The organism is Ruminiclostridium cellobioparum DSM 1351 = ATCC 15832 (assembly GCF_000621505.1).
Classification (GTDB): Bacteria; Bacillota; Clostridia; order Acetivibrionales; family DSM-1351; genus Ruminiclostridium; species Ruminiclostridium cellobioparum.
On record NZ_KK211290.1, the window covers coordinates 111,172 to 226,514 of the forward strand.

A 115,343-nucleotide genomic window follows, 5' to 3' on the forward strand; every position below is an offset into this window, starting at 1 on the left:
AGGAATATTATACTGGTTCAGGCTGGAGAGGCACCTGGGAACAGGAAGGCGGAGGTGTTCTCATAAACCAATCCATCCACACCCTGGATCTTCTCCAGTGGTTTATGGGTGATATACATAGGATTAAGGGTTCTGTAGATACAAGAGCGCTGAAGGAAGTCATAGAGGTGGAAGATACCGCCGAAGCGGCAATCCAATTCAAAAGCGGCGCTACAGCGTTGTTCTATGCCACCAACTGCTATTGTGCCAATGCTCCCGTCATGATAGAAATCGTAACCGAAAACGCTGTTATAAAAATTGAAGACGGCCTGACCATAAAATACAACAATGGTGACTGCGAATCCTATTCCGAAGTTGACAGATCCACCGGAGCTAAAGCTTATTGGGGCAGCAGCCACAAGACCCTAATCGAAGACTTCTACAGCAGGCTCGCGGAAGGTACCAAGTTTCCTTTGGACGGTTCCGAGGGTATCAAAGCCCTGCAGATGCTCCACGCAATATACAGCTCCAACAAAAGCGGAGAGTACATAGAGCTATAGGTAAAGCTAGTTAATGTTACTTCTTGGTTACCTGCAATCTGTAAAGGCGGCTGTATACTCCTTCGTCTTCCATCAGCTCGGTATGCCTGCCCATCTCCTTGAGCCTGCCCTTATGTATTACAATTATCTTGTCGGCGTTTCTTATGGTGGAAAGCCTGTGTGCTATTATTATGGAGGTTCTGCCCCTTGTTATTTTAGCCAGTGCATTCTGTATGACCAGTTCCGTTTCGGTATCAATATTTGCCGTCGCCTCGTCCAGGACCAGTATGGAGGGCTTGAAGGCAACTGCCCTGGCAAAGGAAATAAGCTGCCTCTGCCCCGCTGAAAAGGTACAGCCTCTTTCCTTTACCTTTTCGTGATATTTATCAGGCAGCTGTTCAATAAAGCCGTCGGCATTGACGTACTTTGAAGCGGTTTCTATTTCTGCGTCGGTTATTTCACTGTTATTCAATCTGATATTTGACAATATATCCCCTGAAAAGAGAAATACATCCTGTAGAACCACCGAAACCTGCCTTCTCAAATCCAGGAGGTTGAATTCCTTTATATTGACTCCATCCAGTAATATTTCCCCTTTCTGTATATCATAAAACCTTGTAAGGAGACTTATTATGGTTGACTTTCCGGAACCGGTGGCACCCACGAAGGCTGCCGTTTCACCTGCTTCAATTTTAAAGCTCAGATCCTTGAGTATCCACTCCTCTTCATTGTAGGCAAACCAGACATTTTTAAATTCAATTTCTCCCTTGACCGGTCCCAGCGGCCGGCCGCCGTGAATGTCCTCCTGAACATCAACCGTATCAAGTATTTCAAAAATCCTTCCCGAGGAAACCACTGCCGACTGGATTGTGGTATACTGCTCCGAAATGGTACTTATAGGATCAAAAAACTGCTTTATATTTGTTATAAAGGCATACAGCAGGCCTATCTCCAGCGTATTCCCTATAACCCTTTCAGTGCAGAAACAGATAAGTACGGCAATGGTAAGATTATTTATTATATCGACCAGAGGCCTGCTGAAACTGTTTAATATTATTTCCCTGAAGCTGAATTTAAAATATTCCCTGTCCAGCTCTTCAAGTTCCCTGAATTTCTCCTTTTCCCTGTGGAATATCTGAACCAGCTTCATCCCCGAAATGTTTTCTGCAAGAAAGCCGTTTATCCTGGCAATCATGCTCTTCATCCTTATAAAATTCTTTCTGGCTGCAATACGGTATATGACCGTAGCCAGTACAATAAGGGGTATGCAGCTCACACTCACCAGCATTAATCTGAAATCCATAAATGCCATTGTGGCGACTATTCCGATCACCATTACAAAATCTCTGAAAAGATTTACAAGAACCCCCGAAAACAGATCATTGAGCGCCTCCACATCATTTGTTACCCTTGTGAGTATCCTTCCGGTGGAATTCCTGTCGAAGAAGGACATGGACATGTTTTGAATATGTGTGAACAAGCTGTTTCTTATATTAAACATTATTTTCTGTCCGACATAGGTAAGGATATAACTTTGTGCATAGGTAAAAACGGCGCCTATCACTACAAGCATAAAATATATAATTCCCATGGTCCATAAAGCAGAACGGTCATTTATCCCCTTTGTGATATAACTGTCTATTACATGTTTTATAATATAAGGTTTAATGAGAACAGCAGCGTTTATCACCAGCACCAGTACCATGCTCAGAAGCAGCAGCGGCAGATACGGCCTGTAATAGCCCATAAGTCTTGCAAACTGAAATTTATCGCTTCCCGCTTGTTTTTCCCTGTCCAGGCTGTTCATTTAACCACCTCCTCAAGGGTCTCCGCCTGATTTGTCTGCGTTTTATACAGTTTAAAGTAATTTCCCTCAAGCTCCATCAATTGTGCATGTGTTCCCCTTTCAACTATCCTTCCGTTTTCCAGGTAAATGATTTCATCGGCATGCATTACGGTGGATATCCTGTGGGAGATAATTATTCCCGTACGGCTTTCGAGCACATCTCTTATATTGCCAAGTATGGTTTCCTCCGTTTTGGAATCCACGGCCGACAGGCTGTCGTCCAGTATCAGAATGGAGGGGTCTTTTATTAAGGCCCTCGCTATGGACACTCTTTGTTTTTGTCCGCCCGACAGTGTGGTACCTCTTTCACCGACCACCGTATCAAAACCCTCCTGCAGCTCCATGATATTGTCATATATGGCTGAAATTTTTGATACCTCTTCTATTTCGTCATCGGAATGGACCGGTTTGAAGAACTCGATATTGTTTTTTATGGTGGTGGAAAACAGGAAATTATCCTGTGGCACGTAGCCTATGCACTCCCGGAGCACATCCACAGGAATTTTGTTTATATCGATACCGTCTACAAAGATATGCCCGTCTTTGACATCAAACAACCTGAGAAGCAGGTTTATGAGAGTGGTTTTACCGCTTCCCGTCTTTCCCAGTATCCCAAGAGTCTTACCCTGCTCCAATTGAATATTTATATCTTTTAATGCTCTTCTATTGGCCTCGGGATAGGTAAAGCTTAAATTTCTGATTTCAATTTTGCCCTTGATCTCGCATACATCACATATGCTTACTGTCCCTTCCAGGGCCGGCGGCACGCAGAAAATTTCATTGAGCCTCCTGTAGGAAGCAATTCCTCTCTGCCAGGTTTCAATGATCTTGCTGATATTCATCACAGGGCCCATTACCGTTATCATGTATGTATTGAATGCAATATAGTCTCCCAGTGAAATTGTGCCGTCCATAACAAGACGGCTGCCGTACACTATAAAAAACAGAAAACTGAACCCGAAGCATATCTGTGCACTTGGTCCCATGATTGCTGATGCCTGAGTCAGTTTCATCTGCGTATCAACCCTCGCCTGGCTGAATTTTGTGAAATTAAGCACTTCTTCTCGCTCCTGGGCAAAGGCCTTTATTACTCTTATACCCGACAAATTTTCCTGTACCTTGTCGGAAATATCGGCGAAAGCCTCCTGTACCCTTTTAAACCTTTCGCGGATCAGTTTGCCTATCCTGACCATTATTACGGCAGCTACCGGCACAGGTGCCAGAGCCATGACGGTCAATATGGGATTAATGGTATTGGCCATAAATATTATTGAAACAACGCTTATGGTTATACCGTCCAGAGCCTGGACAAAACCTCCTCCGAACATGAATCTCACTGCCTGGATATCATTAATTGCATATGCTACCAGGTCCCCTGTTTTGTGATGACTGTAAAAATCCACCGAAAGAGTCTGGAGATGCTTGAACAGATTATCCCTGAGGTAGCATTCAACTGTCCTGCAGTTGCCTATCAACAGATAACGCCATATGTATTTGAGTATAAACACCAGAATTATGGCACCCAGCATTAACAACACATACTGATATATCTGCTCCCTGGCCATATTCCGTTTATCAAGTCCATCAGTTATTATTCCGAGTATTTTGGGAATAAGCATGGCACAAAAAGATGAGAAAAGCAGTATCAATATACCTGCTACATAGCTCCATATATGATCCCTGATAAATGTCAGCAATAATTGTTTTCCCTTGACCGTTTCCTTTTCTTTCATAAGTACCATCAGCCTTTCCGGCTCACAATATCTAATGAAATCATTTCACACCTGCATGAGCCTGATAAGTTGTAAAAAATCATCCTTGAATTATACCTTTTATTGTTTTTTATTGAAATGGACATTTTTAATTAATTTTAAACATTGTTGTAATTTTTGAAAAAAGGCATATCAAAACTAAAGCAATTGAAATACATGTAGAAAATTATAATAGAGCTTCCCCTTTATCGAAGTTGTACTTGCGCACTATTATCAGCATTCCATTATTTACAATTCTCTCACTTTGCGACATCCCCTTTTACTGTATTTAAGGATAAAAAAGGAACTGCCGCCCAGATGAATAAAGTTTATTCATTGCGCAACAGTTCCTATCAGTAATAATTCATGTATTACAAAACCCTGACATTGGGATTTGTATACCTGCCTTTTTTAAGTGTTCCCTTTCCGTATTGTATTGCTTTAGCCGGGCAGTAATTGATACAGGCAAGGCACTGGGTGCACATGCTTCCCCAGACAGGCTTTTTATCCACCTTGATGGTCCGGGTATTACAGACCTTTTCACACAAACCGCAGCTTGTACAATTATCGTCTGCATAAAACTTTCCGGTACCCAGCGCATTTTTATTAAACAGCGGATTTACAACACCTGTCATGAGACCCGGCAGAAAACCTTTTTCCAGACGGAAAGCTCCTATCTCTCTTTTTTCGATGCTCCTGTTTATATCCAGCAGTGTTTTTTCTGCTGCGGCCAGCTTATCTTTTTCAACTTCTCTGGAATCAACATCTCCAATAATGATATAATTGTTGGGCATCTTTATGGAGAAACCTCCCGACAGTTTCATGCCTTTTTTAGCCAGCCGGTTGTCGAGGATTTTCATGGTATTTCCTATATTTCCGCCGCAGGTTGCGACCGAAAAAACATATTGGTTGTTAAAATTATTGAATTTCAGCCTGTCTATGAATTCCAGAACCATCCCCGGCGGTCCCCATGCATAGACCGGGAACACAAAACCTATTGCCTCGTTGTCACTTAAGCTGTACTCAAACAATTGCTCTCCGCTGTTGATTTTCTCTGAAACAGAGACCAGGTCCTCTCCATTATAGTCCGCTATATTTTTAGCAGCCTGCAGAGAATTCCCCGTACCGGAAAAGTAAAATACCATAACCTTCCCTCCTTAATAATACCTCAATAATCCTGCAAGAGCAGTGTATACAGTAGTTACTGCCCATTTACTAATATACATTTTATTCCGTAATTATACAAGTAGTCTGCAACATCTAAATTAATACATCTCGTTCGGTTAATTTTCCAGCCGGACAATATACGTTTTGGATGTTACAGACCAATAGCATTATTTTGGGTTCTGCTGCAAAAGCTTTTCAATATCCTGCTCCATATCAACAGGGGAGGTAGTGGGTTCATATCTGCCTGAAACATTCCCCTCTCCGTCAATAAGAAACTTGGTAAAATTCCACTTTATTGAGTCACCGTGAAGCGTTTCCGGGAATTTTTCTTCGAGAAGGCTTTTCAGGATTTTCCCAAGGGCATGATTCATATCAAACCCGTTGAAGGGAGCCTGTTCTGTCAGGTAATTGAACAAAGGATGGGCTCCGGCACCTCTGACATCTGTTTTCGAAAACATCTGAAACCCGACTCCATAGTTTAATGTGCAGAAGCTTTTGATTTCCTCATTGCTGCCGGGTTCCTGCTCTGCAAACTGATTTGACGGGAACCCCAGTATTTCCAGGCCCTGTCCCTTATACTTTTCATAAAGCTTCTGCAAATCTTCATATTGAGGTGTAAAGCCGCACTTGCTGGCCGTGTTTGTTATTATAACTACCTTTCCCTTATATTTTTCCAGTGAAATTTCATTCCCGTCTATTGTCCGGGCTTTAAAATCGTAAATATTCATATATATCTCTCCTTTTCCTCTTTATACTATTGTTCAAATTTAATTTTATAAAATATAATTGTATGCAATTATTATAGCTCTTCCAGGGCGGCTAGTCAACAAATATATCTTCCCGGATTGCTTTTCAGGTAAAAAAGTCCACCGTCGGGGCATAACACACCGGCAGTGGACTTTTTTGTTGATTGTAAAAATTGTCGCAAATATTATTATAAAGAATTTGTTAAATATTTTATTATGTTTTTTATTATATTATTTATATGCTCATACCGATTTTAATCAGTAAAAACATCCTGTCGGCTCCGTTTTTCAACAGCTCTCTCGAATTGGCAATAGCCTCGTCCAGCGTCATAATTCCGTTGACGGTTGTCATGATGCTTCCCAGGTTGTTCTGCCAGAAGAGTTCGGCACCCTTTCCCATGCCTCCGGAAATTACCGCCACAGGTACCTGCTTTGGAGTACAGCGCTTCATTATTCCCGAGGGTACCTTTCCAAACCTGACAGACTGCTCATCTATATTGCCTTCCCCGGTCACAACAAAAGCTGCTCCGTCAATTAGCTCGTCGAAGTTTACTGCATCCAGCACAACATCTATTCCCGGTTTCAGCCCGGCGTTCAGAAATGCCATGAGAGCCGCTCCCATTCCTCCGGCAGCACCTGCCCCGGGGACATTGGCAATTGTCCTTCCAAGTGTATTTTCCACCACTTTGATATAATTGGACATGCCTTTTTCCAGCCTGTCCAGCAGATCTGGGGTCACTCCCTTTTGAGGCCCGTATATATAAGTTGCACCGTCTTTCCCCAGCAGGGGGTTTGAGACATCGCATATTACCGTGATATCACATTCTGAAACTGCGGGATTCAAGCCTGAAATATCAATTCTTCTGACCAGCTCCAGGTCGGCCCCGCTTCCCTTCAGCTCTTTTCCCGAAACATCCAGGAACCTTGCACCGAGGGCCCTCATGGCACCCATTCCGCCGTCATTGGTGGCACTGCCTCCAATGCCAATGATAATACTGCGGATTCCTTTATCCAGGGCCTTACGGATCAGCTCACCCGTACCGTAGGAGGTTGCCGCAAGAGGCTCCTTCCTTCCCCCCGGGATCAGGGACAGGCCCGATGCCTGTGCCATCTCGATGACAGCAGTCCTGCCTTCATGTATGTATCCGATGGCCGCCTCTACAGGATTGTTCATGGGTCCGGTGACCGTAAACGTTTCTTTGGTACCGCCTGCCGGCACCGTCAGGGCATCTATGGTGCCTTCCCCTCCGTCGGCCATTGGAACCGGTACTGTTTCAACCTTGCCAAAGATACGCTTTGCAGAATCATCAAGTATGTCAATTATTTCCAGTGAGCTTAAACTCCCTTTAAAGGAGTCTGGTGCAAATACTATTTTCATATTACCTCCATGAGCCGTGTTATGGCTTTGAGCCACAATAGCAGCTACAAAACAGTTATGAAATTTGTTCACTCCTCCATTCCCCATAAGGCAAATAAAAGAGGTTAAACAGCCATTAAGATTAAAACTCTATTGTACATTTTTGATCATCATAAACCGCTTTGGCAGTGATAATACCTTTTGAATGCCGTCCCAGCACCATGACTTTTTTTGGCTCATCGGGAAGCAGGTCGAAGTAATTGTCTGAAAAGAGCCACCCAAATTCGTCTCCGTCCTCATTTCCCAGCAATTCAACACACCTTGCGAATTTTTTTGAGGTTATGACAAGACAGTTGCCGCCTTCTTTGACAATTTCCAGGCCGGTATCAACAGGATACATCAGATGCCTTTCCAGTTCAAACACATCAATGCATTCCGCAATTAATCCTCCTCCGGGTGCAAATGCTTTTGCACAGACCAGGAAACGCTTGCGGAACTGGCCGAATTCATCCAGGTCAGCCAATACCTTTGACTCATCGGCCATAACCGAAAAAGGTACGCTGAATTCTTTTACATAGCTATTATTATCCATGTCCAACAGCTTTATGTCAAGTGTCCCCTCAACCCGGTTCATGGTATCGTTTGTCATCCATACGTAGCCATGCCGTGAGAATTCACAGGACAGCAGAATGGGTTCATAGGCCCGTTTCAAGGCATAATAGGGATAATATGGTTCCTGGAAATAATCGATTACTCCATAGGATATGATATTGCTGTTATTGTTGAATTTCCAGAGCATATGTCCCTTTGTTTTACGGACTCCTTTTTGATCTCCGGCTGAGCGCCCCCTGCGGAACCTTTCCACATCTCTTCTGATATATTCGGCATGAGCGGCACCAATGCGGTAAATCAACTCCCCGGGGGAATCCGCATCATAATAATGTTCAACAGGCCCCAATTTGATATGCCCTATATTTGTATTGTGATTGCACCATGATTCGGGCCAGGGCAGTGGATTTTTTCTGCTGACCTTTGCAGTATATCCCTCGGGCCACAATTCTTCAGGTGTCATCATTTTTTTCATTGTACGCAGCGGCGGAGTCGATACTCTGCAGTTTTCACTGAGGAAAACAGGATAATCCCTTTCAGGCACAAACCACAAATGGGTATATCCATGGGTATCTCCTGCCGACGGGTCGTTTGCCCATTTGCCTCCGTATGGAGAGGACGGATGGTACAAACGGCCGGGATCAAGTCTCTTGCATACCTCGGGAAAAACCTCCATAAAGATTTTTTCCCCGAAACAGTATTCACCCGGAAAATCATAATCGCGGGATAAAAGCATTTCATTGCCGCCGCACCACAATAAAATACACGCATGATGGCGAAGTTTTTTTACAAGCTGCTCGGCTTCCATGCGGCAGGCTTCAATGAACCTGGGTTCTTCGCTGTACATGGAATAGCAGAGATAAAAATCCTGCCATACCATGATACCCCGACTGTCGCACTGGTCATAAAATGCTTCGTCATAAATTTCACTTTCCCCCCAAACCCTCACTATATTGCAATTTCCCAGCTCTGCCAGATCCAGAATTCTGTTCATCAGCTCTTCATTATAGCAATTGGTAAGCGTATCGGGGTGGGTAAGATTCACTCCCCACAGCTTGAGCGGGTGCCCGTTTATCCTGTAATCAAAGTCTCCGGCAAGTTCAAGTTTCCTGAAGCCGACTTTTTTTATGAGCTGGTCACCTTTCTTACTCCCGCAGCAGATACAAATAGTGTATAAATATGGCTTCCCATGTGTGCGGGGCCACCACAGCTGCGGTTTTTCTACAGTTATACGCAATTCTGCCGAATCTTCTGAAATTACCGACTTTTCAAGGCCCTTCAGATTATTGTCCCCGTCATACACCGATATGGTACATTCGGTTTCCCCGCTGTAGTTCTCCAGTTGAAGGCTGCAGGCAATCGTTCCCTCGGTATAATCCTCATTCAGGTACGAATCCAGCTTAAATTCCCTTATCCGGAGTTTCTCTGCCTGTTCCAGTACCACCTCGGAATAAATACCGCATCTGATAAGGCTCGGAAAGGGCCCATTGTAATCATGAAACCCGGAACGGAACACTCTCTCGCAGGAATTTGCAGGCACTCTGCCCGTATACTTCTCCGGTATCTCAATTGAATCGATCACTTTTTTTGAAGAATGAAAATATACCATAAGGGTATTGTTCTTCTTCAAATTTTCCAGCCGTTCTGTCCTGTGCTGGAGGTAAACATTATCGAACCGGGCTATGCATTGTCCATTCAGATATATATCTGCATAAGTATCCAATCCCTTAAAATACAAATAAGAAGGAAGAGCCGGATCATCGGCTTTGAAGTCACAGAAATATACCCAATCGAAGTCATCGATCCATGTATCCTTATTATGACCCATAATGTTGGGATTTTCTATTATACCGTGGGAATATAAGACATCATGCACCTGAGAAGGCATTTTATTAATAGTATAATTTAAATCCGGGCCATCTCCATTTTCACAAAGCATATCCACAAGCCGTTCCGGCGTCAATTGCCCGTCAGGTTTTATCCGTCTTAGCTTCCAACCCTTTTCCAAAATCATACGTTTCATTTTTCAACCCATCCTTAAATCAGGTCTGTTTAAAAAACAAACCCTTTGGTAGCCGACAGTTTTTTCATAATACTCTCGCTCAAGCGCTTTCCGCTGGCTGCTGTATTTTTCAAAACCTGATCGGCATTTTTGGCGCCGGGGATAACACTGCATATTCCAGGATAGCTCAAGTTGTATGCCAGTGCCAGTTCATTCATCTTCATACCGGTTTCCTTCACACATTCCTCGATTATTTTCATATCCTCCTGCACTGCTTCAAAACGTTCCTTGCTCCAGAAACCTTTTCTGTTGTCGCCGTCGCCAAACTTTGTATCAACACCGTACTTGCCGGTCAGAATCCCGCTTGCCAGAGGCTGGCTTGTAAAAACAGCCATGTTTCTCTCTTTTGCAATCCTTACAACCTCAATATTGGATTTGTTCAGAATATTAAACGGGCATTCGATTGCCTCTATGGCACCATTTTTATCTTTTTCCAGTGCATGCAGGGTATCTGCCGCTCCCCACATTGCCAGACCGCAGTATCTTGCCTTGCCCGACTTTTTGATCTCTTCCATTGTGCGGAAAACTTCAGCCTCATCCTGCCATTTTGAATCGGGAACATGCAAAAGATAGACATCCACATAGTCTGTTTGGAGGCGCTGTAAGCTTTCATCCAGGCTCATCATGAGATAATTCCTTGTAAAATTCTTGCTTCGCTCGGGTACACGGAAATTGGTTCCCCCTTTGGTTACTATAACTGCCTCCTTGCGCATTCCTTTAAAAAATTCACCTATGAGCTCTTCACTGTGCCCGTCTCCATATGAATCACAGGTATCATAAAAATTAATACCCGCATCCAGGGAAGCCTTTAACGCCGCCTTGGCATCGTCGTCCCGCCTGCCGCCGCCCCAGGCTGTTCCGCCTATTGCCCATGCTCCGAATCCTACATCCGAAACTTTAAAATCCGCATTTCCAAAATCATTATATATCATTAAAATTCCCAATTCCTTTCATTCTTTATCATTCAGTTAACTTTTATCAGTCAGCCTTTATCATTCGGTTAACCTTTGCTTTAAAATTTCCAGGTAGTCCTTGTTGATTATGCAATTCTTGAAGTTAAATGCCTGCATTATATTATCAATTTCTGTTTCGGTCATATTTGCAAATCTTCTTGCATAGGCAGGCTGCAGCATTGCAGCAGCATAACCGGTGAGAGCCGCATAGTTGAAGGTATATGCATTAGCGGCATTCTGGCATTGATAATTGCCCGACTCGGCCAGTATCAAGTCAGCCAGTTCACGTGACTTGACTCTTCCGGGAGAATCCCAGTACTGTGCTACAAAATTTTCGGCGCCCAGATTCCGTTTCATCTGCTGTACAGGTTCTACAATCTTCATGTAGTCTGATTCCGGATCAAGGGTCACCCATCCCATTATTCCGGCATCCTTATATGTCCAGGTTGTCCAGTTTATATCACATTCGTTGTACACCGCAAGCTGGTCATCCATTGCTTTAAGTCTGTAATGCAGCTGCTCTTTCTCTCCATGATATTGAGAGCCGAATTCACCCACCCATAGAGGAACATTATGCTGCCTGCTGAAAATATATCCCTGACAGTTCAAAATGTCCATTTTCTGGCGGTTTTTATCCCAGTAAACAAGTCCTGCCTCAGACTGGTAATAGCCCGGATAAGGGCCTGATCCGAAGCCCGGTGAAGTATAATTGTGGCTGCTGTAAACCAGGTTGGCAGCAAAAGGTGCATCAAGGCCTTCAAAATAACGGGAATAGTTGTCACCTTCCAGGAAAATGATGTGTTTAGGATCGATGTCCCGGATAGCCTTTACCGTACGGCTGTACAAGCTGTTCATAGCATCCCAGTCGGGCTTGTAATGTTCATAAAAATCGAAGGCATGCTCTCCGTTGGGGTTACCGGTGGAAGGTTCATTGATCAGATTATATCCGGCAACAACATTTCTCCCCTCATATCTGCGTGCAAACTCCTGCCACAACGCGACAAAGCGGTCCTGGAAGAGCTTGTGCGTCCATAACAGCGCCACTCCCCTCTCATTGTCGGAATGCCAGTGACAATTCTGCCAGCCCGGTGCCGCATGCATATCCAGAATGACGTAAATGGAGTATTTCTCGCAAAGCTTCAAAATACCATCCAGGCGTTTAAAGCCCTCTTCATTATATGAAAACGGTTTATCATCCGTTTCAAAGCACCTGTAATTCAAGGAAATACGGATGCAGTTGGCACCGCTGGCCGTAATAAAGGCAATGTCGTCCTCGGCAAAGAAATTATCCGCCATACGGTCAAAAAACATTTTTCCTTTTACGCTTCCCAGAGTATCCAGCATGTGTTTTCTCAAAGTACTCTCGGTTCCCGGGTATGCATTTATAAAATCCTCAAGATTGAGAAAACCTCCAATGCAGGTTCCACGTAAATTTACAACTTTTCCGCTTGTATTAATAATTTTTCCATTCTCTATTTGTAGTAAATCCATAATTTTTGTCCTTTACCATGAGTATTATAAATCCATTAGTTGCATACTGCTATTCTTTCACAGCCCCCGCCGAAAGTCCTTTAATTACCTGCTCCTGGCATAGGAAATAGAAAATCATTACGGGCAGTGAAGCCACCAATACCGCTGTAAGAATAGCAGGGATATTTACCGATTCCGCTCCGTAGAATTCACGGATTCCTATGGGCAGTGTTTTCTGGCTGGGAGAGTTGATCAATGTCAAACCAAATATAAATTCGTTCCAGCACGCCAGAAAATTGAAAATAGCCACAGTTGATACCGCAGGCAGCGAAAGGGGCAGCATGATCTGTCCGTATATCCTGAAAACCGATGCTCCGTCAATGTAAGCGGATTCCTGTATACTTTTTGGTACTTCCTTGAAGAAACCCGTCATAATAAATACCGAAATAGGAATTGCAAAGCTTGTATAAGGTCCTATCAAGCCATAGGTTTTATCCAATAATCCCAGCTGCCTGTTTAACGCAAAAATCGGAATCAGGGTTGTGTGTGCAGGTATCATCATACCTACCAGAAATAACATGAAAACTGCCTTGTTAAGTTTGAATTTCATTGTTGCCAATGCAAAGCTTGCCATTGATGCTATAAAAATAGCCAGTGAAACAGAAATACCGGCTACAAACAGCGAATTGAACAGGTATCTTAAAAAATTAGCCTTGAAGACCGCAACAAAATTTCCCATATAAAAAGTTGACGGAATACTCCAGAAGCTCTGCATATATCCATTCTGATCCTTAATGGAGGTAATAAGGACAAAAACAAATGGAAATCCGAATATTATTAAAAATAATATTGCTACAAAATATAAAAGAGCCTTGAGAGTGATTTGCTTTGTCATTAATTATTCTCCTCCTTTCTGCGTGTTCCAAATTGGAACAGAGCGACCATGGTCAGGGATACTATAAACATAAATGCCGCAACCGAGCTGGCATAACCCATATTCGAGGACTCAAAGCCATTCTTGTACATATAGGTGGCCATTACTTCGGTTGCACCGTTAGGTCCTCCTCCGGTCATAACATACACCAGATCGAAGTATTTCAAGGAACCTACCAGGGATAATATTGCCGATGTCTTCAAGGTCGGTGCCAGCAAGGGCAGGGTAATGCTCTTGAACAGCTGAAGCTTGTTTGCTCCGTCTATGGTGGCCGCCTCGTTGATTTCATCCGCGATATTTGTAAGCCCTGCCCGCAGCAGGATCATATACTGGGGAATATACTGCCAGCATACAACAAATAAAACCGCTGGCATTGCACTCTTAGGATCTCCTATCCAGGCCATGTTCTCAAGAGATTTAAAGCCCATGGCTGTGAACATATGATTGATCAGTCCGTAATAAGGGTCAAACATCAGAAGCCAGATAATACCTGTTGCGACAGTTGACAGCAGCATAGGCATAAAATATACGGTTCTGAAGAATTTTGCTCCGCGGATCTTACTGTTGACAATGAGTGCCAGAATAAGTCCGAATGAGAGCTGGAATACAATTGAAACAACCACCAGAATCAGATTATTTTTTAATGCCAGCCAGATATTTATATCCGTAACCAGATTAATATAATTCTTTAATCCTATAAATGTCATTCTGGGACTCAGTCCCGACCATTTCATAAAGCTATAGTAAAAAGTCCGGAAAATACCATAAACATTATAAGTACCGTATACCAATAATGCCGGCAAAAGGAATAATAAAATCGTTAACCGTTGTTTCATCGCTTGTTTTATTTTACTTTTTTTAACATAATCGTTACCGGGCATAGTTCCCTCAAGCGTTTTCATTAATGTAGCACCTCACATTGCTTATTAAGATTCAGGTCTGTAACCATAAGGGGCTAAGTCAAGCCCAAATTTGACCTAGCCCCTGTGGCTTTGTTCAGTGAGTGAGTTATTTATCTTTTAATACTTTTTGTGCTGTGTCCTCACACTTTTTGTATACATCTTCAGGGCTCATTGCTCCGCCGATCAATGCCTGTGTAGATTCATTGAAAGCATTTGCAACTTCTGTAGGAAGTCCCTGGTCAAAGAAATTCTGAACCGAAGTGGATTGTGACAGAATTCCCATAATTCCGCTTACAATAGGATCTTTGATGTTAACATCCTTTGTAGCAACCAGGATACCTCCGTCATTTGCATTTCTTTCATTAAGTTCCTTATCGGTTGTGTAGTACTTTAAGAATGCTACAGCATCATCAGGATTTTTACAGTCCTTTGATACAGAAAATGCATTATTTCCAAGCAAGGTTTCCTGTGTAGTTCCTTTTCCGCCGTTAACTGTAGGGAATGGAGCGACTGCGAGATTGTTTTTGTAGAAATCAGGGCTTTCGTCCTTGGCAGCAGAACTCATGCTTCCTGTTTGCAGCATCATAGCTGCCTTTTCAGAGTAAAACAGCATACGGTCTCCGCCTGTATCATAATTGATACCGTTAGTACCTGCCGGGAACCAACCTTCGTCAACCATTTGCTTAATATTCTTACCGGCATTTATAAATGCATCCTTATCAAATACGCCATTTCCTTTATCTTCAAGACCGGTTATTATGGCATCCTTTCCGCCGAAACGGATATACTGGTAAATGTAGTACATAGCTCCGGGCCATGCGCCTTTGTTACCCATTGCGAAAGGTATTATGCCGTTGTCTTTGAAGGTCTTTGCAACATTTTGCATTTCATCCCATGTCTTCGGGAATGTCAAGCCGTATTTATCAAACAAAGCCTTGTTATAGTATATTACAGTACCTGTAAGTATATAGGGAACTCCGTATACCTTTCCGTCAAAAGTATCAAGATCCCATGCAGCTTCTGAGAGCTGTGATTTGAAATCTGATGTCTTGTCTGTGATTTCCAGTACCTGCTCCTCATCAACAAACTGCTTGAGCCATGCACCGCCCCATGAATGGAAAATATCCGGAGCTTGACCGCTTCCCATAACTGTCTTTAATTTTGTCTTGTAGGGGTCGTTTTCGAAAAACTGTATCTCAACCTCTACATTATTTGTTTTCTTAAAATTTGCTGCCGCATCATTGAAAACTTTGGTAGCCGCATCATTCTTAACGATTGTCCATAAAGTAAGATGCTTTGCTTCACCGGAACCACTCTGGACATCACTTGCAGCTGATTGAGAAACTGCTTCTGATGTATTTCCTGATGTGTCTGAACTACCACAAGCGGCTAAGGACATCACTGTAGAAATTGCAAGAACGATTGATAATAACCTCTTTTTCATTTTCTTCATAGCCTCCTCAAAATTGTTTTATACCTATACTACACAAGGTCTGCGTAAATGAAATCGCTCTCAAATTTAGATAAAAACAGCTGATACAAAACTGTAGTCATATCATATAAATTGAATAAAAAACGCAGTTTAACTCTACTTTTTTTGGTCAGATTTACAATAATACTGTTAAAAAATGTATCTTTGGTAGTATGTATCCAAATATCATATTTTTAATTGTAAGCGCTCTCATTCTTAACCTTAATTCCAATTATACAATGAAAATGTTTTTTGTCAACACTTTAGCCGGATTATTTTTTTCATTTTTTTCGGTCCAAAGAGTAATAATTCAAACTGGGACAATATAAAAAAGTTGCTGCCAAATGCGGCCGTACCACATCCTGCAGCAACTTTTCATCCGAAATATTAATAACTCTCTACTTCAGAGGAATACACGTTTTTCCTTCAAATAATTTGGCTTTCATATTTATTGTGGATTTTTTCGGTTTTTCACCGTCCAGCCAGGCAACCATTAACTCGGCAGCAATGCTGCCCATTTCATGGGTAGGTTGTTCCATGGTAGTCAAAACCGGTAAATACGCCGAATGGTCAAAGGTATCTCTGATCCCGTCAAATCCGATGACCGAGACGTCCTCCGGCACACGTATGTTCATTTCACCGGCGGCATAGATTCCTCCGTAGGCCGATTCGTCACTTCCGAAAAAAACTGCTGTGGGAGGGTTCTCATGAGTCATAAGCTGCTTCATACCCCAGTAGCCGTCCTTGAACGAATGTCCTCCGTTTATGACATTGTCAGGGAGCACCTGTAATCCAGCCTGCTCCATTGCCCTGGTAAAGCCTTGAAGCCTGGCTTTTCCGATTCCGCTGGTCATCAGTCCGGTTATATGCCCGATGGACTTATGCCCCAGACTGATCAAATAGTTTGTGGCCTGATATGCCCCTTCCACATTATCTACATTTACGCTGACTATTCTGGGGTCATCCAGACAATTCTGAATAACAATATATGGAATGTTAACGCTCTCTAAAAAATCAATGTCCTCTTTTTCCAGGTCATTGAGCAAAGTCATGATAACACCGTCTACACCGTGACTTACAAGGTTTTTCAGGTTTTCTTTATATGCCTTCTGGTAATCCCAGAAGGTCTTGTGCTTTTTACTGTTTGCAAAGAATAAACCATAATTTGTAGGCACTACACCATCTTCAATTCCTGATATATAGTTGCCCCAAAAAGGCTGTGTTATATTGTAAATCAGTGCGCCTATTATGTTGCTTCTTCTCCTGACAAGTGAACGCGCAGCGGCACTGGGGATATAATTGAGCTCATTGATAACCTCTTCAACTTTTTTGCGGGTTTCTTCTCTGACTCCCGGAAAATTATTTATTACTCTGGATACTGTAGCACGTGAAACTCCAGCCTTTTTAGCAATTAAATCAATATTCATTGCTTCCACCTTTTTTGAATTATTTCATATGTAGAATAACATATATGATTTTTTTAAACAAGCATCAACTTCACGTAAACAGCAATTTTAGCTAAAATTCACATATGCCGGGCCCAAAAATGTGAGCGCTTTCATGTGTCCGGATTTATTGTGATTCCAAAGGGACGGTTCCCGGTATTCAGTTCGGCAGTTTCCCGTACCAGACCTTCCGGAAGCGGCATGGCATCAATTAATGCCACAACTTTGGCGTTGGAAATGTCAGTTTCTTACAAGAATTTTATCGATCAGGCCATATGCTTTTGCCTCTTCGGCAGACATATAAAAATCTCTCTCAACGTCCTTTTCTATTTTTTCCAGCGGCTGTCCGGTCCTCTCACTGTATATTTTATTTATCCGGCTCCTGGTTTTGATCAAATGCTCGGCATGTATTTTGATATCCGTGGCCTGCCCTTGAATACCGCCGCTCACAAGGGGCTGATGTATCAATATCTCACTGTTCGGCAGGGCAAAGCGTTTTCCCATGGTACCGGCGGCCAGCAAAAACGAACCCATGCTGGCGGCAAACCCGATACAAATGGTAGAAACATCACATTTTATATACTGCATGGTGTCATATATGGCAAAGCCGGCAGATATTGAGCCCCCCGGACTGTTTATATAGAAATTGATGTCCTTGTCAGGGTCTGCCGCTTCAAGATAGAGCATTTGAGCGACAACCAGGCTTGCCGATTCATCTGTGACCACATCACTTAAAATAATTATCCTGTCATTCAGCAGTCTTGAAAAAATGTCAAAAGACCGTTCTCCGTGATTTGTTTGTTCAACTACTACAGGTACCAAACTCATTAAATCAACTCCTTTATTTTATAATAAAATTATGCTGCCATTGAAAGAGTAATCGTACCTGCCGAAGAACCTGTCAGCTTCTTCATACCGGTATAAGTCTTCTTTTGAGAATAATTTTTATTGCAGGTATTCCTGTATTCTCTGGGACTGATTCGGTATGCTTTTTTAAAAGCCCTGGAGAATGACTCTTCCGAACCGTATTGAAACCTGTGGGCAATATCGGTTATTTTCTCATCGGTTTCTGAAAGGGCATCTGCCGACGCCGAAAGTCTTCTTTCCCTCACATATTCCATTACGGAACTCCCTGTGACATTCCGGAATAACCTGTGAAAATAAAATTCTGAAATGTACGCTTTCCTGGCTATGTCATTTAAATTAATTGCTTCACACAAATTTTCTTCTATATATTTGATTGATTCTTGAATAGCAGCTTTATGATCCATTGCAACCTCCTTATGTTCTGTATGCCGGTTTAGCCGCCTATCCCCATGTGCGGGATTTATTACCGGATGTTCTTATAGATATTATATTACTAAAACTATAAAATTACCTGATTTTCCTTGCCAAACTTTATAAATCCCCGGAACAAAAAAAGACTCAAAGGTTACCTGAATTATGATCAGATAATGAGTCAGTAAATTTAAAATAAAAGTATTTAGGGAGTTCATATAAAAACATAGACTAAAATTTTAGACAAAGCCTATGTTAAACTCTATTTTGCCTATTTGTGTTTCAAAATCAACAGCCAGGGTTTCATGCAGGTTTATATCGCAGGATTCAAATATGACCATGGGCGGACTTATTTGCAGTGATACTCCCAGTGAAGCCAGCATAGTGGAGGAAGTTCCTGCAATCATACCGGACAGTTCTCCAATAGCGCTCCTGGCTATTTCGTCAATAACTGAAACACTCATGCCCATCATCATGGCCGAAGCCAGACCTTTAGCGGTATCCTGGGACATTGACAATACGATGTTACCCTGAATTCCACCCTTTAGCAGTATAATTGTCGATACCTCCGAATCCACATACAATTTACTTTTCTTTTTTATGTTTGTCCTCTTGATGCCTCCAACGCCAAATTGCTCCAGCGTCTTGCCAAAAGCTTCTAAAAACAGATTAACATATTTAGCATCCATAGATATTACCAACGCTCTTCATATTTTTGCATCGCTTTCCGGATTAATCCCTTGTATCTTTAAAATAATCCTCTTTGTGATGTATGTCATCAATCAACTGCTGAATCTTTATTTTTTGGTATGTCAAATATTCCAATTCTTTTGGATTAATCCTTCCGGCATTGCTTTCAATCCGGTTGTCGATATTATTTATTACCTCATTTAAATCCTTGATTGTCTGCAAGCTTAACATTTTATCCCCTCCTCGGTTTATTCTTATTATATTTTTCGTCAGTTTATTAACATAAAATAATGCTTTTAGCCTATTTACCCATTTAAAATAAGAATCTAGAACTAAAAGCATCGTATTTTAGATAATATTTTTATATCAACTGGTAACTTCCGTACTAACTTCATAAAATAAGAATGCACCCAAAAGAATTACGAAAATTGTACCGCCTCATTTAAAGAGGTTTTGCCGTCGTCGACAATTTAACGTAATTCTTTTTAACCGTGCATTTTATTTTATGAAGTTGTCCTCGCGTACCAGTTGATTTTGATTAAATTTATCTGTAAAGCAAAAACAAAATTTCAATCAGCACAACAGGTTAAATTGACTGGCCCAAAAAATAAATTCAATTGTATTAAAGCAGCTCGTACAGGCCGCAGACAACCATATCCGCTTCTTTCAGTATATCTCTGCTCCCTATACCCACAGTGCCCATTCCGGCTCTGCGGGCAGCCTCTATGCCGGCTTCAGCGTCCTCGTATACGATGCAGTCGGCTGCCTTAAGGCCCAGTTCCTTCGCCCCCAGCAGGAATACTTCAGGGTCAGGCTTTGCTTTGGACACTTTATTGCCGTCAATTACAGCGTCAAACAGATTGGTTATACCCAGGTTTTCAAGTATCATGGGCGCATTTTTGCTGGCCGAGCCCAGCGCTATTTTCACACCCTCGCCCTTCAGCTTGAGTAAATATTCCCTGGCACCCTTAAGTATCTCCGACTCATCCATTTTCTTTATGTACTCCACATACCAGTTGTTTTTCTTTTCGGCCATGGCCAGCTTTTCCTCCGGGGTACAGCTTATCCCGCCGACTTCCAGCAATATCTCAAGTGATCTCATCCTGCTCACTCCCTTAAGCCTTTCATTGTGCTCCTCAGTGAACTCAAAGCCCAACTCCCCGGCCAAACGCTTCCATGCGAGATAGTGATATTTGGCAGTATCAACTATCACTCCGTCAAGATCAAACAGTGCTCCTTTTATATTGTTCATATTAGCCTCCATGAGCCACATTTGTGGCCACAAAATGTTATGCTATTTGTTATAAATTATTTTGGTTATAACCGCAGGAAATACTCCCGCCGGCTTTACAGGAAAGTAATTTTCCGGCAACGCTGAAATCAATGCCGGCCGTATTTTCCGGACCGGATTTAATAGTTACCGAAGTTTTATCTATTATTACAGTAAAAAGCTGCCCCTTCAGGTTAAGCTTAAATTCCAGGGAACTCCATGCATAAGGAAGCTTTGGATTTATGGCAGCAGCACTGCCGTCAAAGCCCACTCCTCCAAAGCCAAGAATTGCCGCCATCCAGGCACCTCCGTTGGCAGCCGGATGAGTACCGCCTATATATATGGTCCCGGCGTACTGCTTGGACTCCCCTGTCAGATCGATGGTAGCCGCCTTTAGAAAATATTTGTATGCCCATTCAGGATTACCCGTATCGGCTGCCAGCAGGGCATATACACAGGGACTGAGGCTTGAACCGTGCTCTGTTCTTGGTTCGTAATATTCCCAGTTGGCTTTCTTGACCTCATGGGGATACCTGTCCTTAAACAGGTTGAGCATCAGCACAGTATCGGCCTGCTTGAGTATTTTGGTTGTGGCGGCAATTCCGTTTCCGCCTCCAAGGTATTCATTGGGATTTATAATCCTCCCCTTGAGCTCCTGAATACTTATGTCCTCCAATCTGTGATATCCGTCAAACTGCTCTATTACAAGGGATGTACCGTCAGGCTGCGGTATGTAGAGCAACTCATTCATTTCCCTCAGGGCATCCAACTCCGGGTTGAAATCCAGCTCTGCCATGAGCTTTTCATAAGCAGCGGCATGTTTGCTTTTCATCAGCTCCAGAGTTTTCACCGCCACCTCAAGCGTATGCTTTACCATCATATTCGTGAAAGCATTGTTGTTTACTCTTTCGTGATATTCATCCGGACCCGTCACATCCAGAATCTCATACCTGTTTTTATCTTTCTTGAAATATGCATAGGACATCAGGAAACGGGAGCACTCCAGTATCACTTCGGCTCCGCCCTCCAGCAGTATGCTCTCATCGCCTGTGAGCCTGTAATACTGCCATATGCCGTAAACTACATCTGTGCTTATATGAATCTGCTTATCCCTGAAATAAGTTCTCATGGGTCTTCCGGTGAAAACATCTGTCACGTTGAAATGCGTGCAGGCATCATCTCCGGTGTCCTGGCTTTCCCAGGCATAGTACGCTCCCCTGTAGCCGTACTCGGCTGCCTTTCTTCTGGCGCCGTCAAGTGTATGGACCCTGTACCTCATAAGATTTCTTGCAATGCCGGGATTGGTATACAGGAAGAAAGGCAGCATGAACATCTCGGTATCCCAGAATATTGCGCCCTTGTATACCTGCCCCGAAAGCCCTCTGGCAGGTATTGATGCCCTGTCGGAATGGGACGGAGCGATGGAAAGCAGGTGATAGATGCTGTACCGCAAGGCCTTCTGTGCGTCCTCATCACCGTGTATCTTCACATCCGACATCTTCCACCGCTCTTCCCACAGTGCCGCATTCTCTGCCGCCAACCGCACATAGCCCCTGCCTTTTGCAGCCAGGCAAGCCTCTTCTGCCGCTCGGGATACCGCTGTGGGGGATTCGGTTCTGTCAATATCATTGCCTGTATAGACCGCCACATATTTATAAAACGAATAGGACTCTCCGGGCTGCGCCTCGAAGGAAATACATCTCAGAACCCGCCTGTCCTCTATTTTTATATCCATATGCGCGGCAAACAGTATGCCTAACCCTTCGGCCACCGATACCGGGCAGCCCAGCTCTCCTGTCACCGAATTCAAAACGATGAGCTCCTGCTTCACCGCCGGCCGCATATCCTTTAAATGATGACCGTTGATGTCCCAGACCTCTCCGTCTATACCCGTTTCTATGACGATCCGGCAGCTCCCGGCTGACTTTAATGAATATTTCATGCACATCAGGTGTACATCCGACAGCCCGAGAAACCTCTCGGTTTCCATGCTCACCCTGTTTCCTCCGGATGTGGTGAAAGTGCTTTCCCTTTTATGCAGGCCGGAATATATATCCAGACTCTGCCTGTGCCCGGCTGCCTGACTGCCGGGCAGACCCAGTTCTTCATCATCACAGCTTAATCTTGTATAAAAACCGTTTGGAGCGTTTACCGGCTCCCTCCACTTATCTCCCACTTTGTCATACAAGCCCAGGAGATTGCAGGCCACCAGCCGGTCCTTTCCGAATTCCTCCAATGTGCCCCTGTAGCCCATATAACCGTTTCCCAGCAGGAATTTGTTTCCGTTCAGCTCTATGTTGTCTTTGTAGAAACCTTTTTCTTCTATTATCCAGGACATATTAACCTCCCAAGCCATGTTATGGCTTTGAGCCGCAATTGCGGCCACAAAATGTAATGAAAACTTATATCCTTTATCGCAATGTGGCGAATAAAGGAGGTTAATTGGCCATGCACCACATCAGCGGCCACAGCCAGTTATGCGACTCAGCCCCTCCATTCCTCAGGAACGGTGATTTCCAGAGCTTCTCCTCCTATGCTGTAATCTTTCCCGTATATCTTTATCTTTGTCTCCAAAGAATTGATGGTTTTAAATATGACCATATCCTTCATAACCTTCACTTCCAGAATTGCATTTCTGTAGAGCACTCTGAAGCTGTAGGATTTCCATGCAGCAGGTATTGACGGATTGAACAGGAGCATTTCGCCGTCGGATCTCATACCTCCGAAACCGTAAACTATATTGACCCATGCAGCGGCAATGGAAGTGGTATGCAAACCTTCCCTGGTGTTTCTGTTATAGTTGTCCAGGTCCATACGGGTTGCAAAACTGAAGAAGTCAAAGGCTTCCCTGTGACGTCCAAGCTCGGAGGCCAGAACCGAGTGAACCGACGGTGAAAGCGAGGATTCATGTATGCATCTGGGTTCATAGAATTCGTAATTTACTTTTTTGCTCTGACAGGAAAAATCCTGATTGTACAGGAACATGAACATCAGCACATCGGGCTGCTTGATCATGTCATTTCTGTATATCCTGTCATAGGACCAGTTGTGATAAAGGGGGAAATCCGTAACAGGTATGGCTTTTATATCAATATGCGGCAGATCGAAGTACCCTTCGTGCTGTTCATATATCCCTGTCGCTTCCTCCAGAGGAATCCTCATATTTTCAGCCATACGGCTCCAGTTATCCAATTCGGCCTCATCAAGGCCGAGCTTCTTTTGAATCTGTGTATATGCTTCGGGTTTAACTGCTTTAGTCTCCGATAAAACACCGATAGTATACTCAAAGGTCTTTTTGGCCATAAAATTTGTGTAGCAGTTATTGTTGACCATCATCTGGAATTCATCGGGACCCATGACACCATAATACCCGAATTTGCCCGTTCTGGAGCTCCATTGGCCTCTTGTGGCAAGGAAGCGGCATATCTGCACCAGCATCTCCAAACCCTTTTCATACAGGAAGGCCTTATCCCCCGTAATCTTTACATAATGCCTGATGCCATAGGCCACTGCCGTACTTGGCTGGAATTGGAGACTTGCATGCTGCCATAGTGTGCAGCTCTCTGTTCCGTCCAGTGTCGCTATGGGATAGCATGCTCCGTCACAGTCCAGGTCTCCCGCCCGTTCAATTGCCTGCGGAAGTGTGTTGTACCTGTACTCGAGCAGGTTCCTTGCCGCTTTGGTGTTGTTGAAGAGATAAAAGGGCAGGCAATAGGTTTCTGTATCCCAGAAGGCATTTCCACCGTATGCTTCCCCGGTCAGTCCCTTTGCCCCGATATTCATGCCGGAATCCTCACCGTGATAAGTCTGGTGCATCTGAAAAATACAGTATCTTATTCCCTGCTGGTTGTCGTCATCACCCTCAATGGATACATCAAAAGTATTCCAGATATCATTCCAGTAAGCTCTATTTTCGGCCAGGACCTCATCGTATTTCTTTGCGCCGTACAGTTTTGCAAGTTCACTTCCCTCAGACCACACGTTTTCAGGATTTTTAACCGTATTCTTTTCGGCATGCACCACAGCCGTCCTGTCAAAGCAAGTCTCTTTACCCTTGTCCAGGGCCATATCAAAACCCAGATAATTCAATTTATCCTTCTCAACATATGTATAATCCAATGGTTGTTTACTTTGTATCTTAAATCCGGCATATACCATCTGCCTGCTTGATTTGGTCCTTCCCAGGCTTCCTGTGACGCCGTCCGAAATTCCCTGTTTCAGACAATCCCAAAGACTTCTTTGCATGGTCTCATGTATGGGTGAGAAGTCAAGACCGGCTTTGACTGCAATTTTTTCCGAAAAATTCACAGGTTCAAGTGTAATCCGCTGGCAGCCCAGCCTGGGTGTTATCATGCTCAAAAATCTTGAGAACTTCACCCTGAGTTCCTTCCCGTTTTTTGTATGCCATAGGAACTCTCTGGTCAATACACCTGTTTTCATATCCAGCCTTCTCTTGAAGCTGCTGATTCTACTCTTTGCAAGATCAAGTTCCTCTCCATCCAGTTCCAATCTGGTGTAAAGCCAGTCAACACCGTTAACCATAAAGGTGCCGCGGTTTGAAATGCCCTTATAGGCGGATTTTTCCGTTATATTTTCTTCGTATATGCCGTTAAGATAACTTCCCTGCAGCTTATCCCCGCTGTAACCCTCTTCAAAATATCCGCGTACTCCCATGTACTCATTGCCAAGGGAAAATATCGATTCGGATACGCGGCCGTATTCAGGATCAAAGCCTTCTTCAATTACCTCCCACGGACAAACCTTAAAATATCTATCTGCAAATTTACCCATATAGCCTCCATTTTTTAACCACAGTGTTTATGCTCCATGTATTACAATTACATTTTTTATAAATATTTACTTCATCAAACTAAAGAAGGTTGGCACAGAACCAGCTGTGCCAACCAACCTTTCAGTAAAGAGCATTAATTATTTCTTTTTAGCTGCTACAAATTCATCCAGCTGTTTTTGTTTCTCTGCAATAACTTTTTCCATTCCGGCTGCCTTTAAGGCGTCGTTGAACTTTGGAATTGTTGTTGCGGGGTCTACCGACCCTGAGTATATGGCACCTGTGTACTGCTTGATTACGTTGTTGTAAGCAGCAACTTCGTTCTTTACAGGTGTTGGATCAAAACTGAAACCGAGAGCTGCCGATCTGTCGGCGCTGTCGTTGAACTTCTTGTACTGGTCGTAAATATCCTTCTCATCCGATTCCCACAGATAGTTAAGTGTTACGTCACCCATCAGCCAGCTCATATTCAGGTTATAAGTTGAATTTTCAGCTGTCATTCCATCCGGATACTTGATGGTATTTTCGTCGGCTTTCACATAGTCCTTACCTTCAATACCCCAGTTCAGCAGGTTAACAAGGTATTTGTCCTTATGAAGCAGGTTTGCGAACATTACAGAACGTGCAGGATCGTTTGCTGTGCTTGGTACTGCAAGTATGGCACTTGCTGCGTCACTTGTGGTCATATACGGCTTATCCATAGGGATATAGATTACAGGCATACCGCACTGGCGGCCTTCCTGTGCTGCTATGCCCGGTTTTCCTGACTGGCCGTAACCTGCTGCTTTTTTAGCTTTAACAGCCAGATATTCCATCTGGGTTGTTGAAGCAGCATCTTTATTTATATAGCCCTTTGTAAACCATTCGCGGGTTAATTTGGCAGCGTCCATGAAATCCTGCTGTTCAAACATGTTTACAACCTTTGTATCACCAGCCGTTCTGCTGATGCAGCCCGGGCCGTCACCAAGAGTATCATAGGCATTGATGGCCATCATCTGAACCATTGGTGAGTTTTCAGATCTTGCTGCCAGAGGGGACATTCCGGGTTCGCCCTTTTTTATTTTTTCGAGGTAGGGAGTCAGGTCGGACCATGTCTTGACTGTATCGGCGCTGATACCGTATTTGTCTGCTATTTCCTTATTGAAAATCAAACCTTTATCGGCAGCCCATTCCTTGTAGCCTGTAAGACCATAAGCCTTGCCGCCTATAAAGCCGGCTTCTCTAACATCCTGCGGAACTGTTGCCAGATAGTCGGGAGCATATTGTGCAATCAAATCATCTACTGCAAGAATTTGTTTCTTTGCTGCGAACTGCGCTTCAAACATCCAGGATGCAGTAAACATCAAATCAAATTTCTCACCTGAAGCAAACATAAGATTAACTTTATTAGCGTAATTTCCCCATGAAATCGGACGGTATTCCAAAGTAGCGTTTATTTTCTCTGTCAGATATTTACTCGCTTCTTCATTTACTGCCGCCAAATTCTTAGGAGTTTCACCCATTGTTACAAAAACAAGCTTTACAGGTTTCAATGTCTTGGGATCAATCGCGCCTGCTTCGGTTGAAGCAGCAGCGGTTGATTCGGCAGCTGCAGTCGATACAGCAGCTGTTTCAGTTGAAGTGCTCGCAGCTGAAGATGTGGTTGAACTGCCGCATCCCGAGAGAGCCATGGTAACTGAGAATGAAACTGCCAATAACAAAGTTCCAATCCTTTTTTTCATTTTATACCCTCCATATAAAACTGTATTAATAATCAGGCCTTTACCTGTATTATCCTTTCACCGCTCCAATAGTCAATCCCTTTATAAAGTATTTCTGGAAGAAGGGATATGCAAATATTATGGGACCTATTGCCACGATTGCCATGGCCATTCTGGAGGTCTCCTGCGGAAGGGAGGCCAGAGAAGCCGACATGTTATTGCTCTTGGTGTTTTGTGCAAGATACTGGATGTTCAGCAAAATACTCTGTAAAACGTACTGCATACTGTAGTTATCGTGATTGACCTGGAAAATCATACTGTTATACCAGTCATTCCAGTATGCCAGCGTGGCGAACAATCCTATGGTGGCATATACCGGCTTGGACAGGGGTATGACTATCTGGGCAAATATCCTGAACTCGCCTGCGCCATCCATATTGGCCGCCTCCAGAAGTTCCCCCGGTATTGTATTCAGAAAGAACGTTCTCATTATCAACACGTTGAATCCGTTGAGGAGAAGCCCCGGAACAACCAGAGCCCAAATATTGTCGCTAAAGTGCAGATAATTTTTCATTACGATATACCAGGGAACCAGACCGCCATTGAATAGGATGGTCAGCACCACAAACATTGTGAAGAACTTTCTGAATGGCATGCTCTTTCTGGAGAGCGGATAAGCCAGTGCAGAAGTTATTATCATACAGGTCAGAGTCCCTACAACCGTTGCAAAGATAGTATTGCCGTAAGCTCTTAATAAAACATGCGGATCATTAAATATGTACTGATAGGCATAGGTTGAAAATTCATGTGGTAACAGCGAGTACCCGTATTTATTTATTGAATCCTCGCTGGAAAATGATATTGCAACTACCAGCAGTACCGGTAGGATTGCCGCAGCAGAACAAAATATGAATATAACATGTATTAACCAGTGAGTTCTGTTATTTTTCATTTTTTACCGACCTCCATAAGCCGTTGATGGATGTGAGCCTTTTTTTAATTTAACCGGAACGTTTACTGCACATTTAATTAAAATTTACCCGAATATTTTTTGAATAAATAATTATATATTCGCTAGAATAGAGCATTTTCGGGACTGATTTTACGAACCACCAGATTTGTAGTGAGCACCAGCAGGAAACCCACCACCGACTGGTAAAAGCCCGCTGCCGATGACATACCGATATCTCCCATGTTTACAAGGCTGTTGTACACATATGTATCAATAACATTTGTTACGGGCAGCAGGGTGCCGGAACCCATTGGAAGCTGGTAAAACAGACCGAAATCCGAATAGAATATTCTTCCTATGGAGAGAATTGTCATAATGACCATAACAGGCACCAGCAGAGGGATAGTTATATATTTGACCTGCTGCCATTTCCTGGCGCCGTCTATTGTGGCGGCTTCATAATATTCCGTATCTATCCCGGTCATTGCCGAGATGTATATAATGCTGCCGTATCCCACGTTTTTCCATGCATTTGTTATAACCAGTATAAAAGGCCAGTATTTTGGCTCCAGATACCATGATATGGGTTCGATGCCAAAAGATTTCAATATGTACCTGTTGACAAGTCCGGAATCAGGATTCAGCAGCGAATATACCAGATATGCAACAATTACTGCCGACAGAAAGAACGGAAGCAGTACCGCGCTCTGGTAAAATCTCTTTGAATAACGGTTGCGTACTTCATTTAATAAAATTGCCATGGTTACCGACATGACTAAATTGACCACTATGAAAACAGCATTGTAGCCCAAAGTATTCCGGGTCATTATAAATGCGTCAGGCGTTTCAAACAGATATCTGAAATTATCAAACCCAACCGTAGGGCTGAACAAAAATCCATCTTCAAAGTTATAATTTTTAAAGGCAATTATAATACCAAACATCGGGATATAATTATTCAGCAGCATATAAATTATACCCGGCAGCATCAAAAGATAAAGCACCTTGTGCCGCAATACGGCATTCCACATGTTCCGTCTTTTGATAGAGCTGATCCTGTTGCTTTCAACTTTAACGATTGTATCCATTTGAAAGGTCTCCTGTAAATTCAATTGTGACTGGTTGCCTGGAATCTATGTTTGTATTATATAACCTCATGTGAAGTTGACTCTACCATATCCGTGACATCATATGTAACAATTGTTACCTCTTTTTCAAGATGAGATTTGTATAATTCGCACAAAAAAAGGCACTGGTGCCCGAGTGAATAAAATTTATTCATTGTGCACCAGCCCCTTCACAGTAAGTAAATTAAATTAACGCGTTGTGCTAGTTAATTTAATTATAATGCCAGTTTTAAATTAATCCAGGCCCTGCAGTCATACGGGCTGACTGAAGTATTTTTTCCTGTATTCCTGGGGTGTGAGGTTATAAACCTTCTTGAACATCTTTGCAAAATAGGAAAAATTATCGTAGCAAAGCTGATTTGCTATGCCATATATGGGCATATCCGATTCGGATATAAGTACCTTGGCCAATTTCATACGCTCCTGTAAAATATAATCCGACAGGGACATGCCTGTTTCCTTATGGAACAGCCTGGAAAGGTATGACTCGTTCAAATGAACGTATTCCGACAATTCCTCACGGGTCAGCTTCCTGTTGAGATTCTGCTGTATATACCTCTGCAGTTCATGGACTATGCTGTTTTTCTGGTACCGGTTCTCGTTGTTTCCGGCGTTTGTACAGACAACCTTTATGATATTTTCCATCCATTGCTTAAACTGCTCATCACTGCAGGTAATTTCATGTCCGTCCATGCTCAGTTCAAGGCTGCTTAAATTATCCAGAGACATACCTTTTTTCTTCTGTACAAAAACTGCTGTCTGCAAAATACTTTGATAGACTTTTATGAGAGTCCCTTTGTTGTCCTTTCTGCAGGAAATCCAGTCCATAGTCTGATTTATCAGGTCACCTGCTTCTTCGGTGCCGGCATTTCCAAGCAGACTTTTCCATTGCTCCTCAATATTATAGAACCGCTTGAAGCTTTCCATACTCTCCTGGTTGGTCCGTTCCTTTATCAGCCTGTCAAAATTTTTGCGGAGGACCTCCTCCATTTCATCATAAATGACCGGCTTTAATAAATAATCACAGCTTCCCAGCTGAAGGGCTTTACGGACATAATTGAAATCGGTATGGCAGGTCAGAAACACCGCTTCCAGCTCCGGAAACTGTTCTTTGGCCCACTCCAAAAGCTGGAGTCCGTTCTCCTCAGGCATATTTATATCACATATAATTAAATCAACCGGTTTGCTTTCAAGTATTGCCTTGGCCTCTCTTGCATGATAGGCCTCAAATACCTCTGCAACACCCAGCTTCTCCCAATCAATACCGTCAACGATACCCTTTACTGCATAAATCTCGTCATCAACAACTAAAACACTAAACACACTGATCCCTCCCCAACGCCGTTTCCGATACCGGTAATGCCATCTCAACAACCGCTCCGCCCCCGGTATTGTTAAAAAAGGATATTTTTACCTCCGAGTGGTAATACAATTGACAGCGGCGTTGAACATTCCAGATACCTAAATGCTTGTCAAATCCCTTGTTAAAGTAATCTTCTGTTTGAAACTCCGATATTATTTCGGGCGGAAAACCCTTTCCGTTATCTTCAATTCTGATGGAAATATATTTCTCGTCGCCACCGGTATTCAGTCTTGCTTCAACCTTTATATAAAACGGCAGATCTTCCCTGTAGCAGAAACCATGCTCCATTGAGTTTTCCACAAAAGGCTGCAGTATAAACGCCGGAACGGGTACAGTCCCCAGTTCCTCCTCAATTTCTATATTATAGTCAAAGGCCTTTGGAAACCGTATTTTCTGAATGCTCAGATAATTACTGATATGTTCCAGCTCCTCTGATAATGTAACAAGTGTACGGTTTGTGCGCATCATAAATCTCAAGTAACGGACCATGTGCAGGGTAAGCTGCTTGACCAGCTCGGTTTCCCTGACCTGCGCCAGTGAATACACAAGGTTAAGACAATTGGCGAAGAAATGCGGATAAATCTGCGCCTGCAGTTCCTTCATCTCGGCCTTTTGTACCCTTAACTGTTCTTCATAAATACCGTTTTTGAGGTACTGGACCTCATGGGCCATATTGTTGAAGGCATTGTTTATGGAGTTGAACTCTGATAATTTAGACGGTTCAATACGCGCAGTGAGATCCCCCGCCTGGATTTTACCCATTCCTCTGAGCAGTTTCTTTACAGGAGAAGCAATCTCTTTTTGCAGATAAAACAAAAATATGGCCAAAAAAACCGCTGCCGCAAACGGGGTCACATAAACTACTCTTTGAAAGGCTGTCAGCTTTTCTACAAGAGCATTTACGGGAAGTACGACAACCAAATAAAGCTCCGACACATCCGAGTGGATGTCTACAATCATTGAATCAGCGCCGTCATTTTCACTTTTTAGTATTGTATAAGGTTTGGAACTATCGGTCAAAGCTTTCTGAAGCAGTTCCCTGCCAAAGGTTTTTGACGGATGCACAGTCGTATTCTTTGTAAGTACTTCACCTTTTGAAGATGCAAACATTACCTGGGAGTTGTCACTGAATTCAAGAAACCGTATGGGCTTAAGCAAATCATCCAGGTTCACCCATACTCCGATATATGTTTCATAGCCTGTATCTGTCAATTTAAGCAGGAATTTCTGTCCCTTCAGATCAAACTGCTGCCAGCTGTTCACAAGCTGCTTGCAAATATCGGGGTCCTTGAGTATATCACCCAGTTTTGCGGCGATTTCATCATAATCGCCCTGCTGCTGAGGAGCCATAATAAGTTCCCTGGAATTGGGCTTATACAAAAATATGGCATTGGCATAACTATATTCAAAAACATCCTTCTGAAATTTATTTGATAGATTTACATTGGCTACATAGTCCTCTATAGTGGTGGTTGGATTAGATCCTATATATATGATGTTTGGATCCTGAAAAGCCATGCTGTGAAGATATTTTTCCATATCCTTCAGTATGTTGTCAACCTGGTTGCTGTGTAACTGCACGATACTTTTATTTGAGGCTGCGACCTGATCGCATACCACCTTCATGGCATACCAGTTGTTACATATGAGGATAAGCAATAGAGGTACGGTTATAAGCACAAAACCGAAAATTATTTTAAACCTCAACGTAGAAGTTGAGAATGAGAAACAATGCTTCAAATTAAGTATATGAAACACTCCTTCCGGTACTATAACGCACATGGATATGCTCACCGCCTTTAAGGCCAAAGTTATGCAAAGGCTACCTTTGGCAGCCTTTCACCCGTTGAGGTGAGTAACATCCGTATGCCTCGTTATTCATTTAAGTTAATCTTTACACGGCAGGGATTCCAATAACCTAGTCACAAATTCATGTTAACATGAGATATATGTCTGTGTCAATTTATGCATTATTCTGAAAATCAATCACCGCAAACTGATGTTATTACCGGATGGTATTATGCAATTTTCGGACATAACGGCCAGAAGGAACCAGAGTAAATTTTTCCATCATGATAAAAGCTGCAATAAATAATTCATAAATAACAAGTGTACCGAATAGTCCCCAACCTTCATTGAAAACCAGAATATTCACTTTTACAAATAAACTTTGAACTGCTATGGAAATTACGAAGGGAACGATTTTCCAATACCACTTTTTTAGAATACATGTGAAAATCACTAATAAAAAACATTCAAACATATGATAAAAAAATATGATTATGGTACTGGATAAATATAAGTCCTTGAAATAATTGTCAACAAAACCAAGACTGTAATGTAATTTTCCCATAAGCAGAAGGACCGGAGCAGGAGTGTGTACTATAAGCATTGCAACAAAGTAAAAGGTTATTGTCCTTATTGCCCCGTATTGTTTTAAAATCAATTTATCAAACCACAGTTTGGCGATTGCCAGAAATACAATCGTTGTAATTGCAGTCATGTGATATCTCCACCAATGGTGTTCATATAACCCCTGTTTAACAAACAAATATTCTATTACCAGATAAAAAGCCGTAACTGTGGATATCCAGCCGAAGCGGAGTGAAAAAGCCGCCATTACAACAGCAACAGCAGGGTAAACCGTGGTGTTCAGAAGAAGATGCCCCAGTAAATTTTGTGCCCAGGGGTTGTCAAAAAATCCTGTTTTATAGGCATATGAATCAAACAGGCCAAGTACTATAAACTCGCCTATCCAAGCAGTGCCAGCCGCAAAAAGATAAAAAACAATAAGTGTGGAAACCCTGTAAGTATTTCTTTTCAAATACATACTTATTGCGGTAATTCCCACACCTGTAACAGCAAGACAAATATACCAGAATAAGTTCGGCACACTCCTTCAATCTCCCTTCCTGGCCTTTTCCAAAGCTTCCAGGTCAAATTTCTTCATTTTGAGGAATGCCTCCGTTACTCTCCGTATTTCAGCCTCCGACCCATTAAATAAGATATTGTCCATGTATTCAGGCACAATCTGCCATGAAACCCCAAACCTGTCCTTTAGCCAGCCGCACTGTTCGGCTTCGGGAACAGCAGACAGCCTATCCCAGAAATAATCAATCTCTTTTTGATCTTTGCAATAAACCATAAGTGAGAATGCCTCATTAAAGCCGAAGTCGGTATCATATGCATTATCCATTGCCGATAAGCTGAACCCGTCCAATTTGAAGCCGGCATAATTGACTTCGGCCTTTGAGTTCTCTGCCTCACCTTCGCCATATCTGCTGACCGTTCCTGTCTCAGAGTCCTCAAATATACCCGTATAATATTTTACAGCTTCCTCGGCTTTTCCGCAGACTTCATTGGAAAAAAGCATATTTGGTGTTATCTTTTGAACGTTTTGTGTATTTTCCGTAAACATTAACTGCCAGGATAAACCATATTTATCCTGTACCCAGCCGTACCACCTGCTGAAAGGGTATTCTCCAAGCGGCATCAATTCTGAACCGCCCTCGGACAATGCCTTCCACTTGATATTTACTTCTTCTATCGATTCACATGCCACCATAAGTGAAATTGACGGATTAAATCTAAAATAAGGTCCTGCACTTATGGCAGAAAACCGCTGCCCGGCCAACTCGAAATCCACGATTTCCGAATCTCCGGAAGGTGTGTCCCCGATTATTGTCACATTTAAAAGCCGGGACTGCTCAAACAAACTGATATAAAACAAGGCCGCTTCCTTAGCCTCTTTGTCGTACCATAAATGAGGAACTATTTTCTGCATAGGCATCTCCTTTATCCTGCCGGAAAGTTTCCAGGCTTTTTTATTTTAATATTATCATTATACCAATCGGACTTCGGGCTTAAACATACATGAAAAAAGTTCTATGTTTTGTATGTTGAATTTAAAATTCCGATATGTTATATTATTTTTACAAACAAATGATTGGAGTTGAAAAGATGAAGTAATTTTTCTTGTATTTTGATGCCGATAAGACAACGCAGGGTGAAGTGCGCTTGTTTTTATGGTGTTATGCAGGAAAGTTACTGAATTCTTATCACTCAACGGTATATCTCCATCCTGCCGAAACAGGGTCTGGCTGTGTTATATTTTGAGCTGCAAGAATTTACTTTCTTGCAGCTTTTATATTTCATTTTAAGAGTGAGGCATACTTGTATATAGGTGCAGGAGGAGGATTTTTATGTCTTTAATAAATGTTACAAACCTGACTTTTGCCTATGACGGCAGCTATGATAACATATTTGAAAATGTGAGCTTTCAAATAGACACGGATTGGAAATTGGGTTTCACCGGCAGGAACGGCAGGGGGAAAACCACCTTCCTCAATCTGCTGCTCGGCAAATATGAATACAGCGGTAAGATTTCCGCAAAGGTAAATTTTGAGTACTTCCCTTTCGAGGTTAAAAACAGGGAAATAAATACAATTGATGTGATTGAGGAGATATGTCCGGATTATGTTCATTGGGAGGTTATGCGCGAACTCTCCCTGCTGGAGGTTTCCGATGATGTTTTGTACCGCCCGTTCAGCACTCTCTCAAACGGAGAGCAGACAAAAGTCCTGCTGGCGGCCCTGTTCCTCAAGGAAAACAGTTTTCTGCTAATTGACGAGCCCACAAACCATCTGGATATGAATGCAAGACAAATCGTCAGCGACTACCTGAAATCCAAACATGGATTCATACTGGTTTCACACGACAGAGCGTTTCTGGACAACTGCGTGGATCACATCCTGTCAATCAACAAAACAAATATAGAAATACAGAGAGGCAATTTTTCTTCCTGGTGGGCAAACAAGGAATTACAGGATAACTTTGAGCTTGCCGAAAACGAAAAGCTGAAAAAAGATATCCAAAGGCTGGCTTCTGCGGCAAAACGCACTTCCGACTGGTCTGACAGGGCTGAGGCCAGAAAAATAGGCTTTGACCCCACAAAGACCGAAAAAAGCGCCGGACGCAGGCCATATGAGGCAGCAAAAGCAAAGAAAATGATGAGCCGTTCAAAATCAATACAGGAAAGACAGCAGTCGGCCATTGAAGAAAAGTCCAGGCTCCTGAAAAATATTGAAAACACCGAGAAGTTGAAGATTTCGCAGCTGGACTATCATTCCGACCGGCTTGCAGAACTTGATGACGTATCCATCTTCTATGGAGAAAAAACGGCCTGCCGGGGAGTGAGCTTCAATATAGAAAAAGGCGACAGAATAGCCCTGAGCGGCAGGAACGGCTCGGGGAAATCCAGCCTGATCAAGCTCATATGCGGGGAAGATATTTCATACACAGGCACTTTCAGGCGTGCAAGCCAACTGAAAATATCCTATGTTTCCCAGGATACCTCCCACCTTAAGGGAAATCTGACCGGCTATGCAAGGGAAAATGACATTGACGAAAGTTTATTTAAGGCTATTCTGAGAAAGCTTGACTTCTCGAGGGTCCAGTTTGAAAAGGACATGTCTGATTTCAGCGGAGGACAGAAGAAAAAAGTTCTGATAGCCCGAAGTCTTTGTGAAAAGGTCCATTTGCATATATGGGATGAACCTTTGAATTTTATAGATGTGCTTTCCCGTATGCAAATCGAGGAACTGCTGCTAGAATACACCCCTACAATCCTGTTTGTAGAGCATGATATTGAATTCCGCAGGAATATTGCTGCAAAAATAGTTGAGCTGTAAATACGGCTCTATAAAAGTACATGCCTGAAATCTGTGCGGCTTCAGGCTGTACTTTTATACGGGCTTTTTTCACATGTCCAGCTGTCCGTGCTTTTCATAAGCGGTAATCTTCCGTATTTTATTTTTATGGTCTACAAAAACAACTGCAGGCTTGTGATTCTTCGCCTCCTCCGGCTCCATTGTGCAATAGGCCATCAATATTATCAGATCGCCAACCTGAACACATCTCGCTGCCGCACCGTTCAGGCAGATCATTCCCGAACCGCGTTCTCCCGCAATACAGTATGTTTCAAAGCGGTTTCCGTTATTTATATCAACAACCTGGACCTTTTCGTACTCGTAAATCCCGGCTGCTTCCAGCAGTTCCTCATCAACCGTAATGCTGCCGACATATGAAAGTTCAGCCTGCACAACGGTTGCACGATGTATCTTGCCTTTAAGCATGGTAATATTCATACCAACCCCCCTGTGTCAAAATCCAAAATATTGTTAGATATTGTTATATACTTCTATATATTGTTAAACTTATTAACATAAATAAACATTATTAAATACCGTTAAAATACCGTTTTTGAATACTATTTGAATACTATATGTTTTCATGCAGCCCGGGCTGGAACACAAAATTGTCTATCAGGCGGGTTTTCCCTATAAATACCGCCAGGGCAACCAATACAGGTCTGTCTATGGAATTAGCCCTTTCCATCGAAAGTGCGTCCACCACCTCTATATAATCGATTCTCGCCATATGTTCCGTATTAATATTTTCGGTTATAACAGAAATGATTTTTTCCGCACTTCGCTCCCCCTGCTCAAGCAGCCCCCGGCCTTTGGCCAGTGATTTGCTGAGTATTAATGCGGCACTCCGCTCCTGAGGGCTTAAATAGGTGTTGCGGGAGCTTTTTGCCAGACCGTCGTCTTCGCGGATAATGGGACAGCCTATTATTTCAATATCCAGATTGAGGTCACGGACCATACGCCTGATAACCGCAAGCTGCTGTGCATCCTTCTGCCCGAAATAAGCCCTGTCGGCACCCACAATGTTGAATAATTTGTTCACAACGGTGCATACACCCCTGAAGTGCCCCGGCCGGCTCCTTCCGCAAAGTCCCTGGGTCAGGGAATTCATATCCACAAATGTACAGAAGTCGGGCTGGTACATTTCTGAGGCGTCGGGATGAAATATCAGGTGGGCACCCGCTGCTTCGCAAAGGGCCCTGTCATGTTCCAGATCACGGGGATAGCTGTTGAAATCCTCCGCGGGGCCAAACTGCATGGGATTTACGAAAATACTGACAACCACACGGCTGTTTTGGCCGGCGGCCCTCCGGATCAGGCTTTGGTGCCCTTCATGCAGGTAACCCATGGTGGGCACAAAACCTATGCTATGTCCCTCCCGCTTCCATAACTTTATGATTTTACGTATTTCGTCTATTGTTTTTACAATTTCCATCGAACCTTTCCCTTCCGGGACAGCTGCATTCACTCTGCCAGAGCTGTTTTACCAGCTGTTCCTCAATACAATTTTTCAATGATCGAATCTGCTATATCAAAGCAATGTTCCTGTGCCGGGAAAGCTCCCTTTTCAACCTCGGAAATATATAGTTCAAAGGCTTTTTTCATTTGCGTGCCGATATCGGAAAAGTGCCTTACAAACCTGGGTGTAAAGTCGCTGAACATACCCAGCATGTCCTGATAAACCAAAACCTGTCCGTCACAACCGTTCCCCGCCCCGATCCCTATGGCAGGAATGGAAATACTTTTGGAAATAATTTCTGCAAGCCTTGCCGGAATACATTCCAGCACTACGGCAAAAGCCCCTGCTTCTTCTACAGCTTTGGCCTCTTCGATGAGCCTGCGGGCATCCTCCACACCCTTACCCTGAACTTTAAAACCGCCCAATGCATTTATTGACTGCGGTGTCAAACCTATATGCGCCATAACGGGAATTGACGCTTCCACTATGGCCCGGATCTGAGGGCATACCACACTGCCTCCTTCAAGCTTTACCGCATTGGCATGCCCTTCCTTGACAAGGCGGCCCGCATTGCATACGGCGTCATACACCGAGGTCTGATAAGACATAAATGGCATATCACTGACAACCAGGGCATTTTGTGCACCTCTTGCCACAGCTTTGGTATGGTGAAGTATATCGTCCATTGTAACCTGCAGCGTATCCTTATATCCCAGGACTACCATTCCCAGTGAATCTCCCACCAGTAAGGCATTTATTCCCGCTTCATCCATGAGCCTGGCTGTGGAATAATCATATGCCGTCAGCATGGTCAGTTTTTTATTCTTCTGTTTTGCTTCTCTAAATGAAAGTACCGTATTCTTCATAGGCCTTCTCCATCATCCTTTCCATTTCGTCGTAGCTGAAATATGGTCTTTTTTGTTTCGCAACAGCAAGCAGTTTTTGTGACAGAAGTATATACAGCTGCCTGTCGGTTTCATCCAGAGAGGATAAATTTCTTGCCACAGTTTCCACGTCACCGCGCTCTACAGGTCCTGTCAAAGCCTGTACCGTCCCCTGCCTGACAATATTCTGAATATTGCCCGTCATTAAAGGCAACAGTGCACGACTGGCACTTTCCCCGTCAAAACCGCAGCCCTTGAGCAGATCAATGCCTGTCTGAGCCAATGCGACTACAAAATTGCTGGCAAAAACCGCAGCACTGTGGTACCTTGGCTTATTTTCAGGCGAAATAACCTGTACTGGATTTCCCAGCTGCTTCAAAAGCATCTGCATTTCCTGCAGGCGCCCTTCCGAGCCCTCCAGGGTAAAAAAGGCCTTATTCAGTTCCTTGTGAGAATTAAACCTGTCGCTTATTCCAAAAAGCGGATGGATAGAATAACCATATGCATTATGATTATCAATATTTGAAAAAACTGATGAAGATAATGAACCACTACAGTGACAAATTATTTTATTTTTGATAGACAGCTTCCCAATGCAATCCCATATTTTTTTTATTGTTCCGTCGGGAACAGTAAGAAAAAGAGTATCACTTGCCTCTACAATGCCATCAATGTCGTTAAAGCTCATTGTGCCTGTAAATTCCGCCGCCTGTATTGCAGATTGAGGATTTTTGCTGTAATATCCCGAAACCTCCAGATTGTGTTCACCGAAATATTTACCAAGGCTGAATCCTACTTTTCCTGCTCCAATAAATCCTATTTTCATAAATATCACCTCCCGAAAAAAGAGGGGCGATACTCTTTTAAGTCCCATTCCATGAGGATATGAGCTGGCCTTCAAAAATAAAATATAAATAAGTCTGATGTAGTTTCAACAGTCAATTGCATTCAAATATAATACCCTCTGTTGACAATGTATAACACGCCTCACGCCGGCTATTTTGCCACTTTTCTTTGTCATTGACTTTGAGAATACTACCCATTCAACGTAAAATATAACACCTTTTTGTTGTCCTTGTAAAGACTCAGTAAGAAAATTCGCTCCGCACAATTTTAACTTCTTTCCATATGGAGAGCTAATTTTCTTTTCGCCAGGGGGGACCACTCCCCCTTCGACGGAGCTAAAGCTCCTGAGCGCCCCCTCTGCTTCGGAAAGGGAATTCTCCTTTTGCATCCCGAAAGTCTACCTCTTCCAGATAACCGACGAATCTATACTCGCGAGATCTTTAAAACATGTACGAGCCATCACTCCGGCAAGCTCTCTGGTCATACCGTTTATTTTTTGCTCCACACCCTCCGCTCCGCTTTCTGCCAGCAGAGGCATCAGGGCACGACCCACCGATACGGCATCGGCTCCCAGCGCCAGGGCCTTGAATACGTCCATACCGCTTGAAACGCCGCAGTCCGCAAAAACCGGTATACTTTTGTTTATTACTTTTACGATTTTTGGCAAAATCATAAGCGGCGGCACCGCAAAGTCCATTATTCCATGGTGATGGGAGACAACTATTCCCCTTACGCCCGCTTCGGCACATTTATATGCATCCTGCTCGCTAAGTACTCCTTTTATAATAAAAGGCAATTTGGTTGCCTTGACAAAACTTTTGATTTCGTCAAATGTTTTTCCCGTCATGGGAAGTCCCAGGACATTATCGTACTGACCGCTGTTGTTGAAGGAGTGGTCTATATCCATACCAAGTGCAAAAACTCTGCACTTTTCGGCATGTTCTATTTTCTTAAAAATTACGTCGTTATCAGCATGAGGTTTGATTATTTTAATTGTTTTTGCTCCCGTAGCCGTTATGGCTTCAAGCTCAGCCTCTTCACCCATACCTGTCCACATAACCGCTCCGGCCTTAAAGGCTCCTCTGGCCATTTCGGCCATGCCGTTGGGGCGGGTTCCGTTAAGGTGGGATAATGCGGCTGTCATAACCGGGGTTGAAAAGGTTTCTCCGTAAAGCTCAAGTTTGGTAGACGGTATAACAGAATCAATATGCCTCACTTCAACCAAAAGTGAATCAAAGTATTCACGGGTTATTTGATTTGAATCTCCGGCCCTGTATTTTTGCCCGGTATTTTGTTCCATTAAATTCCCCTCCCGATATGGATTATTCCAGCAGTCTGTACTATCTAAAGCGTATATTGTCCGGGAAAAAACTTAACCACCGGCAATGTATGAATTTAGATGTTACAGGCTGCTGTTTGTAGTGTACTCCATTACAGGCCCTTTGTCCATTATATTCAAAAACAGTCCGGGCCGCAGCCTGCAAAACCATGCGTCTTAAACTTGACACCATGCCACTGTTGTCCCATAATGGAATAAGCAGGTAATTTTACAATACTGAGGAGTTTGGCAATATGACACAACCGCTTTGCATTGTATTTGCTCCATGCATTGTCCGATAAGGGCGGTAATTGCATGGAGCGGTATATATTTTACCGCCCGGTTCGGACTTTGCTTTCTTATTTTTTAATAAAAATAAACCATATTAAGGAGCAGAGTTATGAATAATAGAGTTTTACTAGGATTTGCAGCGGTAGATATAACACCCTCATATAATGTTCAGACCGTAGGCTTTGGCCGTCAGGACAATTTATCCAGAGGAGTGCTGCACAGGCTGTCGGCACAGGTTACCATATGGCATTCCGGCAAAGAGGTGTGCTGCCTTGCTGCAATTGATCACATAGGCTTTATGTGCGAAGATGCAAATATATTACGTGACAGGATAGCAAACAGGCTTAATGTAACACGTGAAAAGGTTATGCTCTGTTTCAGCCATACCCACAGCGCGCCTAATATCAGTCTTGAGCAGGAGTACTTTCAATTTTTATGCGAACAGGTACTTTCTGCCGTAAACGAAGCTGAAAAAACACTCGCGCCTGTTAAAGCCGCCTGGGGCGTGACTGAAGCTGATATCGGAATAAACAGGAGAAACGCTGCGGGTGTTTTGGACAGACGTATAAATATCCTCAAAATTGCAGATGCCGATACAGGACATTTACGGCTGCTCATCTTAAGGTTAACAGCTCATGGCAATGTCCTCCGTGAGGATAACTACATGATATCCTCGGATTTTGTGGGGGTAACCAGAAAGCTGCTTGAAGAGCGGTACGGCTGTGGGGTTATGATAACCCAAGGCGCCAGCGGTAATGTCAAGCCAAAATTCGAAGGTTCTGTTGAAGCGCTGGACAAAATGGCATCTGCCATAATGGAGGCTGTCACTCCATGCGCCCATAAGCTTCAGCCTGATGAAATCCGTAAGCTGACCATGTTTTCGCAGTCAGAACCCTTTTATGCCGATGTTCCAACCCCTGAGCGGGCCGAAGCAATCTCGGCAGAAGCCATGGAGCTGCATTGCATAGACGGCACCCAATGGCTTGAGGAAGTTGCCCGCCTGCATGGAGAGAACATAATGCGCCAGAGTGCAGAGATGGAGCTTCAGTATTTTATTCTGAATAACGGGTGTCTATGCGGAGTTCCAAGTGAAATCATGTGTGAACTGGCAGTGGATGCGGCCAGGACCTGCCATAACGAGCTTGTCTGCTTCGGAGGATATACAAACGGCTGCAACGGATATCTTCCTTCTGCCGGGGAGTATGACAGGGGCGGATATGAAGTTCTGCACTCATACCTGATATATTATATTTATTACGGCAGGGTCATGCCCTTAAACCGGGATACGGCCGACAAATTGGTGAAGCTGGTGACTGAACGGCTGAAGGCAGCCGATTAAAATCCATCTGATGTAAATATACCTTATATGAACATATATATGTTCATATAGGTTTAAGTTTGTAAAATTCATTTATACACAGATAGGTTAAAGGCATGAGGACCGGAGCAACCTGTCTTCATGCCTTTATTTATGTTAAGGAAATTATGTGTTAATCAATGAATACAAACCAGTGGTATAAGGCGTTGTGAAGCAGCTTTGTTCACACAGAACCCTGTGTTAAACGTTTATAAGGAGTGGATGTGCACATATGAATCATATTTATCTGGAAACTGAAAGATTTTACCTCAGACAATGGAAAACTGATGATGCGGAGGAACTGTATAAAATCATGTCGGACAGCCGGGTGCATACTTTCACGGGAGATTCTCCATGGACTTTGGAAGGAACAAAGGGTTACATAGGCTATATCCTGGAAAAGGATTTCAAAACGCTTGAGTCCTTCCATGCAGCCTGTGTGATCAAGGCAACCAATTCCATAATCGGATTGGCAGGATTAAACCCTTACCTGCCTAAACAACCTGAAATAGAGTGGCAGTTTGGCGTACCGTTTTGGGGAAAGGGCTATGCCACAGAAATCGGTAAAGCTATTATTGAATCAGCATTTGTATCAACAAATATAGAAGCAATATACGGTATGGTCAATCCTGAAAACAAAGCTTCAATGAGGGTTATGGAAAAGCTGGGAATGGCCAGTCTGGGGCTGCGTGATTTCAGAGGCGAACAGGATATGTTCTATATAATTGAACGAAACAGATTGCAACCGTTAAGTACAGCTGTAATATAAAGGTCTGAACAATTGCATGTATATGCTGGCATCCAATTTACTTTTATCCGTATCCATACCTTTATCTTTAACAAATCTCTGATCCTCAGGCTCTTGATTTACCGAATCTGAGTAAATAGGCACGTATTGCAGCAATTTTGCAGACTCTCCCGGCTGCTGCATTACAGTAAACCACTCCTTGCCTGCTTCCTCCCGGTTTATAAAACAGTCCTTTACCTGAAACCATTCCCCGGCTTTCCATGGCATATCCGGCATATCTGTATTGTTGACTATAAAATCAATTTTCTGCCGTCCGGTTTGTTTCCCCGTTTCAAGCATCTCACTTTTCTTCCTGAAGTCGGATAAAATAGCATATTCCACCTGATTTCCATGCAGTGGAGCCGTTTTGAAATAGTAGGTCCGCCCTTTTAAAATTTTCTCTCCCGACTTTGTCACAACTCTATAAAAGTATTTTGTACCCGGTGTAAGGTCATTTAATACAGCTATTTCCTGAAATACATCAAGGGATGGATTTTTCCCCGGTTCCTCATTATATCCTGCCAAAGTTGCCGATTTTCTCAATCCGTTAATCTTGAATTCTCTGGCCGGTACTTTTTTCCCCAGGCTTTCAGCCTGTCCGTATTCAACATAAGACTCCCTGGCAGTCTCCCCTGTCAGCCAACAGATATTCATTTCACTTTTGGGATGCAGACTTAATAAATACGGTTGTGTGTATATCATTTGTCTGGTTTCTTCAGAAAAAACCTCATATGAAAATATACCAAAAATTATGAGGATTCCAGTCAGTAAAATAAGTTTCTTCATACGGTAACCCTCCTAAAGCCAAGAATTACTATAACAACCTTATCATATAACTTTATTGTAAATTGCATTTTAACCGGCAGTAAATTTGTTATTAAATTATAATTTGTAAAAATGATAACTGCTGCTGCTCTGGAAAAAGTAGACAGAGATCATCCGGGCTTGTACTGATGCTGCCGAATATGATGAATTTAATATATGTTACATCTTTCAGGCATATGGTAAAATATAGCTGACTATTAAAATTTTATAAAAATATTACGGAGAATATATGGCTGTTGAGTTAACGAGAGAAGAATTTGCAATAGCGGAAGGTTTTTTTAATAAAACTATGTTTCAAATACCTGCATTGGCAGTCATAAATTCAAGCTTTCCCGGCAAAGTATTTGTGGATAATAAGGAAAATCCCCGAACTGCACTTGTCTGGGCCTTATCAAGATGGTCATACCTATCGTGTAGGGAATTCCTGCCAAAACATATTAGTTTTATTATGGAAGTTTTAAATACTATGATTTTTCCTATACTTGAAGAAGTCGGTGAAAGTGACTTTGAAGTCTATTGTGATAATAATGCCATTCGGGATAGTGTATTGAATGAAGCATTAAAGGACTTCAAGGTGAATAACCATCATGAAAATACATTTATCTTGAATAGAGAACGATTTGAAAAATTGGATTTTGAACAGAAACTCACAAGTGATATGGAAATTTGCGAATGCATTCTGCCTATAGTTCCTGAAGTGTACCATAAGTATTACCCATACGAAAAGTTTGGCAGGAAGGTCTTTGGTATGGCAATAAGGAAAAACGGAGAACTCATTTCTCAATGCATGAACAATGGATTTGCTCATGGAAACAGGTATTTTATTGATCTGGATACTTTTAGCAACAGTGAGAGAAACAAAGGCTACGGGACGCTTATTTTATATCCATAATATTTTATGTTACGACTTTTGAGTCATTGAGTTTTTTACCATTAACAATTAACTTTCTAATTAGAGACGAGGTGAAAAAGTGAGTGACATTGCAAAAATTGTAGGTGACAGAATAAGGATTCTGAGAAATGAAAAGGGATTAACTCTGGAAGAATTAGGAGATAGGGCAGGTATTAATGCAACCCATTTGGGAAGGTTGGAGAGAGGCGAAAAAAGTGCCACAGTTGACAGCTTGGAAAAAATTGTGAATGCTTTGGAAATCTCTTTTGAGCATTTATTTAAATATATACAGCCATCTACAGAAAATACCGATAATACTGCTCTTTCCATTCTCATAAATAAACTTTCCACATTGAGTGTACATGACCAAAAGCTGTTATTGCCTCTGATTGATGACTTATTTAAACTGATGAAACATAAGACCTGATCATACCACAAAGTATAAAGAATTCTGGATGAAGATCATTGTTGCAGAATAGTTTTAAAGTGCGAATTAGAAATTATTCATATAACAGCGAGGTGCGTGAGATGAAAAATAGTTTTTCTGAGGTTAAGCTATTCCAAGTGAACCCTGATAAACTGATCGAATTTGAAACATTGATAACAACGATAGCTGACGAACAAAAACAGCAAATGGGTTGTATTGATATCAAATATGTCAAGCGTTTTTTTACCATTGACGGTGTCCGGAGTGAAGAACCCCCTCGGGAGTTAACCAAAATTGTTAAATGTGTTAAGTATTTTTCTTATTGGGAATTCGACAATAAGGAGAATTACGGCAAAGCGACAGAATGGTTTTTCAAAAATCACCTCAAGGATATTCAAAAGCTGCTGATTATGCCTTTTGATATTAACTGCGGAAACTCGATATACTAAAAACAATATTCAAAAAATTATCACAAAATTTGCGGAGTCGGGTTGGAGTTCGATTGATAAGCCATCAAAAGCATGGCTTGACGAAAAAAGACAATGACGAATTACTCTCTATAATTGAGCAAACAGACAAAGAGTGTAGAAGTTGTGGTTGTGAATTTGACCCGCTTTATAAAAAAACATTAGAATTGTTGCGAACAAAATGAGATTCTTACTTTTACTATTAAATCATTTCTGAATGTCTCCTTGCTATAAAACCCCAGTCTTCTAAGGCCTTTCTCCAGGTTTTATAACTGTGTTCCAACTCTTTTTTTCACCCAAGGAAATATCCAGACATTCTCTTATAGCATTAACTCATTGAAATTATGATCCACTGTACCAGGCTTCGTTAATTGTTTTCTTAAAGGATTTACGCTATTACACAGTTCATAAAGATTTTCCTGTTTTACTTTTGACTTCCTGAGCTGTCTGTTAGAGAAGTGAGTAACTTATTGAATTCTGCTTCCGGAAAAGTTCTTCTTAATTTTTTCCTTTTTTATATTGTTTCAAAAGATATACAATTCCATAAATCATCAAAAAACTGCTTAATATTACCACTATCCCAAGCTGTCCTTCAAAACTCATGCCCGTGAATATCAACATTTCCACCTCTTCCTTCGTGAAAATACACATAAACAGTATAAAAAAATGTACATCAAAAGTCAAGGTTTATAGTCCATATTATATTATTTATGGACTATAGGCATTTGCACGTATGATAATGGACATAATATATTCTTCTAGTGGGTAGTAGGAGGTGACATATTGGAGGGCAGCAACATTGGAAAAATTATAGGTGACAGAATAAGACTTTTAAGAACGGAAAAAGGATTGAGCATTGAAGAACTTGCATTTAAAGCCGGAATAGATAATTCCCACTTAGGAAAATTGGAGAGAGGGAAAAGAAATGCTTCTTTGGTTGTAATTGAAAAAATAGCTGTTGCTCTGGAAGTTAGTTTTGAAGAATTGTTCAGAGGGATATTACCACTAAATACCGATAAGGATACTACCACTTTTTCTCTTATAATAAATAAGGTTGCAACACTGGATATACAGGAGCAAAAAGAGGTATTAACCATTGTAAATTCACTATTCCACTTGATGAAAAAGCCTGATGCCTTTTCTTAAAAGGTGTCAGGCCTGTTTTATCCGGATTAATCCCAAATTATTATTATAATTTTCATTCAAGATTTGTCTTTCTATAATGCTTTTCCGCTTTAATTGCAAAAGCAAGATACAATACCATGAGTACGGGAAGAAAGAGCCAGAAACCCCCTCTCATCACCGCAAAAGGTGTTTCAAATAAGAATGCTTTCCAAAAATATACCCCAGTCCTTTCCCATAGTCCCGGCGTATAATACAATTCTCTGGGATTCAGAAATGCAGTAATATTAATAGCTTTGGTCAATATCAATGCAATAAAAATCGGGAAATAAGATATTGCGGTGGTTAGCCACATGTTTGATAATCTTTTATATCGAGCCGCTTTTGAAGGGGTATCTGAAAAAATATCAGTATCACCATTCTCATTGACTCTTTTAAAGTATTGTGTTCCCGAATATTTACTGCCTGATACATGTTCCCATCCCTGTTTTAACATCTGATTCAACCATTTTTCTTCCTTTTCAAAGTCTAAATAAAATCTGAATTTCTTCATTACAACCCTCCTCACTCCTGTCCCAAAACGTTTTTGGTAATTTCTATCATATGGTTCATTCTTTCAAAATCATGATGTAATACTTTTTTTCCTTCATCTGAAATAACATAAATCTTGCGTCGGCTGTCAACACTCTGCACAGGTTGAATGAACCTTAATTTTAACAGGTTTTCAATTGCTCCATATAAAGTTCCTGCAGCCATCCTTACCTCTCCATTGCTTAATTCTTCAACTTTCTGCATTATTAGATACCCATGCGCGGGTTGAAGCAACGCTAAAAGAATATAATATACTGTTTCTGTAAGAGGCAAATTCTTATCTCTTTTCACCTATTCACCACCCCTTTATATACAGTCAGGGTGTCCCAACCCTTTTGTTTACTTAGGGGATATATCCAGGTATTCTCTTATAGAAGTCGCTAATTCTTTAAGACCGTGACCAACTTTATCTTTCATATCAATCGGCAGATGTTCACTTGAAGTGTTTACTCCATTACATAGCTCATATAGATTCTCCTGTTTAACCCTTGCCTTCCTTATCTGTCTGATTAAAGCAGATGGTAATCTATTGAACTCTGCTTCCGGAATTGTTCTAAATGATTTCTTAGTATCATCTTCCTTTGGTGGATGAGGAAAGAAGAACACAGCCATCGGCCTTTTATAGACATCATAAGCCAGCTTCTCAAGCTGAGCATATGATGGCGAGTCTAATCCCTTTTCCCATGCTTCAATCACTTCAGAGCTCTTCTTAAGTTTTATCGTTACTTCATCTACAGTTAGGTTGGCAGATTCCCTTGCCCACCTCATAACATCCGGATTCACTGGAGCCTTCACCATTTTACATACCCCTTTTGAAACGTGTTCTAGGTTATTATACCATTTATCGGTATTATAACTACAAAGATGAGATTATTCATACCAGATATTTCAAATTAAGTCTCATATCTTAATGGTCATATTTTTTCTGCAAATAAATAAGCCCAAACATATATGTTCAGGCCTTTTCCAATAAAAATCAATTATCCTACATCGCACATACTCTGCCAATTCAAGTCTAAACTCTGAAGCTTGCCACCACCTCATTAAGCTGTTTTGAAAGTTCAATCAGCATATTCATGTTAGCCGCCACTTCCTGGAAGGAAGCTGTCTGTTCCTGTACTGCTGCAGCAACATCCTGGGTATTCTCGGAATTTTTTTCGACAACCAGTGAAATCCTGTTGGCAGATTCGTTGATTATATTGAAATTGGTATGGATTTTGCTGTTAATGCTTTGAATATCTTTTGCACACTCATATGTAACATTTGACTTTTCTGAAATTTCATTCAGCTTGACCTTTACATCATTCATGCTCTTTGCCTGGCTATCTATGGTTTCCACCATTTCATCCATGTGTTTCTTTACCTCTGATGTCTTCCCTGTAATATTTTTAACAATATCAACAATTCTTACAGTGGACTTTGCCGTCTCCTCTGCAAGCTTCCGGATCTCCTCAGCTACCACCGAGAAGCCTCGCCCTGCCTCCCCCGCTCTTGCTGCTTCAATGGATGCATTCAGAGCAAGCAGATTGGTTTGCTGTGAAATATTATTAATAATCTCAAGTATATCCCGTATGTCAAAAGAGTATTTTTCCAGGTGATTTACAGTATCCGATACCTTTTTTGTGCTGCCTACCACTGCCTCAAGCTCTTTCACATGCCTTTGGATAGCGTCATTCCCCTCTCCGGCTGCCCTGCTGGACATACCGGATTCCTCCAGCAGTCTCACCGCATTGCTTATTACCTGCTGGATATCGCTGCTCATGCCGTTGACAAGACCTGTCATGGTCTTCACCATTTCCGATTGCTCAACACTGCCTGCCGATACATCCGATACTGCACCGGCAATCATCTCGGTAGATTTTGCCAGCTCGTCACTGGTTCCCGATATGGCATCAATTGAGTGTGTCAATGTGACTGAGGATTTTGAGATAAGGACTACAATATCCTTAATGCTTGCAATAAATTTATTGAAATAGTCGGTCAGAATACCGATTTCATCATTATTATTCGATTGTATAACTTTTGTCAAATCTCCATTTCCTGACGCAATGTCTTTCAAATCCTCGGAAATCATTTTGATCGGTCGGACGATCCCCCTTCTGATAACTATAAACGAGAACACCGCCAAAATCAGAGAAATAAGCAAGAATACACCGCTTAACATCTTCGCCATCACGACTTTACCCTGGGCAATTTCAGAATACCTGGTAACCATTACATCTATTTGCTGTACATAATTGGTTACATCTGCATCAACGGTTTTTAACAATTCACTTTCATGATTTTCCGCAATACTTGTATACGCGGGCTTGAAAATGAGATCCCATTTATTTTGGATATCCTGTAACTGCACGATAATCTCTTCTGCCGTCGGTGCTTTCAGACCCGTTTCCGCATCTCCTTTTTGAAGTGACATTAATAGATTATCAAAATACTGAACTCTTTCGAGCAGCAGCTTGTTATCCTCTGTACCCGATTTATTATTTAAAACAATATTTGAAGATAAATATGCCATTCTAAAACTATTTGCTCTCAATCTGCCGGCCTGGTTTACAAAGTTGGCGTCACTGTCCATTGATTTGTAAGTGAAGAAGTTAATCCCTACAACTGCAATGATAAGTATTGAAAACGTTGAAAATATTATACTAAGTTTTGTTTTTATGGTCATTTGGCATGTCTCCTTTTCATGTTTTATAAAAAACATTTGATTGATAATATTTAACCAAATAATGATATCGTAAACAGTTTTTTTACAAATTTCGATCTTTTTTGTTCAAATAATTCACCTTTACCTCCTTCACGTAAAATTTATGATACACTTTCCATAAATATTTACTTTGCTTAGAACCGAACTGCTTGTATTTGAATATAATTGGTGAATAAGGAGTCTTGTTTGGAGCAGATAACTCAGAAATAGAATTACCTGATAAGAATTGATTACAAAATAAAATTTATCGTAAATTTTGAGTTGAAAACGGGCTGAATACAAGGTATAATAAATTCAGGTGATGGAGTTCACCTTTAAATGCATTGAGCTAATGACTCCTACTTTAATAAAAAGTAGGGGTCTTTTTATTTTTTCAGAAAGGGTGATACTTGAAATGCAAAAATTACTTTATGTTGGTATTGGCGGATTTATAGGTTCTTGTTTAAGATACCTTATATCCTTGCATTCCCCCAAACTATTTGGTACCCAATTACCTTACGGAACTTTAATAGTCAATGTGGTTGGAGGGATTTTAATAGGCTTTATTATAGATTTTAGTATAAAGTCCGGCATAATATCTCCAAATTTAAGATTATTTCTTACAACAGGAATAATGGGAGGGTTTACAACATTCTCTACCTTCAGCTATGAAACAATTAATCTTCTTAACGAGGGCAGTTATTTATTAGGTACTTTAAACATAGGCTTAAATTTGTTTTTGAGCCTTGGAGGGGTGGTATTAGGTAAGTTTATTGTACAAATGATATGATGCAGGACAAGCCAATATTCCTGTCCATCGGCTACAGCACCTGTCATTGGTGGCAAACCCGGTTATTATGACCAAATAAAAAAGCAAGGCTTTTTACCTTGCTAATGCTTAACTAGTTGCTCCGTGTCCCTTACGCTGTGATCTTATGCTATTCTTAATAATTCCTAAGGAGCAACAGTAAACATAAAATTGTGCCGAATAAAATGATTTGCGGTCTTTTGCTGCTATCGCTTACGAACAGGAATCCAAACCTCACTATAGGCGAAATTTATTTTATTTTTATCCATTTTGGTAAAAGAAAAAGAAGGAGCATTGATTACTTCATAATCGGAAGAAGGAAGCCATTCTGAATATATTTTTGCCATTGTATCTTGTAACGTAGAAGGAAATGGCCCTTCGTTTGGAAATACAGCCCAGGTATAGGCTTCGACCGGCACCACTTCCAATAGATCACTTACTTGACTTTCAGTCGTTAAAACACCTATCAGATGAGTTAAATCTCCTTCTTCTTTTAAGAAATTAGCGTCGGCCTCATAAGAAGCATTGACAATCTCATAAGGCTTAATATTTTGAAGGGAATGCATTTCTTTTTTTTGCTCATCCGTTATGCTTTGTGCAAGCTTCACAATCTCGTTGTTCACACCTTCAAATTGTATAGGGACACGATTGCTTACACCGACTAAATTAAACGCTGGTTTGTCTTCAATTCTAAATTCCATATTAATTCCTCCCTTAACGGTTATTATGAATGAAAGTTTGGGAAATGATTTACTTATGCCTTTTTTTATTACATCCGAGGGCAAAAACCCACTCCACTTTTTAAATGCTCGAGTAAAGCCGTCCATTGACTGATAACCATATTTCAAAGCGACATCCGTTACTTTTTCTCCATGTAATAAATCCATACTTGCTTCCGACAATTTTCTATTTTTGACATATTCACTAAGCGTCAACCCTGAAAGATAAAAAAATATCTGTCTGAAATGATAGTCAGAAACTCCAGCATATTCAGAAATTATTTCAAGAGATAGATCATCCGTCAAATGCTCTTCAATATAGTCAATCACATGATTTAATTCGTTTAACATAATCCCCCTCCTTTCATATACATAATACCAAAGTAAATTTTATGGTGCTCGACTTTTTCAACACAAAAAATATCGAATTTTTATATAAATATATAATTTCTCTTTTGACTCTTCCATGATGTGAGGCCATAAAATAACGGAATCAAATTGTAAAAATCAGTTTTTTCTTCATACTATCCTCTTTAAAATTTTTTAACACTTTCAAATATGTTATATTGTGGAAATAAATAAGTCAAGCGATTGCTTAAATCAGATCTTTGATACTATTGATTTACATTGGGAATAACTATAACTAACGAACATGTTATTTTAAAAGGAAGGACCATAAATAATGACTGAAAATAAATACACAAATAAACTAATTAACGAAAAATCCCCCTACCTCCTCCAACACGCCCACAACCCCGTCGACTGGTACCCCTGGGGACCGGAAGCCTTTGGACGGGCAGCCGGAGAAGACAAGCCAATATTCCTGTCCATCGGCTACAGCACTTGTCACTGGTGCCATGTTATGGAGCATGAATCTTTCGAAGATGAGGAAGTTGCACATCTTCTCAATAAGCACTTCATTTGCATCAAGGTCGACCGTGAGGAACGTCCGGACATAGACAGCATATATATGTCTGTATGCCAGTCACTCACCGGCCATGGCGGATGGCCCCTGACAGTGTTCCTCACTCCCGACCGGCATCCGTTTTTTGCCGGCACATATTACCCTAAAGGCGACAGCAGCGGTATGATGGGTTTGCTTAGTCTGCTCCGGGCAGTTCAGCAGGCATGGCAGGACAAACGGGAAACGCTGCTGGACTCGGCCCGTGAAATCCTTGCCTATCAAAAAACGGAGAAGGATTCAGCTGGCGGCGAGCTCACAGAAGCTGTGATACATGACGCCTTCTCTCACCTGAAGTACAGCTTTGACAGCATGTACGGCGGGTTCGGCAGGTCGCCGAAGTTTCCGACACCCCACAATCTGCTGTTCCTGCTAAGGTACTGGTATAACAACAAGGAGCCATACGCCCTGGAAATAGTTGAAAAAACACTGGAGTCGATGAAAAACGGCGGAATATACGATCATATCGGCTTCGGATTCAGCAGATACTCAACCGACAAGAAGTGGCTGGTGCCCCATTTCGAAAAAATGCTGTATGATAATGCACTTCTTGCCCTGGCATACGGCGAAACATACAGTGCTACAGGCAAAACACAGTATTCCGAAACCGCCGTTCAAATACTGGATTACATTTTAAGGGATATGACCTCTCCCGAAGGTGGCTTCTATTCAGCAGAAGATGCCGATTCCGAAGGAGTGGAGGGAAAATTTTATGTGTGGTCGGCGGAGGAAGTAACAGAAGTTTTGGGTGCTCCGGCTGCTCAAGAATACTGTAAACTTTACGATATCAGCCCCCGGGGTAACTTTGAGGGAATGAACATTCCAAACCTGATAGAAACAGAGCAGATACCCGAGGATAAAAGAGCCTTTGTTGAGGACTGCCGCCAAAAGCTGTTCGCCCATAGAGAGAAACGCATACACCCTCACAAGGATGACAAAATACTTACCTCCTGGAATGGACTGATGATGGCGGCAATGGCCTATTGCGGCAGAATCCTCAACCAGGGGAAATATATTTCTGCCGCCCGGAAATGTGCGGATTTCATCCTTGCGAAGCTTGTAAGATATGACGGCAGGCTCCTTGCCAGGTACCGTGACCGAGAAGCCGCATTTAATGCCTACCTTGAGGATTACGCTTTCCTGGTATGGGGACTGCTGGAATTATATGAAGCCACCCATGATGCTCAATACCTCGGACAGGCCCTAAAATTAAACGGCAATATGCTGGAGCTATTCAGTGACACTGCCGGCGCAGGACTTTTCCTTTATGGACATGACTCGGAGAAACTTATCACCCGCCCCAAGGAAAGCTACGACGGAGCCATACCTTCGGGCAATTCAGCCGCAGTTATGAACCTCCTCCGTCTGGCAAGACTCACAGGGAGGCATGAGCTGGAGGACAGAGCAAAAGAGATTCTGGATTTCTTCAGCAATGATATTGAAGCCGCCCCTACAGGTCACAGCTACATGCTCTGCGCCTATTTGTATTCCATATCCGGAAATGCTTCCGAGGTTGTAATAGTGGGTAATAAAAGCAGTGAAATGGTTAAGACTTATGACAGCCATTACAACCCGTTTTCTGTTTCCATTTCAAATATAACCCCCGAGCTTGTAAGCCTTATTCCGTACGTTTCGGAATATGGAGAACAGGATGGAAAAACTGCCGCATATGTGTGCAGGAACTTCGCCTGCTCCGCACCGGTTACCGATATTGCGGCCCTGTCGGAATTGATGTCATCCCCATAATCCATAAGAAAATTTTAATTTAAATTTATAATGCTGCCTGGATAAATAGTTTCTGAATATTGAGCAATAAATAGAAAAGCTGGATTATCCCCTGTAATCTGAAAGCTTGCACTCACGCCGGGTACACCGTTAAAAGGCAGACAGCGAAAATCGCTGTCTGCCTTTTATTAAAACAATATATTATTTCAAATTATGCTTTCAATCTAGCTTCAAGAGCTTTTAACTGATTTGCCAATTCAGCAGGCAACTTGCTGCCGTATTTAGCATAGTGCTCCTTGATTGATTCAACTTCCTGGAGCCATTCGGACTTGTTGACCTTGAGAAGCTCAGCCATATCCGCAGCCGATACGTCAAGACCTGCAGTATCGATAGCATCTTCAGTAGGCATATAACCGATTTCAGTCTTAACAGCTTTTCCTTCTCCGGATACTCTTTCGCAGATCCACTTGAGAACACGGCTGTTTTCACCGTAACCAGGCCATAACCACTTGCCGTTCTGATCCTTACGGAACCAGTTAACATAGAATATCTTCGGAAGTTTGTCTTCGCTTGTAGCAGCTCCAACATCCAACCAGTGCTGCAAGTAATCGCATACATTGTATCCGATGAACGGAAGCATTGCAAATGGATCACGACGAACCTGACCGATCTTGTCGGAGATGGCAGCAGCAGTGATTTCCGAACCCATGATTGAACCGAGGAATACACCGTGCTTCCAGTCAAAGCTTTCATGAACCAATGGAATAGTGCTTGGACGGCGTCCACCGATCAATATGGCTGAAATCGGTACTCCAGCAGGATCTTCCCACTCAGGAGCTATAACAGGGCACTGTGAGGCAGGAGCTGTGAAACGTGCATTTGGATGAGCAGCAGGAGTTTCTGAACCTGGAGCCCAGTCTTTACCCTTCCAGTCAATCAAATGAGCCGGAGCATCCACTCCCATGCCTTCCCACCATACATCTCCATCATCGGTTACACCAACGTTAGTGAATATGGTGTTCTTTTCGATGCTGTGCATAGCATTCGGATTTGAATCCAGTGAAGTTCCGGGAGCAACTCCGAAGAAACCTGCTTCAGGATTGATAGCATACAATCTGCCATCCTTTCCGAACTTCATCCAGGCTATATCATCACCGATCGTTTCAACTTTCCAGCCTGGAACTGTAGGAACCAGCATAGCCAGGTTGGTTTTTCCGCATGCACTTGGGAAAGCACCGCAGATATATTTAACATTTCCTTTAGGATCTGTAAGTTTTAAGATAAGCATATGTTCTGCAAGCCAGCCTTCTTCACGAGCGATAGCTGATGCAATACGAAGAGCGAAACACTTCTTGCCGAGAAGAGCGTTTCCGCCGTAACCTGAACCATAGGACCAGATTGTTCTTTCTTCTGGGAAATGACTGATGTATTTCTTTTCGATTGGAGCACATGGCCATTTAGTATCCTTTTCGCCTTCAGCCAGAGGAGCACCTACTGAATGCAAGCAAGGAACGAATTCTCCGTCACCGAGTACATCCAATACTTTCTTACCTATGCGGGTCATGATACGCATGTTGATTACAACGTAAGCGCTGTCAGTGATCTCGACACCGATTTTTGAAATTGTTGAACCTATAGGACCCATTGAGAAAGGAATTACATACATTGTTCTTCCCTTCATACAACCCTTGTATAAACCCTTCATGGTTTCCTTCAATTCATTGGGGTCAATCCAGTTGTTAGTTGGACCTGCTTCTTCCTTAGTCTTTGAAGCAATATATGTTCTGTCCTCAACACGAGCAACGTCAGATGGATCACTATTGAAAGAATAACATCCCGGACGCTTTGCTGGATTTAACGGCTTAGCCAATCCAACATTAACCAATTCCTGAATGAGACGATCGTTTTCTTCCTGAGAACCGTCACACCAATAAATCTGGTCTGGTTGACACATGTCAGCCATTTCTTTTACCCACGCTTGCAACTTCTTGTTCGTAGTCATCATAATTCTCCCTTCAATTTATAAAATATACTGCTGTAAATGAGTAGTATTCTTGTATGTCTTGTGGAAATTAGATTTTACATGCTCAAAAAAAATTTTCCTTCTTATTCTGCACGATTGTATCTAAAAATATTAACTCCATAATATTTTTCTCAAGCCATGAACAATTTACTATTCAGTATAATTGAACCATAAATCGAAATTTTAAAGAAAATGTTTTTCGGAACTGGTTCAAATTAGTAAGCAATAGATTTAGTTAATTTTTTCACTAACAATCTTAACATAGTAAACCATAAATTTCAACATCTGTTTTGTTAACTAAACGAAAATTTTCGTTTTAATTATGCAATTTGAAATTAATAGAATTTCATGTATTTATTTTCATACAGTCAACTTCCATTGGCTGAATATGCATTTCCCGCTCTTTGTGTATAGGGTTTATGGTCCATATCTATTTGTTTGCAATTTAGTACAATAAATTAATAAATTAAAAAAATCGAATGGTGCAGGTGATAAAATTGCACATACCATTTCTTAGCATTATTCACACCTGCTGCATACACTATAGTGAAGTGCATTAATGGAAAGGTGGAATAATTTTGGCTGCAAAATTCTTAAATTACTATGCCAGTGCAAATACGGCGCGCGGTTTTGTAACATACTTTGAGGACAATCTCATAGGGATTGACAAGATCTTTATATTAAAGGGCGGCTCTGATGATATTAAATCCTTACTCATGGTAGATATAGCGATCAACTGGTTCATAAAGGGCTATGATGTTGAACTGATTCACAGTGCTTCTGATGAAGAAGAGGTTGAGGCAGTTATTATTCCCGCCTTGGGTATGGCAGTTGTCAATGGAGATGTACAGCACATAGAACAAACCAGATCCTGCAGTTCTGCCGGTGAAATAGTTGAATTAAAACCGGATGAAACCTCCAGAGGTCCGGCAACTCCTGAAGAGTTGATCGCCTCTCTGATTAAAAATGTCCAGGAGCTCTATAAAATGGCCTACAAACAACTTCAAAGCGCTCTCAGGATACATGATGGCTGGGAAAAAATATACCTGGATAACGTAGATTTCGGGAAGCTGGATGAAATTGCAGATGCTGCAATTAAAAACTTCCTAAGTGATATGTCCATGAAAAAGGAGGGCATTGTCAGAAACCGTTTCCTTGGCGGAGCCACCGCAAAAGGCGCTGTTGACTTTGTAATGGATCTGACAAGGGATTTGGGTAAAAGATACTTCTTAAAAGGCCGTCCCGGATCAGGAAAGTCCACATTGCTCAGGAAAATAGCAGATGCTGCACAGAAAAGAGGTTTTGATGTTGAGGTATATCACTGCGCTTTGGATCCCCAAAGCCTGGATATGGTCATCATAAGGGAACTGGATATTGCTGTTTTGGACAGTACTTCTCCTCATGAATATTTCCCTTCCAGGGACGGTGATGAACTGATAGATCTCTACAGACTGGCCATAGCTCCGGGAACAGATGAAAAATACAGGGATGAGCTTGAGTCTATAATAGGCAAGTATAAGGAAGCCATCAGTTCAGGAGTTTCTTTCCTGGCAAAGGCAAAGGAGCTGCAAAACCAAATAAAAACCATCCTGGGGGACAAATTCACTCTGGAGTCAATGGATAAAATGTACCTGGATCTGGTGGATAAATTAAACGCCTATGTCAACGACCTGATTGACAAAACATAGAAGTGCATAAAAAAATGGGCGGTCTGAGACAGCCCATTTTGAATGTCAGTATATTTTTACAGCTTAAAGCTTCATAAGTGCACCGATTATAAAATTAAGTACAAACAGACAGGTTACCACATATAGTATGGGATGAACCTCCCTTGCCTTGCCCTTGCAGATTTTCATAATTACATAGAATATGAAGCCTGCTGCAATACCGTTTGAAATGCTGTAGGAGAAAGGCATTACCACAGCTGTAAAGAAAGCGGCCAGTGCTTCGTCAAAGTTCTCCCATTTTATTTTGGCAAAGGAACCCATCATCAAAACACCAACAACGATTAATGCAGGAGCAGTTGCCGCACCCGGAATAATCCCGGCTACAGGTGCAAACACCAGACATATTGCAAACAGGATTGCAGTAAATACCGAGGTCAACCCGGTTCTTCCGCCGGCTCCGATTCCTGCGGCACTCTCTACATAGGTTGTCGTATTTGAGGTACCCAGCAGTGCACCTATGGAAGTTGCCGTAGCATCTGCAAAAAGCGCCTTGTCCATCTTGGATCTGAAGCCTTTTCCTGCAAACAGTTCAGCTTCATCCTTATCGTCAAATATACCGCTCTTCCTGCCTGTTCCTATAAATGTTCCGATAGTGTCAAAGGTGTCGGACAAGCTGAAAGCGAGTATGGTTACCAATACGACCGCTATTTTCCCCGGCTCGCTGAACAGGCCTGCAAAGTCAAGCGCAAAAGCGGTCTGGGATATGTCTGAAATTTTATATGGAGTGGCGGCGGACAGTGTTGTAACGTGCATGGGAATACCAATGATGGTACTGGATAAAATTCCTATGAGTATGGCGCTCTTTACCTTCAAAAGCATGAGCACAACTGTTATTACCAGCCCTATCAATGCCAGCTGGGCAACAGGGCTTGTAAAATTAACGAGCGCAGGAACTACATTTGCACCGCCGGCTACAACTGTAGCTGAGTCTGCATTTTCGCCAAGTATGGTCAATGGAGCACCGGGTTTTGCTTCAGAGGTAAACTTCAGGAAACCTGCGTCCTTAAACCCTATGTATGCGATAAAAAGTCCTATACCTCCGCTGATGGCCAATTGAAGAGTTTCTGGAATTGCTTTGATAATTGATTTTCTTACCTGTGTTACAGTAATTAAAATATTGATAATACCGCATATGAATACCATAGCCAGCGCCTGCTGCCAGCTGTATCCAAGTCCGAAACACACCGTAAATGTAAAGAAGGCATTCAAGCCCATACCTGGAGCCTGTGCATAGGGGACGTTGGCAAACAACCCCATAACCAGTGTACCTATGACAGCTGCGAGTATTGTAGCAACATATACTCCGCCCTTCGGAATACCTGTTTGTCCCAGGATCGAAGGATTTACAAAGATAATGTACGCCATTGTAAAGAAAGTAGTTAAACCGGCTACGAACTCAGTCTTTACATTTGTTCCGCTTTCCTTGAGCCGGAACTGTTTTTCAAAAAAACTCATATTAGCTCTCCTCCTGTACTTTCTCCTCACTTTTATATTAACCATTCCATATTTGATTATTCAATCATATTAAAGGAAAATAAAGTGAGGACAGACCTTTAGTCTCATAAAACACAGGAAATATTTTATCACATTCTGTTATATTGGCAAGCTTTTAGTCAATATTAAATAAAAAATCTGTTTAAATTCATGCCTTGATTAAAAACAGTTTATTTTTCTTAAGCAAATCTATTGTAAAAGTAAACATCCTTCCGGCATCAATATACCGGACCTCAGCATTACCGATTTGTTTCATTTTCATAATACCCGTTTCCAGGTATAAGGCATCAAGTTTATTAAAGTCGGTTTCAGGTTTTTCCCAGTTGTGAAGTCTGTTCTCAATCCTTATTTTTTCTCCGGCATAGTCTGCAACATATGCTGCCGTCACATCCGTCTGGAGATGGTACGGCACTTGAGCCAGCTCTTCGCAGGAATGTATTGAAGTATTGCTTTCCTGATCGACACCGATAAGAAGTATATGACCGTTATTTATGGCATTGAGAAAATACGGGCTTCTCATGTCACAAGGGGAACCGGAAAATTGATGTCCGCATGTAACATAATCCTTTTCATATCCTATGGCTGAAACAGAGTGGGTAGGATGAAGCGATCTTTTTGCTTCCTTCAGCTTTCTTACAGTTTCAGGTATTATTCCCGTCCAGCAGGGAGTCTCCAAAACATTGAATACCGGCGGACATTTTGACGAATCTTCTCGTTTGCCGGTTAAGGTAGGTACAATCAGCGTCCCTTCGGCTCCAATAATATCAAGGATGGAATTAATTACACTTAATGCCCCACCTTCGACATAGCCCAGACTCTTCAGGGAACTATGCACTATCAGCATATCCCCTCTCTTTACTCCCAGATCGGTTAATTCCCTCATTAAAACATTTTGGGTCATACTATTACTGTTATTTTTCATTAATTAATACACTTCTTTCATATTTTTCAAGAGCTTCCACAAAAGATTTTGTAATCAGTTGGGGCCGCGTGATTGCAGCACCGATAACAGCACTGTAAGCTCCATTTTTAAAGCAATTAACCAGCTGCTCATTTGTAAAAATTCTGCCTTCTGCTATTACCGGTATTGATATTTTTGAGCTTAATTCATATATCAGCTCATAATCAGGTTCATCAATCTGGCGGCTGTGGGGTGTATATCCCGACATGGTCGTTGAGACGATATCACAGCCTTTTTCGGTAGCGGCAATGCCCTCTTCCAGGGTTGAGATATCGGCCATTGCAATTTTTCCGGCGGCTTTTATTTCCTTTATTATGTTTTCAAGGGTTTCACCGCCGGGCCTTACCCTGTGTGTTGCATCAAATGCTATGATATCTGCCGCAGAATTAATAAGTTTCCTCACTTCCACCAGTGTTGGAGTTATGTAAATGTCCGAATCCGGATAATCCTGCTTTATAATCCCTATTATGGGCAGATCGACATGCTTCCTTATTTCGTTTATATCTTCTGCCGTGTTGGCCCGGATGCCAACAGCCCCTCCCATACTTGCCGCCAGTGCCATTCTCCCCATTATCATGGAGCTGTGGAGAGGCTCATCCTCCAAAGCCTGACAGGATACAATCAATCCATTTTTTATTGCGTTAAATATATCTTGTTTATTCATAAATACTCCCTCGTATTCAGGAATGACTTCAGACATTCCTTAATTGGTTTATACCCGCCACCTGTCGAAGTGGTGGACATCTGCCGCCTCGTTATGTTAAAACAGCTATGTGCAGAATACATCCTTGTATTGGCTGCTATCCTTGCCTTAATTTATATGCACCCCTGTACGTTCTTAAAGGGTTAAAACCGAACCGGCCGTAAAAATCCTTTAATATTGTCCAATCAATAATTACATTTTTTGCTCCGCGCTTTTGAAGAAATCTTAAAGAGTCGTTAAGTATTCTGTTTCCCAGCCCTTTACCGCGGATATCTTCACTGATTCCGACAGGTCCGAGGCTTCCCCAATTTTCACCCCGGGAAGCGGCCAAATCATCTTTTCCCTCACTGATGAATATTTTGCAGAAACCCACTATCTCCTTCTTATTCCATAATATAAGAACATTCCTCATATCTCCGCCGTGTTCCAGATAATCAAACACCTCCGTTTTCCATCTGCCCGGAAAAGTTTTATCAAAAAAGCCGCTTAATTTGTCTTTATGCTCTGCCACCATCTCGCAGGTACGATAGTCCTCAGACTTATTCATATCAATTTTCAAATCATCAAAGTTAATCCTTGAGATATCTGCCGACAAATCATAATGCTCATCATTATTTAATATGAAGCCTCTTCCGGCAAAAAAGCCCAGTGACTGAGAGGAAGGATCGGGAATGCCTGAAAAGAAATTCTCAAACTCTCCTCCGATAATTATTTTTTCTGTTCCATACCGGTAAAGTTCTTTCTCTGCCCGCTGGAACAATTCTTTCCCAAATCCCCGGTTCCGGTATTTTCCGTCAACAACCAGCGAACTGATCCAGGCGCAGTTATCATATTCCGCAAGTGCTCCCCTGTTGACCTTGCTGACTATGAATCCGGCAAGCCTGCCATTGTCCGGCAATAAAAAGGAACCCTCATAAAACGTGTCTCTATCATTAAATATTTTATTCCGTATCATTTTACTTGTAACATGATACGCCTGCTTAAAGTTTTCATTCCACAACTTCACTATATCATCAGCATATTTTTCCTCGAGCAACGTTATATTAATAAAAAACACCTCACCTCATAAACTCTTTTCCAGCATTTTTTCCCTGACTATTTTTCCGTCAAGTTCTCCAACGGTTATACCTTCTTTTGAGCAGTATGCTGCCGCAATACCCGCAGCCTCGCCTGTTGCCCTGCAGGTGGCCTGTATTCTCACCGAAGACTGGGCCACAAAACTTGAAGAAATGCATCTGCCCCCAACCAGTAAATTGTCTATCTCCCCGGTTACAAGGCACCGGAAAGGTATTTCAAAATACTCGCCCTTTTGAAATGGCCTGATATCAAGTTTCTTTTCATCTATAAGACCGTGTATATCCACAGGATACGCAGTTCGTGCAATAGCGTCATCAAATTTTGCCCGGTTGTTATAATCCTCTTCCGTCAACACATATTTTCCTTTGATCCTTCTGGATTCCCTTATCCCCGGAACGGATGCCACCGACAGGATATAGCTGTTTTCAAAACCTTCGATATATTTCTTTAAAAATGTGTAAAGACGGCTTATCATTTTTTTCCCTGTGACGGCAATGCCGGTAATTGCGTCAGGATCAAGCGTATTATATATTCCCGGTATCTCCGGACAGTTAAAGGATACTACTCCCGGCATTCCCGGAACAGAAAAGGCCTGAAAATACCTGCCGTCGTCATAGGCCAGCACACCGTCCTCAACCGCTTTTTGGAATATTCCTGTCAACGGCTTTGGAGAATCCCATACAGAGGCTATTTCCATAAACGGATATTCCAGCACCATAGGCTCGCCTATACGTTTCATATGCTCCAGAACCCCGGGTATATCTACATTTCCAACCATAAAGCGCAGCGAAGAAGCCTGGTTCTGATGCATTATATCATCCCCCGTCAGGCAGGGTACGCCTGCCGAATGCGCAACAACGGCATCTCCCGAACAATCAATTATCACTTTTCCTTTTACCGCCTGAAGGCCGCCCTTGTTGTAAATTACCAATCCCTTGATGGTACGGTTTTCTACGATGGTATCTATGATCTGCGTATCGTAAAGCAGCCGGCCGCCCTGTTCCATATAGATATCTTCTGCTGTAAACTTAAGCATTTCGGGATTAAACCAGCCGTCATTCCCACAGGGGTCGGCAGCACCGTATTGCTGTTTCAGGAGGCGCTTCTTTACCATTTTATTGATATATGAAAGCTCGGCCTCCTCCGGTATGCCCGGACTCATCATGGGAGTTACCTGTCCTCCGGTAGCAGTTCCGCCAAGAAAGATATTCTTCTCAATCAGCAGTGTCCGGGCTCCCTCGGTCACCGCTGCAATGGCTGCAATACAGCCGGCGGTACCTCCGCCTGCAACTATAACGTCGTACTGGTATTCACTGATCTCACATATATTTGAATAAAGGTATTTTTCCACAACAAATCTCCTTTCAGAGCTTATCTTTTGCACTGTGCCCACCAGTCATAGCCATCCACATAGCACAGATCAAAAAGCATACAGCCCCCGGATTTTTCAAAGCACATATCCACTGCTTTACCGAATGTTTCAGACTCATTTTCATACTGCTGCAGAAACAGGCTTCCTACATAGGGCACCGCATCGCCTACCACCTTCCGCACCATATCTCCTGAGCCTTCAACGCTGTACCAGTAATCAGGTCTGCCTTTATCAAGCGCATCCCTGACAGTCACATCGGTATAGTAAAATCCCGACAGCAAAGTATCGATATATTCGGCATACCCAGTGTCAGCATAGCTCTTATCAACCCATGGATATTCCTCCGGAACATATTTCTCGCTTGCCCAGTTAGCCCCCACAAGATAATAAAGCGGGTACCAGGAACCTGTATAATCTGCGAATTGAACATTTTTCCCCGACTCTTTTATCATTGTCCGGACCTGCTTTATAAAAGTCTTTATAATGCCGGCCCTGAAGGTAACCCACTGACCGAACAAAGGTCCATAAACAACCTTGAGGTTCCTGTCCTTTTCGGTTTCCTGAGGAGCCTCAAGCTGATAAATATCTTCAGGCCAGTTCGGTACTTTTTTGCCGATAAATTCTTCAAACCTGCTTTTTGTATAATTGCTGAAATCGGAACCCAGGCCTACGAATCTCACCCTGTCCAGTACTACTCCGTCTATGTCATAGTTTGTGACCAGTTCCTTTATTATACTGAGCTCATAGTTCCTTACTTCCTCCATGACCGGATTTACAAATACTTCACTGAAATCGTCAATTGAGCCTGCAGTTCTTATATTGTTCAATTCTGCGATTGGTTGAATCTCAGGCTTTCCGTTTTCATTTATTCCATACATTCCTGTCTGCCACCCGGTATTTATAAAGCCCGGTGACAGCCTGTGCCGCTGTTTGACCCTGCCCTCGGCAAAAACATCAATACCGGCATACAGCTTCAAACCTTCGGCATGTGCCGCATCAATACAGGTCTTCAAATAGTCGGTATATTCAAAATCCTTGTCAAACCGGTTATAGTGAGGGACAAAAGAGCTTTTATATATGCAGAAGCCAGTAGTGTCTTTTGCACTCAGTATAATTGAACCTATGCCGGCTTCCCTGCATTTCTTTATAATACTTTTAAAATATTCTTTATCTATTATCCGCTGCTTATTGGCTTCAATCTCAACCCATATGTAATAATTGTAATTAACCACTCGAATGTCCACCCTTTATCCTTTAATTGCTCCTGAAACAGCATTGATGTAATTCTTTTGGAATAACAAAAATACTATAATTACAGGTATTATTGAAATTACAGTTCCTGCCGCAACGTATCCGAATTTGTAATTAAACTGCCCGCCAAGGTATTTAAGAGCAGTTGCCAGAGGGTATTTCTGCGGATCCTGGAGAACGATTATAGGCCATAAAAAGGCATTCCATTTACTTATGAAATTGAAAATAACAAGTGTGGATATGGCAGGCATAACGCCCGGAAGCATGATTTTACGCCAGGTTTTCAATTCTGAGGCACCGTCGATCTTTGCCGCTTCTATGAGTTCCCTGGGTATTCCCAGATAGGCCTGGCGAAGAAGGATTATGCTGAAAACAGACACGGCACCGGGTATGATTACACCGCCGAACTTATCCACCAGCTGGAGCTTCTGAACAGTAAGATAATTTACAATCATACCTGCTGCAGCCGGGATGATCATTGTACTTGTCAAAGCTCCGAATATAAAGCCTTTTCCTTTAAAGTTCATGCACGCCAGCGGATATGCACACAGTGCCGCAAGTATAATATCCAGCACGGTACCCGCAACAGTTATAAATGTGGTATTATACAGTATCCTGGGCAGGTTCATAAAGTCGATAACACCTATATAGTTGGTCAATGTGGGGTGAGCGGTAAACAGGTTCATACTGTAAATATTCTCACCCGACTTAAAGGTGGTGCTGAGCAGCCACAGGAAAGGGCCGGCAAAAAACGCACAGATAACAATAAAGAATATATAAAGCAGAACTTTAGATAACATTTGTTTTCTTATTTTTTTGTTTCTTGATTTAAAAGCTGTTTCAAAATCATTACTCATTATTACTCATCCCTCCTCTCCTGCCATATATGAATACAAATACGCTAAGCGCAAGTATCACTATGGAAACCAGTACTCCAACCGCGGCCGAGTACCCGAATTCAAAATTTACAAAGGCCTTGCGGTAGGAATAAAGGTTTGCAACCAGGGTCGCATTGTCAGGTCCGCCGTCATCCTTTATGGCAAAAACCACATCAAATACGCTTACGGCCGAAATAACCGACATTAAGCTGCAAAACCACACGTACGGCTTTAACAGAGGGATCTTGATCTTTATGAAAGTCTTTATTCTACCGGCTCCGTCAATTATTGCAGCTTCCTCCATCTCGGGAGGCAGCGACTGAAGTCCTGCAAGATAAAGCATCATATAGTAGCCCAGCCCCTGCCATATTGTTATGAACATAAGAGTAAACAGTGCAAGGTTTGCATCGCCCAGCCAGAGAACAGGATCCTTAAGGAGTCCGATATTCATCAGAATAGCATTAAGCACACCGCCTTCATCAAATATCCAGTTCCATATTATCGATACAGCAATCATTGACGTTACAACGGGAATATATATAAGCACCCTGAAAATGCTGATGCCCGGCAGCTTTTTATTGACAAGTGTAGCCAGTAATATTGACAGTATTTGAATTATTGGAACAACCAATACAAATTGGATTGAATGTCTTATGGCAATCCAGAATTCCTCATCATGAAAAGCCTTTATAAAGTTATCAAAGCCTATATAGTGGCTTTCCCCAATTCCCGAGTAGTCATAAAATGCCAAAGGTATACTGTAAATGATAGGATAAAATACAAAGACTGCCAGAACGATTAGTGCAGGTGCCATAAACGCATATGCAACGAGATTTTCTCTAATTCTTCTTTTTAAAACTCCATCTAGCCTCATTCAAATACCCCTTTTAAAAATCACCATGCAGGCAGAGCAGCTCTGCCTGCATGGTAATCAATATACTTTAATTGTTTACTGTCAGTTGGCTGCAAGTAATTCGTTAACCTTCTTCTCTGCATCATCCAGAGCTTTTTTAGGATCAACTCCGTTTACGGTTACTGCTTCCTGTGCTTTCTTGAGTGCAGCATATATATCATTCTGCTGTGTTACGGCAAGAGTCATATCAGCTGTCTTTGAGAGTTCGTCGGCTACAATTGAAATAGCCTTCTTTTCGGTAGTGCTTGTATCCGACTTGAAGAATGGGTCCTGTGAAGCCTTGACTGTGGATGGGAATATGGATACGGTTTTGCTGAATGCCAGCTGATTGTCATCATTAGTTATGAATGCTGCAAAATCAATAGCTTCCTTGTGGTGCTTGCTCAGTTCTGTAACAACAAGATTCATAACGGAGTTGTTGATTATACCTGCTTTACCAACCAGTGACTGGGTAACCTCAACGTTTTTATAAATATTCGGGGCTTCATCCTTAACCCTGTTTATGGATTGGGCACCTGAATGCATCATGGCAAGTTTGCCGGTATTGAACTGCTGCAGATTCTTTTCCCATTGTCCCCAGTTAACCTTTGGAATTATTCCCTCATCAACTGCTTTTTTATATCTGGTAAGCAGTTCTAAAGCTTCAGGTGTGTTAAAAGCTGCTTTGGTCCTGTCTTCGCTCAAAAGCGGAATGCCTTCAAGCCATAATGTCCTTCTGAATTCATCAGGAATGAAAAGGTAAGCTCCTGTTTTATCCTTCATCTGTTTTGCCAATGAAAGCATTTCGTCAAAGGTAGTCGGAGGAGTTGTAATTCCTGCTTTTGCGAATAAGTCCTTATTGTAGATAAGTACGTCCGGAGCACCGTACCAGGGGAATGCATATGTACCTTGAGTGGTTTTTGTGGAGTCAAATAAAGTTTTTATATACACACTCTTCTGTTCTTCTGTTGCTTCCTTCTCAAGGTTTACCAGTATACCCTTTCCAGCCAGTGTCAATGCCATTTCTGTATTCAAATTAACTACATCGGGAGCATTTCCGCCTGCTGCGGCTGTTATCAGTTTGTTCTGTATTGCATCATAAGGCAGGTCTGTCCACTTAACAGTAACATTTTTATTATCATTCTGGTATGTTTCAATCAGCTTGTTAAAGAAATCAGTGAATGTAGGCTGAAGTGAAATAGTCCAGAACTGCAGATTTACCGGTTCCTGACTTACCGAAGAATCAGCTGCTGCAGTTGAGGATGCAGCTGCTGTTGATGCGGCCGTATCTGAAGATTTAGTATCTGTTGCTGCTGATGATCCGCATCCTGCAACAATTCCTGCCATCATGCATACTGCCAAGACCAGTACAAGTATGCTTCTTAATCGACTTGCTTTTACCATGACGAATTCCTCCTAATATTTTGTTTTTTTATATCATGCCTTAATTATATATAAAAAGAAATTTTTCTTCAAGTCTTTATTTTATGAAAATATTTTTCTTTTTTTATTTTATTTTGAGTCTTGTTTTGATATTCTGCTCTTTTTTGTCATATTTATAGATAAAGTTTTTTGATATGGATACTGTAACATCCACACACCCCTGAGCTTTAAGCACAATTGAACTGCCGTTTACCTGTGCTATCTCCGGGTTGCTTGAGCTGACCTTGAATTGTGACGGGTCAAGATACATTATAATATCCTTTCCATCCTTGAAGGCCGCTCTGACTTTAATTTCTGCAGATTTTCCAACTTTCATTTCCTCTTCCGGCGGCAGCTCAAGTGTAAAATGGTCTATGGCATGCTTCTCATGGAACTCTTCATGGTTTATATAATTTACAAGTATACTGCTGCAATATGTCATATCCTCCAATATCCTTTTTTTAACCTCTTCATTCATACTCTTTGAAAGAGTTACCGTTTCAATTATTTTTTCTATGGATTTTTTAATTGCTCTTGCTTCTGAAGGATTTATGCCGGTTTCGGAGCAATTATTATCAGCAGCCGGAATAGAATTCAACCTGTCAGCCAGTGAAGCCGCCTCTTTTGCAGAAATGCCTTTATTGGGCAAATAGATTTCACTTATTTTTCTTTTAACCCCATTAACAATGGTTTTTACAGAGAGTGCAGGCTTATCATCCCAGACAACCGCGGTATTTCTGAACAGACCCTCCTTTAACGCACTGCCGTACCCTGCGTTCATGAGCGATTCATATTCAAAAAGAGCTGTACCGTCTGCTCCATTTTCTGCGGCAGTTGCAATCTGGCCTGCAAGCATTTCGCTGCTGAGCCCTGTTCCGGTTCCCAAACCCATTGTAGCGTATGCATGGCCCCTGGAAAATTCAACAGTGTTCAATATATCCTCCCTGGTGGACGTGGTATCCATCGTATATGACATTGGTATGATATTGTCTATATATCCTCCGGACACCCACTTTACCGGCTCCTGCATCAAAGTGGCGGGCCCTGCTTCATAGTTGGGCCATACATCGGCGGAGATCTGTATATCGGGCTTTACAGCTCTGACTTCCGAAACCACCCTGTAAACAAATGTATTAATAATATTGGCCCTGAAAGCACACCAGCTTTCCCAGAGCGGATCTCCGGGCCTGATGTTTATAGGATCGGCTCCATTTGCTTTTTTAAATAATTCCCTTGTATAGGTATCATAGCCAAAATCATTTGACCCGTCACCTCCGTCGGGATAACGCACATAATCCAGTTGAAGACCATCGATATCATACTTTTTGACCAGTTCGGAATATATGCTCATTATGAAGTCACGGGTTTCAGGCAATGCCGGATTTGCAAAATAATATTTGATATTGTACATGTCAACAAACTGGAAGTTATCACCCTTTCTGCTTATCAGCAGCCATTCCGGTTTTTTAGCATACACGGGGCCTCCATCAAAGGTACCCGAATCACCGATAAAAAAGTTTTCAACCCAGGAGTGCACTTCCATTCCTCTCTTGTGTGCTTCGGACAAATATGCACCCAGTACATCAAAACCGTTATACATGGGATTCTGTTCCGTTATCCTGTTTTCAGTAGGAAATATGGTATAACCTCCCCACCAGGTTTCCAGATATACCGTATTTATATTCAGTGCCTTCAGTTTGTCCAGATGCTCGGACACCTGCTCCAGTCGGGTTTCCTTCGGCCTTATCCAGACCGCCCTGGTTTCAACACTTTTGGACTGGTAGTTTGCAAAATGAGCATTATCGGAATTCTGCTCGATCCGGCCCGTAATTTCCATTAACTGCTTGTAGTCCCTTTCCTTTAACCGTTCTCTTGCACTTTGCACAAGCAGTTCCGCATTGTCTATGTATTCCTGCACTTTTGCATAGGGCACATCAAGGAATTTTGTCCGGGACACCTCAAGTTCCTGTTTTACCGTATCAATTTTAATTACCGCCCTGTCAATCATGGATTCAGGGGTAAACAGCACCAATACTGTTTTATCGGTTTTGTCCATTATGACACTCGACCCGATCAGAGCATGGTTCTTCAGCCAATCGGCCTTTACCCCGTGGCCTGACAATACCAATCCGTCTTTTGGGATCTGTGAATTATTTCCTCCCGCCTTTACAATTTTGTTGTCCTTATCCACTGTAACCTCATAACCCCAGGGGTTGGTACCTGTTGTACTGCCGTATGCACCGTCATAAACAATAAGCTGATCGGCTCCTCTAAAACCGGGATATCCGCTGTTGCCGGCTTCATCCCAGCCTGCCGGGTTATCTTCCCTGCTTTTGGGATTCAGGCTGTCATAGGGTGTTTTGCCTGCATTATACAAAAATGTGTTATTTGCAGACAGCTCTATTGAATCGCCTACCTTTACATTTCCGTCTAATTTTGCAAAGTACGGGCTGTCAGCCTGGACAGAGATGACATACCCTTTTTGAGGTATGGAAGAATTATTGTCCAGATATACCCCATCCTTTGAGGTGATAGCAGTAAACCCTGTTACTTTGCCATTTTCGGCTGTGATTTCCAGCCCCCAGGGATTTGTACGCGTGGTGGCACCATGGGAGGTTTCATAAAGGATAACCTCACCTGCTCCCCTTTCGGTATTTTTCTTGTTTATTTCATATATTGAACCATTAATTTTGAAATACATGGGAGGCAAGGTCTGAACCTCAAGATTTATCAGAGTAACCTTTTCTCCGACCTGTAAATTGCCGACAAACTCTTTAGCAGAACCTGACCCCGATATTACATATCCGTTTTCAGGTATGTACGTTCCGGTACCTCCGCCGCTGTTTTTCTCCGCTACAATGTTATTTGCAATCACTGCTTCTTCAGTGTCCGTCCCAAATACACCGGTATTTTCCCCATAGTTAATAGTATAAATAGTCAGTTTGTTACTTTCATGCTCCTTATCCACCGAATCTATGGCATGCTGTGTGCCATTTTCAGCCGACACCAGCTGTCCGGTTATAACCCGGGGCAGGGAATAACCGTTGATATTCACTTCCTCACCGGTTTTTAAATTATCCAGAATCCATGTTTCACTGGTGCCATGCCCGAACAGCACGAACCCGTTATAGGGAATTTTTACAGCACCCGCTCTGTCCCTGATTTCTGTCAGAACATATTTCCCATCCTTATAATCTGCTGCGGCCGCAGCACACCATACATTTGAATCAGTCAACTGTGCGGCGTTATCCCTTGTAAAAAGAATCAGCTCATCTGCAGCCTGGATAGGCCTGTTGACAGCGCTGACCTTCACAGTGCTGCCATTTTCAGCAGACACACTGATGTCTTGGCTCTCAGCATGGGATAATGGAGTCATGACACCTACTGCCAGCAAAATACACAAAAATAATGCCAGGATTTTCTTACACATGTCTTCTCCTCCTCAGGCACGATTAAACAATAAAACTCCGTCTCAAAAATAAATATTTAATATTTAATCATGCGTTTTTAATTATTGAATTTTTTAATTCATAATGATAGAATATTCTAAACTAAAAGAAAATTTCCTTCTTTTTATGTAAGTATGTTGAAATAATTATTCTCATTTTTTATTCTTTTTCCGATACTTTTTATGTAAAATATAAATAAGCGATATTAAAAGAAGCAATTACAGATCAAAAAAGGACGGGCCGTTTATGGAAAATTTAGCTATAGGTATTGATATCGGAGGTACAAACATTAAGGGAGGTGTGATCAGCAGCAGAGGTGAAGTTATCATTTCGGACAAGATTTCAACACAGGCCAAAAAAGGTTTTTCCCACACCTTCCTGCTTGTCAGGGAATTAATAGGCAAACTTATAGCCGGGTCGGCAGGAATGGGCAGAATTTGCGGCATCGGCTGTGCTACAGCAGGTCAGGTTGACCACAGGCTTGGAAAAGTGGTTTTTGCAACCGACAACCTTCCCGGTCTCAGCGGTTTTCAGCTTAAAAACGAAATTCATGAGGCTTTCAATTTACCCGCTGCGGTTGAAAATGACGTTAATGCTGTGGCGCTGGGAGAACATTGGATGGGTGCGGCTGCGGGACTTGAAGACTTTATCTGCCTTACTCTGGGAACAGGCGTAGGAGGTGCCATCTTCAGAAATGGAGGTATTGACTACGGAGCTGCCGATATTTCAGGTGAATTCGGACACTTCAGTATCAATTTTGACGGCCCCTTATGCAACTGCGGAAATAAAGGCTGCTTTGAGCAATACGGCTCTGTTACCGCACTGATTCAACACATGCGGCAAAGCCTTGCGGAAGGAAAAAAATCACTGGTAAGCGACCTTGTGAAAGGTGACCCTCAAAAAATAAACGGAGAAGTTATCTTCGAGGCCAAGGAACTGGGTGATGCCCTGGCTTCGGCTATTGTGGACGATTATATACTGCACCTGTCGGTTGGTATTGTGGGCCTGCTTCATATATTAAACCCGGGCGGAGTAATTATCGGCGGTGGAATAACACAGCTTGGAGAAAAACTGATTGGCCCTTTGACTGAAAATATTATTAAAAGAGCCATGCCGAAATTCACCGAAAAGCTGTTGATTAAAAATGCAAGACTTGGCGATAACGCGGGAATCATCGGAGCAGTCAGAAGGCTTTTTATTTAAAGCTGCTTATAAATAAATTTGGAGGCTGAATATGAAGAATATCATATATATACCGCTGGACGAAAGACCCTGTAATTACAAATTCATGCCCATGCTTGCCAGGGGTACTGATTATAACGTTCTGGTCCCTCCCATGGAGCTTCTTGGCAGAAAAAAGACACCTGCCGATGTGGATGCGCTCTGGAGCTGGGCTTTTAAAAATGCCGGATCAGCAGAAGGAGCTATTCTGTCAATCGACATGCTTGTCTACGGGGGTATTATTCCCTCAAGACTGCACAAGCTGTCGGCGGCCGAAGGTAAGGCTGTTCTGGGAAAACTGCGCAAGCTCAAAGCATTAAACGCATCTCTGAAAATATATGCTTTCAATCTTATAATGAGATGTCCCTCCTACTCCAGCAGTGACGAAGAACCTGATTACTACCAGGACTATGGAACCGAAATATTTAAAAGCGGATTTTTGGGGCACAAAAATGAATTAAATAAGACTACGAAAGACGAAGAAACCGAGTATGCCCTCATTGCCAACCGGCTTCCGGCCAAAATACTTCAGGACTATACAAGCCGCAGAAAAATAAATCTTGAAATCAATAAACTTTCCGTAGACCTGTTAACGGAAGGCATAATTGATTTTTTGGTTATCCCCCAGGATGATTCGGCACCTTACGGTTTTACAGCAATAGATCAGTCAAAGCTGAGGAATTATATCGGTGAAAAAAACGCAGGTCTTAAGGCGTACATGTATCCCGGTGCCGATGAAGTAGGGATGACGCTGTTTGCAAGAATGGTGAACGAGACGGCGGGTTACCGTCCCAGCGTATACCTGAGATTTTCAAGCGTGGGGGCCCCCTTTGTGGTTCCTCTCTACGAAGACAGACTTCTGTATGAAAGTATAAAATACCATGTGCTCTGCGCCGGGGGCCTGATTTGCGACAGCCTGGCCGACGCTGATATGGTCCTTATGGTAAATGCCCCTGCCGAAAAAATGCTGGAGGCCAATCAACAGCAAACAAAAGGTTCAAACTATACCGTCGGCAGAAATCTTATAGAATTCGTGGAATACATGGATTTTGTCATCAATACGAAAAAACTGACGTGCGCCGTGGCCGACGTTGCCTTTGCCAACGGCGGCGACCTGGAACTGCTGAATTATATAAAGCAGAAAAACCTGCTTTACAAGCTCTCCTCCTATGCCGGCTGGAATACCAGCTCAAACACACTGGGGACCGCAATAACACAGGCCTTTATCTGCCGCCTGTACGGTGCCACACAGTCCCATTACGATTTTTTAGGCCTCAGGTATGTGGAAGATGCGGCATACTGTGCACAGGTTCGCCAACTGGTAACAGAGCGTTATCTGCCCGGTATGCAGTTAAATTATTTCAAAACGGATGGCCCCAGAGGAAAGGCAGCCGAAATAGTTAAACAGGAACTTCAGAAATTCAGTGACAGCTATCTAGGTGATGCCCGGCATAGTATTGTCATAAACGATGTATATATGCCCTGGTCCAGAATGTTTGAAGTTGGACTGGACGTAGAAGTAAAATGAGGCGATACAATTTTCGTAATTGTTTTGGGTGCGTCTTTATTTTATGAAGTTACCAGTTGATGTAAAAATATTACCTAGTAGTCTGTAACATCTAATAAATTAAAAATCCAGCTGCCGGAACAGCTGGATTTTTTAATACAATTTCGGCAAAACAGCTTCGGCTGTTTTGTTGAGCATATCAAATGCCAGATCGCCTCTTCTTATGGCCACCGCAGTATAGAATATATCCAGCACCTGCAGCTGGGCGATCTTGGAAGTCAGTGCGCCGCTTCGAAGAGGAGTTTCTTCCGCGGAGGTAAGCAGTATGGCATTGGCATACTTGGTAATGGGAGATTTTTCATAGTTGGTTATGGCAATTGTAAATGCACCTGCTTTTTTAGCAAGAGCAAGAGAATCCACCGTATCCTTCGTGCTGCCGCTGAAGCTGATACCGATGGCAACGCTTTTTGAGTCCAGATTCACCGCAGACATGTTTTGCAGGTGCGGGTCACTGAAGGATTCACATTTGATGCCTATTCTCATAAACTTGTATTTGGCGTCTCCGGCAGTAAAGGCAGAAGCACCAACTCCGTAAATATCAATCCTGTCTGCTGCCAGAATTGCGTTGATGGCCTTTTCCATTGCCGCTGTGGAAAGTATTTTGGAGGTATTTTTTATTGCTTCAATATTTGCAACGGTTATTTTGTTGATAATTTCTTCAATATTGTCATCCCCATGAATTTTTTCATGCAGATTTTCCTGGGGATTTACACATTCCCTTGCCAGAACAAGCTTGAACTCCTGATAACCCTTCAGATTTATCTTCCTGCAAAATCTCACAATCGAGGTTTCACTGACCTCACAGTTTTCAGAGAATTCGGTTATGGACATATAAATAATCTCAATCTCGTGTAAAAAAATATAATCTGCTATTTTCTTTTCAATTTTAGAAAAACTGCTGTAAAGACTTCTTATTTTTAATAGGCACTGTTTGTCCTGCATTTTTCACCTCGTTATTTTTTAATAATGCTTGAGAAATTATAAATATTTTTTCAATCTCTTTGAGACATTGCATTGAAAAGTTTATTTTTCAAAATTTTATATTTATTTATATAATCATACAATATATATATAATTTACTATATCTAATTTGCATAATAATTTTTTGAAATTTTTAGTAAATAATTAAATTTGCCTTATAAGTTCCAGCATTTTTTTCCTTAATATTTTTTCAGCATCACGCCTGAGCCAGCTGCCCCAGTAGGAATATCCGCCCTGGTCATAGGCTTCTGCCGTTGTCATATAACCCATGTACCCGTTTACCTGATCCAGCACAATCAGCTTATTTCCCATGCTTTGAGCCTTTAACCACAGACAGGTCTCTGTCAGGCACTCCCCCGGAAGTCCGGCAAATACCAGTCCGTTAAGGGATACTGCCTCAATTTCCGCAATAACCGTCCGGCTTTTCAGTTCCGAACCGGTAATTCCAACCCAGCTATTAATAATTGTGCTGATACAGCTCTGATGCATCTTCTCATCAATCAGCCTTTTTATTAAGGCAGGGGGAGCTGCATTTTTCAGGGCAGTATCCAAATTCTCCGTTGAGGCTTTAATCTGTTCCTCTCTGCATCTGGAAGCCTCAAGAGAATGGGGCATGGAATCCCTCATGGGCAGATCAACTTTTCCGGCTTTTATTCCAGTCAGTTTAATATCCTCCCATTCCCCCGGCGTACTATCCCATACCTTAAGAAATGCGCGGGCTATTTCATTTCCTATGCGGAAGGCCTCCCGGTCGCATACGGCATAGGTCGTCATTCCTTCATAACCTTTTCGCACAGAAAGGTTGCCGCAAGGGCCATTGACATACAGACCGGTACCTCCGATGGCTTTGTCCATTGCCTCTCTCAGGTATCCGGGCCAGTCCCAATGATATTTATACTGGTCGGTTATGCCCATGGACTCAAATAGTACGGCAACATCAGGATGTGCAGCAAATCTGGTAATGGTGCCCAATACCTCACCTGTTCCGGACCGGAATACAAGCAGGGCACCCTGCGGATCAGCCGGCCTGTCAAAATATATATTGTCCTTGAAAGCTTGAATATCCGGTTTATAGCCGTATAAGTTCATTATATCCGGATTTCTGCCGAAGGGCCTGCCTTGGGGATCATACTGCAGGCCTGCCCAAACGGTAACGGCTCCCAGCTCGGGTATATATTGCTCTCTGTTGACATTAAACCTGTCCTCCAGATCAAGAAGGATATAGCTTAGCTGAGCGTCCACTGCTGACAGCATCATATCCCTGATCACCGGGACACAAATTTCAACAAGCCTGTCACAAGGCGCACCATCCAATTCATCAGAAATCGGTGCGGCATGAATCTGCAGCTCGTGATACCATATATTCGCTGCAGGTATTCCCGTAGCCTCTGAGACAGCTTTTCTCCACTTTATGCAGGTCCGTCTGAAGGTGCCGGAAAAATCAAAAACCGCAAGCAGCCACTGCTGCCTTCCATCCCGCAGGTATACGAACCTGCCTTCCAAATCCTTGCCAAACGGATATTTTGCCTCAAATACATCATTGACGATTACTTTACCGAAACTGCACTTTCCCACAAGGACCTCCAAAAAGTATACTCTTAAAAAACTTGTTTCCAAGTCTGCGGCTAAAAAACAAATTCATAAATGTGAAGATTATATTTTTCTTTATCCATTATGTTGAAAATTATTTTCACATTTATTATAATCATTATATAATATAAAATAGATTGAAGCAATAAAATATATCGTGAATGTAAATGTCTTCCTCCTGTTCAGGCGGTGGGAAAACATCATGGAGGTAAACATGCTGAAGGAGCAACCCTGGCTGAACTATGGAGATTATCTGGATCTCGAGCTTTTACAGGCTGTGGATGAAGGAAGGGACGTTAAGGACATAATTGAAACTGTCGACGAAATAAAGAATATGAATCCTCTTGATGCTGAAAGAGAAGTACTGGCAGCTGCCTTTTTGGACAGGATCCAGCATTTGCAAATCAAAAAGGATTACCGCTTTTTTGAACCTTCGGAGCTCGAAGCCATAAAAGCATCCAGACCAGCACTCCGTCCGGACTTGAATGTCAAATTGTTGTCCGAACACATAGAAGCCCTGAGTTATGATAAAATATACGGCGCCTGGCTTGGAAGGTGTGCAGGCTGCCTTTTGGGCCAGCCGGTCGAGGGCTGGTACCGGGAACGTATTACCGGACTTCTGAAGGCTACTGGCAATTATCCCGTAAACTATTACATATCTTCCGACATTTCCGGGGAACTTCGCAAAAAGTATGATGTCAGTGATGAGGGCGGCGTTTATGGCAGCAGCATTAAGAACTGGATAAATAATGTGCAGCATATGCCTGAAGACGACGATACAAACTACACTGTTATGGGACTTAAAATACTTGAGCAATACGGGATGGCTTTCACTCCGGAGGATGTTGCGGAATGCTGGCTTTCAAACCTTCCCATTCTCCACACCTGCACTGCCGAGAGAATTGCATACAAAAATATTATAAATCTGATATATCCTCCGCATTCGGCCAGCTGCAGAAATCCGTACAGAGAATGGATAGGCGCACAGATAAGAGGTGATTTTTTCGGCTATATCACCCCCGGAGACCCTGAGCTCGGAGCCGAGCTGGCCTGGAGAGATGCTTCAATTTCACATGTTAAAAACGGTATATACGGTGAAATGTTCATTGCTGCCATGCTGTCTGCTGCCGCTTTGCTGAATGACCCGTATAAAATCATTGAATGCGGCCTGTCACAAATCCCGGAAAAATCCAGATTATTTGAAGCAGTTAATGATGTTCTCTCCTGGAAAGAGCTTGGTTTGAACTGGGAACAGGCTATTGACAGGGTACATAAGCTCTTTGACGAAAAGACAGGTTACCACTGGTGCCATACCATCCCCAATGCTATGATTGTCTGCATAGCCCTGATATATGGAGAGGCGGAACTTGAAAAATCCATAGGTATAGCTGTTATGGCCGCTTTTGACACAGATTGCAATGGGGCTACGGCAGGTTCAATAGTAGGAATGATTAACGGAGCCGGCGGACTTTCCGACAAGTGGATCAAGCCCCTTAACAACAAATTGAAATCAGGTGTGGACGGCTTCGGCCTGGTGGAGATATCCGAGCTTGCAAGACGCACGGTTGATATGGCAAAAAAGCAAAGGCTTGAAAAAAATTGAAGTCAATTTTTAAAGAAACTTTTTAATATTTGAAAAAGAGGTGTTTGGGGATGAAATTTAAATTTACCGGTTATACGGATTTTTTTGATAAAGGTATCGAAATATTTGGCAGGATGCTGGCTTTTGAAATATCTTCAGACGGTATTGCCGTGGTATTGGAGCAAAGGCCGGGAACTCTCGAGGTCAGCTTTTCAAATAACAGCGGATGTATCAGGTTTGATAGGAAAATACATCTTTATAGAGGTCTGGGGCTGCTTATTGAAAATCTGAGAAAGAGCAGCAGCTTTCACATTGTTGAGCAGCCTCAATTTGATATGGACGGAGTCATGGTGGACGTTTCCAGAAATGCCGTCTTAAAAACGGAAAATATTAAACAGCTCCTGGAAAAAATGGCTGTTATGGGCCTGGATACCTTAATGCTCTACACCGAAGATACCTATAAGGTTGACGGCCTTCCCTATTTCGGCTATATGCGGGGGAGCTACTCATACGAGGAGTTAAAGGAGTGTGATGACTATGCCGACATATTTGGTATTGAAGTCATACCCTGCATCCAGACACTGGCCCATATAGACCAGGCACTCAAATGGAATTTCTCAAAGGATATCAAAGATACGGAGGATATTCTTCTCGTGGGCAGCCAACAGACTTACGAATTTCTTGAAAAGCTTATTCAAGCAATAACCAAGCCCTTCAGAAGCAAAAAAATACATCTGGGTATGGATGAAGCTCACTTTCTCGGGTTAGGCAAATATCTCGATGAGCATGGTTACAGGAGAAGGTTTGACATCATGTCCGAACATCTTCAAAGGGTTACCGGAATTACAGACAAATACGGCCTGGAACCCATGATCTGGAGCGATATGTATTTCCGGCTGGGTTCCAAAACCGGCGATTACTATGATATGAATGCGGTCATCCCCGAGGATGTGCCCGGCAAAATCCCGGCAAACCTGTCCCTGGTTTATTGGGATTACTACCATAATGATGAAGCCTCCTACCTGCGCCTTATCAAGAGCAACAAACAGTTAAAGCAGGATATTATTTTTGCCGGTGGAATATGGACCTGGAACGGCATATGCGTAAACTACGGAAAGACCTTTGTAACAACCAATGCTGCCATGAGCGCCTGCAAAAAAGAAGGGGTAAGAAAAGTCATTGCTACCATTTGGGGCGACAATGGCGCCGAAACCAATATTTTTTCCGCTCTGCTGGGCCTGCAGCTTTTTGCGGAACATGGATACAATCCTCAAATTGACATGGATAAACTGTATGAAAGATTTGAATTCTGCACCGGCGGAAATGCGCAGGCATTTCTGGATATTTCCTTGATAAATCAGGCACCCGGAGCAGCAGGCATATACCAGGATGTTGCAAATCCTCCCAAGTATATTTTATGGCAGGATATCCTTATGGGTTTGTTTGACAAACATCTGGAAGGGCTGGATTTGCAAACATATTATTCAAAGCTTGAGTCAAAATTTATAAACTATGCCTCTGCCAGCGGCCAATGGAGATTTATCTTCCAAATGCTGCATAAGCTGTGTACGGTTCTTAGTCTTAAAAGCAGTATAGGAATTGAACTGAAAGCCGCTTACGACTGTGGGGATAAAAAGCATCTTGGGATAATAGCAGCCGACAGCCTGCCCAAACTATATAATTCAATTGATGAATTGCGGGCAGCTCACAGGGAGCAGTGGTTTCACACCTACAAGCCCTTTGGCTGGGAAATACTTGACATACGTTACGGCGGATTATTGGCCAGGGTGAGTACCGCTCAATTCAGAATCAACGAATTTTTAAAAGGCAGCATAGCTTCCATTGAGGAACTGGAGGAGGAGCGGCTTTGGTTCGACAACTCTGAAATGCCTGAAGGCAAAGGTCTGGGGCATTGCAATCTCTATCACAGGATTATTTCAGCAAGTCCCCTCGGTTGATGGAGTGCACCATAAAAGCTCTATATACCTTTTATATATCAATTAAATATCCTTTCATTGGTCATAAGGTTAAAGGATATCTAATTGATATGATCTTTGCAGGCTTTGGAATTTTTTACCTTGAATTAGTATGATTCAGCCACAAAAAACCCGTCTTTAAAAATTGGCTGATTTAAAGTATTATAGTATTAATGTTGTTGGGAAGACAGGGGACAAAAATGTACAAAGCACTGATAGTTGATGATGATAGGGCAATCCGGTATGAGCTGAAAAAATCGTTTTTATTTGGCCTGCATGGCTTTGATATTGCCGGTGAAGCCGGAGATGGAAAGGAAGCTCTTGAAAAAATAAGCTCGGCAGAGTATGACATAGTATTTGTTGATATAAGAATGCCAAGAATTGACGGCATTCAATTTATCCGGGAATTACGGAACGGCGGGAATGATTTGTGTGTTGTAATTATCAGCGGATCCTGTGATTATTCCTTTACACGTCAAGCTATAAAGCTGGGTGCCTTTGATTATCTTCTAAAGCCCATAGAAGCGGAAGAGCTTGATGAGCTGTTAAGCAATGCAAGGCTGTTCCTGGATGAGAAGGGCGAAAACCGAAAGCTGGCCGAGCATACCAGACTTCAGCTGGAAGAAAGCCTGAAACTGCCCTACTCGGTTCAGGAGGAACAGGAATTATTCAGACTTATTAAAGAGAGCGGCAAAAATGCTGAGGCATATGCAGCCGGCCTTGCCTCAAGGCTGGCTGCTTTCTATGAAGAGGACGGTTTCAAATTGTCAATAGTACTGGAAAACAGCTTGAAAAACTTATACGGGCTGTTTTTATCCGATATGCCCTGGCTGGACAAGCTTCAAGTCAAGGGTTTCAAGGCTTCGGTAAAGCCGCTGGAAAGCACCACTGCAATAATTGCCGTATTCATTTCCAATATAAAGGGCCTGGCAGAATTTATAAATGATTTGCATATCAGCGGAACAAATCCTGTTGTAAAGCTTCTTTGTGAATATTTTATAAATAATGTCGAGGGCCGGACTACTCTTGAGGATGCAGCCAGGACGCTTAATTACAGCAGTAAGTACCTGGGGAAGATCTTCCGCCAGGTGACAGGTGAAAGTGTGGTCAATTACATTACAAGAGTGAAGATGGAACGGGCAAAAGCCCTGGTTCTGTCGGGAAAGTACAAAACCTATGAAATCAGCGAAATTATGGGGTATAGGAATACCGACTACTTTACGCGTTTATTCAAGCAGTACCACAACATGACACCAATAGATCTGAAACGTTTAACCAAATAAATTCCCTACTTCCACCTCAACCGGTAAGGTGAAACAGACCTCGGCACCCCTGTCGACTACGGCTGTTATCCATACTCCGCCCCCATGCAGATTTATGATTTTTTTAACGCTGGCAAGTCCTATCCCGGTGCCCTCGAACTCACTTTGAGTATGAAGCCTCACAAACATCTTAAAAATATTTTCGGCATAATTCATGTCAAAGCCCACACCATTATCTTTTATGGAAAACAAGTATTCATAGTCAATTTTTTTACAGCTCATCTGAATTATTGATCTATCCCTGCCCCTCGAATACTTTGCCGCATTGGAAAACAGATTGACCAATACCTGGCCCAGAAGAAGGCTATCCCCATGGACCACCGGCAGCTCACCTCTTTCGAATACTATTTTCTGACCCGGACAGACCTTTTTTATTTCTTCAAAAGCCTTTTCCGAAAGACTGCCCATATTTACAGACTCAATCTTTAATGCAGTCCGTGAAAGCTTTGCCAGCTGCGCATATTTTTCAATAAGGTCAACAGTTTTAGACGTTTTCTCAGTCAGCATTTCAAGAAGCTCATTGATATCCTCATCCTTCCGGTTCTCGACCGCCTCTTTTAAAAAGCCGGCAAGTTTCTTTATTGACCGGACAGGTGTCTTTAAATCATGTGAGATCATATGGTTGAAGCTGTCAATATCGTTATAGGCCTCCAGGAGTTTATCGGTCCGCTTCTTCAGGTTTAAATGGGTCTGTATGCGTACAAGCAGCTCATTTGCATTCACGGGTTTTGACACATAATCCTGCGCACCTGCCTCAAAACCCCTTACTATATTTTCACTGTCTTTTACAGCTGTAAGAAAAATTATTGGCACCGAATGATACCGGGGATCTTTCCTTATTAATGAACACAGCTCGAAGCCATCCATTTCAGGCATTATTACATCAAGCAGGATCAAGTCGGGGATTCCTTTCTTTAATGCATCAAAGGCCTGCAAAGCGCTGGTGGCCACCCTGACCCTGTAGTTTTTGGTCCTGATTATGGAAGCAACGAAATGTACGTGCTCAGGAGTATCATCTATTATCAGGATTTCAGGATTTTTATTTATGTAATTCAAATAATCAGCGCCCCCTTAAACTATTCATACACTGAATATCCTCAACTATTTATATATGATAGAATTATGTATGATACCATTATACATATTTAACCTGTTTAATTCCATTATGGTTCATGAGCGAAGGTGTGGCCAGGCTATGAATCCATATGCCGACTGGAGGAGCAGATGAATTTAACAAGTATTATACTATTGGATGCTGTTATTGTTTTTGTATTAGCGGCGGCCCTTTTCGTCCCCGGCTTATTATATTATAAAAGGATTATTGCAGAAAAAAACACTCTTTTGAACGCCGTTCTCAATGCCCTTCCCTACGGTCTTTTCGAAATTGATATAAACGGAAACTGTCTTGATTACATGGCGGCTTCCAACGATATTATCTGTCATCAGTACTCTATCGCAGGTAAAAACATACGGGAATTTATATCCGGAGACAATTGGGAATTAATAAAAGCTGCAATGGAAACAGCTCTAAAATCAGGCAAAGAAATGATTGAGGCTTTTCCCTACCCTGATCCCGCAGGAGAGATACACTGGTATGAAATCTCCCTGGCAGGCAGGACTCCGGCAAATGACAAAACTAAAGCCAAAAGCTTTATTGTGCTTGCCCGGGATATCACTGCCAGAGTGAAATTCCAACTGGCACTGAGGGAAAGCGAGGAGAGGCTGAAATTGGCGGCCCTTGCCGGGAAAATCGGCATCTGGGAATATGATATATCCACAGGTAAATCTATAATTATCTGTAATTATATCGGAGTGGAATATCCCGAAGATCTCTTAAAAGTAAATTTTCGGGATCTTGTCCACCCTGAAGATAAGGAAATGGTCAGTAAGGCCTTTGCCGATTATCTTTCTGGTAAAGCCGGGGCATTTGAAGTAAACTGCCGCATCAATGCTCCGAACCTGGGCTGGCAGTGGATGCTCATATCCTGTCTGGCACTGGCCAGGGACAGGAATGGAAAAATTCTCAGAGTCGCAGGCTATATAAAAAACTTTACCAGGCAGAAGAAAACCCTGGAGGGGCTTAAGTATGACAAAGCAGCAGCCGAAGCGGCCAGCCGGGCCAAAAGTGAATTCATCGCAAATATGAGCCATGAATTACGCACCCCTTTAAATGCCGTTCTGGGCCTCAGCCGCATGTTGATGAACTCCGGGCTTGATTCAAGGCAATACGATTACCTGCAAAAAATACAATATTCGGCAGAAGGCCTTTTAACCATTGTAAATGATGTTCTTGATTACTCCAGGTACAATACCCCCGAACTGAAGCTCCAGGAAATACAATTCGACCTGTTTGAACTCATAAATAAAACTGTCAGCATCCTCTCCAACAGTATCCGGAGTAAAGGGCTCAATCTGATTATTAATATAAGCGAGAATGTGCCGGTCTCATTTATTGGCGATCCTGACAGGCTGAGGCAGATATTGCTCAACCTTGTGGGCAATGCGGTAAAATTTACTGAAAAAGGCAGTATTTCAATTAATGTAAATGTATCTGCTGCCGAAACTGCCTCCTCTCAAGTTATTCTTGAATTTTCAATAGAGGATACCGGTATCGGCATCTCACCCCAACAAAGGCTGAAATTATTCAAGCCCTTTTCCCAGGGTGATCCGGGCATATCCAAAACATACGGAGGAACCGGCCTGGGTCTTGCCATCAGCAAGAATCTTATAGAAAAGATGGATGGAAAGATAAGCCTTGAGAGCCGGCCGGGATACGGCAGCAAATTTGATTTTACCGTGGGGCTGACGCCTGCTCCGGCTGCTTCAATTCTGCCCAAACCGGAGCTCCGCGGTTCAAAAGCTGTTATGCTCATTGAAAATCCTGTTCTGCTTTCTCATACGGCCAGACTTTTAAAACTTCTTGGAATGGGCAGTATAATTGACGGAAACACTGATAATCCCCCGGCGTTTGAAGATACCGATTTCCTGTTCTGCCAGCCGGACGGTAATGACGTCTCCGGGCTTTCCGGGCTGGTACCGCCCCAATGTAAAGTAATAGCTGCAGGAACTTTTGAAAGCAATGAATATGATGACCTGCAGCTGATCTATCCCTTCGGTCTAAATCAGCTGCACAACTATCTCACAGGCTTGAAGCCCGCGGTTGTGCCTGTATCGGCGGCACCCTTAAAAATCCTGGTTGTGGATGATAATGAAGTCAATCTCATGGTAGCCGAGGAATGCCTCAGCAGTGCCGGTCACCATGTCACCAGGGCTTCGGGCGGACAGGAAGCTCTGAAAAAGCTGCAGCAGGAATATTACAACCTTGTGCTGATGGATCTGCACATGCCTGTAATGGATGGGCTCGAAACCTCCAGAAGGATCAGGAAGCTGCCTCTTGCCGGTAAACCGGTCATAATAGCGCTCACTGCCGATATTGATGAAGCAGTCAGGAAAAAAGCGCTGAATACCTGGGTGGATGACTATATCACAAAGCCTTTTGATCCCGGCAAACTGCTTTTTACCATTGAAAAGTGGAGGACTGCGGCAGAAGCTGACGCACTTGACATTTCCTCAGCCCTGAAGCGGCTGGGCGGGGATTATATTGCATATATGAATATCCTTGGATTGTTCGTTAAAAATCATAAGAATTTTGTCCATGAATTGAAAACAGCACTGATAGATAAAGACTATCCCGCAGCCGTCTTATTATGTCACTCTATGAAAGGTGTGGCGGCAAATATAGGGTCGGAGTCCTTATCACTGTCGGCCGCTGCAGCGGTACAGGAGCTCAGGGCCGTTGGTACGGAAAATACTGCCCCTTTGGTTTTCCCGGTTCTGGAGGAACAGTTCGGACGGGTTTATTCCTCAGCCGCCGCCCTGGCCGAGAAAAACAAAAATCTTGAAGGGCAGGCGCAGGTCACCATAGATCAGATTACCGGCCTGCCGCAGCAGTCAGAAACAGCAGGTACCGACACTGTGCTGGGGGATGAACTTGAAGCTTTGATCTCACTTACGGAACGGGGTGATTTTGAAGCCTTTGAGCGTTTCAGGCTGCTTAGGCCTTTATTGCTTCAAAGCTTTGAGCAAAACAGGATGGGAGGACTTGAGGAAGCAATCCGGCAAATGGACTGGGAGGCTGCACTCAAAATTTTAAAAGAGCTTTTGATAGATATAAATATAATATAAGGTCCAATTTAAAATGCAGCCTTTGGCAACCGGCCCACAGACAGTTTTCTAAAGGGAGTTTGCAAAATGAAGTATTTTCATTTTACAAACTCCCTTTCAATGAAAAAGAATACCTGCAAAATTGTATCTACATATTTTCTACAAATTGTATTTTTAAGCCATCGGGGTCTGTCACATAGAAAAACTTCACATGGGGGTTGGGCTGGAAAGGTCCGCTATGAACAGCTATTCCCTTTTCCTTTACATAGGACATCATTTCATCAATTGACGCAACTTCAAAGCCAAGTGATATATCCTTCCCAAGGTTTGCTTCATTTGCACCTTTATTATAAATCAGTTCAACCTGTGTCTCCCCTTCTCCCAAAAAAGCTATTTCCATATCTGTCCCCATACCGAAATGCCTGTTTACAGGAAGCCCCACGATTTCCTGATAAAACCGAAGGGATTTCTCCATATTTGTCACCTTTATGGTAGTCCAGCAAAATTTCATGTCATTTTCCTCCCAAGCTTGAATTTATTTTACTTCCGTATCTCTACACATATCATTATATTCAGTTTTGCAGACTTTATCAAACTTTAGGTGGCGTAAATTTACATCCATGACCGCGTGTGTTAAAATGGAGATAATATGGAGGTGTATTATGAAAACAATTTCAAAAATATTTTGTCTTATCCTGGTTTTAACTTTGAGTTTGACAATTCTCGCCGGCTGTGCCACCGATGAGCTTGTACTTTTAAGTGCTTTAAGCAAGCAGCCTGAAATAACTTCGAGCGAGAGTAAAACTGATGTAACCTTTAATTTGACTTCGGAAGGTTTAAAGGATTACGACAAGGAAAGTTTTGAACAAATAGCCGCAATTCTCAATGGAATGAAAATTGAAATTAATCAAAAATTCAAAAGCAATGCCGAGAAAACCGTCTCACAGGCTCAAGCCGATTTATCCGTTGATATGAACGGAATCAGTACCAAGGCATCCGTATGGGTTGATACAGACCTGACAGGAGATGTCCCGAAGGTTAAGGAAATATTTAAGGTTCCTTCCCTTTTGACTATGTTTATGTCTTCAGAGAACCAGGGTAAGGATTACATGGTGCTGGATACCGATAGCATGTTCTCCTCCAAGGATGCCGCTGTTTTCAACACATCCGGCAAACAATTGATGCAGTACAGCACCAAGCTGACTCCCAAGGTTATGAATTTTATCAAGGATTTTGCCAGGAATTCCAACCCCGGATTTTCCATAGTTACCGGAAAGGGAAGCAAAACCGTTGATAACCAGACAGTTTCTGTATACAACCTGAAGCTTGATGACGCTACCTTTAAAAAGCTGTTGTCCTACACTGTGACCAGCCTTGCCCAGAATGAAAATGCATTGAACCTGTTCAGAGATCTATCCATGGACACCGTTGACATATCCGGCCTTTCATATATGGAAAGGATGAAAGCAAAGGGAGAAATAAACAGATCCTTTGAAAAATTCAAGTCCGAACTTCCTGAATTTCTCAAAACCTGGGACAATATCATGGCTTCTGTCAAGGATGTAAAAATTCTTGGAGACAAAGGTATAGATATTGATTTTGGAATCAACAGCCAGGGCTATATTGTCAGCGAGAGCGGCACCTGTGATTTCGTCATCAACCTGAAAGAAATCAGTGCTGCCTACGAAAACTTCAATGCTCTTGAAGACCCTGATTACATAAAGGAAGAAAGTAAAGAGGAAGGCATTATTAAGCTTGGAATTACCTTTAACACCGTTAACACCAAAATCAATAAAGATGTCGTTATTGATTTCCCGGCAGTAACTCCTGAGAATTCCTTCAATTTCAGCGATATGCTAAATATGGGCAGAAGTTATTCCAGTGTTGCTTCCCAGGAGTACAGTTATGAACCGGATACCGCAGCGCCCGATGCGCCTGTTGTAAATAAGGTTTTAAAAACATCGAAAACAGTAACGGGTAAATCAGAAGCCTTCACAACAATTACTGTTAAAAAGGGTGAAACCGTTATCGGAGAGGGGATATCCGATGAAAAAGGAAACTTCACCGTCGACATTACTCCCGTAAAAACAAATTGTACACTGACGGTTACGGCAACCGATGTTTTTGGAAACGAAAGCAAAGCAACCACTGTAAAGGTTGATAAATAAATTCCGCAAAAACTGCTGGAACTGTTGCACAATGAATAAATTTTATTCATCCGGGCAGCAGTTCCTTTTTTATCTTTAAATATAGTAAAATGGGATCTCAAGGTTAGAGAATTGCAAATAATGGGTTACTGAGTTCGCGAGTTAAAAATAAAAACCCATAAAGAAGGCCATTTCTGGGCACTCCTCTACAGGTCACTTGGGGCTGTGAAATACCGTTTTTACACAAAGCTCACAATCTGGGGGCTTTCATTTCTCGTTATCTTCAGGAAGGTCGAACCCACCCTTATTATAGGATTTATAATTTCATGAGGAGGTATATATACAATTTCGCCTACCTCTCCCGTGTCAAGCTGAACCTTGGCTCCCACAAGATGTGTTGAAAAGTTCACCAGAAATGTGTGCAATACCGATGTATCAAATGTGCTGAGTCCTGTGGTAAGGAACATGTCGAAGGCCTCAAAAGGTGTTACCCTCTTCTTATAGGGACGATCCGAAGTCATGGCATCATATACATCTGCAATGGCAACGATTTTTGCATATTCTCCTATCTCCTCATCCTTTGCGCCTGTTGGATAACCTGAGCCATCTATCCTCTCATGGTGCATAAGCACAGCGTTCTTTATATTGATTCCGAAATGTGAGGACCCGTTGAGTATCTCGAAACCCAGGTAACTGTGTGTTTTAATTGTTTCAAATTCTTCGTCGGTCAGCTTGCCTCTCTTGTTGAGAAGTTCATTGTCTATTTTCATCTTGCCTATATCGTGCAGCACCCCGGCCTGTATCAGGTCTATCAGCTTGGAATCCTGCATGTGAAGCCGCCTTCCGATCAGCATTGAATAAAAACCCACATTTACGCTGTGTGAATAAGTGTAGTCGTCATACCCTTTAAGCTGATTAAGGTATTGTATTATAATATCTATACCATCCAGATTATTGTAAATTGATTCGGCAATACGTTTTATTTCCTTGTATTCAAACCTTTTTCCGGCTGCAATTTTATTAAAAACCTGTTTAACTGACAAAACTGTATCCTTGTATCCCGCAACCATCTTTTCCTTCTTTTCGTAATATCTATATGTGCGGCTTGAGTCTTTAAATATCCATACAGAAGTTATGCCGATAGTTTTTAATTTTGAAATGATGAAATCATTCAGTACTAAATTTTCTGCAGCCAAAATCAATCCTTTGTCACTGATTACATCCCTGGCTATAACGTCACCGCATCTGCAATCAAATACACTCACCCGTAATTTAGTCATATTAACTCCTCAGGAAAATCTATCTTTGAACAAATATTGTCACATATAGTTAAAATATTGTAACTATTGTAGCATTTTGTATATTATAATACATATATGAAATAAAGATTTTTTACATTAAATTAATGTACTTTTGTACATTTACCCACAAGAAAGGAATAATTATGCACGAAAAAAGTACAGTAGGCAAAATAATCGACACCTATACCGGAACTACTCAGGTACCTGTTATGTATATTGAAGATCCCGATTCACCCCCTACTTTATTTTCCGAGAACTACGATTACGCAGGCATTCTGGAATACGCCGACTTTGAAGAAATATCCGGTTTTCTTAAGGATTTGTTCTTCCAGCCGGCCGAGTATTCAAAGAATATTAATACATATCACACAAAAGGATACCTGGCATACATTATCGTACCCATCAGCAGCGGAAAGATAATCAAGGCTGTTTATGTTGCCGGACCCATGCTCTCATATGTACCCGATACAAAAAAAATTGAAGATATCTTCACCAATAAATTCTTACCTATTCATAAAAAAGTTAAATATGAAAATTTAATAAGGACTTTACCTATTGTCTCCGAAGAAAGACTTTGCCATCTTGGCCAGCTTTTGCTGGTTTTAAGCCAATCGGAGGAAAACAGCTGGTATTCTCCTGTCCGGGAAGAGTACGGAAATAAGGATATTAAAGTTACGGCACTGCCGGTTAAATTGAAGGAGCACACTACAAACACATCGGAAAATGATGAGTATAATGCACTTTATGCTTTCTGCCTTAAATTGAAAGATAAGATAATACAGGGAAATATGGACGACATTGTAGATCTGCTCAACAGTCATTCAAATCTTTTATGGGATACCAGGATCATCGATGACAATTTCCGTATATTAAAAAATAAGTCCATAGTGCTTTGTACTGTCTCATGTGTTTTTGCCGTTCTGGGAAATGCGCCGTATAAAAGGGTAATCGGATTGATCGAGAGCTTCTCGGCAAGTGTTGTCAATATAAAACAGCCACAGGAGATTATATTAAAGACCGCATATACCATTGAAACTCTTGCGTATCTGGTTTCAGTTTCAAACAGCAGCAATTATTCGCTTCATATAAAGCGTGTAATGCAATACATTAAAAGCCACTATAAAGAAAAGATCACGCTTACGGTACTGGCCGAATATGTAAATCTCAATTCGGTATATCTGTCCAGTCTGATAAAAAAAGAGACCAATTTATCGCTGCTGGACAATATAAATCTCATACGCGTGGAGGAAGGAAAAAACCTGCTGATATTCACAAATAAGTCCATACAGGAAATTTCATTTGCACTGGGATATAATTATCAGAATCATTTCAACAATGTTTTTAAAAAATTTACAGGCATGACACCTTTGGAATTCCGCCAGAATTACGGCCGAAACTCCTTCGAGCTGTAAGAAGCGTGCCGCGAAACAACAAAATTGCAATACATGATTAACTGTGATTATAGTGCGCGAGTACAACTTCAATAAATGGGAAGCTCAATTAAAAGTACATGCCTGAAATTTCAGGTGAAACACAAGTGTTTTAGCTGGCAAATCGGCAGGAAGCCGATTTGAGCAGCGATCCGAGACAGGAGGTCGAGTGTCCTGCGACAGCAAAAATACTTGTGATGAGCCGTACAAATTTCTGGCATGTACTTTGTGAGCAATCCATTTATTGAAGTTTGTATAGGAGCACTATTACAATATTTTTTCATGTGTATTTCAATTATTTTAGTTTCGAAACATCCCCTCTATTTTGTATTATCTTTTTAATGCTGTACTCGGAAAGGTGATATCTGTCGGCAATATCCTCCTTGCTGACACCGCTTTTATAAAGCCTTATGATTTCATTATTCCTTATAATGTATTTCTCCCTGGTTCCGTTTGCTTCTCCCCAGCCTGCCCGTGGTGAGTCATCACCGGGGACATATATCATTTCCCCCCTGACATATTGCTGAAGTTCTCTTAACAGGCACTCAGGAAGAATTGTTTTGGCATTTTTATATTTTAACAAGAAAATTCACTCCTTAAATTCGGTATTAACCGTTACAAAAAAACCGCAGGGAACAACCCCTGCGGACATGAAAAAAGTACGATAACCATACCGTACTTTAGCTTTAATAAATAGATAATCGGTTTTAGGGTTATTACGGGTTGCTGACGCAAAAGGCACACAAAACAGACCAATAAAATAATTGGTATTTGGAACGGCTATGCCTTTCACATGTATTCAGTTATATAAAAGCCACCTCATTACCAAATAAACTCATCATTCCAACACTCCCCTTTCACCAGAATTTTCAGAAAAACAAATAGTTATTCCTGCTTTTATTTTATTATGCGACCCGGTTGGCAGTCAAGATAAAGAACTGCTATAACCATTTATGATCAAAGATTTCAAAAAAAGGGCGCTCAACCCTTTCAGGCCGAACACCCCCGGGCCGTCAAACGGCGGCCACCTCCATTATAGTCTTCAACGCAAACCACTCCTTTCAAATAGGATTCGGTTCCGGATACCGTTGCACACAATTGTGTACAATCATATTATAACCCCTGAAACAAGCAGTCTCAAGCCACTAATCAGCTATAGCCAAATTATATCTGGAAAGTTACCGGTGACACACACTATTCCCCTTTACGGGTTATCTTGAACTCACCCAATTCCATACCGCTCTGGCCGAAAAACAGTCTGAGATAGGCATATTTGCTTCTATAAGGGCCTATTTCCAGAGAACTGTCTATCCATTCACCGCTTGCCGAACCATTAATGGTAACTATCCTTATCAGATGCTGATTTATAAATATCGACATAGGCAGCTGTGCAAGTTCGGAAGAGATAGCCCTTATCTTAAAACTCAGTGTATAAATGCCATGCTCTGAGAGTTCAAGTCCGAACATTGCGTCAGAGCCCCTGTCGGTATTAATATTTGAGACATCAATAATCAACTGGTCGCCTACCGGAATACAGCTGAGACCGGATGTTGACTTTTCTTCCGGCTCCGTCTGCCATATATCAGCAGTCTCTTCCTCTGAAAGCCTTCCAAGATACCTGTCCATAACAGGAAGTTTCATAAGTGCCCTGCATATGTTTCCAGCAGCTCTTTGAAGCTCTCCGCGGGTAACCGTACCCCTTTCCAGGCCTTCCAGCGTATTGTCCCGGCCGCTGTTGGTCAGGGAATCGCTCACAACCATATATACATCATTCTGTCCTCTTATCATGGCGGCAGTATTGTCCAGACGTCCATCCTCTCCCTCATCATTGATCTTTGCCCACCAGTCGGTCATGACTAATCCGTCGAACCCCCACTCCTGCCGGAGCACAGTGGTTAAAAGATCATAGTTTCCGGCCGTCCACAGCCCGTTCAAGGACCCATAGGTGGACATGACCAGAAAGGCCTGTCCTTCATCAACAGCAATCTTGAAGCCCTTTAAATAAATCTCCCGGAGTGCCCTTTCCGAGATGACGGAATCTATAAAGCTGCGCCTGAACTCCTGATTATTGGCGGCGAAGTGCTTGATGGTTCCGGTGGCTCCGTGACGGTGCATGCCGCGCAGCTGTGCTGCTGCCATTTTTCCCGTCAGAAGGGGGTCCTCTGAAAAATATTCGAAGTTTCTTCCGTTCAGAGGATTCCGGTGTATGTTCATACCGGGTCCAAGCAGTGTATCGATCTGATTTTTTCGTAACTCAAGACCCAGCATTTCAAATAATTCTTCTATCAGTCCTGTATTAAAGGTAGCTGCCGCTGCTGTTCCGTTGGGCAGGCTGAAGGCATGGGTCCCGCAGTCCATACGTATGCCTGAAGGGCCGTCGGCACAGCACCCCACCGGAATGCCGAATTTCTGGAGGCTTTCGGTTACACCGCCAAATGCGGCAGCAGTTCCGGGTGTTACTTTTGGAGAGCACATACCCTCCCCGCGGACCATGCATGCCAGGTCCTCATCTGAAAACTGGCTCAGAAAATCCTCCATGGCTGCCTTCCGGTCATATACCGACTCCAGCCTGATTCCCCGGTCCCCTTTATAAGGTACTCCGTCAGGGCGGTTGATTTTAATTCTTTCATTTAAATTAATGGTGCGAAGCGGTACCGCTTCCTCCGCCCTTGCAATTTCGCTGCCGGTATCAATCCCATCAGCTGTCCCAACAGCTTTCAGCCTTTTAAAGGGTTTTACGGGAGCCAGGGCTTCCAGAAGCCGTTCGGTTACAACTGTTTCACCTATCTCGAAGCTTCCTGCCGGGCCGGCACTCCTGACATCACTTCCGGCATATATAACATATTTTCCCGCTTCCAGGACATAACATGACTTGTATCCGGTGCAGCCGCCATCATCATAGGAGGCCATATCTTTCTTGAGGAGGGTGAAGCTGAGCAGTTCCCTCTCTCCCGGCTGCAGCAGCTTTGTCTTTTCAAAGGCAGCAAGGCTTCTGGCGGGTTTTCCCAGCTTCCCCTGGGGGGCGGATACAAATATCTGTATAACTTCCTTGCCTGCCGTTCCTCCCCTGTTGGTCACCTCTACAGAAAGAGAAACCTTTTCCTCACCGACTTCAAAGTTTGTGATCCCTGCGGCGAATTCGGTATAGGACAGCCCAAAGCCAAAGGGATACAGTACCCTGTCTTTTGCAAAGGTTTCAAAATACCGGTAACCTACGTATATATCCTCGGCATAGAAAACCTCATCAGCATCTCCGAAATTCCCGGTAGAAGGGTAATCCGAAATATCGCCGGCAATGGTATCCGGGAGCTTCCCGCTGGGATTGACCCTGCCTGTCAGCACATCCACAGCACCGTTTCCGCCCTCCATTCCGCCCTGCCATACATAGAGCACTGCCTGCGGATCATACTTGCCTACCCATTTCATGTCAAGGATGTTGCCCACATTCAGCACAACTGCAGTACGCTTAAAATGCCGGCACACCTTTTGCAGCATTTCCTCTTCAAGGTCACTGAGCAGGTAGCTTCCCTTTTCAGCTTTATTATCCTGGTCTTCCCCGGCGGTACGTCCGATTATAACCATGGCAATATCCGAGCGTTTTGCCGCGCCTTCCACTATTTCATCCGTCAGTGGCATTTCCTGCTGTGACCAGGGTTCCTGGCCCCAGCCCTTTCCCTGGTCGAAAGGCTGCTCAGCAACCCATTTTTCATATATACCCAGCAGTTCCCCATCTATGGCAATATCCTCGCAGGCCTTTAAAGCATCCAAAATGCCTGTGACATATTTTGTGTTAACCATTCCTCCCGAGCCTGTTCCGCTTTTGTAATAATTGAACTGTATCCTGCCAAAGACAGACACTGTTTCACCGCTTTTTACAGGCAATGCCTGTGCGTCATTTTTTAATAAAACCGAACTTTCTGCGGATACCGCCCTTCCGATAGCAGCATATTTTTTCATATCCAGCGTATATTTTCCCATGTTTTTCCTCTCCATACAGCACGTATATAACAACAAACCGACAGTATTAAACGCAAGTACAAACAGATATATTATACTGAAATTCCTCCGGAATTGATAGTGGGTGAGGGCACATTTGCGCCCAGGTTTGATTTTAAACAGGTTGTGATTTGATATAATAATTCCATACTTATTGCGATATTTTATTTACAGGTTTAAAATGGAATATATAGGAGGTAACAGACATGAACAGAATTAAGAGAATAATCCTGGGCTTATTGGCCACATTGCTTTTACTCACCACAGCACCGATTTCAGCCGACAATCACATTTATAATCCGGAAGCGCAAACATCCAATATATCAAGTTCCCTGCAGACCGACCGCTTGGCGTCAAGCAATAAGAAGTCGGTAACCGTTTACATAACAAAAACCGGTGAAAAATATCACCGTTCGAACTGCAGATATCTTAAAAAAAGTAAAATTTCAATAAGTTTAAGCGATGCCAAAAAGAACGGCTATACTGCCTGTAAGGTGTGTAAACCGCCAAAATAGGGAAGCCGGCGTCCAAAATGACTTCTTTTTCACGCAAATAAAAACCCACAACTCAAGACTCCGAGCACCTTGAGTTGTGGGTTTTCTCTTTTATTTGTGTGTGTAATAACTATATTTTATTTAATATTGTTTTTTGCCACAAAATCGTCTATCTGCTTCTGTGTATCATCTAATATCTTCTGGATACCGGCAGCTTTAAGGTTTTTAACAACCTTGTCATAGTCCTCATCTTTCTGCTTTGCACCGAAGAACAACGGAATCACTTCATCGGTCATAACCTTTTCTACTGCCGCCTTTTCAGCCTTTACATTTTCACTTGAGTATGAGAAGGTCGAAAGAGGTGCTGTCTCAGGCTTTAAGCTGTTCCAGAAATCCAATGCCTGTGTATATGCAGGTGAATCTGTCGTCCAGGTTCTCAGGTAAGGGAAGTGCATTGTAAACCAGGGTGTAGGATTGTATCTGTCTTTAGGATCGGTGCCTTCCGGAACCTCCGCCTTTTCCCCGTTAAGTTTGTAGGTCTTTCCTTCAATACCCAGCATGTACATGTCATAATTCTTCTGGTCTTTTCTCAGCCAGTTCATAAACATTACTGCCCTGTCAGGATTTTTACTGGTTGAGGATATCATTCCGAAATTGTTAACCGGCCCTATGTTGATCCATTTTCCGCCCTTATTTATAATTGCAAGTTCAACCTCACCGTTTGGTACGTTCTTTTTGAGCTGGTTTTCGCGGTCATTTATATTATAAAGGTCACCGCCCATGGAAGCAGCTTTACCGGCGATGAATTTGCCGTCGCGGTCCTTGTCGGAGAGGAAATCCTTCTCAAACCAGCCATTGTTATAGGCCTTTATATCCTCTTTCCATATTTCCTTGAACAAATCAGTCTCTACATAGTTTTCCACCTTCAGAGGTCGCTTGTCCTGATCTACATACAGATAACTCATGTTATCTCCGCCAAAGGTAAATATCGAATGCCCGATTTTGCCTGCGTCACAAACGACCGCGGAGGACAGGTCACCGCCAAGGCACGGTATGACATCGGGTTCATTTTTAGCAATTGTATCAAGGAACTGCTCATATGTTGCAAGACTTGTTATCTCAGGAAGATTGTACTTTTCCCTAAGATCTTTGCGGACCAGGAAACCTCTTCCCATTTCAGTCATTGCATAAACTGCCGGTATGCCGTATATCTTCCCGTCAACAGTCAGAGAATCCCACAGGTTCTGTGGTATCTGCTGCTTCAAATCAGCACCGTATTTATCAAGGAGGTCATTTATGGAAATACACTGTTTTCTTGCAATATTGCCTGAAAGTTCTCCGAAAAAGCTGAGGAAAATATCGAATTCCTCTCCGGCAGATGCTTTCAGCTTAACCTGGCTTACGTAATCTCCCCAGGGTATGTAGTTAACTTTAAGATTGATATTCAGTTCATCTTTTGTCGCGTTATTTATTGCTTCCAGTACTTCATCCTGCTGCTTGGGCCTGTCGCCTGCCACGTAAATCGTAACAGGTACTTCCTGCAGCTTTGCGGCCGAGTTATCTGCCGATGCCGAGGATGCTGCCGACTGACCTGACGAGGCCGCTGACTGTTCTGCCGAGGTATCTTTTCCGCAGCCTGCAAGGGTGGTTAAAAGCATTGTCAATGCCATAGCCAGACACAATAATTTAATTACCTTCTTCATTTTTTCAACTCTCCTTTAAATTAAATTTATGCCAACCGGATTTCTCCGGATTAAGCCTAACCTTTAACTGCGCCGATAGTTATACCTTTTATAAAGTATTTTTGCACAAAGGGGTAAACCAGCATTATGGGACCGATTGTTACAATAACCGTAGCCATTTTAGTGGATTCCGCCGGGATTTCCGACACATTTGCATTCATTGCCGCCTGACCTACGTAAGAGACTCTCATTAAGATCATTCTAAGCAGGTATTGAAGCGGATAAAGCCTGGTGTCATTTATGAGCAGCAGTGCCAGATTCCACTCGTTCCAGTAATTCAAGGCATAAAAAAGAGTAATTGTTGCTATTCCCGGAGCTGCCAGTCTCATTACTATGCTGCGGTAGATCCTGAATTCACCGGCTCCGTCAATCTTAGCCGATTCAATGACCGCATCCGGCAGACCTCTGAAAAAGTTCAGGATCAGAAACATGAAAAACGGGTTGAACAACATTGGCAGTATAAGACCCAGGATATTGTCCTTGAGGTGGAGCTTGAGCAAAACCATATAAAACGGTACCAAACCCCCTGAAAAAATCATTGGGATGTATACAATCATATTCAGGACATTGCGGTATTTTAAACTCTTCCTTGACAGTGCATAACCCAGCATTGAGGTAATCAATACAGAGATAATAGTTCCTGCGACGGTTACAATTATCGATATCCTGTAAGCGTCAAATACAACCGATCCTTCAAATAACAGCCGGTATGCACCCAGTGACCACTTCTCGGGAATAAGTCTGAAGCCGTTTTTTGCAATGCTGCTTTCATCCGAGAAAGAGACAGCCAGTACGACCAGAAAAGGAAACAGCGTTAATATTGATACTACTGTCAGAAATATTGTATTGGTTATTCTGAAAAGACTAAATCGTTTATCCATCCTGTATTTTCCTTTCTAAAACAATCCCATGGTGTCGTCATATTTTTTTACAAGCTTGTTGAATACCACTACCGTAATAAAACCGCAGACCGACTGGAAAAGCCCCACAGCCGTTCCGGTGCTGAAATCACCGTTATTTCTCATAGCTCTGAATATATAGGTATCTATGATGTCTGTGGTTTGATTTAAAATCCCGTTATCGCCTATAATTGAATAAATCATGCCGAAATTGCCGTAAAATACTTTTCCCAACGCCAACAGAAGCATTAATACGATGGTGGGGATCAACTGCGGAAGTGTAATTCTGAATATTTCATCGAATTTTGAAGCCCCGTCGATCCTGGCTGATTCATATAACTCATTATTTATTGAAACAATGGCCGCAAGATATATAACAACGTTATAACCAAAGGATTGCCAGGTATTTATGACAGTCAGTATCCCTCTCCACAGACGGGGTTCGTTGTACCAGGTGACCGTCGAAAAACCCAGGCTCTTGAGCAGCATGTTAAGCGCGCCGAATTTGTCATTAAGAAAGCTGTATACCAATGCGGATATGATTACCCACGAGAGAAAATACGGAAAAAACATTGACGACTGGAATACTCTCCGTACAAGGTTGTTTGTTATTTCATTAAGCAGGATTGCTATTGTAACCGAAACAATAAGACCTGTTACTATGAATAAAATATTTAGATATAATGTAGTAAATAACAAATTCCCCGCAAAGGGAGATTTGAAAAAAATCTCAAAATATTTAAAGCCGACGAATGGACTGTGCCAGATCCCATCCTGAAAGTTGTAATCTCTGAATGCTATTTGAATTCCCAGCATGGGATAATAGCTGAAAATCAGCAGAAAGGCTATTCCCGGCAGGGCCATGAGATATAATGCCCTGTTTTGAAAAAGCTCAAATAGTATACCATGTTTCAGTTTTTTATTTATCAGCACCTTTTCATGATACAAATTATCATTCCCCCTAAATTAAATGTAATTGTCTTTTTAAAAAATTTTGTCACTGTGGCTGGCAAATTCATCATAAAATCCCGGCAGCTTTTTGTATATAATAACTATTTTGAGTTTTGCAAATTATTTAAAATTTGTGCATATTGACTTTTTATAAATTTATAAATCTCTTGGATTTGAATTTTTTTATAAAAATTATAATTTTTTATAAAAACGTAAAACAAGCCTTACGCAAGGCTTTCATGGCATAGCTGTAATTTGGGAGACAAAAAAAGATACCCTTTCGGGTATCCTTCGGTGACTTTGCAATATTTAACTTGACTTACCTGATATTTTCCTGGATTGTTTATCATGCTTTCTTTAAATGTTCGCTTATTTCTTCCTCAAATGTTTATCTATCTGTTTTTGAGTATCCTCTATGATCTTTTCAATTCCCGCTTTGTCAAGCTCCTCCAGAAATTTCTGATACTCCGCCTCACTGCTGATTATTCCCGTATTGAGCGGACGCCCCGTTTCCTCTACCAGTCTTTGGACTGCAAGGGATTCCGCTTTTACATTGTCACATGAAAAGGCAAAGGATGCCAGCGGCGAAGTCTCAGGCTTGAGCCCTTTCCAGAAATCAAGGGCATTTTTATATTCTTCCGGGTCGGAAGTCCAGGTGCGGAGATACGGGAAATGCATTGTAAACCAGGGTGTAGGATTATACCTGTCGACGGGATTGATCCCGTCGGGCACCTGAACCTCTTCCCCCACCAGGTTATAGGTTTTTCCTTCTATGCCCAGCATCAGCATATCATAATTCTCCTGGCTCTGCCTCAGCCAGTTAAGAAACATTATTGCCCTTTCGGGATGTTTTCCGTTGGAGGAAAGCATTGCGTAATTATTTACCGGCGTCAGGTTTATCCATTTGCCCTCTTTATTAAAAATCGCCAGCTCTATCCTGCCTTCGGGAACATTTTTGGAAAGCTGGTTCTGCCTTTCCACAATATTGTACAGGTCTCCCGCCATTGCCGCAGCCTGTCCGGTTATAAACTTATAATCCCTGCTGGTATCGGATAATATATCCTTTTCAAACCAGCCTTTTTCATAGGCTTTAATATTCTCTTTCCATATCCTTTTGAAAACAGAGGTCTTAAAGTAGTTTTCCACCTTGTATTTTCCGCTGTCGATATCAATGTACATATATCCCAGGGCATCATTGCCAAAAATATATACCTCATGCCCTAAAAAATCCTTATCGTTTGCTATGATTCCAAGACTGTCGGCAAGGATGGGTGTCATAGCCTTCTCATTTTTTGAAATGGTTTCAAGGTAATTTTCCAGAGTACTCTGGTTTTCAACTTTGGGCAGATTATATTTTTCCCTCAGGTCTTTTCTTATCAGTATGCTCCTTCCCATACCGGCCCTTGCATAAACCGACGGAACACCGTATATTTGACCGTTCACGGTAACACTGTCCCACAAATCAGGGGGAATCTGTTTTTTCAAATCCTCTCCGTATTGGTCAATCAATCCGTTCAGCGGAATACATTGTTTCCTTGCTATACTTGAGGCCAGCTGGGACGCAAAATTCAGGCAGATATCGTACTCTTCCCCCGATATGGATTTTAACCGCATCTGGTCTATATAATCCCCCCAGGGTATATAGTTTATGGTCAAGTCAATATTCAAGATATCCCTGGTCTTCTCGCTTATTACTTTACAGACTTCATCCTGCTGTGGGGGCTTTTCTCCCGCAACATAAACTGAAAGGGAATATCTCTCAAGCTCTTGCTGTTTTACTCCCTGGCTCTGTACCTTATCCGATTCTCCGCATGACATTAAAGAACTGAAAGAAACAATAATCAAAATAATTATAAGAAACTTGCAGGCAATAATTTTTAATTTCATAGCCTTCTCCCACTCCCTGTTTTATACCATATCATTAGAAAATCTGACGTCTGAAAATATCTTCTTGAACATCACAGCAAACGTTACAGTGGATTTTTAAATTGACCTCTGTACTGGTTTGGAGTTATTCCGTTCCACTTCCTGAAGGTTGCGGTAAAATATGATTGATTTGAAAAGCCTACCTGAGCTGCGATATCATTTACCGAGAGGTTATTTTTCTCCAGAAGTTCTTTTGCCCTGTTCATACGAAGCTCTATTATATATTCATTTACAGATTTGCCTACAAAGTCGCTGAAAATCTTTCCGAAATATCCGGGAGTAAGACTGACCATGTCCGACAGCATTTCAGAGGAAATATCCGTTCTCAGATAATTGGTACGTATATATTCCAGCACTCTTTCTATCATATCCTTCTGCCTGTTATCCTTCTTTTGTTCGAGCCTGTGAATTATTCCGCCGCAATAAGATTCCAGCCACTCTTTTGCAGCCTCCAGAGTATCACTTTTGTTTAAATTTGAGTAAATATTATTGAAATCCAGTTCCTCCTCCGCAGGGTTCAAAATACAGCTTACAGCCGTCATAATATCCAGAACCAGCTGATTGATGGTCAGTCTGATAAAATCATACTGACAGGCGCCTATGAGTTTTACAAGCTCCTCCAGGCCCAGTTTCACCTGTTTTTCGTCACATACCTTGATGGACTGGATAATTTTTTTACGGTTTTTGTCCAGCGCCACAGAATTATCCTTTATGCCTGGTTTTACAAGAGTATTGTCCAGGACACAGTTATACCCGTAAATAAATCTGTATTTCAGCAGATTTAGTGCATTGGTGCAGGAAAGGCTGACATCCTCCAGGATGCTTACAAGCATGCCCTTTGCAGCACTGACGGTAATATCCAGCTCATCCCCGATTTGATTCTGACAGGCTTTAATACATGTATCCAGCAGTTCATCATACTCTTCGGTGTGCCTGATATTGAGCATTAAGGCAAACATATCCTCCTCCAGATCCACCAACTCCAATCCGGAAAATTTGTTAAAAGAGGCCCTGATGATTTTATCCGCAACATCCTTCTTTTCGGCAATTTCAATTTTGTTTTCTATACCTTTGAGCGCCAGATATCCATCTATACTGAATAATACAACACAGGTCTTTTCCTGCACGATATTAATCCCCAGTTCTTTTACCTTGGTTGACACATCACTGGAAGAGAAATGGCCCGACAGCATTTCGGTCAGAAACATTTTTCTGAGCATTGGAATATTCTGCTGTATGGAATTTTCAAGTTCATTTGATTTTTCAATAATATTGGTAAAAGCATTTGACAGGTACTCAACCTCATTATAGGTTCTCCGTCTCCTGTTTTCCTTATATTCACTTTTCAGATGCCATTCAACGGTTCTTACAAGTCTTCCGAAGGGAAGGTAAACATTATATGCGGCCAAGCCTGCGACTATGATACATATGATTCCTATGAATACACAGATCAGAATAATTGAATTTTTAAGGTTTTGGACCTCCTGAAGCAGTATTTGATAATCATACCTGTTGACAAACAAAAAGGATATCTTTGAAGACATATTGTAAGTGATCAGGTATTTCTTCCCCTCATCTTCGCTGATCATATATCCGCTTTTTTTATCCGATTCAAGTACTTTTTTTATATATTGCCTGTCCGATATGTTTTTGCTGAAATACCTGTAATCAGAGTCGCATATGACTTCTCCGCCCTTGTCCAGGAGGAAAATACTGCTGCTGGGGGAGGTGTACTGCCGGGTAAAAGCTTTCTGTATATAATCGGCGTTTAAATTTATAATGACTACGCTGTCCAGCAGTCCGTTGCCCTTTATGTCACTTTTTATATAGTCCTGGGACGAGTCTACAAAAATAAAGGTAATGATCTTTTCATTTGTTTCGCTGCCGTTCGGAGACTTGTTGGTGTAGCTCAGCGGAATGAATTTCAACTTGTTGCCTTCCTTGTAGTCCACAGTCATTTTCTTCATTTCGGCATCCAGCGAATTCAGGCCGGAGGAGCCAAGGCTGCTGGTAAACTGCTTTGTTTCACTGTTGTAGACATATATGGAATGTATCATTGGATTGCTGCTTTTGACCTGGTAGAGCTTTCTTGTGGCCTTATACTTTATTAATTCATCGGTGGCACCGTTTCGGTACATTGAATCAACTATATCGCTGTCACTTATAAGCTGCAAGCCTATTGAATAAACCTGGTCCCTTATAAGTTCGAGCTGATTCATATTCTGTGCCAGATTTTCTTCCATATTTTTCCTTATACCCTCGACGGTAGCCTTTGAAAACCGCTGGTACAGTACACCTGCAATCAGCGAAGTGGACAAAATCACTATAATAAAGAATGATATGAGCATTTTAGTCAATGTCTTACTGACAACCAGTCTGTTATTCCTGCTAAAACCAAGCATATTAACCTCCTAAGCCATATCATGGCTTTGAGCCGCATTGCGGCCACAAAATGTAATGAAAACCTATATCCTTTATCGCAATGTGGCGAATAAAGGAGGTTAATTGGCCATGTGTTAAGAACATATTCGTATTTGAACTCACAATGCCTTATATCACTAGTTTGTATTCATTTATTAACATCATAATTTGCTTAACACCAAAAAAGGCTTTAGCCAACCTAAGCCTTTTTTATTTGCAGATAATTAATCTTTATCAATTCTTTAGTTACTGAATATGAAACATAGAAAACATAAGTGATAGCCAGGGGTATTACATTTAAAGAAATTATTTCCCGGCAGCCTGGCACCGGGAAATAATTTCCAAAATCCCATATCCGGTGTGCTCTTAAATTATTTATATACATAATTAACTCCTCCCGTCGTCCTCGCTATCTCACAGCTCTATCAATCATACGATAGTAAAAGATAAAGGATTATAGTGCAGTGCATATAATAATTTTGTAAACGACTGACTATAAAAGGATTATTCCGTTAAATAAGTACATATTATAATTTAGCATGTTTTATGCATAATTACAACCGCCTGCATTTTGGCAGGTTTCTGAGTATGGAGCTTCAGCAATACTGCTGCCCCGCCTCAGAGCCTCACATCTTTGGCCCCGGATTTACTCTACAGCTTCACCCCTAAACCACCGTCGGCAAGAAGCTTTATGAACAGCCCGCCCTGTACGCTGCGGTGCTGAAAACCAACTTGCTTTGCTGTAAGAGTATCATACCAGTCGCTCATGGGCACTCTTGATTCTGATTCGTTGTAAGCCTTCCACAGCGGTTCTATCATTTTTTCAAAATCGGCTTTGCCGGGCATGAGTGCCGCACTCCAGACAAGCCAGTCGGATTTTGTATATGCTGCTCGGTTGTCAAGAGGCATACCGTAGGTATTTATATGTCTGAAATAGCTTTTCAGCTCGGCATCCAGCACCTCCTCCGGAAAAAGACCTGTCTTGAAAATACGGTCCCAGATCAGATTATATTTCATGCTGAAGGTGCCGGGTTTATCAAATGTGAGCCTGAAAGTGCCGTCCTCATTTAATGCTCTTTCCGTCCAGCTTTTTGCCATCTTCCTGGCAGTATTGTGATATACCCGGCTTTCCTCGCTGCCCGACAGGTTTTCCATTATAATACCGAAGCTTGCAATACCCATCACGGCCTTTGCCGCCAGATTGCAGTTGTGAGCCAGGTGGCCGGCAAAATCATCGGTGCACAGCTGGTTTTCGGGATCGGCACCGTTGCGGATAAGATATTCAGCCCACTGCTTCAGCAGCGGAAGGTATTCTGCGGCAAAATCAAAACTGCCCCCGGCCAGCGAAAGTGCAGCCGCCGTAATCAGCATATTGCCGCATTCCTCAATGGGCATCTGATCCTCAAGGTTTGTTCCGCCGCCATACACCTGTCCGTTAAGCAAAGGATAGGTACCCGCATCATGGGGTGCAAAATCATGGCACCATACATCTGAAGCGGCATATTTGAAAACAGGTCTCAGCATGCCCTTCACCAGTTCAGGATTGTACAGCAGGAACATGGGTATGGAGGGATATGTCACATCAACTGTGGCGGCGCAACCATTGCTGAAGCATTCCTTGGAAATAAACAGCAGTTCTCCCTCTTTGTCGGCACAGAGCTTGTGGGCGGCAATTACCTGCCTGTAGGCCAGCAGCAGAAGCTCTGCATATTTTGGGCCGCCGCTTGCAGCAGCTCTTTTATACAATTCCTCCGAAAACAGGCTGCACCGTCTCGTAATATCATCGTATTGGTCAAACGCCCGGCCGATGATTTTCTTAATATCCTCCGATTCCCTTGTCCAGAAGCCTTTAAGGTTTTGGCCGAAATATTGGATACTGTATATGTCATCATAGGCAAAGGCAAAAAGAGCATGGTTCTGTCCCGCCGTATCCAGCACCGCGCTTGCTTCAAGTTCTGTGGCTTCTCCCTGCTTCCGGATGCATATCTCAGGACAGCCGTACTTTGCCGCCAGGTAAAAATAACCCCAGTCAATGCGGACATCATCCCCCGCCCGGTTGAGTACCTGTTGGCTGGTGCTGCCCATCCTGGCGCAAACCACCTCATTCTCCATTGCAAGGAGCTCTCCACCGGTCTCCCGCTCGCTGCGGTTGTTGACACACAGATCGTCGGAGACATGCAGGTTTATCTTTACATTGCGGGGCCGGCTGTCCAGGCTGCGTACCTCTGCTTTCAGGTAGGAAACCGGCCGGGACAGTACTTTCAGGTCATCCAGCAGCAGAGGTGATGTAAAAATCAGCTTCAGTTCAACCGACTCGACCGCAAAGGTATAAATTGTCGACATAGCGTTGATTTCGCAGCCTGTCTGGGCCATCTTCCCCATATTTTTACGGTCTCCCATAAACAGATATTCACGGCCGTCAAGCTGTAAAACACCGGTGACGGCGTTGGGTTTTCCCGTCCAGTGCACGGTTTCTCCGTCATTCAGCTCATCCTTGAAAGACCAGACGCTGAAATAGGGATCGATAGTAATAAGTGGTGTTGCCGGTGCTCGCAGTTTCATTGTTTTAGTTACCTCCATATTTTTGGGATTGCTTTGTTTATCATTTCCTGCTGGAAAGGAATCTGTCCACTACCTGCTGCCTGTACTCCTTTGACAAAGATGCAAAAAATGCCGAATAACCCGTTACGCGCACTACCAGGTCAGGATGCCTGGATGGGTCCTCATGGGCCTCCAGCAGCTTCTTTCCGGTAAGACAATTCAGGTTGACAAGGGTTCCTCCCATCTGATTATGGGTATGGATCAGTGAAATCAGTGCATCTATTCCTCCGGCTTTTCCCAGCATATCGGTATCAATATCCAGATGCAGCGGTGAAGAATTGCCGTAGCCCGGCTGCAGCGCCGCTACGGCATTGGCCTTTAATGAAGGCGAAAAGGAGTCGATTCCTGCCGCAAAACCCGGATCGGGTTCGTTGGAATGGGATATGGCTTCTCCGGCCTTTCTGCCGTTTGGTGTCGCAGGAAGCTTTGCCCCAAGTTCTCCTATATTCCCGTGTGAAAACATTCCCGGAATTATTGGGAGATTGTATTTCGGCGTGCCCTCATGCTTACAGCACCAGACATAGTGGTCCCTGATCCTGTCGGCCCATTTCTGCGCCTTCGAGCCCGGGCAGCCCAGCCGGCTGATATTCTTCAGCATAAGGCGGATATTTTCAGCGCCTTCATAGTTTTTGTCAAGAACATCAAACAGTTCCTCCCATGTAATCCTGCCTTCCTTCACAACACGCTGCTCAATAGCTGCAAAGGAATCGGCAACGGTGGCCATTCCCACGCCGTCGATATTGAAGTTAAGAATGTCCACACCGCCTTCGGAACAGTTAAGCCCCCTCTCAACAGGGCCGTGCATGAACAGATTGTATACAAGCTCGGGCGTATTTCTTCCAACCACCTCGTAGTGCCTGTCATAGCCCGACTTGATGCTGTCCACTATAATTTTTGTGTGATGGCAGAATCTCTCGAACAATACCTCCAGCGAGGGCTCCCCGTACCTTATATCCTCCATGGCATAGTGGAAGGCAAATCCCAGATTGCAGCGGGTGACATCCTGAAGCGGATATTCTCTTCCGGGTATGGCGGTCCAGTTGCAGCCGACCTTTGCCCTCATACGGGCCAGCTGAAGCGGGTATCCGTTCTTCGCATAACCCTGCTCGCAGCCGATATTACAGGAATAGCTGACGCCTGTGCCGTCCTCCAGCATATATTCCAGAGAACGCCTCAGCAACTGGGGGTTGACGTCGTCATGGACCCTGAGGGCTATATTTGCCGGAATGCGCAGATAATGCATGGCGTCCAGTATGATGAACGACATGCGGCTGGTCATATCTCTGCTGCCGTCGGGTGTCAGTCCGGCAATCTGTGAATAGTGGGTATCGTTGAAGAACAGGCTGGCCACATACCATACTGCCTGTTCATCGGTGAGTATCCCCGCTTCCATATCCTTTTCATAGTAGGGTCTCAAAACCTCATCCAGCTGATCCAGGGCCCCTCCTGCAAAGTAAGTGCGGTCAAGGGTCTGGAAGTGTGCAATGAACTGGCAGGCTTCCCTCAGCGTTCTCGGAGGATTGTTCACCAGCCACTGGTTGATTTCAGCTATTTCCAGAAGATTTTTCCCTGTATCCGGGTCGCTTTCCTCCTGTGCCATCCTTTCGGCCTCCAGGGCCAGGGCGCCGGTCCATTCCTGCATACCCAGCACCACCAGTTCCTCTCCGTCATAGAAGGAGGTATCTGCCGGTGAGTTGAACTCCCTGAAATGTCTTATTTTATCCAGCAGCCCACCCCAGCCCAGCTTTAGGCCTATTCCTATATCCCCGGCACAGTGGTTCATGCCTCCAAAACCCGGAAAGGTATTGTATTTTGCCCATACCTCCTTCAGCTCGGAGGGCTGGTCCTCAGGTATTATGCCCATCCTTACGAAATTCTGCAAAGGCCCTATCCAGGCCCCTGCAAGTGCGCTGTTTTTATTTATGTATTTAGGTATTTCATTGAAAAATCTTCTTAAGTGCTCTCCAATGGCCACATAGCCATATACAAGTCCCGAGGGATGATTGGGCCTTGCTTCGAATTTGAAATCGGGATAGTGGACAAAACCCCAGTCGTCAAAATCCTGGTGTCCGATTTCTTTCCTCTTGAATTCATTGATTTTAAGTTTGTCTTCACGAAGACCATTAACCCTTTGTGAATACAATTGTGACAATATAACCCTGTCAGTCTGCAACATTGCTGCTCCCTCCATATCCTCTTTATGTTTTAACCGCATTCAAGCCTTCACTTACCAGTATTTCAACTGCTCTGTCCATCACAGCCTCGGTTGGAACTTCAACGTCCTTCAGCTCATTATCCATACCAAGCGCAGTATATTTGTTGTCGCCCAGCTTATGATAGGGCATGACTTCAACTCTGCTTATGTTCAAAGATTTAAGTATCCCGGCAATCCCGGGAATTTGTCCGTCATTGCACCCCGGAACAAAGGGAATCCTAACAAGTATCTGCTTTCCTGAAGCCGAAAGCCTTTCCAGGTTATTCAGGATACGGACGTTGCCGGCACCTGTCAGCAGCTTGTGTACTGCCGTATCAGCCGCTTTTATGTCATACAGGAACAGGTCGGTCACAGGCAGTATCCTTTCAAAGCTGCTCCAAGGGACGTTTCCGGCCGTATCGACCGCCGTATGGATACCTTTTTCCCTGCAGCGCTTCAGTATTTCATACAAAAATTCTGTCTGAAGCATACATTCCCCGCCTGAAAAGGTGACTCCGCCTTTCGAATTACTGTAATACAAATAATCCTCCATGATGGAGTCAAACACATAATCAGCATCCACATATTTGCCTACGGCAGTTATGGCATTGGCAAAGCATACATCGGCACAGGCCAGGCATCCGATACATTTGGCCCTGTTTATTGTATGCATCTGCTTATCGTCAAGTACATGCACACCATTTGGACATGCCTTGAAGCAAGCCCCGCACCCTATGCACCGGTCGGAATAAAACTCAAACTGACTTTTGGGTGAGATTGATTCCGGATTGTGGCACCATTTGCAGCTGAGGTTGCAGCCCTTAAAAAATACCGTAGTTCTCACTCCCGGGCCGTCATAAATAGAAAAATGCTGAATATTGAAAATATTTCCTTTGGAATTCACCGAAAATATCAACCCCCTTTATACCTGATCTTATTACATATTATATATCAATATTTGTTATGTTCATTATATATTATATGTTAATTATAATCAATTTATTTTTTATATTCAATAATACATCAATTTGTCAGGTTCCACACAAGCACATTTCTTTTTAACCATTTAGAACTTAAGAGTGCCTTGATTCCTTAACATAAATCAAGGCATTGACATGTTTGTTATATTTGTTATATCATATAATATATACATAATTATTAAAACTGGAAGGATCCTTAGATATGAAGATTGAATCAAGAACACCGTTGTATGCAATGATCAAAGATTATATAAAAAAGCAGATCGCAGAAGGAACTTTTAATGAGAATGACAGGCTCCCTCCCGAGGTTGAGCTTATGAAAACCTTCAATGTAAGCAGGATTACCGTGACCAAAGCCCTCACCGAAATGGCCGATGAAGGAATAGTTTACAGAATACCAGGCAGGGGCACTTACGTCAGAGGGAACCCCGGCAACCCCATAGAGGCTTCCGGAGCAAATGAATCAAGGGCAAAGGACCCGGTTGATGTTAAAACAGACACAGCCGAAAACCGCCGGGAAGGATCAGGTTTGATCGGTTTTACCATTCCCACCCTTGAGGACTATTTCTCCACGAATATACTTAACGGCATCAAAAAATCCCTGGATGAAAGGGGTTATTCCCTGCTCATACAGATAACCTTCGACAGGGCCAGGGAAGAGCAGGCAATAAGGAATTTTATTAAATTCGGCGTCGACGGCATGATCATCTTTCCCGTGGATCAGGAAACCTACAACGAGGAAATCCTTGCCTTGAAAGTGAATCATTTCCCCTTTGTACTGGTGGACCGTTATCTGCCCGGAATAGATACCAGTTATGTAGTTTCAAACAATGTGCTGGGAGGGAAACTGGCCGTATCCCACCTGTACGAACTTGGTCACAGAAATATTGCAATCTGCACAAGCACAATGCTTCCCACCTCTTCCACCGGAGACCGCATTAACGGTTACCTGAGCGAATTAGTTGAAAGAGGTATAAAGGAAAATTCCGAGCTGATCATAAAGGACATCGACGTATCCAGATTTGAAAGCAGCCCCGACAGCGCACTTAAAAACAATATAGTAACATCTGAGAACAACGTAAACAACCTGCGCCTTATAGACGCGCTTAAGAACGGAAAAGCTACCGCCTTCATAGTAACCGACGGAAAAACAGCGGTTTATATTTCAAGAATTTGCGAACACCTGGGAATCCGCATTCCGGAAGACATTTCCCTGATATGCTTTGATGACCCCTTATACACCCCCTTTAACTCAAGCTTTTTCACTCATATAAAACAGTCCGAGAGATCAATGGGTTACAGGGCAGGGGAAATAATGGCCGATTTGCTGAAACCGGAGAAGAAGGAGAACCTCCAGGAATACCACAAAATCATTCTGGATCCGGAGCTTGTTATCCGCAAGTCCTCCGGCCCCGTCAGGAAGAAATAAGATATCATTTGATACGTTACAGAGTTCCGGGTTCAATCATTTCAGAGCTCTCCAGACGGCTTCCCCAGCTCCTCCCACCGGGACAAGGGTTTTCCGAATTCCGGCAGCCCTTCACTGTTCCAATAAAACGGTTGTGCCCAGGTACTTCTGAATACCGTATTCAGCTTGTGGCCTCTTTGCTCTGAAATCCCGTGGAAAATTATCCAATCCTCCTTATCATCGGGAGATTTTACAAAGCTGTTATGACCTACGGCAACCACCCGGTTTTCTACCGATTTAGCAAATACCGGGGCAGCTGATTTTGTCCAGGAATCTATATCAAGCAAATCACTGTCATCGGGAGCAGACACCATTCCCAGGCAATAATCCTCAGTCCAGGTCGTGCTGGCGGAGTAGATAACAAATATCCTGCCATTTCTTTTCAGAATGGCAGGCCCCTCGTTTATAGCCATTCCGCCCCGCATTTCCCAATCAAATTCCGGTTTTGTCAATAAGACATCCTCACCGGAAAGCGTCCATGGGTCACTCATTTTTGCGATGTAAATCGCAGAGCCATACTCGGGAAAATTCCCATAGCCCGCATACAGGAAATACAGCTCACGATTATGCCGCAGCACCGTACCGTCCAATCCGGGGTATTGTGTATTAACCTGACCTTTTTCGGCCCATGTTCCCAGCATGGGATCTTCGGATTCATTTTCCAGAACAAATATCCTTCTCGTTTCATCCCCTCCGCCGTCGTTGGCAGTGAAATATACGTACCATTTGTCATTGATAAAATGAAGCTCCGGTGCCCAAAGATTTTTTGAACAGGGCCCGGTTGACTCAGGTGTCCAGATTATTTTCTTCCCGGCCTGCCCGACACCGGTAATGGACCGGGAAACCCACAATTCAATCCTGTCCCCTCTTGTTACCATAAAATAATAAAAGCCGTTATGATGCTTATACAGCCATGGATCGGCACCATTTTCAAAAATAGGATTTTTAAATGTATTTATCATTTGACATCATTAACCTTTCTTATGGCTTCAATATCCACCTTCAGTTTTCTGTCGGCCGTCAAAAGGCCGTTTATCTCCTGCATGACATCAGTCAGCTGGGTATAGCAATAGCCCCTGATATACGGAGTATTCTTGATGGCTCCCGTAATATCTCCATATCTTTCAAAAAAGCTTTTTTCATCCATTACCGCCCCGTTATATCCCCAATTGCCGGAATCCTCGCTTTCAAAAGCTATCCCCCCATACTCGGACACCAGTATGGGCTGTCCCTCGTACACTGTTCCCTCGGCGTACAGAAGCCTCCAATTGTTAACTGAACCTTTCAGCATTTGTTCCTTATTGTGATACTTTTCATTAAATTCCCCGCTCCAGGCTTCATAATCGTGGATTCCGCAAATATCGGATTCCACCTGCTCCCATCCGTCATTGGTGCTGATCAAACGCGTTTTGTCCATTGAGCGGAGGATGTAATAAAGAGATTTTGCAAAATCCTGCTGTGTTCTATCAGTATAAATATTCCTGACACCCCAGGATTCATTCAGCGGCACCCACGCTACAATACAGGGGTGATTATAGTCACGGTTTACAAATTCAATCATCTCAGTTGTAATATTCTGAGTTTCCTCTATGTTAAAATCATATGCAGCCGGCATTTCACCCCAAACCAGCAAGCCTAATTTGTCAGCCCAGTAATAATATCGCGGGTCCTCTATTTTCTGATGTTTTCTGGCTCCGTTAAAACCCATTTTTTTGGTCATTTCTATGTCATGGATAATAGCCCGGTCACTTGGCGGGGTCAGCAGGCTCTCAGGCCAGTAGCCCTGATCCAGTATCAGCTTCTGGTAATAGGGACTGTTATTCAGAAGTATAAAGTCACCCTTTACCGATATCTTTCTCATGCCAAAATAACTTTTAAATTCGTCCGACCGAGCCCCGTTCTCTTTAACAGTAAATTCGACATCATACAAATTGGGTGTTTCAGGCTTCCAATAGTGTATTTCATCTATGTAGTCCTCTTCAGCCATATCAATGGTCAATTTGAATATCCTTCTATCAATGCCTGCTGTTATTTTCTTCTTTTCCTGTCCCTTGTAATTTACAACGGCAGTAAGCTCGGCATTCTCCGGGTCCCTGTTCAGAAAAATTTCAGCCAGGACGGTTTTCCTGTCAATATCGGGCGTTATTCTTAGTTTATCAACATACAAACCGCCTACGGCTTCCAGCCAAACAGTCTGCCAGATCCCCGAAGTCGCAGTATACCAGCACCGGTCGGGCTTTTCCTTCCAATACTGCTTTCCCCTGGGCTGTGTGCATTCATATCTATCCTCGGCCTTCACGGTCAACCGGTTTTTTCCGGGCTTGATACTGCCGGTAATATCAAACTTGAAAGGCACATATCCGCCTTGATGTTTTCCCGCAAATTCTCCATTTATCCAGACCTTTGCGGCGTAATCCACAGCTCCGAAATGAAGTAAGACCTTTTTTCCTGCAAAGCTTTCAGGAATTTCGAACTCTCTTTCATACCACAGGTATTCATGCATTTCCATGACGGCAATACCGCTCAGCTCACTCTGGTAACAGAAGGGCACCACTATTTCTTTGGAAAATTCCTTCCCTCTATACCATTTTTGTTCTTCACCGGCATTTTCATCATCAAATTCAAAATTCCAAACTCCGTTGAGGTTCAGCCATTCCGCCCTCTCAAAATCCGGTCTCGGATATTCGCTTCTAGGTTGGTTAGTCATATTATTCAAAGCTTTCATCTCCCAAATTATTAGTCTGATCATTAAGTATTTCTCTGTTTAAGCTTTCATTGCCATTCTTTGAGTTTTTACAACGGCAGAAATATGAAATAATTTCAGCCCTTAATTGCCGGTTACCAGCAGCCAAAATAATTTTTTCATATTTGCTATTATCCTTTTATTCCCGAGAGTGCAATACCCTCAACGAAGAATTTCTGTGCCAGCAGGTATATGACAAGAATGGGCAATATACAAATTACAGTGCCTGCCAACAACAAATTATATTGAATGTTGTACTCAAAGCCTCTGAATATGGCCAGCCCAAGGGGCAAGGTAAACATATTCTGTTTATTTGTGACAAGCAGCGGCCACAGGAAGCTGTTCCAGGAGCCAATGAATGAGAAAACACAAAGTGTTATGATTCCCGGCTTTGATAATGGCATAATTATTTTGCAGAATATCCCGAATTTGCTGCTGCCGTCAATAGTAGCGGCTTCATCCAGTTCAGACGGAATGCTCATAAAAAACTGTCTCAGCATGAAAGTTCCATATGCCGTGAAAATAGAAGGCACTATGAGAGCCTGGTATGAGTTCAGCCAGTGGAACACCCTCATGATGACGAAATTAGGTACCATAACTACCGGAAAAGGTATCATCATGGTCGCCAGGTAGGTGAGGAAAATTTTATCCCTGCCTTTATAATGAAGTCTCGAAAATGAATAAGCCGCCAGTGAGCTGGTGGTAATCTGACCGGCAACTGTAAGCACAGTTACAAATACACTGTTAAAGAAGTATTTGCTGAAGCTTGCCTTAACCCAGGCATCTGTGTAATTGGAAAGCTGCACGGGATCCGGTATGAACACCGGCGGGTAAATGAATATCTGCCCTGAGGTTTTTAAAGAAGTTATGACCATCCAAAGAAACGGGAAGCCCAGGAATACGGCGAATATGGTCATAAAAATGTATATCAATGCTTTTCTGGTTATTTGAAGTGCTATATTGTTATCCGACACGTCTGTACCCCTCCTATTCACTCAGTTAATACTCGACCCATTTGTCCTGCATTTTAAACTGGACATACGTGAGTGAAAAAACAATTAAAAACAGGACCCAGGAAAGGGCCGAAGCATTTCCCATCTTAAAGAACTGGAACCCGTTATCGTATATATAACTGACAATGGATTTCGTGGTGTTGTTGGGTGCTCCTCCGGTCATCATGTACACATAGTCGAAAACCTGGAAGGAATTTATAATGGACATAACCAAAACAAAAAAGGTTGTGGGTGTGAGCATGGGTATAGTCACTGAAGTAAATTTGCGTATGGTACCTCCTCCGTCTATTTCGCAGGCTTCGTACAGCTGTCTGGGTATTGCCTGAAGTCCCGCAAGGAACAGAACCATATTATAGCCCGCACTGCTCCATATTCCCACAGTGGCAATGGCAACCATTGCAGTCCTTTCGTCGGCCAGCCAGTTTATGGACGGAACATTGAATATTGACAGGAACTGGTTTATAAGTCCAAAATCCGTATTGAACATCCATGTCCAGACAATCGAGACTGCAATGGAGGAGGTCACTACCGGCAGGAAATATATAAACCTGTATATCATTCTTCCTCTCAGCCGCTGGTTTACCAGAAGTGCAAGGAGCAATGCCAAAATCATCATTCCGGGTATGGCCATGAGACAATACCTGACGGTATTCCATAAAACCTTCCAGAATAAAGGATCTGCAGTAAACAATTCTTTGTAATTGCCTATGCCGATAAATTCAGGAGGACTTATAAGATCCCAGTTGGAAAAACTCAGAACCAGTGAAGCTCCTACAGGTATTAAGGAAAATATGAGGAAGCCGATGAAGTTTGGCGCAATAAATGCAAGTCCCGTGAGCAAATTCCTTCTTTCACGGGAATTATTTGGTTTTTTCAAGTTGCATTACCTCACTTTTTTTATATTATCAAGCTCTTCCAAAACAATTGCTGCAGGCATCAGCTGCTGCAGCAATTGTTTTTTGAGTTATAATGGCTGACTTAAATTATTTTGCTTCGTTGACCTTTGCCTGAAGCTTTGTCTGTACGCTGTCAAGCACTGCCTTTACATCGGCATTTTCTTTTGTCCATATCAAATCAAATTCCGGCCAGATCTTTGATTCTATTTCACTCCA

92 protein-coding genes and 1 riboswitch (2 of these 93 only partly in view) are annotated in these 115,343 nt (G+C 42.6%); of the genes, 22 read left to right on the forward strand and 70 right to left on the reverse strand.

Going from position 1 to position 115,343, the window contains the following annotated elements:
• On the forward strand, positions 1-539 hold the 3' portion of the coding sequence (locus tag T344_RS0121155) for a Gfo/Idh/MocA family protein (protein WP_051572120.1). It extends 502 nt beyond the left edge of the window; 539 of the gene's 1,041 nt are visible here — the last part of the coding sequence; its start codon lies off the left edge, out of view; the stop codon is at positions 537-539.
• A gap of 16 nt (positions 540-555) precedes the next feature.
• Here the strand turns inward: T344_RS0121155 and T344_RS0121160 are convergent, their stop codons facing one another.
• The 27 genes from T344_RS0121160 to T344_RS0121290 form a co-directional block, all read right to left on the reverse strand.
• Positions 556-2,325, reverse strand: a complete 1,770-nt coding sequence (locus tag T344_RS0121160) for an ABC transporter ATP-binding protein (RefSeq protein ID WP_027630353.1) — start codon at positions 2,323-2,325, stop codon at positions 556-558.
• Positions 2,322-4,097, reverse strand: coding sequence for an ABC transporter ATP-binding protein (locus T344_RS0121165; RefSeq protein WP_242842119.1), 1,776 nt, complete (start codon positions 4,095-4,097; stop codon positions 2,322-2,324). The genes T344_RS0121160 and T344_RS0121165 overlap by 4 nt, the downstream gene beginning before the upstream one ends.
• A 389-nt stretch (positions 4,098-4,486) precedes the next feature.
• Positions 4,487-5,260 carry an EFR1 family ferrodoxin gene (locus T344_RS0121170; RefSeq protein ID WP_027630355.1) on the reverse strand — a complete coding sequence of 258 codons (774 nt, stop codon included), beginning with the start codon at positions 5,258-5,260 and terminating at the stop codon, positions 4,487-4,489.
• A 189-nt stretch (positions 5,261-5,449) separates the two neighbouring features.
• A complete protein-coding gene (locus T344_RS0121175; RefSeq protein WP_027630356.1) occupies positions 5,450-6,010 on the reverse strand; it encodes a glutathione peroxidase in 561 nt (186 codons plus the stop codon).
• 253 nt (positions 6,011-6,263) lie between these two features.
• A complete protein-coding gene (locus T344_RS0121180) occupies positions 6,264-7,406 on the reverse strand; it encodes a glycerate kinase family protein (RefSeq protein WP_027630357.1) in 1,143 nt (380 codons plus the stop codon).
• A 121-nt stretch (positions 7,407-7,527) separates the two neighbouring features.
• A complete protein-coding gene (locus T344_RS0121185; protein WP_027630358.1) occupies positions 7,528-10,017 on the reverse strand; it encodes a beta-mannosidase in 2,490 nt (829 codons plus the stop codon).
• A 29-nt stretch (positions 10,018-10,046) separates the two neighbouring features.
• Positions 10,047-10,988, reverse strand: coding sequence for an aldo/keto reductase (locus tag T344_RS0121190; protein ID WP_027630359.1), 942 nt, complete (start codon positions 10,986-10,988; stop codon positions 10,047-10,049).
• Positions 10,989-11,048: 60 nt separating this feature from the next.
• A complete protein-coding gene (locus T344_RS0121195; RefSeq protein WP_027630360.1) occupies positions 11,049-12,500 on the reverse strand; it encodes a glycoside hydrolase family 5 protein in 1,452 nt (483 codons plus the stop codon).
• A gap of 49 nt (positions 12,501-12,549) precedes the next feature.
• Complete coding sequence (locus T344_RS0121200; protein WP_027630361.1) at positions 12,550-13,374, reverse strand: carbohydrate ABC transporter permease; 825 nt, start codon at positions 13,372-13,374, stop codon at positions 12,550-12,552.
• Positions 13,374-14,315 (reverse strand): carbohydrate ABC transporter permease, encoded by a 942-nt coding sequence (locus T344_RS0121205; protein ID WP_004624545.1) that lies wholly within the window; start codon positions 14,313-14,315, stop codon positions 13,374-13,376. The genes T344_RS0121200 and T344_RS0121205 overlap by 1 nt, the downstream gene beginning before the upstream one ends.
• 106 nt (positions 14,316-14,421) lie before the next feature.
• Entirely contained in the window at positions 14,422-15,759 is a 1,338-nt protein-coding gene (locus T344_RS0121210) for an ABC transporter substrate-binding protein (protein ID WP_027630362.1), read from the reverse strand.
• A 425-nt stretch (positions 15,760-16,184) separates the two neighbouring features.
• Positions 16,185-17,213 (reverse strand): LacI family DNA-binding transcriptional regulator, encoded by a 1,029-nt coding sequence (locus T344_RS0121215; RefSeq protein ID WP_027630363.1) that lies wholly within the window; start codon positions 17,211-17,213, stop codon positions 16,185-16,187.
• A 131-nt stretch (positions 17,214-17,344) separates the two neighbouring features.
• Positions 17,345-17,452 carry a hypothetical protein gene (locus T344_RS31770; RefSeq protein ID WP_278246174.1) on the reverse strand — a complete coding sequence of 36 codons (108 nt, stop codon included), beginning with the start codon at positions 17,450-17,452 and terminating at the stop codon, positions 17,345-17,347.
• Positions 17,453-17,471: 19 nt separating this feature from the next.
• Entirely contained in the window at positions 17,472-18,059 is a 588-nt protein-coding gene (gene clpP / locus T344_RS0121225) for an ATP-dependent Clp endopeptidase proteolytic subunit ClpP (protein ID WP_027630364.1), read from the reverse strand.
• A 29-nt stretch (positions 18,060-18,088) separates the two neighbouring features.
• Entirely contained in the window at positions 18,089-18,502 is a 414-nt protein-coding gene (locus tag T344_RS28975; protein ID WP_027630365.1) for a helix-turn-helix transcriptional regulator, read from the reverse strand.
• 246 nt (positions 18,503-18,748) lie between these two features.
• On the reverse strand, positions 18,749-19,198 hold the full coding sequence (locus T344_RS0121235) for a chemotaxis protein CheX (protein WP_004624601.1): 450 nt from the start codon (positions 19,196-19,198) through the stop codon (positions 18,749-18,751).
• Positions 19,199-19,241: 43 nt separating this feature from the next.
• Complete coding sequence (locus T344_RS0121240; RefSeq protein ID WP_004624709.1) at positions 19,242-19,430, reverse strand: hypothetical protein; 189 nt, start codon at positions 19,428-19,430, stop codon at positions 19,242-19,244.
• Positions 19,431-19,821: 391 nt separating this feature from the next.
• Entirely contained in the window at positions 19,822-20,451 is a 630-nt protein-coding gene (gene pgmB, locus T344_RS0121245; RefSeq protein WP_027630366.1) for a beta-phosphoglucomutase, read from the reverse strand.
• Positions 20,452-20,500: 49 nt separating this feature from the next.
• On the reverse strand, positions 20,501-22,807 hold the full coding sequence (locus tag T344_RS0121250; protein WP_027630367.1) for a glycoside hydrolase family 65 protein: 2,307 nt from the start codon (positions 22,805-22,807) through the stop codon (positions 20,501-20,503).
• Between the two features lie 146 nt (positions 22,808-22,953).
• A complete protein-coding gene (locus T344_RS0121255; protein WP_027630368.1) occupies positions 22,954-25,260 on the reverse strand; it encodes a glycoside hydrolase family 65 protein in 2,307 nt (768 codons plus the stop codon).
• A gap of 138 nt (positions 25,261-25,398) precedes the next feature.
• On the reverse strand, positions 25,399-26,979 hold the full coding sequence (locus T344_RS28980) for an ABC transporter substrate-binding protein (protein WP_051572124.1): 1,581 nt from the start codon (positions 26,977-26,979) through the stop codon (positions 25,399-25,401).
• 49 nt (positions 26,980-27,028) lie between these two features.
• Positions 27,029-27,910, reverse strand: coding sequence for a carbohydrate ABC transporter permease (locus T344_RS0121265; protein ID WP_004624564.1), 882 nt, complete (start codon positions 27,908-27,910; stop codon positions 27,029-27,031).
• Between the two features lie 122 nt (positions 27,911-28,032).
• Positions 28,033-28,998, reverse strand: a complete 966-nt coding sequence (locus T344_RS0121270) for an ABC transporter permease (protein ID WP_027630369.1) — start codon at positions 28,996-28,998, stop codon at positions 28,033-28,035.
• 291 nt (positions 28,999-29,289) lie between these two features.
• Positions 29,290-30,360, reverse strand: coding sequence for a response regulator transcription factor (locus T344_RS0121275; protein ID WP_027630370.1), 1,071 nt, complete (start codon positions 30,358-30,360; stop codon positions 29,290-29,292).
• Positions 30,353-32,182, reverse strand: coding sequence for a sensor histidine kinase (locus T344_RS0121280; protein WP_027630371.1), 1,830 nt, complete (start codon positions 32,180-32,182; stop codon positions 30,353-30,355). Before T344_RS0121280 ends, T344_RS0121275 begins: the two co-directional genes overlap by 8 nt.
• Positions 32,183-32,405: 223 nt before the next feature.
• Positions 32,406-33,293 carry a hypothetical protein gene (locus tag T344_RS0121285; protein ID WP_027630372.1) on the reverse strand — a complete coding sequence of 296 codons (888 nt, stop codon included), beginning with the start codon at positions 33,291-33,293 and terminating at the stop codon, positions 32,406-32,408.
• Between the two features lie 6 nt (positions 33,294-33,299).
• Positions 33,300-34,184, reverse strand: a complete 885-nt coding sequence (locus T344_RS0121290) for a VOC family protein (protein WP_027630373.1) — start codon at positions 34,182-34,184, stop codon at positions 33,300-33,302.
• A gap of 418 nt (positions 34,185-34,602) precedes the next feature.
• Here T344_RS0121290 and abc-f point away from each other — a divergent pair, with 418 nt between their 5' ends.
• Positions 34,603-36,090, forward strand: a complete 1,488-nt coding sequence (gene abc-f / locus T344_RS0121295) for a ribosomal protection-like ABC-F family protein (RefSeq protein WP_027630374.1) — start codon at positions 34,603-34,605, stop codon at positions 36,088-36,090.
• Between the two features lie 69 nt (positions 36,091-36,159).
• Here abc-f and panD read toward each other — a convergent pair whose 3' ends face one another.
• The 5 genes from panD to T344_RS0121325 form a co-directional block, all read right to left on the reverse strand.
• Complete coding sequence (gene panD / locus T344_RS0121300; protein WP_004624566.1) at positions 36,160-36,546, reverse strand: aspartate 1-decarboxylase; 387 nt, start codon at positions 36,544-36,546, stop codon at positions 36,160-36,162.
• A gap of 133 nt (positions 36,547-36,679) precedes the next feature.
• Positions 36,680-37,543, reverse strand: a complete 864-nt coding sequence (panC, locus tag T344_RS0121305; protein WP_027630375.1) for a pantoate--beta-alanine ligase — start codon at positions 37,541-37,543, stop codon at positions 36,680-36,682.
• A gap of 62 nt (positions 37,544-37,605) precedes the next feature.
• A complete protein-coding gene (gene panB / locus T344_RS0121310) occupies positions 37,606-38,433 on the reverse strand; it encodes a 3-methyl-2-oxobutanoate hydroxymethyltransferase (protein WP_027630376.1) in 828 nt (275 codons plus the stop codon).
• Positions 38,408-39,277, reverse strand: coding sequence for a Rossmann-like and DUF2520 domain-containing protein (locus T344_RS0121315; protein WP_027630377.1), 870 nt, complete (start codon positions 39,275-39,277; stop codon positions 38,408-38,410). The genes panB and T344_RS0121315 overlap by 26 nt, the downstream gene beginning before the upstream one ends.
• Before the next feature lie 417 nt (positions 39,278-39,694).
• Positions 39,695-40,597, reverse strand: coding sequence for an alpha-hydroxy acid oxidase (locus tag T344_RS0121325; RefSeq protein ID WP_027630379.1), 903 nt, complete (start codon positions 40,595-40,597; stop codon positions 39,695-39,697).
• 418 nt (positions 40,598-41,015) lie between these two features.
• Between T344_RS0121325 and T344_RS0121330 the strand changes: the two genes are divergently transcribed.
• Complete coding sequence (locus T344_RS0121330) at positions 41,016-42,245, forward strand: hypothetical protein (RefSeq protein WP_027630380.1); 1,230 nt, start codon at positions 41,016-41,018, stop codon at positions 42,243-42,245.
• Between the two features lie 250 nt (positions 42,246-42,495).
• Positions 42,496-43,032, forward strand: a complete 537-nt coding sequence (locus tag T344_RS30030; RefSeq protein ID WP_027630381.1) for a GNAT family N-acetyltransferase — start codon at positions 42,496-42,498, stop codon at positions 43,030-43,032.
• Here the strand turns inward: T344_RS30030 and T344_RS0121340 are convergent.
• Complete coding sequence (locus T344_RS0121340; RefSeq protein ID WP_027630382.1) at positions 43,012-43,836, reverse strand: fibronectin type III domain-containing protein; 825 nt, start codon at positions 43,834-43,836, stop codon at positions 43,012-43,014. The two genes, T344_RS30030 and T344_RS0121340, sit on opposite strands and share 21 nt — an antisense overlap.
• 268 nt (positions 43,837-44,104) lie before the next feature.
• Between T344_RS0121340 and T344_RS0121345 the strand changes: the two genes are divergently transcribed.
• The 4 genes from T344_RS0121345 to T344_RS0121365 all read left to right on the forward strand — a co-directional run bounded on the left by T344_RS0121345 (position 44,105) and on the right by T344_RS0121365 (position 46,807).
• Complete coding sequence (locus tag T344_RS0121345) at positions 44,105-44,767, forward strand: GNAT family N-acetyltransferase (RefSeq protein ID WP_027630383.1); 663 nt, start codon at positions 44,105-44,107, stop codon at positions 44,765-44,767.
• A 79-nt stretch (positions 44,768-44,846) separates the two neighbouring features.
• Positions 44,847-45,194 (forward strand): helix-turn-helix domain-containing protein, encoded by a 348-nt coding sequence (locus T344_RS0121350; RefSeq protein ID WP_027630384.1) that lies wholly within the window; start codon positions 44,847-44,849, stop codon positions 45,192-45,194.
• Between the two features lie 101 nt (positions 45,195-45,295).
• Positions 45,296-45,643 (forward strand): hypothetical protein, encoded by a 348-nt coding sequence (locus tag T344_RS0121355; protein WP_027630385.1) that lies wholly within the window; start codon positions 45,296-45,298, stop codon positions 45,641-45,643.
• Positions 45,644-46,444: 801 nt separating this feature from the next.
• On the forward strand, positions 46,445-46,807 hold the full coding sequence (locus T344_RS0121365) for a helix-turn-helix domain-containing protein (protein WP_027630386.1): 363 nt from the start codon (positions 46,445-46,447) through the stop codon (positions 46,805-46,807).
• 52 nt (positions 46,808-46,859) lie between these two features.
• Here the strand turns inward: T344_RS0121365 and T344_RS0121370 are convergent, their stop codons facing one another.
• The 4 genes from T344_RS0121370 to T344_RS0121385 form a co-directional block, all read right to left on the reverse strand.
• Positions 46,860-47,336 carry a DUF2812 domain-containing protein gene (locus T344_RS0121370; RefSeq protein ID WP_027630387.1) on the reverse strand — a complete coding sequence of 159 codons (477 nt, stop codon included), beginning with the start codon at positions 47,334-47,336 and terminating at the stop codon, positions 46,860-46,862.
• A gap of 11 nt (positions 47,337-47,347) precedes the next feature.
• Entirely contained in the window at positions 47,348-47,665 is a 318-nt protein-coding gene (locus T344_RS0121375; RefSeq protein ID WP_027630388.1) for a PadR family transcriptional regulator, read from the reverse strand.
• Between the two features lie 48 nt (positions 47,666-47,713).
• Positions 47,714-48,172, reverse strand: coding sequence for a helix-turn-helix domain-containing protein (locus tag T344_RS28990; RefSeq protein ID WP_051572127.1), 459 nt, complete (start codon positions 48,170-48,172; stop codon positions 47,714-47,716).
• Between the two features lie 217 nt (positions 48,173-48,389).
• A complete protein-coding gene (locus tag T344_RS0121385; RefSeq protein ID WP_027630389.1) occupies positions 48,390-50,042 on the reverse strand; it encodes a methyl-accepting chemotaxis protein in 1,653 nt (550 codons plus the stop codon).
• Between the two features lie 327 nt (positions 50,043-50,369).
• Positions 50,370-50,429, forward strand: a riboswitch (Fluoride riboswitch).
• A gap of 46 nt (positions 50,430-50,475) precedes the next feature.
• Between T344_RS0121385 and crcB the strand changes: the two genes are divergently transcribed.
• Together crcB and T344_RS32010 are read left to right on the forward strand one after the other, a co-directional pair.
• The gene (gene crcB / locus T344_RS0121390; protein ID WP_027630390.1) at positions 50,476-50,850 is read left to right on the forward strand and encodes a fluoride efflux transporter CrcB; all 375 of its coding nucleotides are present in this window, start codon (positions 50,476-50,478) and stop codon (positions 50,848-50,850) included.
• Positions 50,850-50,921: a DUF255 domain-containing protein gene (locus T344_RS32010; RefSeq protein WP_479692236.1), complete on the forward strand. Its 72-nt coding sequence runs from the start codon at positions 50,850-50,852 to the stop codon at positions 50,919-50,921. The genes crcB and T344_RS32010 overlap by 1 nt, the downstream gene beginning before the upstream one ends.
• Before the next feature lie 153 nt (positions 50,922-51,074).
• Here T344_RS32010 and T344_RS0121395 read toward each other — a convergent pair whose 3' ends face one another.
• Positions 51,075-51,938: an AraC family transcriptional regulator gene (locus tag T344_RS0121395; RefSeq protein ID WP_027630391.1), complete on the reverse strand. Its 864-nt coding sequence runs from the start codon at positions 51,936-51,938 to the stop codon at positions 51,075-51,077.
• A gap of 331 nt (positions 51,939-52,269) precedes the next feature.
• On the opposite strand from T344_RS0121395, the gene T344_RS0121400 reads away from it, so the two are divergent.
• Positions 52,270-54,294 carry a thioredoxin domain-containing protein gene (locus T344_RS0121400; RefSeq protein ID WP_027630392.1) on the forward strand — a complete coding sequence of 675 codons (2,025 nt, stop codon included), beginning with the start codon at positions 52,270-52,272 and terminating at the stop codon, positions 54,292-54,294.
• A gap of 190 nt (positions 54,295-54,484) precedes the next feature.
• On the opposite strand, the gene T344_RS0121405 is transcribed toward T344_RS0121400, so the two are convergent.
• Positions 54,485-56,275, reverse strand: coding sequence for a phosphoenolpyruvate carboxykinase (GTP) (locus tag T344_RS0121405; protein ID WP_027630393.1), 1,791 nt, complete (start codon positions 56,273-56,275; stop codon positions 54,485-54,487).
• Positions 56,276-56,874: 599 nt separating this feature from the next.
• Here T344_RS0121405 and T344_RS28995 point away from each other — a divergent pair.
• Complete coding sequence (locus tag T344_RS28995) at positions 56,875-57,984, forward strand: hypothetical protein (protein ID WP_034862602.1); 1,110 nt, start codon at positions 56,875-56,877, stop codon at positions 57,982-57,984.
• 63 nt (positions 57,985-58,047) lie between these two features.
• On the opposite strand, the gene T344_RS0121415 is transcribed toward T344_RS28995, so the two are convergent.
• The 10 genes from T344_RS0121415 to T344_RS29000 form a co-directional block, all read right to left on the reverse strand.
• The gene (locus tag T344_RS0121415; protein ID WP_027630394.1) at positions 58,048-59,478 is read right to left on the reverse strand and encodes an NCS2 family permease; all 1,431 of its coding nucleotides are present in this window, start codon (positions 59,476-59,478) and stop codon (positions 58,048-58,050) included.
• Positions 59,479-59,665: 187 nt separating this feature from the next.
• Complete coding sequence (locus tag T344_RS0121420) at positions 59,666-60,439, reverse strand: AAC(3) family N-acetyltransferase (RefSeq protein WP_027630395.1); 774 nt, start codon at positions 60,437-60,439, stop codon at positions 59,666-59,668.
• Positions 60,429-61,142: an N-acetylmannosamine-6-phosphate 2-epimerase gene (locus T344_RS0121425; protein WP_034862712.1), complete on the reverse strand. Its 714-nt coding sequence runs from the start codon at positions 61,140-61,142 to the stop codon at positions 60,429-60,431. The genes T344_RS0121420 and T344_RS0121425 overlap by 11 nt, the downstream gene beginning before the upstream one ends.
• A 136-nt stretch (positions 61,143-61,278) precedes the next feature.
• A complete protein-coding gene (locus T344_RS0121430) occupies positions 61,279-62,238 on the reverse strand; it encodes a GNAT family N-acetyltransferase (RefSeq protein WP_027630397.1) in 960 nt (319 codons plus the stop codon).
• Between the two features lie 6 nt (positions 62,239-62,244).
• Entirely contained in the window at positions 62,245-63,609 is a 1,365-nt protein-coding gene (locus T344_RS0121435; protein ID WP_051572157.1) for an FAD-dependent oxidoreductase, read from the reverse strand.
• 20 nt (positions 63,610-63,629) lie between these two features.
• Complete coding sequence (locus T344_RS0121440; protein WP_027630399.1) at positions 63,630-64,862, reverse strand: alpha amylase family protein; 1,233 nt, start codon at positions 64,860-64,862, stop codon at positions 63,630-63,632.
• A gap of 15 nt (positions 64,863-64,877) precedes the next feature.
• Positions 64,878-65,738, reverse strand: a complete 861-nt coding sequence (locus tag T344_RS0121445) for a carbohydrate ABC transporter permease (RefSeq protein ID WP_027630400.1) — start codon at positions 65,736-65,738, stop codon at positions 64,878-64,880.
• The gene (locus tag T344_RS0121450; protein ID WP_034862605.1) at positions 65,731-66,633 is read right to left on the reverse strand and encodes a carbohydrate ABC transporter permease; all 903 of its coding nucleotides are present in this window, start codon (positions 66,631-66,633) and stop codon (positions 65,731-65,733) included. Before T344_RS0121450 ends, T344_RS0121445 begins: the two co-directional genes overlap by 8 nt.
• Positions 66,634-66,714: 81 nt before the next feature.
• On the reverse strand, positions 66,715-68,055 hold the full coding sequence (locus tag T344_RS0121455; protein ID WP_027630402.1) for an ABC transporter substrate-binding protein: 1,341 nt from the start codon (positions 68,053-68,055) through the stop codon (positions 66,715-66,717).
• 103 nt (positions 68,056-68,158) lie between these two features.
• Positions 68,159-71,503 carry a glycoside hydrolase family 10-like protein gene (locus T344_RS29000; RefSeq protein ID WP_051572130.1) on the reverse strand — a complete coding sequence of 1,115 codons (3,345 nt, stop codon included), beginning with the start codon at positions 71,501-71,503 and terminating at the stop codon, positions 68,159-68,161.
• Between the two features lie 265 nt (positions 71,504-71,768).
• Between T344_RS29000 and T344_RS0121465 the strand changes: the two genes are divergently transcribed.
• Together T344_RS0121465 and T344_RS0121470 are read left to right on the forward strand one after the other, a co-directional pair.
• Entirely contained in the window at positions 71,769-72,725 is a 957-nt protein-coding gene (locus tag T344_RS0121465) for an ROK family protein (protein WP_027630403.1), read from the forward strand.
• Positions 72,726-72,756: 31 nt separating this feature from the next.
• Positions 72,757-74,271 carry a DUF4127 family protein gene (locus T344_RS0121470; RefSeq protein ID WP_084331301.1) on the forward strand — a complete coding sequence of 505 codons (1,515 nt, stop codon included), beginning with the start codon at positions 72,757-72,759 and terminating at the stop codon, positions 74,269-74,271.
• A 132-nt stretch (positions 74,272-74,403) separates the two neighbouring features.
• On the opposite strand, the gene T344_RS0121475 is transcribed toward T344_RS0121470, so the two are convergent.
• Positions 74,404-75,252 carry a MurR/RpiR family transcriptional regulator gene (locus T344_RS0121475; RefSeq protein ID WP_027630405.1) on the reverse strand — a complete coding sequence of 283 codons (849 nt, stop codon included), beginning with the start codon at positions 75,250-75,252 and terminating at the stop codon, positions 74,404-74,406.
• A gap of 183 nt (positions 75,253-75,435) precedes the next feature.
• Positions 75,436-76,866 (reverse strand): hypothetical protein, encoded by a 1,431-nt coding sequence (locus T344_RS0121480; RefSeq protein WP_027630406.1) that lies wholly within the window; start codon positions 76,864-76,866, stop codon positions 75,436-75,438.
• A 229-nt stretch (positions 76,867-77,095) separates the two neighbouring features.
• Here T344_RS0121480 and T344_RS0121490 point away from each other — a divergent pair, with 229 nt between their 5' ends.
• From T344_RS0121490 to T344_RS0121500, 3 genes are all read left to right on the forward strand, one after another.
• Entirely contained in the window at positions 77,096-78,484 is a 1,389-nt protein-coding gene (locus T344_RS0121490; protein WP_027630407.1) for an ADP-ribosylglycohydrolase family protein, read from the forward strand.
• A 50-nt stretch (positions 78,485-78,534) separates the two neighbouring features.
• Positions 78,535-80,421: a beta-N-acetylhexosaminidase gene (locus T344_RS0121495; RefSeq protein WP_027630408.1), complete on the forward strand. Its 1,887-nt coding sequence runs from the start codon at positions 78,535-78,537 to the stop codon at positions 80,419-80,421.
• 218 nt (positions 80,422-80,639) lie between these two features.
• Positions 80,640-81,722: a response regulator transcription factor gene (locus T344_RS0121500; protein WP_027630409.1), complete on the forward strand. Its 1,083-nt coding sequence runs from the start codon at positions 80,640-80,642 to the stop codon at positions 81,720-81,722.
• On the opposite strand, the gene T344_RS0121505 is transcribed toward T344_RS0121500, so the two are convergent.
• On the reverse strand, positions 81,711-82,817 hold the full coding sequence (locus tag T344_RS0121505; RefSeq protein WP_027630410.1) for a sensor histidine kinase: 1,107 nt from the start codon (positions 82,815-82,817) through the stop codon (positions 81,711-81,713). The two genes, T344_RS0121500 and T344_RS0121505, sit on opposite strands and share 12 nt — an antisense overlap.
• Before the next feature lie 168 nt (positions 82,818-82,985).
• On the opposite strand from T344_RS0121505, the gene T344_RS0121510 reads away from it, so the two are divergent.
• Positions 82,986-85,946, forward strand: a complete 2,961-nt coding sequence (locus T344_RS0121510) for a hybrid sensor histidine kinase/response regulator (RefSeq protein WP_027630411.1) — start codon at positions 82,986-82,988, stop codon at positions 85,944-85,946.
• 127 nt (positions 85,947-86,073) lie between these two features.
• Here the strand turns inward: T344_RS0121510 and T344_RS0121515 are convergent, their stop codons facing one another.
• Entirely contained in the window at positions 86,074-86,436 is a 363-nt protein-coding gene (locus tag T344_RS0121515; RefSeq protein ID WP_027630412.1) for a VOC family protein, read from the reverse strand.
• A 151-nt stretch (positions 86,437-86,587) separates the two neighbouring features.
• Between T344_RS0121515 and T344_RS0121520 the strand changes: the two genes are divergently transcribed.
• Positions 86,588-88,093: an Ig-like domain-containing protein gene (locus T344_RS0121520; RefSeq protein WP_027630413.1), complete on the forward strand. Its 1,506-nt coding sequence runs from the start codon at positions 86,588-86,590 to the stop codon at positions 88,091-88,093.
• Positions 88,094-88,311: 218 nt separating this feature from the next.
• On the opposite strand, the gene T344_RS0121525 is transcribed toward T344_RS0121520, so the two are convergent.
• Positions 88,312-89,352, reverse strand: coding sequence for an HD-GYP domain-containing protein (locus tag T344_RS0121525; RefSeq protein WP_027630414.1), 1,041 nt, complete (start codon positions 89,350-89,352; stop codon positions 88,312-88,314).
• 164 nt (positions 89,353-89,516) lie between these two features.
• Here T344_RS0121525 and T344_RS31625 point away from each other — a divergent pair, with 164 nt between their 5' ends.
• A complete protein-coding gene (locus tag T344_RS31625; protein WP_051572132.1) occupies positions 89,517-90,785 on the forward strand; it encodes a helix-turn-helix domain-containing protein in 1,269 nt (422 codons plus the stop codon).
• Positions 90,786-91,098: 313 nt separating this feature from the next.
• On the opposite strand, the gene T344_RS0121535 is transcribed toward T344_RS31625, so the two are convergent.
• Together T344_RS0121535 and T344_RS0121540 are read right to left on the reverse strand one after the other, a co-directional pair.
• On the reverse strand, positions 91,099-91,386 hold the full coding sequence (locus T344_RS0121535) for a CD3324 family protein (RefSeq protein ID WP_027630416.1): 288 nt from the start codon (positions 91,384-91,386) through the stop codon (positions 91,099-91,101).
• A gap of 611 nt (positions 91,387-91,997) precedes the next feature.
• Positions 91,998-94,781, reverse strand: coding sequence for a glycoside hydrolase family 3 protein (locus tag T344_RS0121540; protein WP_027630417.1), 2,784 nt, complete (start codon positions 94,779-94,781; stop codon positions 91,998-92,000).
• A 224-nt stretch (positions 94,782-95,005) separates the two neighbouring features.
• Here T344_RS0121540 and T344_RS31425 point away from each other — a divergent pair, with 224 nt between their 5' ends.
• Positions 95,006-95,314, forward strand: coding sequence for a hypothetical protein (locus T344_RS31425; protein WP_207641865.1), 309 nt, complete (start codon positions 95,006-95,008; stop codon positions 95,312-95,314).
• 116 nt (positions 95,315-95,430) lie between these two features.
• Here the strand turns inward: T344_RS31425 and T344_RS0121550 are convergent, their stop codons facing one another.
• From T344_RS0121550 to T344_RS0121590, 9 genes are all read right to left on the reverse strand, one after another.
• Positions 95,431-96,996 carry an extracellular solute-binding protein gene (locus T344_RS0121550; protein ID WP_027630419.1) on the reverse strand — a complete coding sequence of 522 codons (1,566 nt, stop codon included), beginning with the start codon at positions 96,994-96,996 and terminating at the stop codon, positions 95,431-95,433.
• Positions 96,997-97,052: 56 nt separating this feature from the next.
• Positions 97,053-97,916: a carbohydrate ABC transporter permease gene (locus tag T344_RS0121555; RefSeq protein ID WP_027630420.1), complete on the reverse strand. Its 864-nt coding sequence runs from the start codon at positions 97,914-97,916 to the stop codon at positions 97,053-97,055.
• A gap of 15 nt (positions 97,917-97,931) precedes the next feature.
• Positions 97,932-98,882, reverse strand: coding sequence for an ABC transporter permease (locus T344_RS0121560; protein ID WP_027630421.1), 951 nt, complete (start codon positions 98,880-98,882; stop codon positions 97,932-97,934).
• A gap of 372 nt (positions 98,883-99,254) precedes the next feature.
• Positions 99,255-100,772, reverse strand: a complete 1,518-nt coding sequence (locus tag T344_RS0121565; protein ID WP_027630422.1) for an extracellular solute-binding protein — start codon at positions 100,770-100,772, stop codon at positions 99,255-99,257.
• A gap of 83 nt (positions 100,773-100,855) precedes the next feature.
• A complete protein-coding gene (locus T344_RS0121570; RefSeq protein WP_027630423.1) occupies positions 100,856-103,213 on the reverse strand; it encodes an AraC family transcriptional regulator in 2,358 nt (785 codons plus the stop codon).
• A 218-nt stretch (positions 103,214-103,431) separates the two neighbouring features.
• A complete protein-coding gene (locus T344_RS0121575) occupies positions 103,432-103,617 on the reverse strand; it encodes a hypothetical protein (RefSeq protein WP_027630424.1) in 186 nt (61 codons plus the stop codon).
• A 266-nt stretch (positions 103,618-103,883) separates the two neighbouring features.
• Positions 103,884-105,812: a glutaminase domain-containing protein gene (locus T344_RS0121580; protein WP_084331304.1), complete on the reverse strand. Its 1,929-nt coding sequence runs from the start codon at positions 105,810-105,812 to the stop codon at positions 103,884-103,886.
• A 22-nt stretch (positions 105,813-105,834) separates the two neighbouring features.
• On the reverse strand, positions 105,835-108,009 hold the full coding sequence (locus T344_RS0121585; RefSeq protein ID WP_027630426.1) for a pyruvate formate lyase family protein: 2,175 nt from the start codon (positions 108,007-108,009) through the stop codon (positions 105,835-105,837).
• A 22-nt stretch (positions 108,010-108,031) separates the two neighbouring features.
• Positions 108,032-108,931, reverse strand: coding sequence for a glycyl-radical enzyme activating protein (locus T344_RS0121590; protein ID WP_027630427.1), 900 nt, complete (start codon positions 108,929-108,931; stop codon positions 108,032-108,034).
• A 278-nt stretch (positions 108,932-109,209) separates the two neighbouring features.
• Here T344_RS0121590 and T344_RS0121595 point away from each other — a divergent pair, with 278 nt between their 5' ends.
• The gene (locus tag T344_RS0121595; RefSeq protein ID WP_027630428.1) at positions 109,210-110,436 is read left to right on the forward strand and encodes a GntR family transcriptional regulator; all 1,227 of its coding nucleotides are present in this window, start codon (positions 109,210-109,212) and stop codon (positions 110,434-110,436) included.
• Between the two features lie 41 nt (positions 110,437-110,477).
• On the opposite strand, the gene T344_RS0121600 is transcribed toward T344_RS0121595, so the two are convergent.
• The 5 genes from T344_RS0121600 to T344_RS0121620 all read right to left on the reverse strand — a co-directional run.
• Positions 110,478-111,437, reverse strand: a complete 960-nt coding sequence (locus tag T344_RS0121600; protein WP_027630429.1) for a glycoside hydrolase family 43 protein — start codon at positions 111,435-111,437, stop codon at positions 110,478-110,480.
• Positions 111,434-113,200, reverse strand: coding sequence for a glycoside hydrolase family 2 protein (locus tag T344_RS0121605; protein WP_242842122.1), 1,767 nt, complete (start codon positions 113,198-113,200; stop codon positions 111,434-111,436). Before T344_RS0121605 ends, T344_RS0121600 begins: the two co-directional genes overlap by 4 nt.
• A gap of 149 nt (positions 113,201-113,349) precedes the next feature.
• Complete coding sequence (locus T344_RS0121610; protein WP_051572135.1) at positions 113,350-114,192, reverse strand: carbohydrate ABC transporter permease; 843 nt, start codon at positions 114,190-114,192, stop codon at positions 113,350-113,352.
• Between the two features lie 25 nt (positions 114,193-114,217).
• Positions 114,218-115,108 (reverse strand): carbohydrate ABC transporter permease, encoded by an 891-nt coding sequence (locus T344_RS0121615; protein ID WP_051572137.1) that lies wholly within the window; start codon positions 115,106-115,108, stop codon positions 114,218-114,220.
• Positions 115,109-115,214: 106 nt separating this feature from the next.
• Positions 115,215-115,343, reverse strand: partial view of an ABC transporter substrate-binding protein gene (locus T344_RS0121620; RefSeq protein WP_027630433.1) — the end only. Its footprint extends 1,245 nt past the window's final position; 129 of the gene's 1,374 nt are visible here — the last part of the coding sequence; the start codon falls outside the window, past its right edge; the stop codon is at positions 115,215-115,217.

What these genes read in the sequence shown, in the direction of transcription:
- T344_RS0121160 (WP_027630353.1), bottom strand. Translation starts at nt 2,325, where the DNA reads ATGAACAGCCTGGACAGGGAAAAACAAGCGGGAAGCGATAAATTTCAG.
- T344_RS0121165 (WP_242842119.1), bottom strand. Translation starts at nt 4,097, where the DNA reads ATGAAAGAAAAGGAAACGGTCAAGGGAAAACAATTATTGCTGACATTT.
- T344_RS0121170 (WP_027630355.1), bottom strand. Translation starts at nt 5,260, where the DNA reads ATGGTATTTTACTTTTCCGGTACGGGGAATTCTCTGCAGGCTGCTAAA.
- T344_RS0121175 (WP_027630356.1), bottom strand. Translation starts at nt 6,010, where the DNA reads ATGAATATTTACGATTTTAAAGCCCGGACAATAGACGGGAATGAAATT.
- T344_RS0121180 (WP_027630357.1), bottom strand. Translation starts at nt 7,406, where the DNA reads ATGAAAATAGTATTTGCACCAGACTCCTTTAAAGGGAGTTTAAGCTCA.
- T344_RS0121185 (WP_027630358.1), bottom strand. Translation starts at nt 10,017, where the DNA reads ATGAAACGTATGATTTTGGAAAAGGGTTGGAAGCTAAGACGGATAAAA.
- T344_RS0121190 (WP_027630359.1), bottom strand. Translation starts at nt 10,988, where the DNA reads ATGATATATAATGATTTTGGAAATGCGGATTTTAAAGTTTCGGATGTA.
- T344_RS0121195 (WP_027630360.1), bottom strand. Translation starts at nt 12,500, where the DNA reads ATGGATTTACTACAAATAGAGAATGGAAAAATTATTAATACAAGCGGA.
- T344_RS0121200 (WP_027630361.1), bottom strand. Translation starts at nt 13,374, where the DNA reads ATGACAAAGCAAATCACTCTCAAGGCTCTTTTATATTTTGTAGCAATA.
- T344_RS0121205 (WP_004624545.1), bottom strand. Translation starts at nt 14,315, where the DNA reads ATGAAAACGCTTGAGGGAACTATGCCCGGTAACGATTATGTTAAAAAA.
- T344_RS0121210 (WP_027630362.1), bottom strand. Translation starts at nt 15,759, where the DNA reads ATGAAAAAGAGGTTATTATCAATCGTTCTTGCAATTTCTACAGTGATG.
- T344_RS0121215 (WP_027630363.1), bottom strand. Translation starts at nt 17,213, where the DNA reads ATGAATATTGATTTAATTGCTAAAAAGGCTGGAGTTTCACGTGCTACA.
- clpP (WP_027630364.1), bottom strand. Translation starts at nt 18,059, where the DNA reads ATGAGTTTGGTACCTGTAGTAGTTGAACAAACAAATCACGGAGAACGG.
- T344_RS28975 (WP_027630365.1), bottom strand. Translation starts at nt 18,502, where the DNA reads ATGGATCATAAAGCTGCTATTCAAGAATCAATCAAATATATAGAAGAA.
- T344_RS0121235 (WP_004624601.1), bottom strand. Translation starts at nt 19,198, where the DNA reads ATGGATGCTAAATATGTTAATCTGTTTTTAGAAGCTTTTGGCAAGACG.
- T344_RS0121240 (WP_004624709.1), bottom strand. Translation starts at nt 19,430, where the DNA reads ATGTTAAGCTTGCAGACAATCAAGGATTTAAATGAGGTAATAAATAAT.
- pgmB (WP_027630366.1), bottom strand. Translation starts at nt 20,451, where the DNA reads ATGAACAATATAAAAGGAGCACTGTTTGATCTTGACGGAGTGATAGTT.
- T344_RS0121250 (WP_027630367.1), bottom strand. Translation starts at nt 22,807, where the DNA reads ATGTCCTGGATAATAGAAGAAAAAGGTTTCTACAAAGACAACATAGAG.
- T344_RS0121255 (WP_027630368.1), bottom strand. Translation starts at nt 25,260, where the DNA reads ATGGGTAAATTTGCAGATAGATATTTTAAGGTTTGTCCGTGGGAGGTA.
- T344_RS28980 (WP_051572124.1), bottom strand. Translation starts at nt 26,979, where the DNA reads ATGAAAAAAAGGATTGGAACTTTGTTATTGGCAGTTTCATTCTCAGTT.
- T344_RS0121265 (WP_004624564.1), bottom strand. Translation starts at nt 27,910, where the DNA reads ATGAAAAATAACAGAACTCACTGGTTAATACATGTTATATTCATATTT.
- T344_RS0121270 (WP_027630369.1), bottom strand. Translation starts at nt 28,998, where the DNA reads ATGGATACAATCGTTAAAGTTGAAAGCAACAGGATCAGCTCTATCAAA.
- T344_RS0121280 (WP_027630371.1), bottom strand. Translation starts at nt 32,182, where the DNA reads ATGTGCGTTATAGTACCGGAAGGAGTGTTTCATATACTTAATTTGAAG.
- T344_RS0121290 (WP_027630373.1), bottom strand. Translation starts at nt 34,184, where the DNA reads ATGCAGAAAATAGTTCCTCATTTATGGTACGACAAAGAGGCTAAGGAA.
- abc-f (WP_027630374.1), top strand. Translation starts at nt 34,603, where the DNA reads ATGTCTTTAATAAATGTTACAAACCTGACTTTTGCCTATGACGGCAGC.
- panD (WP_004624566.1), bottom strand. Translation starts at nt 36,546, where the DNA reads ATGAATATTACCATGCTTAAAGGCAAGATACATCGTGCAACCGTTGTG.
- panC (WP_027630375.1), bottom strand. Translation starts at nt 37,543, where the DNA reads ATGGAAATTGTAAAAACAATAGACGAAATACGTAAAATCATAAAGTTA.
- panB (WP_027630376.1), bottom strand. Translation starts at nt 38,433, where the DNA reads ATGAAGAATACGGTACTTTCATTTAGAGAAGCAAAACAGAAGAATAAA.
- T344_RS0121315 (WP_027630377.1), bottom strand. Translation starts at nt 39,277, where the DNA reads ATGAAAATAGGATTTATTGGAGCAGGAAAAGTAGGATTCAGCCTTGGT.
- T344_RS0121325 (WP_027630379.1), bottom strand. Translation starts at nt 40,597, where the DNA reads ATGGAACAAAATACCGGGCAAAAATACAGGGCCGGAGATTCAAATCAA.
- T344_RS0121330 (WP_027630380.1), top strand. Translation starts at nt 41,016, where the DNA reads ATGAATAATAGAGTTTTACTAGGATTTGCAGCGGTAGATATAACACCC.
- T344_RS30030 (WP_027630381.1), top strand. Translation starts at nt 42,496, where the DNA reads ATGAATCATATTTATCTGGAAACTGAAAGATTTTACCTCAGACAATGG.
- T344_RS0121340 (WP_027630382.1), bottom strand. Translation starts at nt 43,836, where the DNA reads ATGAAGAAACTTATTTTACTGACTGGAATCCTCATAATTTTTGGTATA.
- T344_RS0121345 (WP_027630383.1), top strand. Translation starts at nt 44,105, where the DNA reads ATGGCTGTTGAGTTAACGAGAGAAGAATTTGCAATAGCGGAAGGTTTT.
- T344_RS0121355 (WP_027630385.1), top strand. Translation starts at nt 45,296, where the DNA reads ATGAAAAATAGTTTTTCTGAGGTTAAGCTATTCCAAGTGAACCCTGAT.
- T344_RS0121370 (WP_027630387.1), bottom strand. Translation starts at nt 47,336, where the DNA reads ATGAAGAAATTCAGATTTTATTTAGACTTTGAAAAGGAAGAAAAATGG.
- T344_RS28990 (WP_051572127.1), bottom strand. Translation starts at nt 48,172, where the DNA reads ATGGTGAAGGCTCCAGTGAATCCGGATGTTATGAGGTGGGCAAGGGAA.
- T344_RS0121385 (WP_027630389.1), bottom strand. Translation starts at nt 50,042, where the DNA reads ATGACCATAAAAACAAAACTTAGTATAATATTTTCAACGTTTTCAATA.
- crcB (WP_027630390.1), top strand. Translation starts at nt 50,476, where the DNA reads ATGCAAAAATTACTTTATGTTGGTATTGGCGGATTTATAGGTTCTTGT.
- T344_RS0121395 (WP_027630391.1), bottom strand. Translation starts at nt 51,938, where the DNA reads ATGTTAAACGAATTAAATCATGTGATTGACTATATTGAAGAGCATTTG.
- T344_RS0121400 (WP_027630392.1), top strand. Translation starts at nt 52,270, where the DNA reads ATGACTGAAAATAAATACACAAATAAACTAATTAACGAAAAATCCCCC.
- T344_RS0121405 (WP_027630393.1), bottom strand. Translation starts at nt 56,275, where the DNA reads ATGACTACGAACAAGAAGTTGCAAGCGTGGGTAAAAGAAATGGCTGAC.
- T344_RS0121415 (WP_027630394.1), bottom strand. Translation starts at nt 59,478, where the DNA reads ATGAGTTTTTTTGAAAAACAGTTCCGGCTCAAGGAAAGCGGAACAAAT.
- T344_RS0121420 (WP_027630395.1), bottom strand. Translation starts at nt 60,439, where the DNA reads ATGAAAAATAACAGTAATAGTATGACCCAAAATGTTTTAATGAGGGAA.
- T344_RS0121425 (WP_034862712.1), bottom strand. Translation starts at nt 61,142, where the DNA reads ATGAATAAACAAGATATATTTAACGCAATAAAAAATGGATTGATTGTA.
- T344_RS0121445 (WP_027630400.1), bottom strand. Translation starts at nt 65,738, where the DNA reads ATGAGTAATGATTTTGAAACAGCTTTTAAATCAAGAAACAAAAAAATA.
- T344_RS0121450 (WP_034862605.1), bottom strand. Translation starts at nt 66,633, where the DNA reads ATGAGGCTAGATGGAGTTTTAAAAAGAAGAATTAGAGAAAATCTCGTT.
- T344_RS0121455 (WP_027630402.1), bottom strand. Translation starts at nt 68,055, where the DNA reads ATGGTAAAAGCAAGTCGATTAAGAAGCATACTTGTACTGGTCTTGGCA.
- T344_RS29000 (WP_051572130.1), bottom strand. Translation starts at nt 71,503, where the DNA reads ATGTGTAAGAAAATCCTGGCATTATTTTTGTGTATTTTGCTGGCAGTA.
- T344_RS0121465 (WP_027630403.1), top strand. Translation starts at nt 71,769, where the DNA reads ATGGAAAATTTAGCTATAGGTATTGATATCGGAGGTACAAACATTAAG.
- T344_RS0121470 (WP_084331301.1), top strand. Translation starts at nt 72,757, where the DNA reads ATGAAGAATATCATATATATACCGCTGGACGAAAGACCCTGTAATTAC.
- T344_RS0121475 (WP_027630405.1), bottom strand. Translation starts at nt 75,252, where the DNA reads ATGCAGGACAAACAGTGCCTATTAAAAATAAGAAGTCTTTACAGCAGT.
- T344_RS0121490 (WP_027630407.1), top strand. Translation starts at nt 77,096, where the DNA reads ATGCTGAAGGAGCAACCCTGGCTGAACTATGGAGATTATCTGGATCTC.
- T344_RS0121495 (WP_027630408.1), top strand. Translation starts at nt 78,535, where the DNA reads ATGAAATTTAAATTTACCGGTTATACGGATTTTTTTGATAAAGGTATC.
- T344_RS0121500 (WP_027630409.1), top strand. Translation starts at nt 80,640, where the DNA reads ATGTACAAAGCACTGATAGTTGATGATGATAGGGCAATCCGGTATGAG.
- T344_RS0121510 (WP_027630411.1), top strand. Translation starts at nt 82,986, where the DNA reads ATGAATTTAACAAGTATTATACTATTGGATGCTGTTATTGTTTTTGTA.
- T344_RS0121515 (WP_027630412.1), bottom strand. Translation starts at nt 86,436, where the DNA reads ATGAAATTTTGCTGGACTACCATAAAGGTGACAAATATGGAGAAATCC.
- T344_RS0121520 (WP_027630413.1), top strand. Translation starts at nt 86,588, where the DNA reads ATGAAAACAATTTCAAAAATATTTTGTCTTATCCTGGTTTTAACTTTG.
- T344_RS0121525 (WP_027630414.1), bottom strand. Translation starts at nt 89,352, where the DNA reads ATGACTAAATTACGGGTGAGTGTATTTGATTGCAGATGCGGTGACGTT.
- T344_RS31625 (WP_051572132.1), top strand. Translation starts at nt 89,517, where the DNA reads ATGCACGAAAAAAGTACAGTAGGCAAAATAATCGACACCTATACCGGA.
- T344_RS0121540 (WP_027630417.1), bottom strand. Translation starts at nt 94,781, where the DNA reads ATGGGAAAATATACGCTGGATATGAAAAAATATGCTGCTATCGGAAGG.
- T344_RS31425 (WP_207641865.1), top strand. Translation starts at nt 95,006, where the DNA reads ATGAACAGAATTAAGAGAATAATCCTGGGCTTATTGGCCACATTGCTT.
- T344_RS0121550 (WP_027630419.1), bottom strand. Translation starts at nt 96,996, where the DNA reads ATGAAGAAGGTAATTAAATTATTGTGTCTGGCTATGGCATTGACAATG.
- T344_RS0121555 (WP_027630420.1), bottom strand. Translation starts at nt 97,916, where the DNA reads ATGGATAAACGATTTAGTCTTTTCAGAATAACCAATACAATATTTCTG.
- T344_RS0121565 (WP_027630422.1), bottom strand. Translation starts at nt 100,772, where the DNA reads ATGAAATTAAAAATTATTGCCTGCAAGTTTCTTATAATTATTTTGATT.
- T344_RS0121570 (WP_027630423.1), bottom strand. Translation starts at nt 103,213, where the DNA reads ATGCTTGGTTTTAGCAGGAATAACAGACTGGTTGTCAGTAAGACATTG.
- T344_RS0121575 (WP_027630424.1), bottom strand. Translation starts at nt 103,617, where the DNA reads ATGTATATAAATAATTTAAGAGCACACCGGATATGGGATTTTGGAAAT.
- T344_RS0121580 (WP_084331304.1), bottom strand. Translation starts at nt 105,812, where the DNA reads ATGGAGGTAACTAAAACAATGAAACTGCGAGCACCGGCAACACCACTT.
- T344_RS0121585 (WP_027630426.1), bottom strand. Translation starts at nt 108,009, where the DNA reads ATGTTGCAGACTGACAGGGTTATATTGTCACAATTGTATTCACAAAGG.
- T344_RS0121595 (WP_027630428.1), top strand. Translation starts at nt 109,210, where the DNA reads ATGAAGATTGAATCAAGAACACCGTTGTATGCAATGATCAAAGATTAT.
- T344_RS0121600 (WP_027630429.1), bottom strand. Translation starts at nt 111,437, where the DNA reads ATGATAAATACATTTAAAAATCCTATTTTTGAAAATGGTGCCGATCCA.
- T344_RS0121605 (WP_242842122.1), bottom strand. Translation starts at nt 113,200, where the DNA reads ATGAAAGCTTTGAATAATATGACTAACCAACCTAGAAGCGAATATCCG.